Below are 115,343 nucleotides of genomic sequence, written 5' to 3'. Positions count from 1 at the left end.
CCAAATTCCGGTCGGCTATCTGCTCGACCGCATTGGTTCGCGCTGGCTGTATGGCAGCGCGATTGTACTCTGGAGTCTTTTTACTCTACTGATGGGACTGGCCTCGCACCATTTTTTCACCACGGCAACCGCCTCATTTATGATGTTGCTGGTGTGTCGTGGGTTGATTGGCGTGGCTGAAGCGCCCTCTTTCCCTTCCAATACCAAGATCATTGCTACTTGGTTTCCCGATCATGAACGCGCCAGAGCAACCGCAACCTACTCCAGCGCGCAATATATTGGTCTGGCGCTGCTGACGCCGCTGCTGTCGCTTATTGTCAGCAAATGGGGTTGGGAGATGTCGTTTTATCTCTCTGGCTTAGTCGGTATTGTGTTTGGTCTTTACTGGCTCATCGCCTATCGCGATCCACAGCACAGCAGCAAGGTAAATAGCGCTGAACTGACGCTTATTCGCCAGGGTGGCGGTCACGGTTCAGCCAACCAGCAAAGTGGTAGCAGTAAGGTCAATTGGTCGTCGGTAAAATATATTCTTCGTCAGCGCACCACCTGGGGCCTGTTTATTGCCCAGTTCGCTGCCTCCTCCACCCTCTACTTTTTCCTGACGTGGTTTATCGTGTACCTGGAAAAAGGCCTGCATTTGTCGATTGATAAGGCCGGCATCGGTGCCATGTTTCCGTACATGATGGCGATGGCCGGTGTGCTTTGCGGCGGAACCCTAAGTGATTTCCTGCTGAAGCGCGGCCGCAGTCGCACTTTTGCGCGTAAATTGCCGGTAATGACGGGCATGTTGCTGACCTGCTCAATTGTATTAGTGAACTTCTTCCAAGACAGCCCGGTGATCGCCATCGTTATCTTGTCGATCGCGTTTTTTGCTAACGCCTTCTCCAATCTCGGATGGGTCGTGTGCAGCGATGTCATTCCTCGCCATCTGATCGGTACTATTGGTGGATTTTTGAATATTTTCGGCAATCTCTCCGGCATTGTTAGCCCAATCATCATTGGCGTTATTCTGCAGAAAACCCACAATTTCCAGTACGCCATGTGGTATATCGCCGCCGTCGCGCTGATGGGTTTTTTGGCTTATCTGATGCTGGTGGGAAAAATTGAAGTCATGACACCGCCCGGAGAAGAACACGCCGATCAAAAGAAAAAATTTGAGACCCCGTCTAACGCATAGAGAGAAGCATAATGCATCAGAAAACAGTGAACGCCGTGATCGTCAATGCCGCGCATGATGTGCGCTGTGAACCGCGCGAGATTCAATGGAACGATGAACAGGTGTTGGTGAAGGTGGAGCGCGGCGGTATTTGCGGCTCTGACATACACTATTTCCAGCATGGCCGCGCCGGTATGTCAGTGCTTAAAGCGCCAATGGTGCTGGGCCATGAGTTTGTCGGCATTATCGAGCAGGCACCGCAAGACAGCGAACTAAAGCCCGGCCAGCGTGTAGCAATCAACCCTTCTCAACCGTGCCAGCAGTGTATGCTGTGTCAGGAGGGGAAACAGAATCTCTGTCGCTCAATGCGTTTTATGGGTAGCGCGCAGTTTTTCCCGCATGTTAACGGCGGCTTTGCCCAGTATGTGGTGGTCAATCCGTTGCAGTGCGTGCCCTACAACGACGGGGCTGAGGCTAAAGTCATCGCTTTTGCTGAACCGCTCGCGGTTTGCATTCATGCGGTACGCCAGGCAGGCGATTTGACCGGGAAGCGCATATTGGTGACGGGTGCAGGGCCGATTGGTTGCCTGGTGATTGCCGCAGCGCTGGCATCTGGCGCGACAGAAGTGGTCGCAACCGATATCAGTGAGCGCTGTCGCGAGCTGGCTACAGAAATGGGTGCCAGCCAAGCGGTTGACCCGCGTGATGAAAAACACTCTGCGGTCTGGGCAGAAAAAGGGGGCCATTTTGATGTCTGCTTCGAGGCGTCCGGTGCGGCATCCGCGGTGAGTTCGCTGGTGGCGTTTACACGGCCTGGCGGCATTATTGTTCAGCTTGGCATGGGCGCGGCAGAGGTGAACTATCCTGTTGGTCCGTTGCTGGTGAAAGAGGTACAGTTGCGCGGTTCATTCCGTTTTACCACCGAGTTTACCACTGCGGTTCGCTGGCTTGAACTCGGCAAAATTAACCCTCTGCCACTGCTGTCAGCAGAAATGATTATGCAGGAAGCCGCTTCCGCTCTGGAGCTCGCTTCGGATAAAGAGCGCGCCGCCAAGGTGCAGCTGATTTTTTAGATGATAAATTCGCCGTTGTGGTTGATATGGCTGGCGATTAGCGGGCGTAGTCAGCGTGCTGGTATTGCCTGACTGACACTGAAAAAAACGGATTAACGGCTGTGAAAAAAGGCGGAGTGGTTAGCTCCGCCTTGTCTCAAGTTCCGGTTAGTATGCTTTACCGGTCAGTTGCATAAGGGCAACGATGATCTGCAAAATGATTCGGATGATATCCAGAATCAGCCTTGTCAGTTCCATCACTTTCCTTCTCCTTTTACAGGAGCGCGCTGTTCGGCTACCGAGGCTTTGACTCTACCCGCCGGGTGCCTAAGCACATCTTGTGGAGAGAGCTGAGCGGCACTCAAGGTTAAAGCCACAGGCCAGCACCACCTGATGCCTGCCGGGATTTAAAAACCGTGCCCCTGGGAGCGGCCAGTCAATCTTGAGGCTGAACTCATCCCTCAACACCTGTATAACCATACAGTATTTTAGCCAAACTTGAAAACCTTCGCCGCACTATTTAGAATAACTTTTGTGGAGAGTGCTGAGCACCTCGTTCGAAGCCGGTTACCAGCCGGGGAACGAACAAAAAAATAAAGGATTTGGCCTCAAGCCAAATCCTTTTTTATTGCCCAGCATTTAACCGATTATTCGTTTGCTGCGCTAATGCGCCAGATGCTGTTACCCGCATCATCGGCGATCAAAACGCCACCCTGCTTATCTTCAGCTAATCCTACTGGCAATCCACGAACTTGCTTTTGATCATCCGTCAAAAAACCGGTAACAATCGGCTGCGGCTGACCCACCGGCTGACCCTGCTCAAATTTCACCCACACCACCTGATAACCATTTAACGGCTTGCGGTTCCAGCTCCCGTGTTCACTCACAAACGCGCCACCGCGATATTGCGCCATGTTGTCACCTTGGTAAAACAGGAGGCCCAGCGGCGCGACGTGCGAGCTCAGCGCGTAATCGGGCTTGATGGCCTTCTCAACCAGATCGGGACGCTGCGGTTCGGCACGGGGGTCAATGTGCTGACCAAAATAGCTGTAAGGCCAACCGTAGAAGCCTTTCTCCTGCACCGACGTCAGGTAATCCGGCACCAGATCCGAACCAATTTCATCGCGCTCGTTCACAATGGCCCACAACTTACCGCTCTGCGGTTCCCACTGCATACCGGTAGGATTACGTAATCCGCTGGCGTAAATGCGACTTGCCCCGCTGGCAGCATCGACTTCAAGGATCGCCGCGCGGCGATATTCAGCGCCAATGCCGTTTTCAGTGATGTTGCTGTTGGATCCTATTCCCACATACAACTTGCTGCCATCGGGACTTGCCAGCAGCGATTTCGTCCAGTGATGATTGATCGGTCCGCCCGGCAGGTCAGTCACCTCTTCAGGCGCGGTACGAATCTCCGTTTCGCCTTCGGTATAAGGAAATTTTACCAGGCTGTCGGCATTCGCGACATACAGCGTATTACCCACCAGCTGGATACCAAACGGTGAAAACAGATTTTCGATAAAGCGATGTTTTTCCCACTTACCGTTTACGTTACGCAGCAGCGTTATGCTGTTGCCGCCTGCGCCGCCTTTGCCCGAAGATTTTTGAATCAAGCCTGTTATCAGCTCTTTCGGCCTGGCTGTCGCGTTTGGTGGCCCGTTAGACTCCGCCACCAGCACATCGCCATTCGGCAGTACGTAGACTTGACGTGGATGTTGCAAGTTCTCGGCGATCTTCTCGATTTTTAGCCCTTTTGCCACTTTCGGCATTTCACCCGCTTTCCACGGTACGCCCTCTGGCACCTGCATTGGCGGCATAACAAAATTTTGCGCCTGTGGCAGTTCAGGATTGGGGCCGGTTTGCTTTTGCGGATCAATCAGCGCGCCATCGTCACAGCCCGCCAGCAAGGCAATTAAGGTCACGGCGAGTAACGTTTTATGCTGCATTTTCATCTCGGCTTCTCCTTAAGCGGTGCGTTGACGTAACGCGAGTTGAACATTTGCCAGCAGCAACAGTGCCACCACCAGCGTAGAAAGTATGACGCCTAATGGCACCACCGCATAAGCATCACGGCTATGAATGAAGGCGTTTAGCACAGCAAGGATAATGGCCAGCAACGAGAGCCAAAAGTGGGTTTTTTCGGGTGCTGCACTGCCACGAAATAGATAAATAAGGCTGATTAAACGTGGCAGAACCGCTATGACCAAACCAAAAACAATGAGCCAGCTGGCGGCATCGGTCCACATGATTTCAAAGCCTCGCATGTAGATAATATCGAATAGCCAGGCGGCGCTAAAAAAGCCCAACGGCAGCGGCTCAAGCAGAGCGTAAAGCGTAACGGCGAAAGCCGACCTTCCCGAGGTAGTGCGCATTTTCCTCTCCATATTCTGTTAATAAACGGGGTGAAGACGGCACTTCGCTTCCTCAAGCAACCGACTTCGCGCCTGTAAAATATTAGTAAACATGAAGAAAAGTGGCAGGTTAATTCAGTAAGAAAAAAAATTAAACAGCGGCATCTCTGCCGCCGAGGGGAACATTAACTTTTATCGGCGGGTAACGTGACCCAATAACCCGGCTGGTAAGGTAGCGGTAAAAATTTCTGATGGAACTCACGGAAGGTCTTATCTGGATCAAGATCGGCAAACAGATCGGGATGCAGCCATTTTGCCAATGCCTGAATAGCAACAAACTGGTAAGGGCTGTCATAGAACTGATGCCAGATGGCATGGGCATTGCCGTTATGTGCAACCGGTAAGGTTTTGAAAGCATCACGCATCATCAGCGTTTTTAAGCGCGCCGTTGCCTCCGTGACGTCAGCCCCCGGCCCAACGCCAATCCACTTCCCTACCGTATTGTAATTTTTCCAGTTTGCACCCGTGACCACCACCACATCTGGGCGGCTGGCAATGATTTGCTCTGGATTGAGAGTACCAAAGGTGCCAGGAATGAGATTTTTGGCAATGTTATCGCCGCCGGCCATTTCCACCATTTGCCCAAAATTCTCATTGCCGAATGACATACAACATTCGTCGCTGTAACCGCCTGCACGATCGATCATGACTTTCGGGCGATAGCCGTTGAAACTGTGCAAACGTGAAGTGACACGCTGAATTTGCTGGTGGCGGAAGTCGATAATCGCCTGCGCACGGGCTGGTTTGTTCACCAACTCACCCATAATACGAATACTTTTCTCAGCATTCACAAACGGCGCTTCACGGAAATCGATAAACACCACCGGGATACCAACAGCCTGCAATTTTTCAATCAGTTTGCCCTCATCCGTTGCCGCTTTGGACTCAAGGTTCATCAGTACTAAATCCGGTTTTAACGTCAGCGCCTGCTCTACGTTAAACGTGCCATCCTTTGCCCCGCCAAAGGTCGGCAGTTTTTTAATTTGCGGATAGCGCTGTTCATACGCCTGATAACCATCCCAATCCGCTTTGTGAAAGTCATCGCGCCAGCCAACTACCCGTTGAAACGGCGCCTCGGTATCAAAGGCAGCCAACAAATAGATCTGTCGTCCTTCACCTAAAATAATACGTTTTGATTCATTGGCGACATCGACCTGACGCCCGGCGACATCAGTAATTGTTTTAGCCGATGCCGATCCTACCAGCGTGATTAACCCCAGCGCTAACATCCATTTTTTCATCGAAATAACCCATATAAATGATAATGAGAATTATTATTGTAAATCGCCGTTACTATCACTCATAAATCAGATAAGGGGAAGCGATCGATGAAAATGATTTTAGGAATACTATTAGCGCCGTGAAGTGAAGGCCTGAAGCTCGCGTGCATCGTGGCTGCAAAACATCGTGACCTCATCATTGTGCTGCAACGACAGTTCACGTAATCGTTGTTGGTTAGTACGCCATGCTTGTGTATCGCTGCGCATCATCCACTGATAGAAGCGCAAACCGGGCGTGCAATGGCGCGTTTCCTGGTGCATTTCGCCGCGATAAAACCAGGCGTCGCCACCATGCAACATCCAGCCTTTTCCATGACGGATCGCGACGCCAGCGTGCCCTAATGTGTGTCCCGGCAGCGGCACCAGCAGAATGTCATCGCTTAACTCATCAATGGCCCTGACGGCGTCAAAACCGAACCAGCGCTCGCCCCCATCAGGATAACCACGCCAGCCATCGTGGCTGCCCCACTGCTGAGGCCGATAGCGCTGACGTCGTAACCAGCTTTGTTGCCCGGTTGCCGTTTGCAGTTCTCGCTGTAACAGATGCACACGCGCTTGTGGAAAATCGGTGATGCCGCCAGCATGATCAAAATCCAGATGCGTCAGAATGATGTGGCGAACATCGTCGGGCTTGAACCCTAAATTCACCACCTGCTGCCAGGCGCTGAGTTGCTTATCGTAACGGATGTTGTTCATGGCGCGGAAAAAGCCCGAAAGGCGATCGGCGGGACGTTGGATATCCTGTAATCCCATGCCGGTATCCACTAAAACCAAGCCGTGTGCATCGGTCTCCAGCAACAGGCAATGACACACTAAATGGGCGAAAGGTGATGCACTGAAACCATCGTACAACGCGCCACCGACTGGACACATACATCCACAGTTCAGATGATGAATGCGCATGACTTCTCCTTTTTTTCAGCGTGCCTGCGTAAACAGGCACGTCTCCCAATCACTGCTGCTCTTTTGGTATGCCTTTGCCCAGATCGGTTCCGGTTAAAGGATTGATGGTGGGATCGGATTGGGTGCGGATGGCCATATTTTCAACATGCGTATTTTGTTTATCAGACAAGGTCACTTTGGATAAACCATCACCACCGTCTACTGCAGGTTGCGGATCGGCTACATAATCGAAATTCTCATCTGAATTCCAGCTACCGCGAATATCGCCCCCTTCAGACATGTTGTAATACGTGTGCGCGTACTGCTCGATTGGCGGTAATTTTCCTGGCGGGAAATTATCACGGATTGCATAGAGCGCTTTTTCAAACGAGATCTGGTGCGCCACTTCGCGCGTCATCAAAAAGCCCAACGCATCTTTTACGCCGGGATCATCGGTTACGTTGATCAGACGTTCGTAAATGATTTTAGCGCGCGCTTCAGCGGCGATATTGGATCGTAGATCGGCGGTAACTTCGCCAATGGTATCGATATAGGCTGCTGTCCAGGGCACACCGGCGGAGTTGGTTAACGCCGGGCCGCCACCGTAAAGTAACGCGGTGGTGTGGCTGCCGTTGCCGCCGTTAGTGAGTGAACGATAAAGTTCGGCTTCCTCTTCCACACCTTCAGCCAGATCGCCTTTAGCACCTTTGTTGAGCATGCCAACCAGACTACCGATAATTTCCAGATGGCTTAACTCTTCGGTAGCGATATCCAGCAGCATATCTTTACGACCCGGATCTTCATCGCCCAGCCCTTGGGTAAAATAACGGCATGCTGCCGCCAGTTCCCCTTGAGGCCCACCAAATTGTTCTAACAGTAAGTTAGCCAGCCCCGGATTTGGACCAGCAACGCGAACGGTATATTGCATTTGTTTAACATGACGAAACATTGCGCTCTCCAGATAAAGTCAATCAATCTCGCTAAAAGGCTTATCTGCATTTAAGGCGCTTTTCACTGCACCTCAGGATAAACCCGCTAATTATGTGACTATTAATTTATTGAAGAGAAACAGATAACCCGCAAGCCAACTTTAGAAAGCGAGGCGTGGAATGTTTATATTTTACGAAAATAACTTATTGATTTTTATATTAATAATATATTTTATTAAAATTTATTATTTATTTAATCCTATTAAAATTTCCGCCCATAAATACGCAGCGGTAAAAGTGATCAGCTTCTTAAATAGCACTTTAAATAATGAAAGGAAAAACAGAGATTATTAACGCTTCGCTAACAGGCGTTAATTTTTGAATTAACTGGGGAAAATACGCTGAAAAGTATCACTGCCCAATCTGCTTAAACCCTATCTCTGCGTGCCCTGGCTCACAAAACGCCGCGCTTTCGTGAATGTGTTCACAACGCCTTAGGCAACTGCACACATATTAGTCAGCAATGTTCTTGTTTTGGCTAATGCGTTAATAAAATGTGAAGGCTAGATTATAAAAATGAAACGGCGTTTTATTTATTACGCCAAACGATCAGCTACAGGAGCTTAACCGTGAAGATCAGCGCAATCGATGTCACCCTTTTTACTTATCCTACTCAGCGCCGCTCAGACAGCGCCGGCCACTCTCATCCCGGCCCCGAAACAGATGCGCAAATGGCGTTATTAACGATCACCAGTGATGAAGGGGATTGCGGCTATGCCTTTGCACCTGCCGAAGTGGTGCGTTCACATGTGGTGAATGCCTTTTTTCGCAAAGTGCTGATTGGGCAAAACGCCTTTGACCGCGAACGTTTGTGGCAAGATCTGGTGCACTGGCAACGCGGAAGTGCACATCAGCTCACCGAACGCGCGCTTTCTGCCGTTGAACAAGCGATGTGGGATTTAATTGGTCGCAAACTGCAGCAGCCGGTGCACAAATTGCTGGGCGGCTATCGCGAGAAGATTCCCGCCTACGGCAGCACCATGTGTGGTGATGAACTGGAGGGGGGATTATCAACCCCTGATGAATATGCACGCTTTGCTGAAAAGCTGGTACAGCGCGGCTACAAAGCGATCAAGCTCCACACATGGATGCCGCCCGTTTCGTTTGCGCCCAGCACGGCCATGGATATTAAAGCCTGTGCGGCGGTACGCGAAGCGGTAGGACCCGATATTGCGCTGATGCTGGACGGTTATCACTGGTACAGCCGCAGCGAAGCGCTGACCATCGGCAGAGCCTTAGAAAAATTAAATTTCAGCTGGTTTGAAGAGCCGATGGAAGAAGAGAGCATGGCCTCTTACGCCTGGCTGGCTGAAAACCTGTCGATTGATGTGCTGGGACCGGAAAGCCTCGGCGGTAAACATCACAGCCGTGCTGATTGGGTGCGAGCAGGCGCCTGCGACATTTTGCGTGCGGGTGCCAATGGCGTAGGGGGAATCTCAGCGACCATGAAAGTTGCCAGCCTCGCAGAAGCCTTTGGTATGGATTGCGAAGTCCATGGCAATGGCGCAGCCAGCATTGCGGTGGTCGGCGCGATCCGCAATTGCCGCTGGTATGAACGCGGCCTGTTACACCCTTTCCTTGATTACGAACAGCCTCCTGCCTATCTCAACAGCCTGGTCGATCCGATGGATGACCAGGGTTTTGTGCATTTGCCAACCCGCGCTGGATTAGGAGAAGACATTAACTTTAGCTGGATAGAAACCCATACGCTCGAACGCTGGTAAATCGCCATAACCAAGTACGGCAAACAATAATAACCTCTGACCTGCTGGACTGACATTATGAAACTCTACAACCGCTGCGGCGCGTGGCTTGTCACGCTGCTGCTGCTGGCGGGCAGCGCGTCGTTACAGGCGAAAACGCCTGACGATCAGCTGATCGTTGGCATGAACATGAATAACTTGCTCACGCTGGATCCCGCCGCCATGACCGGTAATGAAGTGGTGGGTATTGTGGTGAATCTGTATGACGGCTTGGTTGAACTCGATCCTAAACAACTGACCAACGTGCGCCCTGCACTGGCGGAACGCTGGGAGATCAGCCCGGATAACAAGCAGCTCACCTTCCACCTTCGTGACGGTGTCACCTTTCATTCCGGCAATGCGTTGAGCAGTGACGATGTGATTTGGTCAATGCGTCGTGTGCTGCACCTGAATCTGGCGCAAGCATCGGTGTGGAAATCTTATGGTTTCACGAAAGAAAATGTGGATCAGATGATCACCGCACCCGATGCACGCACCGTGGTGATGACCCTGCCGAAACCCAATGATCCCAAGCTGGTGATCTATTCGCTGGCGGCGTTGGGCAGCATGGTGGTGCTGGACAGCAAAACGGTGAAATCGCATGAAGTGAAAGGCGATTGGGGCAACCGCTGGTTAACCACCAACGAAGCGGGTTCAGGTCCCTTCCGCCTTGATGTCTGGCAGGCCAAAGATGTGCTGCGCATGAGCCGAGCAGATCATTACTGGCGCGGCGAGGCAAAAATGTCACGCGTGGTATTTCGCCATTTACAAGAGTCACAAACTCTGCGTTTGATGATGCAAAAAGGCGATCTGGATATTGCCAGCAACATGGCGATTCCCGACGTACGCGCCCTGCGTAACGATCCCGACCTGGCTATCGACGCGGTACAGAAAGGCACTATTTACTATCTGGCGATGAGCATGAAGGATGACCACTTCGCGGATGTCAAAGTGCGTGAAGCGGTACGGTATCTGGTAGATTATCAGGGAATTAATAAAAGCTTGATGACCGGATATGGCGTGCTGCATCAGCGCCCGATTCAGGCAAATATGCCTGCCACCCTGCCCGATCCTGGCTACAAACTGGATGTTGCACGCGCCAAAGCGTTGCTGGCTGAAGCGGGTTATCCCAATGGATTTGACACTACGCTGCGCGTATTAGCTGACCAACCCTTTCTGAACATCGCTATCGCGATACAGTCCACGCTGCTGCAAGGCGGCATCCGCGCCAAAATTGTCACTGGCACCGGTAATCAGATCTACGGCGCAATGCGCGATCGCCAGTTTAACTTGCTGGTGGGCCGTGGCGGCAGCGGCGTTGAACCTCATCCTCACTCCAGCCTGCGTTCGCTGGTCTATAACCCAAACAATGCCGATAGCGCACGCCTGACCAATTTTCAGGGCTGGCGCACCGGTTTCTACGATGCCCAACTCAATAGCATGATTGATCAGGCGCTGGTCGAGCGCGACAGCACCAAACAGCAGCAAGAATATTTCGCGATTCAACGCCGATATGACCAACTGGTGCCGGCCTTGATGCCGATATCACAAATGGTGGATTCGGTGGTGGTCAATAACCGTGTGCAGGATTATCAGCCGCATCCATCGGCCACCACTTTCCTGCGCGACGTATGGAAAACACCGGATACCTTAGCGGGAGGCCGCCCATGACGCTGACTCAAAACCAGGTTCGCCGCATCAGCAAACGTGGCGTACAGGTGCTTATTACGCTGTTTGGCCTGCTGCTGCTGACTTTTTTCATTGGCCGCGTGATGCCGCTGGATCCCGTATTAGCGATTGTTGGACCCGACGCTGACAACGCCACTTATCAGCAGGTTTATCAGCAACTCGGCTTCGACAAACCTTTGTGGGTGCAGTTCGGTATCTACCTTAACGCGCTGTTGCATGGCGATTTAGGTCATGCGCTGCTTACCGGCCAACCGGTGGTCAACGATATCCTGCGGGTGTTTCCCGCCACCGTTGAACTGGCCACGTTGGCGATTGTTATTGGCGCCGGATTAGGTGTGCCGTTGGGTGTGCTGGCAGCGGCTCGACGCAACAGCGTGATCGATTACGTCGTACGTGTGATCAGCCTGGCGGGTTATTCCACGCCGATTTTCTGGGTGGGAATGATTGGTTTGCTGCTGTTCTATGCGCATCTGGGTTGGGTGGGCGGCGCGGGTCGGGTTGATTTCAGTCTTGACGGCATTGTGCCGCGCCGTACCGGTTTCATGCTGATAGATGCGCTTATAGCGGGCAACAGCCAGGTGTTTTGGAATGCGCTCAATCATTTGGTGTTACCCGCTTCGCTGCTGGGTTTTCATTCGCTGGCCTACATCAGCCGCATGACGCGCAGCTTTATGCTCGCGCAACTGTCGCAAGAGTTCATTCTTACTGCCCGCGTCAAAGGATTAACGGAATGGCAGGTGATCTGGCAGCACGCCTTCCGCAACATTCTGGTTCAGCTGCTCACGGTGGTCGCCCTCGCCTACGGTTCCCTGCTGGAAGGTGCGGTATTAATTGAAACGGTGTTTTCATGGCCCGGTTTTGGTTCTTACCTGACCGGCAGTTTAATGCTAGGCGACATGAATGCGGTGATGGGCTGCGTGCTGGTGGTCGGCCTGATTTTTGTGATGCTTAACCTGCTCTCTGACCTGCTTTATCAGGTATTTGATCCGAGGACCAAAGTATGACGATCTCCTACGACACGCCTCATGTCAGCGCGACGCGGGAAAAGCTGGCGCGCTGCCAACGCTTTGCTGCGCGTACCGCTCATTTTCTCTGGCGCATGGCCTGCAATCCGCTGACGGCGATTGGCGGCGGCATTGTTCTGGTGCTGTGCATTGTGGCGCTGTTCGCACCCTGGATTGCGCCTTATCACCCGCTGATTCAGGATTTAAATAATGCGTTAACGCCGCCCAGCGCCGAGCATTGGTTCGGCACCGACGAATTTGGTCGCGACATCTTTAGCCGGTTAGTTTGGGGGGCACGCATCACGCTCTACATCGTGTTGCTGGTGTCGATTACTGTTGGCCCGCTCGGGCTGCTGCTGGGCGTGACGGCTGGCTACTTTGGCGGCAAGGTCGACAGCGTGCTGATGCGCGTGACCGACATTTTTATCTCTTTTCCCAGTCTGGTATTGGCGCTGGCGTTCGTGGCGGCGCTAGGTCCCGGCCTGGAACATGTGGTCATTGCGATTACGCTGACAGCCTGGCCACCCATTGCACGTCTGGCACGCGCTGAAACGCTGTCGCTGCGTCAGGCTGACTTTATCTCTGCGGTGCGGCTACAAGGTGCTTCTCCGCTGCGCGTGCTGTGGAAACACATCGTGCCGCTGTGTCTGCCCTCGGTGATTATCCGCATCACCATGAACATGGCGGGTATCATTCTGACTGCTGCTGGGCTGGGTTTCCTCGGCCTTGGCGCACAGCCACCCGATCCTGAATGGGGCGCGATGATCGCCAGCGGCCGCACCTACATGTTGGAATGTTGGTGGGTAGTGACCGTTCCGGGTTTAGCGATTCTGATTAACAGCCTGGCGTTTAACTTTTTAGGAGATGGCCTACGTGACCTGCTCGATCCCCGCAGTGAGTAACGCTTCGCCGTTGCTCGACGTGCGTGATTTGCACGTTAACTTTGTCAACGGACGCCAGACCACCGCCGCAGTGCGGGGCGTCTCCTTTCAACTTGGACAAGAAAAGCTGGCGATTGTGGGTGAATCGGGTTCCGGCAAATCCACCGTGGGCCGTGCGCTGCTGCAACTGCACCCCGCGAAAGCCCGTATTGAAGCCAGCCGCATGCAATTCGGCGATATCGACCTGCTGCGCGCCAGCCCGGCACAAATGCGTGCCGTACGTGGTAAACGCATCTCGATGATCATGCAGGACCCAAAATATTCGCTTAATCCGGTGATCCGCGTCGGCGATCAGATCGCTGAAGCCTGGCGCAGCCATCATCGCGGACAACATGCCGCCGCCCGTCAGCGGGCGCTGGAGATGTTGGAGGTGGTGCGCATCCGCGATCCTGAGCGTGTTTACCAACTCTATCCGCACGAAATCTCTGGCGGGCAAGGCCAGCGCGTGATGATTGCCATGATGCTGATTACCGAGCCTGAACTGGTGATTGCCGATGAACCGACTTCAGCGCTGGACGTATCGGTGCGATTGCAGGTATTGGCGCTGCTTGACGACTTGGTAAAAGCACGTGGTTTAGGACTGATTTTTATCAGTCACGATATCAATCTGGTGCGCAGCTTCTGCGATCGCGTCCTGGTGATGTACGCCGGACGGGTGGTGGAATCGCTGGCCGCCAGCGAACTGGATCAAGCGCAACATCCTTACACCCAAGGTTTACTCGCCGCTTTGCCAGATATCGATCATCGCCGTGCGCGCCTGCCGGTGTTACAACGTCACGTTAGCTGGATGAACGGGTAAGGAGTCAAGATGATTACTGTTAACAATCTCAACCTGAGCTTTGGCGAAGATGGCGCGCGTAATCAGGTGCTGTACGACGTTAATCTCAGTGTGAAAGAGGGTGAGATTTTTGGTCTGGTGGGTGAATCGGGTTCTGGGAAAACCACCGTGCTGAAATGTCTGGCGGGCCTGTTTAATCACTGGCAAGGCGAACTGGCGATTAACGCAAAGCCTCTTGATCATCGAATCGATCACACGCGCTGCCGCCTGGTGCAGATGGTGTTTCAGGATCCTTACGGCTCGCTGCATCCGCGTCATACTATTGGCGATATTTTGGAAGAGCCCTTGCAGATTCACGGCATCGGGCAGCGGCAACAGCGGGTGATCAGCATGTTGGAGAAAGTGGGATTGAACCGCGCTTTTCAGACGCGTTATCCGCACCAGCTTTCTGGCGGTCAGCGTCAGCGCGTGGCCATTGCCCGCGCTCTGATTCTTGAGCCGCGCGTGCTGCTGCTGGATGAGCCAACCTCCGCGCTGGATGTCTCGGTGCAGGCAGAAATCCTCAACCTGCTCAGCGACCTGCAACAGCAAGGTAATCTGACCTATTTAATGGTGACGCATGATTTAGGCGTGGTGGCGCATATCTGCCATCGCGTGGCGGTGATGCAGCATGGCAAGGTGCTGGAAACGCTGGATGTTGACACGCTGGTTGCCGATCGGGCGACCATGCCCTACACGCGGATGCTGGTGGACGCGAGTCGTCATTACAATCCGGCGCTGGCGGAACAGGAATAAAAAAAACGGGCGGCCAGAGCCGCCCTTTCACTTCGTCGCTAATTTACTGCGTCAGCTGGCGTACAAAGCTGATGATTTCCTGATTTTGTCCGTGCTCGAACAGGCAATGTTGGAAACGTGGGCCGCTCACTGCGGTGCGCACCAGTTCAGGATCGATAGCGCGCAGCGTATCCAGATAGTTCTCTTTAATCACTGCCGCTTTAACCTGATTCAGCAAGCCAGCGTTACGCACCTGTGGCTCTTTACGCTCAGGTGGATAGCCCAGCCCTTTTTCGCCGGTAAAGGCTTTCTCAAAGATAAAGCGCAGGTTAAGTTCCGCACCCCAGCCAAAGCCTTTGGCAAACGGCAGCGACAGCGCATTACCGTTGTTAATTTGCGCAAAAAGATAGGCGTCCGCAGGATCGATACAGTAGCCACAGACCACACCCGGATGAATATTCAGCGACATCAGTGCGCCTTGTCCGGTACCGCAACCCGCTACCACAAAATCCACCGCCTGGCTGTTAAGCAGCACGCTGGCTTGAATGCCGAGGTGAATGTAGGTCAGATGATGATCTTGCTCGTCGCTCATCCCGACGTTAAAAACCTGATGGCCCAATGGCTGAGCAACGCCTTCCAGTTCTTTCACTACGGTGGCGTTTTTAGCCGCCTGGCTATTTTCCATCATTAACGCAATTTTCATGATCTACCCTTAGCATTTAATTGAAACACCGTTTCATTTTAATAAAAAAACGCTAAAGTGCATGGGTTAAATCACCCCATCGCTGTGAGTGCTGTCACAAAACGACCACCGCATGCCCGACCAACATCAGGAGTTCACATGTTTATCTATAAACAAGACCGCCCGCTTGAAGATTTAGGCAATGGCGTTATGCGTCGCCTTTTGGCTCACGGCGGCGGCATGATGGCTGTTGAAGTAATCTTTGAAAAGGATGCGGTTGGTCCTTTACACCATCATCCACATGAGCAGTTAACGTATGTGTTAAGCGGACGTTTCGCCTTTACGATTGGGGGTGTCACGCAGGAAGTCGCTGCGGGCGATACTTTGTATAAAGCACCCAACGTGGTGCACGGCTGTGTCTGTCTGGAAGCGGGAACGCTGCTGGACACCTTCACGCCGCAGCGCGAAGATTTTTTGACCGCCAATACGCAGTAAATCGCGCTTTTGCTGTTTAATCATCTGACTGTTTGCCGCAGCACCTTAAGCCTGCACATGCTCGTACAGGCTTGAGGTTTCAGCGATTTATTTAGCGGATCCATGCCGGGTGAGATAGCGTTTAACCAAGACAAAAAACAGCGGGACGAAGAACAGCGCCAGTACTGTACCGGCTAACGTCCCGCCGATAATCCCGGTGCCTATCGCAATGCGGCTGTTTGCGCCCGCACCTGTCGCAATCGCAAGCGGCACCACACCGGCAATAAAGGCCAGCGAGGTCATCATGATCGGGCGCAGACGCGTTCGGGCAGCCTGTAGCGCGGCTGAACTCAGTGAGCGTCCTTGCCGTACAGCATCTTCTGCGAACTCAATAATCAATATCGCGTTCTTCGAGGTCAGCCCAACCGTGGTTAACAAAGCGACCTGGAAGTAGATGTCGTTGCTTAATCCGCGTAGCGCCACGGCTATCACCGTGCCAAGCACACCCAGCGGCACGGCAAGTAACACAGAAAACGGCACAGACCAGCTCTCATACAGCGCCGCTAAGCAGAGAAACACCACCAAAATGGAGATGGCATACAGCGCGGTCGATTGCCCCCCCGCCTGCTTTTCCTGCAATGAGAGTCCACTCCATGCCCCGGTTGTTCCCGCAGGCAGCGCGTTAGCCAGTCGCTCCATGGTCGCCATCGCATCTCCCGAGCTGTATCCCTCAGCATTTTGGCCCTGAATTTCAAACGCGGCAGAACCGTTATAGCGGTTCAGGCTTTCCGGTCCCATAGTCCAGCGCGTTGACGCAAAAGCAGAGAAAGGCGTCATGCCGCCTTCGCTGTTGCGGATAAACCATTTGTCCAGATCGTTAGGCGCCGATCGATACTGTCCATCACCTTGAATGTAAACGCGTTTGACGCGACCACGATCGATAAAATCATTGATATATGCGCCGCCCCACGCGCTGGTTAACGTATCGGTGATGTCATCCAGCTGCAGACCCAGCGCCACCGCTTTGTTGGTATCAATATCGATTTGCAGCTGTGGCATTTGCGGCAGAATATTTGCCCGCACCGCAGAGAGTGCCGGGCTTTGGGTGGCCTGTTGCAACAACTGATCGCGCAGGTTTTCCAGTTCGCTGCGCGTGGTACCGCCGCTGGCGAGCAGTTCATAGGTAAAGCCGTTGTTCTGTCCCAAACCTGGCACGGACGGTGGCGTCAGCGCGAAGATTTGCGCGTCACGGATTGAGGAAAGCGCATAGGTAGCGCGCCCGGCTATCGCCTCCGCTGAGTTTTCACGTCCCTCACGCTGATCCCAGTTTTTAAGCTTGATAAATGCCATACCGGCGTTTTGCGCCGCGCCGCTGAAGTTAAAGCCGTTGATAGTGAATACCACATCGATATTCTCTTTTTCTTGGGTGAGAAACCAGTCAACAATCTGCTTATTAACCGCTTCCGTTCGGCTGGCTGTTGCCCCGGCTGGCAGCGTTGCCTGTAGCATGATGCTGCCCTGATCTTCTGTCGGCAGAAAACTGCCCGGAAGGCGGGTAAACATAAAAAACAACACCAACCCCATCGCGCTGTACAGCGAGATCATGATCAGCGGCCGACGCAGCGTGCTCACGACTTTATGGCGATATTTACGCTCGGTTGCCGCATAAAAGCGGTTAAAACCACCAAAAAATCCTTTTTGATGCGGCTTGCCAGGTTTAAGCAACATGCCGCACAACGCTGGTGTTAACGTCAATGCCACCAGCACGGAAAAAGTCATTGCGGCGATAATAGTGACAGAAAATTGGCGATAAATTACGCCTGTTGAACCGGCGAAAAAAGCCATGGGCAGAAACACCGCCGATAGCACCAGCGCGATAGCAATCAATGCGCCGGAGATCTCTTTCATCGATTTTTCTGTTGCTTCTCTGGCTGGCAAACCTTCGTCATGCATGATGCGTTCGACGTTTTCGACCACCACAATGGCATCATCTACCAGCAAGCCGATGGCCAGTACCATGGCAAACAGCGTCAACGTGTTGATGGTATAACCGCACAGCGCCAACACGCCGAACGTCCCCAATAACACCACGGGCACCGCCAACGCAGGAATAATGGTTGCGCGAATATTTTGCAAAAACAGGTACATGACGACGACGACCAGCACGATAGCTTCAATCAGCGTAATCACCACATCCTCTACGGAAATTTTAATGAAGTCGGTACTGTCCAGCGCGTATGCCACTTCATACCCGGCAGGCATGGAATGTCGATACTCTTCGACTTTCTGCTTAACCAGCGTGGCGGTATCGAGTGCATTCGCGCCCGGTGCCAGCATCACACCGATACCCGCAGCCGGATGTCCGTTGAGACGCGTGGTCATATCGTAAGTTTCACCGCCCAACTCAACGCGAGCTACATCGCCGACACGAACAATCGCACCATTTCTGTCACTTTTTACGATGATATGTCGAAACTGTTCAGGCGTTTGAAGACGCGACTGCGCCCTGACGGTTGCTGTAAGTTGTTGATTATCTGGAGAGGGAAGCCCACCGATCTTCCCGGCAGAGACCTGAATATTCTGCGCGCGAATGGCCGTGGAAACATCCGAGGGTTGCAGTGAATAGGCATTGAGTTTGAAAGGATCAAGCCAGATTCGCATGGCATATTGCCCGCCAAACACCTGAATATCCCCCACGCCTTCTGTCCTTGCCAACGGCTCCTGCATGTTGCTGACCAGCCAATCCCCAATGTCGGTGCTGTTGCTTTTCCCGGTGGTGTCATACAGCCCCATCACCAGCAAAAAGTTTGACTGCGATTTCGTTACGGTCACGCCCAGTTGCTGGACTTCGCTGGGTAATCGAGTCAGTGCCTGCTGCACCTTATTTTGCACCTGAACCTGCGCAGTGTCTGGATCGGTTCCTTGGCTGAACGTGACAGTCACCGAAACGTTGCCCTGTGAACTGCTGCTGGAAGTGAAGTAAAGCAAATTATCCAGCCCGGTCAGCTGCTGCTCAATGACTTGGGTAACGCTGTTTTCTAGCGTCTCGGCCGATGCACCGGTATAGGTTGCGCTGATGTTGACCGCAGGCGGTGCGACGTCAGGGTATTGTTCTACGGGCAACAGGGTAATGGAAAGCGCGCCGAGCAGCATAATCAAGATAGCTATCACCCAGGCAAACACTGGGCGATAAATAAAAAAGCGGGAAAACATTCAGTGGGCCTCTTCCTTTTTATCAGGCGGAAACGATACCTACACTCCTGCAGGCTGATTAAGGCTATAGCATTATGAAATTAGCGCGGCATTGTTTACGATTCATTACTGAACAGAAAGGCGCTATGCCTGGCGTATCGTGGAATGACGCTGGCTTTGGAAATGTTTTCAAGGAGTTGTTAAGAGAAAAAAGCAGTATAGACCGTAGAAATGATAAAAGCCCTGACTGTGATAGCCAGGGCTTTTAGGGTACTACTTTTTCAACATTTAACATTAATTAACTTAATAGAGACTTACTACTTTCAATACTGCTTTATGAACAAGTTTTCACAGATAATAATGGCTCCTCAGAATCAAACGTCATTATTATTAACGGTTTTAAACCACCTGATAGGCTTTTTTAGAGGCAAAGTCATGTCAGGCCCGGCTAAACTTGCACACCCCATCGCGATATATACTTTTTGATGCGTTGCCTTACTTTCATTACGGCTTTATGAATCAACAAACCCACCCTGCCGTAACGTAAATAACTTAAAAAACATGGCCTTACATCATCGCGATTTACTACAACTTCAGGAACTTCTCAACGTACTCTTACAGTATAGCCCACATCAAACTTTCTGGGCTTGATGTAACGGAAATATATTTTTCTCTCTCCGTTGAGTTCTAATTTACCGCTTTTTTTAACAGTGTCAACACTGTTTTTAAAGACATGTTTATATGTTCAGTGTCAAAAATTTAATACTTTAAACGCGCTATGTTGCTGTTATTCAACGACGAGAACATGCGTCCTGCGCCAGCCACTTTTTGTCATATATACACGATGAACGTTTAAGGGGCTGGCACTATTTTTGGACTATTCGACTAAAAACAGGCCGTTGCCGCATACAAATAACGTATTGATTTAAAAATGAGCTAACCACAATCGGAATTCAAGCCCCCAGCGACTGGTCCAGCCGCTGGTGCTGCTGGTCACTTTGCCTTTATGCAGCACGATAAAAGTCGGCGTTGCCGCAATATCCCAATGTTGCGTCAGCTCCCCTTTTTCATCATTAATGCCCGGCCCGTTAAGCCCCTTCTTACTCATCCACTGCTGCACGCGAGCGTTATCACCTGAACGCAGCGCCACATTTAACACCGTCTCACCGTTGGCGATCATCTTTGCAATGCTGGGGGTGGTCAGTTTGCAAATACCGCACCAACTGGCCCAGACGTAAATCAGCAGTGGCTGCGATTCGCTGAGTTCCGCCAAAGAAAGCGGATTCCCCTGCATATCTTTCACTACCAACGTGGCTAAATCATCCGGTAAAGCCGGTGCGCGCAAGCGATCAACGCCCCACAGAGCAACGGCAGCAATCAACAATAACCAGACGCCTTCTCGCAGCCAACGCTTGAATCGCATCATTTAGCCGCCTTAAGTGCCGCCTTCACCGCCGTTTCTAGCTGCTCGTAGGGTACCGCCCCGCTGATCATGTGATCGCCTACCAGCGTGGCGGGTGTGCCTTGTACACCCAACTGCTGCGCTAAGGTCAGATTCGTGTTGATGGTATCCAGGCTCGTTTTGCTCGGCTCCTGCAAGGTAATGCCCGTTTTTTTCAGTGCGGCTTTAATGCTGGCTTCATCGTGATTGCCTTTTTTCGCCATTAATCGCTCATGCAGCGTCAGGAAGTTTTTCGGCTGCTGCTCCCATACTGTCAGCGCCAGTCGTGCTGAACTGAGTGAGGTTTCGGAGCGATACGGCAGCGGTTTGAAGATCACCGCCACTTGCGGATATTTTTTCATGACGCGCTCAATATCTGCTTCAAATTTTTTACAAAAAACGCAGTTGTAATCGGTGAAATAAACCAGCGTCAACGCGGCTTTCTCAGGCCCCACACGCGGCGAACCGGCGTCGTTATAAATCAGGTCATGATTTTTCACGATCATCTGCTTCACACTATCCTGTTGAGCATGCGCGGCCTGCTTATCAAAAGCATCGGCAGCTTCAGCCAGAATCGCTGGATTCTGCACCAGTGTTTCACGGATCAGTTCTTTGATGCGGGCTTCTTGTTCCGGGGTAAAGGGCGCAGCGGCAAAAGCTGAGGCCGTGCTCAACATCAACGTCAGTAACAGGGACTTTTTCATTATTCTTCCTTGGCATTTTTTAACGTAGAGATCACCGCATCCCGCGAAAGCAACGGCGATAAAATGTGGCCTTGCGGTAATGCCGGGCCATAAATTTGATTAAACGGCACTGCGACACTGCCGCGACGTTGCAGGAATTGCCCGATCAGTGGATCGGCATGCGTCCAGTCGCCGCGCAGCAGCACGATATCTTCGGCACTCAACGCGTCGCGCACCTCGGCATCTGACAGCACGCGCGATTTGTTCACTTTGCAGGTAATGCACCAGTCGGCCGTAACGTCGATAAATACCCGCTGGTGATTGGCCTGCGCAGCGGCAATCGCCTCTTCACTTAATGGTTGCCAGTTGAGTGCATCGCGTTCAGACGGAACGCGGGTGATTAACAGCCAGGCCGCCGCCAGCGTCACAGTGAAAAACAGCGCAATCGCCTTGTGCAGCGCCCCACACTTAATGAGCCAGCCGACCAGCAGTAGCATCAACCCAGCGGCTGTTAGCATTACCGCGTTGCGCCCCCAGTGGCCCATCAACAAGCTGAGCAGCCAGAAGCAAGCCATCAACATCATCAATGCCAGTACACTGCGCAGATGCACCATCCAACGTCCCGGACGCGGCAAACATCGCGCCACGCCGGGCAACGCCGCCACCGCCAGCCAAGGCAAACTCATGCCAACGCCGAGAAAGAAAAACAGCAGCCAGAGCTGTGGCAACGGCGCGGTCAAGGCGTAGGCCAGCGCGGTGCCCAGAAAAGGTGCGCTGCACGGCGTTGCCAGCAAAGTGGCAAACGCGCCTTGGGTAAAATGCCCCAGCAAGCCGTTGTTACCGTGCGTCGCCAGACGGGTATTCAGCGAGGATGGCAGCCGTAAATGCAGCAGATCAAACAGGCTTGCGCTGAATAAAAAAGTGACCAACACCATGAAAATCAAGAAGCCAGGGCTTTGGAATTGAATGCCCCAACCCAGCGCCTGACCACTTAATCGCAGCCCGGTCATTAGCAGCGCCAGCAGTAAAAACGAGGCGATAATACCGGCGCTGGAAGCCAGAAATTGCTTCCGCGTCTGAGCGCGGCTCAGCGACTGCTGCTGCACCAGCCCGCTGAGCTTGATCGCTAACACCGGCAACACACAGGGCATGAGATTGAGGATCAATCCACCCAACAGCGCCATCAAGGCGATCACTAAAAAGTGGGTGCTGTCCGACGACAACAGCGCGTGTTGGCCCAGTATCGTTTCGCTCTGCTGAGCAATCCCGCCGTCGGCAATCACCAGTGACACGGTTTCACCGACCAACTCCGGCGCGTTATCGCCCCACTCATCGCTGACCGGTACTCGTGCCTCCAACACCGTGCCATCAACATTGATGATCGGTTTACCCATCATTGCGCCGGCAGGATTATCAAAAAACAGTTCAGGCTGTTGCCATCCTACCTGGCGCTCGGCACGGATTTGCACTTCATTTGCGACGTAATGGGCTTGCAGCTTGTCGGTCAATCCCGATGACACGGGAACCTGGCCCATCGCGCGGGCATAGTCAGTGGCAAACGCTCTCTGAGCGGGCTGCGTGAGATCCAGCGAAAAAGCGTAGTCAGTGAGGATACAGACGTTGGAACAGGTAGATAACGTGAGCGTCCCCGCCAGGCGGTTGCCTTGCAGATTACTGATGGCTAGCGGCAAACTGACATCGCCGTGATAACCCTGGGTGGTCAGTCCTGAGACATCAAAGCGGGCGGGTGTTGGCCAATACCAGCGGCTTTGAAGGGTGGATTGCTTCCAGCGAATGGTTGGCGCAACACCGCCTTCGCCTGGCGTACGCCAGTAAGTTTTCCAGCCCGGTTGCAGCCGAATATCCAGTAGCACCTGTTGCGTATTGTTGTGTGGCGCGCTGCGCAGCCGTACTTCTGCATGCGAGTTCTGCGCATCACGCAGCCAGCCACTGTCTGCCGCATGCACCGCTGGCAAACTCACCGCCAGCAGCAGTAGCAAGCTTCTGATAAAAATAGTCATGATGTTCTCCGAAAAAAGTGAATTAACGCGGGATAAGCGCGCGTATCACAGTCGGAAAACGCAGAAAGTCAGATGTCGCCGTCGAGGCGCTAGCGGAGAAGAAAGTGTAAGTGCACTGCGCAAAATCGGCAGCGTAATAGCGTGGGACATTACCCACAGCATCAGTAAAACAGGCAAGGCGAGATCGAGTAGCGGCGTATGACCAGGCAAAGATTTTGCACTGAGCGCGCAACGGCTTTCGCCCACCAGGCTTTCATTCGTTTGCGAAGCGGAGAGAGTTGGCTGAGCAGGTACAGGTGGATTCACCACGCGCTGCACCGTTCTTTCAATTACGCAAAGCGCCAGCAGCAGGCAAGCCACCACTAAAATCCATTTTGCGCGCTGTTGCGAAATCTTCATGATCGGGTCCAAAAGAAAAGTGTGCTTATGGTATGCATTCTGACCCTAAGCACAACCCGTCGCTGTGTAAAATTTTGTCGAGTTAACGTCATCAGACGATATCGTCAACCACTCCCCCATCTACGCGGAGTGCTGCACCCGAGGTCGCCGATGACAAAGGTGAACAGACATAAACCACCATGTTTGCCACCTCTTCTACCGAGGCAGCGCGCTGAATGACCGAGCTAGGCCGTTGCGCCATGACAAACTCTTTCGCCAGCGTTTCGAGTGATTTACCGGTGCGTTTTATTTCATCTTCCATCATGCTGGCGAAGCCGTCTGACAGCGTTGGTCCCGGTAAAACGCTGTTCACGGTGACGCCCGATCCCGCCACAAATTTAGCCAAACCGCGCGCCAGCGCAAGCTGCGCGGTTTTGCTCACTCCGTAATGCACCATGTCTGCTGGAATATTACGTGCTGATTCAGAAGAGATAAACACCACGCGGCCCCAGCCTTTTTCGACCATGTGAGGCAATAAAGCACGCGATAAACGCACGCCAGACATGACGTTGGTTTGCCAGTATTGTTCCCAAAGCGCGTCATCGATGTCATAGAAATCTTTTTGCCCGTAAATGCCCGCGTTATTGACCAAAATATCGATCTCCGGCAAGCCTTTCAGAAGCGTGTCCACGCCTTGCGCGCTGCCGAGATCGGCAATGGCACTGTGAATTTTCACGCCCGGCACGGCGGCATTCAGCTTCTGCTGCGCGTGAGCGAGGGTGGCTTCGCTGCGTCCGTTGAGCACGATTTCTGCGCCGCATTCAGCTAACCCTTGTGCAATAGCAAAACCAATGCCGCCCGTTGACGCTGTCACCAGGGCGACTTTTCCGCTGAGATCTATTTTCATGCTGCACTCCTGTAAGTGGCTAAAGAATCGATTTTCTTGGTAAGAGCCTGGCTGAAAGAGAGAAAACAGCATTGTTCGAACATGCTTTGTAACCCATCTTGCTGGCCGGTTACAAAACGTTGAGCCTTTTGAAGACCCGTTCAACAGCAGCAAAAAACGCGGACCGATTCCCCGTCAGCAAACCTATTCAGCGCTTTTTTCTTTTTGATGCAGAAAACGGCCCGGATAGTCGGGTGTAAGACTATGCTGGCTGTCGTAGCGGCCAAACAGCTTGTAGCGATTGAGGGCGATGCGGTCGTAGGCGAAGTTGCTGATGCTGTCGGGAAAGTGGCGCAGCACGCTGAGAAAGCGCCACGGCCCAGCCATTTTCTGCATAACGCGAAACACCGCTTGCGCACGCAGCCAATGCTGTTGATCGGCAATATAGACAATGGTACTGACATTTTCTTGCGGTAAACCGGCCCACTTCAACAAGGTTTTACCCTCTTCACTTTGCACTGAGGCAAAACGAACCTGCCGCGCCACACGATGACGCAGCAGGAAATTTACCCAGCCATTACAGAGTTTGCAGACGCCGTCATAAAGCACGACGCTCTCGCCCGGTTGCAGATAAGGCGGTGGTGACATGATCATCCTCTTTCACGCGTTCACTCAGAGGAAAAGTGTAGCCTGTTGTCGCAAGTTGGTGGCGCAACCATTTAACGGCGCGTAGCTGATCGGCCTCTTGCGAACCCACGCGTAATACCGGCCCAAGCGCCATCGGCTGGGCTTGCTCCGCCAACCGCCGCAGCTCAGGTAAGTATTCCGCGCCCGGATGGCCTGGCATACGTTGCGCGAGTCTGGATTGATAGCGCGCCACCGCTTCATCGGGGGTAATTTGCAGCCACAGCTCCAGCACTTCGCTTACGCCCGCCTGCTGCAATCCCTGCTCCAGCACATGTTTAGGCTGAAAACCAAACCAGGCATCAATCAGAAAAATGCACTCTGCAGGTGCCTGACCGACTATTTGCCAAATCGCCTGATAGGCCGCGCAGCCCAGCTGCCGATTGCGCTGGCGATCCACGGGCGCGAAGCTGGCCATAAAGGGCTCTTTCACGCTGTCGAGGGTCAGCACCGGCAAACCAAACTGCTGCGACATCAGCCGGGTTAAGGTGCTTTTACCCGAGGCAGGAATGCCGTTTATCAGCACCACACGTTTTAGGGGAGTTTCATGGGTCATAAGATGGCGATGACCTCCGCGACGCTGCTGGCCTGACGTAAGCGAACCAGCGTATCCTCATCCTCCAGCAACGATACAATGGCGCGAATGCCCTCTTCGATATGCGCATTGCTGTCGCGCGCGCCAAACATAATGACAATATCGGCTTTGTCGCTGCCTTCAAATGAGATCGGCTCAGAGAGCAAAATCATACTGAAACAGTCGCGGATCACACCGGTTTCGGGTCGGGCATGGGGAATCGCAATCCCCTCTTCAAATACGTAATAGGCGCCGTGCGTTAGGGTGTTGGCAATTACCGCTTCCGGGTAAGAGGCTTTGACGTAGCCTCCGCTGACCAGCGGTTGCGCCGCCATAGCGATAACCTGACGCCAATCCGTGGCGTCGATGCCAACCTGAATCGCGTCTGCCTCTTGCAATAACTGTTTAATCGTCATTACGGCTCCTTAAATCGATTTGCGAACAACATTGCGCAATTCATCGATTTTGACAAACAGCGGATCAATTTCATTGCGATAACGTCGACTTTTCGCAAATACCGTTAATGCACGGTTATATTCCAGCATTAATTGTTTCTGCGTTTCGCCATCGCGTGGATTAATAGCCAGCTTGTTTTCTAATGCCGTTATTTTCTCACGGCTTGATTCAGCCAGACGATCCTGCTCTTCCTCTTGCTGGCTATTATTTGCCGCACTCTTTTTCATGAATCCAAACATAGCGTCTCCCGCCCCGAATGGTGCCGGGGCACCTCAGGTTAATGCATCATTTAGGATTAAAAAATTAACGGAATAACTGCATCTTCTCGACTAATACACTCGTGACTGCATCATTAGCCGGGACGAGAAAATTACGTACGCTGTCGTTCACTTTGCCTTTTTCAAAGGTATTTTTGCATTGGCTTACCCATTGCACATTCATTTCCGTGCCGACATTCACCTTTTCAATACCGCTGCGGACGGCTAACCGCATATCTTCATCACTGACGCCAGTGCCACCGTGTAACACCAGCGGCGTGCGCGTCGCCTCGGTGATCTCAGCTAAACGTTGATGCTGAATGTGCGCCTTGCCGGTGTACAAGCCGTGAACCGTGCCAATAGAGATAGCCAGCATATCCACGCCGGTTTCATCGACAAAACGCTTGGCGTCATTCACGGTGGTGAACGCAATCTCCTCCATCGCCACCACTTTGCCATCTTCCGACCCGCCAATCGCGCCCAGTTCTGCTTCAACAGAGACATTTAATGGCCGCGCCATATCAATTACTTTACGGGTATTCGCAATATTCTCTTCGATAGATAAATGCGAACCGTCATACATCACAGAACTGAAGCCGGTATCAATTGCCAGTTGAATGGAGTCGAGGTCAGAACAGTGATCTAAATGCAAACAGGTTGGAACATTTTTACTTTCTGCCAGCGATTTAATCGCATCAACCAATAATCTGTGCCCAAGATATTTTGCGGTGCCGGTCGAAATCTGAATCATTAATGGACTGTTGGTTTTTTCCGCCGCTTTGAAATAAGCGGGCAACATCTCAAGGCAATGTAAATTAAACGAACCAACAGCTTTGAATTCACGGTCTTTAGCGATATGTAACAGCTCGGCGAAATTATAAAGTTTCATGAATTTTTTCCTCTTGCGGCTTAGTGGGTTTTCCGTTAACAAACCAGGCAATAGCGGTAATAAAGGCAATAAACAGGGCGACGAACAGCCAGTTATTTTGGAACGCATGTCCCAGAACCAAACCGGTGCTGATGACGTCGGAATCGCTGAAGGTGACACCGGTGAAGCCGTAGCTTTCCAGCATCGGGACCAGAATTGCAGGCAGAAGGGTAATAAACAGACCGTGAACGAAGCCGCCGATTATCGCACCACGACGTCCGCCCAACGCATTACCAAACACGCCTGCGGTGCCGCCTGCAAAGAAGTTGGTCAGCAGGCCTGGCAGGATCATCGCCAACCCAAACATCGGGAAGACGATCATGCCGACCACCGAACCCAGCGTGGTGGCCAGGAAGCCAACAATCACGGCATTCGGTGCATACGGGAACATCACCGGGCAATCAAGTGCCGGTTTGGCATCAGGTACCAGACGCATGGCGATGCCACGAAACGCAGGAACTAACTCGTTAAGCAGGAGACGCACGCCGCTGTACAGCACAAACACCCCAGCAACGAACTGGATCGACTGCATAAACGCATACATCAGGTAGTTCATGCCGTTGCTGTATTGCGCGATAAATGCCGGGCCTGCGGCGACGGCCGGAATCAGGTACATCGGCACCATCACCACCGCCATCGCTAAGTAAGTGTCTTGCAGAAACTTGAAGTTGTCTGGCAGCTTGAGGTCTTCGGTTGAGCGCGATCCTTTGCCGACCACTTTCGCCACCGCCGCCGTCACCAGATAGCCAATGGTGCAGAAGTGACCGAGCGCGACATCGTCAGAATCCGTAATACGCCGTACTACCGGTTGTGCCAGCGCAGGCATAACCACCGCCATGATGCCGCCAAAAATGCCGCCAGTAAGGATCAGAGGTAAGCCTGTTAGCCCCGCTTTATAACCGATGACAGCGCCAATTGTGGCCATCCACAACAACGCTTGTCCGGTCAGGAAGATATATTTGAACGGGGTAATGCGCGCAATGATAATGTTGACGATGAAAATCACCAGCAAGGTCAGTGCCACTTCAGAACCCAGTTCGCGGTTCGCTAACCCGGCGATGGCAGCCACATCGGTGATATAACCCTGCATGCCAAAGCCGTGCGTAAATATGGTGTTCAGGAAGGTTAATGTGCCGACAATGATATTAATACCGGCCATCATAATTAAGAACCCCAGCAGGGTTTTAAAGGTGCCTTCCACCACCTTCCCTGCAGATTTTTTTTGCAGCAGCAGACCAATCAGGGCAATAAAGGCGATCAGAATTGATGCCTGCCCTAATAAGTCTTTTACCAGGAAATCAATCACACTATTCATGGCTAGGAACCTTCATGTTGTGTTCTTTTAAAAACGCCACGAGCTTCTCCTCAATTTCCGTTTTATCGGTGAGCTTATTGAGAATAATGACGCGTTTAATCTGTTCCGGGCTGGCGTCGGCATTCAATACATCAGCAAAGGCTTTTTGCGTTAGAATGATGTCGGATTTAAAGGCGTTGGCTTCAGATATGGTGGTGTGATCAATATCCGCTTCAATTTCCAGTTTCTTTAATACCGATTTAGCGCTCATCTCAATTGCAAAACTGGATCCCAGACCGCAACCACAAACACATAAAATTTTCAGCATGGTGTTCTCCTCACAAGATATTCAGTTGTTTAGCGAGTTTATAATGGTGCCCTTCAATATCGACCAAGCGTTTCTTCATGCTTATTAAATCAATGGGAATCGGTTTATTGCTGCCATTAATAATGACCGCTTTATTCCGCATTCCAGATTGAATACAACGAACCACTTCACTGGCCATAATGGTGCCTTGGTAAATCTCTTCACAGGTAGGATCACCATTACGCAGACCGTAACCGATAATGGTTTTGCGAATACGCACGCCAATCATCGGTTCAAGCTGTTTAATCAGGGTATCGATCGCCCCTTGAAAACCAGGAGAATATTCGCGGGTGTAACCTTCTGAACAGAGGATCACCACGCTGTTCTGCGCGGCCAGTCGCTGCGTAATACGCTCAGCCAACTGCGGCGTGGGGATTTGGCATTCTGGAATCAGTGCAAAATCCGCATTGGATTTAATCGCGGATTGCAACGTTAATTCCCCGCAATAGCCACCCAGCAATTCCACCATAAAAACGCGACCGGTTAACGCGCGGCCAGTATTACGCAATTTCGCCACTTCTTTTAAAACTTGTTCGCAAGCCGTAGAAAATCCGATGGTGTAATCACTGCCAAACACGTCGTTATCGATGGTCATGCCGACGCCAAAACAATTAACGCCAAATTCACTGAGTGTATGCAAAAATTGCAGTGAACCATCGCCACCCGCCATCACTAATACATCAATGCGTAGCGACTTCAGCTGGCGCGCAATTAATTCATATTCGCTGCGTACTAATTTTTTATCGGTCCTGCCAGACTGCATGACCGGAATTGAGGCGATTGAAAAATCCATTAAGTCGCGTTGGGACACGTCCTGATGACGATTGGCTAATAAACCCGGTATGCCGCCGTTAAATAACACCATATCCGCTTGCGCCATCCGACCCATTTGGAAAATAAAATTATTAATGCCGGTGACATCACCGCCGCTGATCACCATCCCAATTCTCATGTTGGACACTCCATTGGCTGTATTGCGTCTGGAAATCATTGTTGCGGGATAAGAGCTTTGTATTTGCAATGAAGATCACATTAATGACAGGAATTTTTAAATACAGAGCGTTGACACCGGGTTTTCATGACTGATTTATGTGATGATTATCACAATATGAATCTCAGGTTAAATAATAAAAAAACATTACACATCAATAGATTAACCATTAATAACTTCGCGCGATTTTTTAACACGTGCTTTCTCTTTTTTCGCTTTAACAGCACAATTCAAATTTGTGATTTTCACCTCATTTTCAGCGGTTCAGTCGCTTATTTATCCAATTTCTTGTCCGCCCTCATAATTAAAAACAGCAGGGATAAATAGTGCCTAAAACCTAATTTAGCGCCGATCAATGATTGACTTGCCCCAAGGTCAGCCTGTCCAATAAGGCGTTTATTCACTTCAGAAGAGAAATCATGACGTCCTCGCAGGAAATGCTCCGCCAACTGGGTGAGGTGGTCGGCGCTAAACAGGTATTGACCCATCAGGATGATAAAGCCTGGTACACCAAAGGATTCCGGGTTGGACGTGGCGAAGCCTTTGCCGTTGTTCTGCCACAAACGCTGTGGCAACTGTGGCAAACGCTACAAGTTTGCGTTGCAAACGATGCCATTATCTTAATGCAGGCTGCCAATACTGGCGTGACGGGCGGCTCGACGCCGGACGGCAATGATTATGATCGCAATGTCGTCATTGTCAGTACGCGGCTGTTAAAAGGCGTGCAGGTTATCGATCAATCGCGTCAGGTGATCGCCTTCCCTGGCTCCACATTGACCGAACTGGAGAACACTTTAAAACCGTTGGGACGCGAGCCGCATTCAGTGATCGGATCGTCCTGCATTGGGGCGTCGGTGATTGGCGGTATTTGCAATAACTCCGGCGGCTCTCTGATTCGACGTGGCCCGGCATTCACAGAAAAATCGCTTTTTGCGCGTATTCATGACGACGGTCGGCTGGAGATGATCAATCATCTCGGCATTGCGTTAGGCGATACGCCGGAAGAGATGCTGCGTCGCCTTGAGCAACAGGAATTTACCACCGGCGATCAGCCTGACTGGGACGGTAAAATCTGGGCTGATGATTACGCCGATCAGCTGCGCGATACGCAGGCTGACAGCCCTTCTCGCTTTAATGGCGACGTGCGTTACCTGCATGAAAGTTCGGGCAGCGCAGGCAAAGTGGTGGTGTTTGCCGTGCGTCTGCCGACGTTTGAAGCCAGCCAGCAAAGCGATACATTTTATATCGGCACCCAAGATGAGAAAGCGCTGGTGGCGCTGCGCCGTTATTTATTGGCGAACATGCACGAATTACCGTTACAGGCTGAATATATCCATCGCAACGCGTTTGATTTAACGGTGCGTTACAGCAAGCACATGTATCTGGCGATCGGCAAGCTGGGCGCACAGGCACTGCCCGGCTTGATGGCCAGGAAAGCCAAGTGGGATGTACGCGTCAGTCATCTCAAATTTCTGCCCAGAAACAGCATCGATAAAATGCTGCAATTTTTTAATCAGGTCACACCGCGCTTCGTTGCGCCGCGCATTCTTGATTACCACGCACGCTTTGAACATCATTTGATGATTAAAGTTGAGGCGCAGCAAACGGCGGAACTGCAGCAGTTGCTGGAAAATTTCTTCCGCGATCAAAACGGCGAGTTTTTTCTCTGTAACGCACGCGAAGCCGCGGATGCGTTTCTGGTGCGTTTTGGCGTGGGCGGCTGCACTATTTCGTATTGCGATTATCTTGGCTATAACCCGGATGAGCGGTTAGTGGCGTTTGATGTAGCTCTGCGCCGCAACGACGAGAGCTGGCGGCTGGTGTTGCCGGATCATCTGGCTGACCAGGTTCAGGTGGATTCTTGCTGTGGGCATTTCTTCTGCTTCGTCAATCATCAGGATTACGTGCTAAAACCTGGCGTAGATGCGAAAGCGTTTAAAGCGGCGGTGATTGAGGTGTTGGAGCAGCGCGGCGCGAAATATCCGGCGGAGCATAATGTCGGGCATTTGTACCACGCATCCTGTGAGCATGAGCAGCACTGGCGTCAGTTGGATCCGACCAATAGCTGTAATCCGGGAATTGGCAAAACCAGTAAGAAAAAGTATTGGGCCTGAAGGCAAGAGTAGCTGGCTGGCCCCCACCTCAATCCTCTTAAGTGCGAGGTCGTTTGTCCCCCACCTCAATCCTCCCCCATAAATGGGGGAGGAAGATGCTGCCCTATGCCAGCTATTTACCTGCATGTGGCAGCGTCTCCTTCCCCCGCGTCGCGGGGGAAGGCCGGGATGGGGGCCAGCGCGCAGATGAGGTCATTTGCCCTAAAGCAAACGGCGACTTACTTACCGTAAGCTTCAGTCGAAATCGTCAGCGTGATCTCATCGCTCACCGCAGGGACATACTTATCCAGCTTGAAATCAGAACGCTTAATAGTGCCGGTGGCATCAAAACCAATTGCCTGCTTCTTCACCATCGGGTGCATCGCTTGCTGATTCAGCGTGGCATGCAGCGTAACCGGTTTAGTGATGCCTTTCAGCGTCAGATTACCTTCTACATCAAATTTATTGTCGCCTTTCGCCACCACTTTGGTGCTGTGGAACGTCGCATTAGGATATTTAGCCACGTCGAAGTATTCCGCGCCTTTAAATTCTTTGGTCAGCGCCGCAACATGACTGTCGATTTTGCTCACCGGCAGCGTAACGTCTACGCGTGATTGCTCAGGATGATCTTTGTCAAACACCAGCGAACCCGTTGAGTCAGGGATATCGGCGGTTGGATGTGAAAAACCAAAGTGTGTCCAGGTCGCAATAACCGAAGTGTGCTCAGGATTGAGCTGATAATGCATGGCTTCCGCCTGCGAGAAAGGGACATACAGGCTGGCAACAGCTAACAGTGGCAGCGCAATGCGCTTAACGTTTTTCACACGACATTCCTTATTAAAAAACAGATTCATTAGGAGTGTCGTCTAATATGGCAGGAATAAACAGTGAAGAGATTTGCTGATATTTTTCAAATAAATTCAGCAATATCGCAGCGTGACTATCACATTAACGTCCAGCCGTAAAAAGTACCCGCCAGCGGCGACGCTGATTCGTTAAACGAGTATGTAACTGTTGCAGATCGTCTAACGTCAGCGCATCAATGCTTGTTTGCGTCAAATCGTGCAAACCCTGCTCCCTTCGCAATGCCGTTAAGGCCGCATTGCTCTCATCAACACGGAGCTGCGCTTTTAATGCTTCGATATCCAGTGTAGCGATCTCATTGTCCAACGAGCGTAAGAATCTTTTGCAATGCTGTAACAACCTACCGACGCTAAGGTTGGGTGATTGCAGCGCAAACAGTACGCCGTCGTGATCCGCGCTACGTAAATAACGGCTACTCACCACGTAACCGATCTGCTGTTCCACCCGTAAACGCTGGAAAAAACGCGGTTCATAGATCTGCGCTAAAGCACGTAGTGCCGCGAGCGGGTGTCGTTGATCTAGGGGGATAAACAGTAACAACGCGTTATCGCGACCAGGATGCTCAATGCGCGACACACCACTGCGTGAAGACACATGGGCACTGCGCAGCAGTGGATTAACGGGCAGTGAAAACGTGGCTAAGCGCCGTGCAATGACGTGGTGCAGAGCTTCACTTCCCCCGCACAGCACGGCCCGCCAGCAGGTCGGGCCACTTGCAGAAGTTAAGTGCTGAGGCAACCTCTTCAGCAGCTCACGAATGGCGATGCTTTCAGGTTGCTGCGGATCACTACCAGAACGATTATCCGCGAGCGCATCAGCAACCTGTTCCAGCGCCCAGTCCGCAAGCTTCTGGTTATCCGGCAGGCGAAGAGTCAACTGCCAAACGCCCTGCGCTTCCCCCCATTCACCGCCGCCGCCTGCATGGCGCAACGTGGCAAACAGCGGGCGCAGTCGCTTCGCGCACGCCTCACCAGACTCAGCGGAAAGATTACTGAAAAATTCAGGACGCAGAATCAGGGTTGCTGCTTTGTCTGACGCAAGGTGCAACAGCGTCACGGCAGCGGTTGGCAGTGGCGAGCAGATGAGTTCGGTTTTTAGCGGATAAAAAGCGAAAGCGGTAACAGCAGATTGACGCTGTGGCGCTGTTACTCGCGGCGCTAAGCTAAGCTCAAACCCTTGGGTTTTGACGCTTTCGCCCAGCGCTTTATTTGAATAAATGGCATTCGAGCAAAATAGCGTAGCGGAAGGCGCAGCCTGCAATGCCGCGATAAAAGCGTGAAACCTTTTCGGCTCGGCTGGCGCAAACCCCAACACGCGCTGACGCAGCTGCTCCAGCGGTGACAGCGCGTTAAAACGCTGCTGCGCCAGTTGCAGATAATGCATCTGCTGTTCTTCACAGGTTTCCCCGATAGCCTGTAAAGCGTGTTGCACGCTTTCACTCAGCCGATCGGGCTGCTCGGTGGTGAAAATCGCCACCAGCCAAAGCTGCTTATCCGATTGATAAAGCCACTTCAATTCGATTTCGCTGGCAATACCGCGCTGGCGCAAAGATGCCATTAAACCGCCGGGCGCATCATCCAGTAAAAACTCACGCAATAACGTGACGTTGTCACTCCATTGAGCATCTAAGATCCACGAATGCCAGTATTGGGCTACGCCCTCGCTCAGCATGGCGTGCGGCTTCATTTCAGGGAGTAATTGCAGTGGCGGTACAGTGAGTTGAACCTGACCTTGCGGCAGCGTTTCAGCAAATCGCTGCGCCAGATGCGCCAGGTCATCTAACGATTGTGGTCCCTGCAGCCAAAGCTGCAGGCTACTGGCAACGTAAAAATGCTGATGAAAATCACGCAGCGCCTGCTGCAACGCGACAACGTTAGCGCCAAAGGCATCCGCGCTACCTATTTGAAAGCGATGAAATGTTTGTGGCTCAGCGACCAGGCTAAACAGCGCCGCCTCAGCCTGCGCAGGCACGTGATGCTGAAGTAAGCGATATTCAGCATCAATGACGGCCATTTCCTGTTTGATCGCCGCAGTTTCAAACAAGGGCGCGCAGAGCATATCGTGCAACCGCGCTAATCCATCCTCAAATCGATCCGCTGTGATTTCAAAAAAATAGGCGCTGCGCCGCGCCAGCGTGGTGGCATTAACACGTCCGCCGTTAGCCTGAATCCAGCTCATCAACCGATCGCGATCGGGCCAGCGCTGGCTACCGGTAAACAGTAAATGCTCCAGCAAGTGCGCTAAACCTGGCCAGCGATCCGGTTCGTCATGACTGCCCGCCTTAACCTGTATCAACGCTGCCGAATCGCGCGCATCGGGTTGATGCACCAGCGTCACGGCTAATCCATTCAGGTTCAGGCGGCGAATCATCAGATGTTACGTGACTTATAAATCAGCTGAGAATTGCTGCGGTTACGGAATTGCAATTGACCAATTTTGATATCACTGCAATCCGCTTCGCGACGGGCTTCAAGAATTTTGCCGTGATGCGGCGATTTGCTGCAAACCGGATCGGCGTTGTCCGCATTGCCGGTAAGCATGTAAGCCTGACAACGGCAGCCGCCGTAATCCTTCTCTTTTTCATCGCAAGAGCGGCAAGGCTCCGGCATCCAGTCGTAACCGCGATAACGATTAAAACCAAACGAGTTATACCAAATGTCATCCAGGCTCTGCTCAAGCACCGAAGGAAACTCAACCGGCAGCTGGCGCGCGCTGTGGCACGGCAGCGCGGTGCCTTCCGGCGTTACGCTGAGGAAGATCGCACCCCAGCCGCCCATGCAGCCTTTCGGTCGCTCTTCGTAATAGTCGGGAGTAACAAACAGCAGATTGGTCAAATTACCGCTTTTACTCATGCGCTGGCGATAGTCGTTAACGACGCCTTCTGCCCGCGCAATTTGCTCACGCGTGGGCAATAAACCTTCGCGATTGAGCTGTGCCCAGCCATAAAACTGGCAGGTGGCGAGTTCAACATCATCCGCTTCCAGCTCAATGCAGAGATCGATGATTTTGTCGATCTGGTCGATGTTATGGCGATGCAAAACAAAGTTCAGCACCATCGGATAGCCGTGCGCTTTCACCGCTTTTGCCATCTCCAGCTTCTGCTGAAAGGCTTTTTTCGACCCTGCCAGTGCGGCGTTCAGCGTTTCATCGCTGGCCTGAAAGCTGATCTGGATATGATCAAGCCCGGCGTCAGCAAACGCATCCAGTTTGTTGTGCGTCAGGCCAATGCCAGAGGTGATCAGGTTGGTATAGAAACCTAAATCGCGGGCGGCACGGATCAGCTCAGGCAGATCTTTACGCACCAGCGGCTCGCCGCCGGAAAAGCCCAGCTGCACACTGCCCATGGCACGCGCCTGACGAAACACCTCAATCCACTGATCGGTGGTGAGCTCTTTTTCTTGCTGAGCAAAATCCAGCGGATTCGAGCAGTACGGACACTGCAGCGGGCAGCGATAAGTCAGCTCCGCCAGTAGCCATAGTGGCGGATTGACGCCGGGTTTAAGCGGGTTCACGGAATTGTATCCACTTCTGTTCATAGGCTGATTGCAGGAATTCTTTTACGTCCGCGCCAACGCCACCCGCTTCCGGGAAACGCGCATCAAGCGTGGCAATAATGGCTGCAATATCTTGCTTGCCATCGACCAGCTCCAGGATCGCGACAGCGGTTTCATTCAGCTTGGCCATGCCTTCAGGATAAAGCACCACATGGCTATTCTGCGCGGCTTCCCACTGCATACGATAGCCGCGACGAAACGCGGCGATAGTGTTGTCATTCATCATTTATACCAGTCGAGTGGTGTGCCACGCCGCCTTGTCGGTGACGGTGTGATAAGGCGGACGCTTAAGTTCATAGGCCATGGTCATGGCATCCAGCATCGTCCATAAAATATCGAGCTTAAACTGCAAAATTTCCAGCATGCGGTTCTGTTTTTCTGGTGTGGTGCAGAATTCCAGCGCCAGCGCCAAACCATGCTCAACATCGCGGTTCGCCTGGCCCAGACGGTTGCGGAAGTAGAAATATCCCTCTTCTTTGATCCACGGATAGTGCTGCGGCCAACTGTCGAGGCGCGACTGGTGGATCTGCGGAGCAAAGAGTTCCGTTAACGAACTGCATGCCGCTTCTTGCCAGTTGGCGCGACGGGCAAAGTTAACGTAAGCATCGACCGCGAAACGCACGCCGGGCAGCACGTGCTGCTCTGACAGCAGCGCTTCGCGATTCATGCCCACCGCTTCACCCAGACGCAACCAGGCTTCGATGCCGCCCTCTTCGCCGTTGCTGCCGTCGTGGTCAAGAATACGCTGCACCCATTTACGACGCGTGGCCGGGTCCGGGCAGTTCGCCATGATCGCTGCATCTTTCAGCGGAATATTGGTTTGATAATAGAAGCGGTTTGCTACCCATCCCTGAATTTGCTCGCGCGTCGCCTGACCGTTGTGCATGGCGATATGGTAAGGATGATGGATATGGTAATAGGCGCCTTTGTCGCGCAGCGCCTGCTCAAAAGCCTGTGGCGACAGCGTTTCAGTGATCTGCATGATTTAGTCCTGAAGGTGGATCGCCATCCCGTCCCAGCTCACCTCAATGCCCTGTTGCGTCAGGAACTGTCGTTGGGGTGATTGCTCATTAAGGATCGGGTTGGTGTTGTTAATGTGAATAAGAATTTTGCGTTTGGCCGGTAATGACGCCAGCAGCGCCATCAAACCTTGCTCTTCTGCCAGCGCCAGATGCCCCATCGCTTTGCCGGTGTTTTTACCCACACCCGTGGCCAGCAGTTCATCATCTTGCCAGACGGTGCCGTCGATCAGCAGGCAATCGGCCTGTTTTAACCACGGCAAAATCACGTCATCAGGTTCACCGAGGCCCGGCGCATACAGCAGGGTTTGACCATTGGCGCGGTTTTTAATGAACAGCGCCACGTTATGACCCGGCAACGGGCGATCGCGGTACGGCGAATAAGGCGGCGCGTTGCTTAAAATAGGGATAGCCGTGAATTGCAGGTCGGGACACACATCCACGCTAAAGGTGTTCAGCGGCGCAATGGGACGATGCTGCAAGCCGCCGTTCCAGTGTTTCAGCATGGTGAAAATCGGAAAACCGCTGGTGAGATCGTTATGCACTTCTGGCGTACACCATACCTGATGCGGGCAGCCTTCTCGCAGGCTCAGCAAGCCGGTAGTGTGGTCGATTTGGCTGTCTGTAAGGATGATGCCGCCAATATTCGTGCCGCGCAGAACGCCCTTTTTAGTTAATTCTGGGGTGTGGAGGATCTGCTGGCTGATATCTGGCGAGGCGTTACACAGCACCCAGTCTTCGCCATTATCACTCAGGATGATTGAGGATTGGGTACGTGGTTGGGCCTGAATAGTGCCATTACGCACGCCGTGACAATTGGCACAGTTGCAGTTCCACTGAGGAAATCCGCCACCGGCGGCCGATCCGAGGACTTTAATAAACATGAAGGAAAACCACGTGTTGAAATAATATCCTGAATAATTCATGTTGCATGCGGGCGGTAACGGCCTTTTCCCAAGCGCTGACTCACGTCAATGACCGGGAGCGCATTCAGCCAATGCATCTGCAGCTTGAAGTATGACGGATAAAAATGCCCGCACGAGTGGCGGGCATAAACATTAACGGTTGGAGATGTACAGCGTCACTTCCAGACCTAAACGCAAATCAACAAATGCTGGTTTTTTCCACATAATTCTCTTCCTCATAAAGTAATGAACAGATGATTATCTGTCTGAAACAGTTGCGGCAGGGACTCAAATGCGATCCCCATCACAATTTTGCCGACAGATGTTGCGCCAATGCTGCGACGAGATCAACCCGCAAGACGTAAGGAAATTGTTATCGCTGCCAGGTCGCGTGTAAAACGCGCTGCCAGTTTCCCCACGCCAGCTTTTCTAACAATGCCTGATCATAGCCTGCATCGCGCAGAGTGGCGAACAGCTTAGGTAATCCACTGACATCGCCTAACGCATCGGGCGTGGATATGCCGTCAAAATCGGACCCCAACGCCACATGATCGCTGCCCATTGTCCTTAGCAAATGATCACAATGCTTAACAATTTCTGCCAAAGGGGTGTCGCTGTCACGTTTACCGTCTGGCCGTAAGAAGGCGTTACCAAAGTTGATCCCGACAACACCGCCGCTGTCGCGAATCGCGCCCAACTGCGCATCGGTTAGATTACGCGGCTGAGCGCACAACGCATGAGCGTTGGAATGGCTGGCGACGAGCGGAGCGGTAGAGATCCGCGCGGTGTCCCAGAACGCTTTTTCATTCATGTGCGATACATCAATCATCATCCGCAGCGCATTCGCCTGCTGGATCAACGTTTCGCCTGCCACCGTCAGCCCCGGCCCGGTATCGGGTGACGCGGGAAAACTGCCGCTAACGCCCGTACCAAAACGGTTAGGCAAGTTCCAGAACGGCCCTATACTGCGCACGCCTGCTGCGTAGAATGCCGCCAGCAATTCACCTTCGCCATCCAGCGCATCTGCGCCTTCGATATGTGCCACCATCGCCAGCACGCCTTGTTCGCGGCACTGCGCAATCTCAGTTGCAGTACGGCAAATTTTGGCTCGCCCGCCAGAGGCATCGGCAATCTGCTGCAAAATATCGAGCTGCTGCCACATGATCTCCAGCGGCTGATAAGGATGATCTGCCTGCTGCGGCACCATTTTAGCGATGTAGTTTTGCGGCGGGATGAAGATAGCGAACAGGCCACCACCAAAACCGCCCTGCTGCATACGTGGAAAGTCGAGATGACCGCGCTCAATGCCGTCAAAGAAGGCCGCAGCAGGTGCTTCGCGATGGTGAAGCCACAGATTAAGGAGTAAGTCGTTATGACCGTCGAAAGTCAGCATAGAGGATTCAGGATTGTAAAACATCGCGCCATGCTACGCGTGCGCTGCGGGTTAGCCAAACCGCAGCGCACGTATTGCTTTAAGGTCGGCTAGCCGGTTTGCGCCACGCTCAAACCGTGGTAAAAGGTCGGTTTCACATCTAATTTTTTCTTAATTAACCCATATTTGGTATAAAAATCAGCGGTTTCTTGCTGTTGCTGGACAGTGGAATCGTCGATGGCCTGCCAGTGCGACTGGCGGCGCGAAAACGATTTTTCTGCGGCTTCAGCCGGGAAACCAATAATTTTCGCCAACGTTTGCGAATAAGCTTTCACATTTTTATTCGCCCAGCGATCGGCAGCAGCCAGGCGATTAACGTAATCCTGCAATGCCGCCTGCTTTTCGGGATCCGCCAGCGCCGCATCGGTCGCTGCTAAAAAGCTGTTGCCCGTTGATAAGCCTTTGCCGTTTATCAGTACGCGCCCGCTGTGTGTCACTTCGGCTAACGCCGTATAAGGATCCCAGGTTGACCAGGCATCAACCGAATGACTCTCCAGCGCGATGCGCGCATCGGAAGGTGTCAAAAAGCGCCATGTCACCTCTTTGTCGCTGATCCCCGCTTGTTCAAGCGCTTTCAGGGCAAGGAAATGACCGATAGAGCCACGTCCGGTAGCGATGCTTTTACCTTTAAGCTCGGCGGCATTTTTAACCGGAGAATCGGGACGCACCAGCAATGCCAGGCCGACCGGCACTGATTTGCTAACCGCCACCGCTTTGACCTGCGAGCCCGCTGCCACCGAAAACAGCAGCGGTGCATCGCCAATAATCCCGGCGTCAACGGCTCCGGCATTCAAGGCTTCAGCCAGTGGCGCGGCAGCAGGAAACTCTGCCCATTCGATCTTGTAAGCCAGATTTTGCAGCTGATTCGCCGCTTCCATTTCGGCATGCATATTCCCTTTTTGATCGGCAATGCGCAGCGTCACCGCCTGCGCTGATGGGGTGCCCGCCAGCAATACACTGAGGACAATTACCTGTTTTTTCATTATTGATTCTCATCGTGCAAAAGAGCTTCAGCCTAAACTGCGACGAGAATTTCAGCGATGCCGATTCCTCATGAGGTTTGCCATTTACGGTATATGCGATTGTCACTTTTGCGCGATGGGTTGTCAGTTTTGCGGGCGATTCAGACACGGCGTTCGGTCCAGACTAAAGGCACTTAATGAGGAGAATACGATGCTGACCCAACCCGAGAGTAAATATCGCCCGCAGCCGGTTATCGCTCTGCCCGATCGCCAATGGCCTTCACGCCGTTTGACGCACGCCCCGCGCTGGCTTTCAACCGATCTGCGCGATGGCAATCAAGCGCTGGCAGAGCCGATGGACCGCGCACGTAAGCTGCAATTTTGGGATCTGCTGCTGCGCTGTGGCTTTAAGGAGATCGAGGTCGCGTTTCCCTCAGCATCGCAAACCGATTTTGAGTTTGTCCGTGACTTAATTGAACAGGCGCGTGTGCCTGCCGACGTTACCTTGCAGGTATTAACCCAGGCACGCCAGGATCTGATTGAACGCACCTTTGCTGCGTTGCAGGATGCGCCGCGCGCCATTATTCATATGTATAACGCCACCGCGCCGCTGTTCCGCGAGCGGGTTTTCAAGCAGAGCAAAGCGGAGATCATTGCGCTGGCTACCGCAGGCGCGCGTCAAATTCGAACCGGCTGCGAAGCGCAACCCGCAACCGACTGGACCTTTGAGTATTCACCCGAGACCTTCTGTTTTACCGAGCCAGAATTTGCACTGGAAATTTGTGAAGCCGTTGCGGAAATATGGCAGCCGTGCGCAGAACGTCCGATGATCATCAACCTGCCGGCGACCGTTGAAGTGAACACGCCGAATGTCTACGCCGATCAGATTGAATATTTCTGCCGTCACTTCAGTCGCCGTCAGGATGTCTGTATCAGCGTGCATCCGCATAACGATCGCGGTACCGGCGTAGCTTGCGCCGAATTGGCTCTGCTGGCGGGTGCAGATCGGGTTGAAGGCTGCTTGTTCGGTAACGGCGAGCGCACCGGTAACGTCGATTTGATTACGCTGGCGTTGAATCTCTACACGCAAGGCATTGCGCCACAGCTCGATTTCAGCCAGATGAATGAGGTGATTGAAGTGGTGACCGCCTGCAATCAGCTGCCAGTGCATCCGCGTCATCCTTACGCCGGTGAACTGGTATTTACCGCTTTCTCCGGCTCGCATCAGGATGCGATCAAAAAAGGGTTCGCCATCCGCAGACAAAACGCCGAGACCGTTTGGCAAATGCCTTATCTGCCGCTGGATCCAGCCGATATAGGTTGCAGTTATGAAGCGGTGATTCGGGTGAATAGCCAATCGGGCAAAAGCGGTGCGGCCTGGTTGCTGGAGCAGAATCACGGTTTGCAGTTACCGCGCGCCTTGCAGCAGGATTTCAGTGGATGCGTACAGCGTGAAACCGATCGCCACGGCAAAGAGATGACGCAACATGCTATCTGGCAGCTCTTTTGTCGCCAGTATGGCGTGGAGCAGCCAACGCTGCGCCTGTTGAATGCAGAAAGCCAAAGCGATGCGGGCGCGCAAACGCAGCTTAACGCTAACGCAGCGCAGGATGGCAAAGCCTTGCGCTTATGCGGCAGCGGTAACGGTTTGCTGTCGGCAGCGGTGAATGCGCTGCGTCAATCACTCGGGCTGGCGCTGACCATTGAGGATTATCATGAGCACACGCTAGGCAAACGCAGTGACAGCCGATCGGTGGCTTACGTCAGCTGCCTGAACATGGCGGGAGAGCGTGCATGGGGCGTGAGCATCGATAACGATACCTCGCGCGCCTCGCTGCAGGCGCTGTTTAACGCGGCAAGTCGCTTTCTGACACCGGAAAATAATCTGCAGGCGACATGCCAAGCAGACGACGAAACATCGCGCTGAAGGCGCTTGGGCTTTCATAGCCGAGATCCAGCGCCACGCGTAACACCGATTCGCCCTGCGCCAGCTGTGTCAGGGCGATGGCCAGACGCGCACGTCGCACCCAGTCACTGAAATGCAACCCGGTTTCACGGATAAAATAGCGCGCCAGTGTGCGGCTCGACACATTGAGCTGTTCACTGGCACGCTCCAGCGTCCAGCTTTCGCCAGGACGTTGTTGAATAAGATCGCAGAGCATTTTCAAACGGTGCGTTTGCGGCGATGGCAGTTCAAACGGCAATACATCCATGCCACGAATTTCATCCAGCAGCAGTTCATAGATGCGTTCCGTGCGACTGCCCGGCGTATAAGCTTCAGGCAAAGTTATCGCGCTGATAATCAGTTCACGCAGCAGCGGTGAAATCTGAACCACCTGACAGCTGGCAGGCAAATCCGCTCGCGCCAGGGGATCAACAAACAGCGTCCGCGCCGCCACCGAACCGGTGATATGCAGCGCGTGCCGCGTATAGGCAGGAAGCCAGACACCACGGCTAGGCGGCACAACCCAACTTCCCTGCTCCGTTTCCACTCGCACCACGCCGCTCAGCGTATGAATCAACTGTGCGCAAGTATGGTGATGCCAGGGTTCGCTGGCACCGTGTGCATAGTCATGCGCCAACGGCACCAGCGGGCGCGTAGCAAAATTAAATGCCAGCGTGGTGCTCATTTAGGCCTTTAAATACTTATAGATGACGGCCAGATCCTGCTCACCGTAGCCCGCATCCACCGCTTGTTGCCAGACATCAGCGATATTTTCTAACGCAGGCAGGTTGCTGTCGGCAGCGTCCAGCGCCAGACGCGCATCTTTTAATGCCCAGATCAGATGCATTTGCGGGGTGTAATCGTCGCTGGCAATCATGCCCAGCTTCATTTTGGCGTAAGGCGCAGCCAGCGGGCCGCCCTCCAGCACTTTCCACAGGTCGTCGGTGGAAAAACCAAACTGTTCAGCCAGTCGGGTACTCTCCGCCAGACTCTGCATCAAGCCAATCAGCCAGCTGTTGACCACTAATTTCATCCGCGAGCTTTTTCCCGCTTCGCCCAGCCACTGCGTCCCTTTCCCAATAGCAGCAAAGACCGTTTCAGCCGCCCCAGCGCGCGATTGATCGCCGCTGGCCATCACCAAAATTTGGGCATTCTCGGCAGGTGCTTTGGTCCCCGAAACCGGTGCATCAATGAAAAGGATGTCATCGCGCACATCGGCGAAGAAAGCGATCAGCGCATCCGTTTTTTCAACGCCGATGGTGCCCATCTGACAAATTGTTGCCCCCTGCTTCAGCGCATATTTTAAGGAGTGCAAGACCTCTTCGGTGGTGTCGCCGTCGGATAACATGGTGATCACTACGTCGACCAGCTTAACCGCATCAGATGCCGTGTCAGCTAATTTAAGCCCTGCATCGACTAAATCCTCGCCGCGTGCGCGGGTGCGGTTCCAGCCATGAACGGTAAAGCCTTTTTTCAGCAGGTTAGCGGCAAACGCGTGGCCCATTGCGCCCAATCCCAATACCGCCACTTCAGGTTTCTGACTCATGCTGATTCCCTCTTAAGGTTAAATTTGGCGAACCTGTGCAACAGAACAGATTCAGGATAAATCGAGACTTAAAATCTGTACCCGGCTTTGCTGTGTGGGGCTGCGAAACAGCACTTCGTGGGTTTGCATCATACCCTGACGCGTATAAAAGCGACGTGCCGCACTATTCTGTTCGAGCACTTCCAACCACAGCAGCGGCTGACGTAATTCACGCCCTTTGGCGCAAATTTCATTAAATACACGCTGCCCCACGCCTTGCCCGGTGATGTCTGGCAGCAGATAAAACTTATGCAGGCACAGTCCGCTGAGTTCGCTGCCTGGCCGCCGCTGATCGGTGCCAATTTGCACCACGCCACAGGGCGAATCCTGCATCAGTAAATACCACTGACTGCCGCTGCCATGCAGGCTACGACGCAAGCTGGCGGGTGAAAAGACGCTGTCGATGAAGTCATCGCACTCTTTGGCGTTATGCCATAACGCCGCAAAATGGTGGCGATAGCTTGTTTCGCCAATCTGGCTCAGCAGCGCAATCTCTGACTCGCTGGCGCGGTACAGCAGTTCCATGCCGGTTTCCTTGCGTATAGCCCTGAAAAGCAAAACATTCAGACTGGCGGCAATCGATCAAAAAATCCAGCCTAAATACGTAACAGCATTGAACATTTTCAGCCATAGGTTTTCGCTAAGCAGCGCTTTATCATTTACGCTTTTAAAAGATGCAACAAAACCCTTAACATATGCACACAATGTTCCAGCTGGTTCATTCCTCTTTTTTTGTAGGCTTCTAATAAATGAAAATAGCGTTACTTCGTCAGGCGCACCTTCCGCTGTTGATGCTGCCTGCGGTGTTCCCTCTGCCGTTACTGGCTGCGGATGAGAGCAGTAATACTCTGGTTGTCAGTGCGGCTCCAGGACCTTCAGGGCTTTCTGAACTGGATACGCCCGCCGCCGTCAGCGTGGTGACAGGTGATGACATGCGTCAGGCCGCACCTCGCGTTAACTTGTCAGAAAATTTAACCAGCGTGCCGGGTTTGCAGATCCAAAACAGGCAAAACTATGCGCAAGATTTACAGTTGTCGGTGCGCGGATTTGGTTCACGTTCGACGTACGGCGTGCGCGGAATACGTATCTATGTGGATGGCATCCCCGCCACCATGCCAGATGGTCAGGGTCAAACCTCAAACATTGATATTGGATCGATTGATCACGTAGAAGTGCTGCGCGGGCCATTTTCAGCGTTGTATGGCAACGCGTCTGGCGGCGTGATTAACGTTGATACCCAAACCGGACAGCAACCCACCACGCTTGAAGCGGGAACCTGGTACGGCAGCTACGGCAGCTGGCGCAACAGCGTGAAAGCCAGCGGCGCAACCGGCGATGGCACGCACGCAGGCGACGTAAATTACACCGTTTCAGCCTCACGCTTTACCACTCACGGATACCGCGATCACAGCTCGGCACAGAAAAACCTTGGCAACGCCAAACTGGGTGTGCGCATTGATGATGTCAGCACGTTGACGCTGCTGTTCAACAGCGTGCACATTGATGCGCAAGATCCGGGCGGATTAACGCCCGATCAGTGGCGCGATAATCCGCGTCAGGTGGTGAGCAACGTGTCGCTGTATGACACGCGTAAAACGGTGGATCAGACGCAAGGCGGGCTGCACTATCAGCGTCAGATGAGTGAAAACGACGATCTCAGCATCATGATGTATGCGGGCATGCGGGAAACCACACAATTCCAGTCTATTCCTGCCAGCGTTCAGAGCAATCCTGCTCATCCCGGCGGCGTGATTTCACTGACGCGTCATTATCAAGGTGTTGATACACGCTGGACGCACCGCGACGCGCTGTTCTCAATTCCCGTGACGCTAACCGGCGGCCTCGATTATGAAACCATGACCGAGCGGCGCAAAGGCTTCGAAAACTACACTATCAACAACGGCGTTTATGATTACGGTAGCCAGGGCAATTTGCGTCGTAATGAACGCAACCTGATGTGGAACCTTGATCCTTATCTGCAAACGACGTGGCAATTCACTAACAAGCTCTCGCTGGACGCTGGCGTGCGCTTCAGTACCGTTAATTTCGACTCTAACGACAACTACGTCACCGCAGGTAATGGCGATGACAGCGGCGATGCGCGTTACCACAAATGGCTGCCTGCGGCGTCGTTGAAATATGCGTTTGACGACAGCTGGAATGCCTATCTTTCTGCGGGCCGCGGCTTTGAAACGCCCACCATCAACGAACTTTCTTATCGCTCGGATGGTCAGTCGGGGCTGAACCTTGGCCTGAAACCAGCCACCAGCGACACCCTCGAGTTAGGCACCAAGAAGCGTATCGGCAATGGCTTGATTACCGCCGCCGTGTTCCAGACGGATACGCAGGATGAGATTGTGGCAGACACCAGCAGCGGCGGGCGCACCACCTATAAAAATGCCGGGGAAACCCGTCGTCGCGGATTGGAACTGGGCCTGGATCAGCAGTTCGCTTACGACTGGCGTGTGAAGATGGCTTACACCCTACTGGATGCACGCTATCGCACCAACGCCTGTGGCGATGAGAGCTGCGACGGTAATCGCATTCCCGGCATTGCGCGTAATATGGCCTACGCCGGTCTGGAATACGCGCCAGAGCAAGGCTTCTATGCAGGTGCTGAGATGCGTTACATGAGCAATATTGCCGCTGACGATGAAGGGGATGTGAAAGCGCCGTCTTATACCGTCACGTCAATAAACAGTGGCTACAAATGGCTGGTGCAAAACTGGACGCTGGATCTGTTTGGCCGTGCCGATAACCTGTTTGATCGTCACTACGTCGGTTCGGTGATCGTCAATGAAAGCAACGGTCGTTATTTCGAATCTGCACCGGGCCGTAATTACAGCGTCGGCCTGAATGTCAGTTACGCGTTTCAGTAAAAATCTTCAGTGAACATGCCTCGACATACGGATTATGCGAGGCACAAATTCTGCGAAGTTGTCAAAAGTTTCCAGGGAATGAGTGTGCTGCTCAATCCCTGGAACAATCCCTCTACTGATTACAAGGCGCTGACCTGCGCCAGCACATCCTGAGTACTGCCCGTTTCACCCAGACGTGGGAAGATCAGTTTTACGCTATTGGTATGGGTATCTGCATTGAGATCGGTCATGGCATCCACCGCCAACGTGACGTTGTAACCTAACTCATACGCCTGACGCGCCGTTGACTCCACACCAATGCTGGTGGCAATGCCGCAAATCACAACCTGCGTCACGCCACGCTTTTGCAGCTCTTCATGCAGCGGCGTGTTGTTGAATGCGCCCCAGCTGTGTTTGGTGATGGTGATATCTTCCTGCTGCGGCGTCATTTCCGGGACCAGTGTGGCCCAATCAGCCGGGAGCTCACCGCTGTGACCGCCTTGCTCGTTGCGGCCTGGCGCACCGCCCGCCACGTTTACCAAAACCACCGGCAAATCTTTGGCGTGAAACGCATCTTTAAGCTGCGCGCACAGGTCAATGATCGGTTGTGGTTCATGTACCACCGGCAATGCGACGATGCCATGCTGCAGGTCGATAACGATCAGCGCGGTTTTTGCATCAAGTGTGGTTACAGCCATGTTGAGTCCTCTCAGGATTAATTGTCAGCGAGTCGTTGCAGTAAGGGAATGGCAAGCAGTAGCTGCTGCTGCTCAGCGGCTGAAAACCGGGTTTCAATACTCTTAATCAGCCAGTCATCACGTAAAGCGCGATTGGCGGCGATCAGTTCCCGGCAGGCTTGCGTTGGTGTGTAGCGTGTTTTACGGCCATCTTGCGCATCCGGTTCGCCCTGTACCATCCCTGCTGACTGCAAGCTGGCGACGGTGGCACCCATAGATTGCGTACGCACCCCTTCTGCTGTAGCCAGTTCGGTAATGGTCATCGCGCCGTCCCGCACCAAATGTCCAAGAACCAGTATCTGCGACCAGCTCAGCTCGCCCGGCGGGGCTGATTCGCGTAATCGGCGACCTAGCTTACCTATTACGCTGCGCAGTTCCGCTGCGGAGACATCCCTATTGCTCATTGCCTGCTCCTTACTGTGAACGCATCACTCTACAAATACGAAGGTAAACTGTGTAGTTTACCTTCGTATCAAATTGTAAAATCAGGCGCGGGCTAAATAGTGAATCAGACTATGAAAACGCAGCGTCACTTTCAGCGGATTGCGGTAGCTGTGCGCCACATCGGCGGCAAACTGAAAGGCTTCTCCCGCCTGTAACCGCCGCCAAATACCCTCCAGGCTCAATAATAATTCCCCTTCCAGCACCACTACCTGCTCAATCACGCCCGTTTCGTGCGCCGAAGAATCGCTTTGTGCGCCGGGAGCGAGTTCAACCGCGAGCAGATCAAAACGAAGTTTAGCGTCGTAAGGCAGCAGTGGCCGCACAATCATCTGTGAATTGGGTTGGCTGAATGACGCTGTTTCGCCCTCTTGCAGCGTGCTGTCATGAATAAAGAAAGAAAAAGGAACGTTAAATCCGGTAGCAATTTTCCATAAGGTCGCCACCGTTGGGCTGGATTCGCCGCGTTCAATTTGGCCCAGCATCGCTTTGCTGACGCCCGTTCGCTCCGACGCTAAAGTCAGGCTCCAGCCATTGGCTTGTCTGAGCTGCTTCAGCGCATCACTGAGATGTTGATGCCAATTTTCCATACGTTCTCCTGCTTACAGGCTCCTGCTTGCTGAACGGCAGTGTACCACTTGTGCGTTATAGCGCATCATGCGAGGATGTGCGCTATAACGCACAAAGGATCTCAGCCATGTTCCGCGCCACTTCTGGTTTTACGTTACCGATGGTCGTTTCAGGTTTTGTCGCCGTGCTGGTGGGATACAGCAGCACCGGCGCGATTATTTATCAGGTCGCGCAAGCGGCGGGTGCCAGCCCAATGCAGATTGGTGGTTGGCTTTCGATGATTGGCATCGCCATGGGTATCGCTTCTCTGGGCCTTTCCCTGCTTTACCGCATGCCGATTCTCGCGGCCTGGTCGACACCGGGCGCGGCGCTGCTCGCCAGCAGTTTTCACGGCATTTCCATCAACGACGCGGTGGGCGTTTTTGTCTTTGCCAACGTGCTGATTGTGCTGTGCGGCGTGACGGGATTGTTCGCCAGGCTGATGAACTACATTCCACAATCGCTGGCTTCCGCGATGCTGGCGGGCATTTTATTGCGCTTTGGCCTGCAAACATTCGCCGACTTGCACACTGATTTCACCCTGTGCGGCAGCATGTGCCTGGCCTGGTTACTGGCGCGCCGCTGGCTGGCGCGTTACGCCATTTTGGTCACGCTGATGGTGGGCGTTGCGGTCGCCATGGCCCAAGGCGCGATCCATTTTCCTTCGCATTCGCCTGGCTTTGTTTTGCCCGATGCGGTCATGCCGCACTTTACGTTGACCACGCTGATTGGCATAGGTCTGCCCTATTTTCTGGTCACGATGGCGTCGCAAAATGCGCCCGGTATCGCCACATTGCAGGCGCACGGCTATACCCCGCCGGTATCCGCGCTAATGAGCTGGACGGGATTGATCGCCTTGATCATGTCGCCATTTGGCGGGTTTTCGGTGTGCGTGGCAGCCATCACAGCGGCGATCTGCATGGGCGAAGAGGTTGACCCCAATCCACGTCGCCGCTGGTTAGCCTCAGCCATTGCCGGCCTGTTTTACCTGCTGGCGGGTTTTTCGGGTGCGTTGATTGGCGTGCTGTTCAGCGCATTGCCGGCGGTGCTGATTCAGGCGCTGGCGGGTCTGGCGCTGTTGGCAACGCTCGGCGGCAGCTTGCAGCGCGCGCTGGAGCACTCTAGCGAGCGTGATAGCGCGTTGATCACCTTTCTGATTACCGCATCGGGCGTGTCGCTACTGGGCATCGGCGCCGCTTTTTGGGGGCTGGTCGGCGGCGTAGCAGCGCATCTGCTGTTGAGCAAAAAATCGGTTTGATCGTCCTGCGTGCTGCTGCTTTTTCCGGCAGCGCGTGAAAAAACCACGCATTTATCCCCTTTATCTGCCGTTTGATTTGCCATTGCCCCGCGTAAAATTACCGTAATCGCCGATAACTCGCGATTTTCTGCCTCAGACAACGACCGATAAGGGCCCAACAGGTGGCAAAAACTTTTCTGCGCAGCGGTAATCTTGATGCGGTGCTGGCCTTAGGTGAAAACGGCCAGCCGGTCTACGCCTCTGCACTGCAAATTCGTGAAACCCTGCGCCTGCGCCGTCAAAGCGCGCTGGCAAACTGCCTTGCTATTCCCCAAGCCAACGAGCGCGGCGATCGCCTCGACTGGTATGCGCCCTTTTCCGGCAAGGTAAAATCCTGGCTGGGTGCCAGCGATCACGAACGCCGCCAAGCGCTGCAGCAGCTTACTGCTTATCAGCAGGATATGAACGATCTCAGTGTACGCGCGCGCGCAGCGGAAAATCCTGCCATGCGCCTGTTTGGCGCGCTGTTAAGCAAGACCTTGCAGTTTCCCGATCAGCAATACGTTTATCTGGTGGATGGCAAACCGGTTATCACCTTTTGGGGCTTCGTTGATGCTCAGGAACGCAGTCGCGATGACGCGCTGGCCTGTTTGCGTGACAGCCTGGAAGTGACCTTACCAAAATTAGTGATCGACCCGCAGCCCGAGCCAGTTGTCGCACCGGTTATCGAACCCATTATTGAAAATGTCGCGCCAGAATCGGTTGTCGAGTCGGTTGAACCTGAGCCGGTTATGGCACCTGAGCCAGCACCAGCAGCACGCCGTGCCGGTTTCCGTGTCTGGTATTTGTTGCCGCCTGTCGCGATTGCCGCTGCGGTAGCCATGGCAGTGGTGCTGCACACTTCACAGCCTGATACGCCAGCGACGGCTGAGCGTAAACCCGCCGCGCCAGCCCAGCCCGTCACAGCAAGTGTGAGTAAACCGCCTGCGGTACTGGTTTCTGCCGAAAAATTAGCGAATACGCTGCCGCAAACCCCAGCAAGCGTGGTTGCATCGGTTGCCACTGAAAGCGCTGCGCCGTCTGCTACCCTTTCCAGTGTGGTGACGCCTGCGGTGCCAGCAAAACCGGACGATCTGGTGGTGACACCCGATGCAGTACGTGATGGTTTGGTGCGCGTGATTGATGGTCGCTGGCGCGTCAGTATTGAGCAGATCAAAACGCCGACCGGTAAGCAGCCCGAGATGCGCTTTCAGTTCAACAACGGCAAAGGCAGTGTGCAGATTGCACAAGGCAACACCCGCTGCAAAGCTGACGTCAGCGCCGCCATGACCAGCGCCGGTAATCTGGTGATTGAAAGTCGTTATACCGCAAGATGCAGCGATAACTCTCGCTACCGCATGCCGCTTTTGGTGTGCCATGCCAACATTGGCGCGGCAGTTTGCGAAGCGCAATATGGCAATGACAACGTATTCCCAATGACGATTAAGCGTGAGAGTAAATAAACATGTTGGCTCCCCTGATCGATGACAAACAAAAAATTACGCTGATTGAAGACAGTGGCGTGCAGTTTCTCGACTTCGGCTTGCAGTTTTCAGCCACCCAGGCGCGCCGCCAGTTTGTGCGCCAGACCGCTAATGGCCCGCTGCTGCGCCTGAACGTTGACGGGAATGGCGGTAAATTTTTGCTTTATCCTGAAGATGGCGGCGCACCGGAAGTGGTGCGTCCTGAATCTGACATTGCGCTGGCTGATTCGCTGTCGCTGCTCGCCGCCTGCTGGTTGCCGCTGCCGATGTTGCGCTGCGCCAGTGGACGCCGTTTTATTGGTGGACCCGAAAACTGGGCGCGCATGCGTCTGGTCGCGCTGGATAAACCGGATGCTGCAGGCAATACCCATCGCGTTAGCCTGGCTTTTGACACCCGCTGCGTCGCCAATGACGAGGGTGGCGAGCAGTTGGGCCTCTCTCCCGCAGACGCACAAAACGGCGTGACCTTTGCGCTGGCCTGGCACAATTACGAGCTGGGTGAGTTTCTTGACAACACTTGGGTTGACGGTTGGCTGCGTGAAGCCTTTACCGATCGCGTGCAGGATCGTCGTGAACAAGCGATCAATCAGGCGCTGCGCGAATTTGAATATCAGGCGCACTACCTGAATTTGCTGGAGCTGCTCGGTGAGCAACTCACTCTCAGCGATATTCATATTCAGGCCGCTTCACTGCAAACGCCCGCCGTAAACGTCGATATCATTCTTGATGTCGGTAATTCGCATACCTGCGGCATTCTGGTTGAAGATCATCCCGAAGAAACTAACGGTTTAAAACAAACCTACGAACTGCAACTGCGCGATCTGTCACAGCCGCATCAGGTTTATAACGAGCTGTTCGATAGCCGCCTGGAGTTCGCCGAAGCGCGTTTCGGCAAGGCCAGTTTCTCGCTGGAAAGCGGGCGCGAATCTGCGTTTATGTGGCCGTCACTCACCCGTGTCGGTCGCGAAGCGAGCCGTCTTGCGCTGCAACGCGCCGGGCTGGAAGGCAGCACCGGTTTATCCAGTCCACGCCGCTATTTGTGGGATGAAGCACGCTATCAGCCAGGCTGGCGTTTCAACCAGCAAGGGTTGCAAGTGGAACCGCTGGCCTGCGCCGCCCCTTTCACTACGTTGGTTAATGATGAAGGCCAGCCGCTGCATGCGCTGCCGATTGACGATCGCTTGCCGGTGTTCTCTGCCCATTACAGCCGCAGTTCGCTGATGACCTTTATGCTGTGCGAACTGTTAGCGCAGGCCATGATGCAAATGAACAGCGCCGCACAGCGTCAACGCATGCCGCAAAGCCACGCCCCGCGCCAGTTACGTCATGTGATTCTGACGCTGCCTTCGGCGATGCCAAAACCGGAGCGTGAAATTTTCCGTCGCCGTATGCAGGAAGCGATTGCGCTGGTGTGGAAAGCGGAAGGCTGGCACGACGCTGATGCTGACTTTACGCCAGAAAGCCAGGCACAAAGCCGCAAGCCGGTACCCGACGTGCAGATGGAGTGGGATGAAGCCACCTGCGGCCAGATGGTGTGGCTGTTTAATGAAACTCAGGTCAATTTTGCTGGTCGCGCCGAAGATTTCTTCAGCAGCATGGCGCGTCCCGATCGCCCGCGTGAAACCGATGAGCTGCCCGGTAAAAGCCTGCGCATCGCCTCCATCGATATTGGCGGCGGCACCACCGATTTAGCCATTACCCAATATCGCCTTGATGATGGTCAGGGCAACAACGTTAAGATCACGCCGCGCCTGCTGTTCCGCGAAGGATTTAAAGTGGCGGGCGACGATATTCTGCTGGATGTGATTCAGCTGTGGATCCTGCCTGCCCTGCAAAATGGCCTGCAAAAAGCGGGACTGACGCTGGCTGAACCGCTGATCAACAAGCTGTTTGGTCATGACAGCCGCATGGATGGACAAGCTACGCTGCGCCAACAGGCCACGCTGCAACTGTTTATTCCTCTGGCGCAGGCCGTGTTAGAGCGTTACGAAAACTGGGATCCGCTGGAGAGTCACGCTGAGATTAATGCGCTGTTTGGCGAGCTGGTTGAACAGCGTCCGAGCGATGCCGTTCTCTCGTTTGTGAACGGTGAAATTCAGCGCGAACTGGGTGGCAACAGCCGCTTTGATCTGCTTGATGTGCCGCTGGTGGTGAGCATGGCGCAGCTGCACGCCGAGTTTATGCAGCACCGCATGGCGATTATTCCTGCGCTGCGTTCAATGTGTGAAGTGGTGTCGCTGTATCAATGCGATGTGTTGCTGCTAACCGGTCGGCCGTCGCGTTTCCCGGGTATTCAGGCGCTGGTACGCCACTTACAGCCGCTGCCGGGCAGCCGTATTTTGTCGCTGGAAGGCTATCACACCAGCGACTGGTATCCGTTTAACAAACTGGGCCGCATCGATAACCCAAAATCCACCGCGGCCGTGGGTGCCATGCTCTGCTTGCTGGCGCTGGATCTGCGTCTTAGCAGCTTCTGGTTCCGCGCGGGCGATTTCGAACCTTACTCCACCATTCGGTATCTGGGCATGCTGGATGAAAACCAGGCGCTGACCGATGAGAATCTTTGCTACAGCGAGATCGATCTCGATGACAGTAGTTTCGCGCTGGATCGTAAAAGCAGCTTCCGCATTCGCGGTAACGTCTGCCTTGGCTTCCGTCAGCTGGATAACGATCGCTGGCCTGCTTCACCGCTGTATAGCCTGACGCTGAATGATGCCGCGCTGGCGCGTAAAGTCGCCGGTGAAAGCGTATTGCGCGTGAAGTTAGCGGTTAAGCCTGGCCCGGATGCGCAAGGCCCGGAAAATCTGGTGCTGAGTGATGCGCGTCTTGACGACGGCACGCGGGTGCCGCTCGATCAGTTGAGCCTCAAACTGAATACGCTTTCAGCGACCGGCAACGCCAATGCGCAATATTGGATCGACAGCGGGAGCGTGTGTAAACGATGAAATCTTTAAAAACGCGCCAGCCGCAGACGCTGGCAAAACGTCTTAGCCTGTTGCAGGACGCCCTGAATGCCAGCCTTGACTGGATTGATACTACCCGTGCGCAGTCGCCGCGTCTGGCGCTGGAAGCGGAAACGCTGACACGACAACTGCGACAGGCGCGCGTGCAAACCCATGCATTGGCCCAACAGGTTGCGCGTCCAGTGACGCTGGCGCTGTTTGGTCAATCTCAGGCGGGTAAAGCCTGGCTGTTGAGCGAGATGGTCGCCGATGCCCAAGGCCAATTGGTGACGCGTCTGAGCGACAAATCGCTGAACTACTTTCAACACATCAATCCCGATAACCTTGATTATGCGACCGCCACGCGTTTCAGCCACCAGCGCGAACCGCTGTCGGGTGAATGGCCAGTGGAATTAACGCTGCTGAGCGAAGCGGAAATTCTACGTCTGGCGATTGCCTGCGGTGGCGGCGTAACGCAACCTAATATTGCGCAGATTGACAGCGTGATGCAGCGCCTGCAGCGTCATCGCCTGACCACGCCGCTGGCTGGGCTGGAAAGTGATGCGCTAGTGACATTGTGGTCATGGTGTCGCCGCCATCATTTTTATGATGCCTTGCTGGATCGTCATTTCTGGCCACAGGCGGTAGAACTGGCGCCGTGGCTCAGCGTGGATGACCGCGTACAGCTCTTTTCTTTGCTGTGGCCAGCTGAACCGCAACTGAATGAGTGGCTACGCGGCCTGCTGCATTTGCGTCATCAACTGCGCAACAGCAGTCGCGTGCTGGCCCCGCTGAGCCTGCTGACGGACGAGGCTTCATTGCCAGCCGAACAGTTGATCGTCCCGGCCAGCGAGCAGGATCAGCAACGACTCATTGATGTTTGCCCATTAAATGGCAATCGCATCGGCAAACCGCAAAGCGTACCGCTGGGTCAACTGGCGCTGCTGACGCTGGAAGTGCTGATTCCGCTGAGTTCTACGCCGCGTACCGCGCTCTACGATGACGCCGATATGCTGGAATTGCCTGCGCCAGGCGTGCCGGCTGACCGCGCTTCGGCGGAAGAGCTTCAGCGTTTACAGCAGCAAGATCCGCTGCGGGCGCGCCTGCTGGAACAGAAACGCGCCCTGCTGCCCGGCTTTTACGCCACGCGTCAGAGTATCGATCTGTTACTGGTCTGCACTGCGGCCAGCCAGCGTCAGGATGCGGATATCGCCAGCAAGGCGCTACGCGAATGGCAGCGTCATCAGCCGGTGAATGAAAGTGGCGAAAAGCCGCGTCTGATTTGGGCCATCACGCCTTATGACGCGCGCCATCAACAGATGAATGTAGATGAAGCGGTTCAGCGACAGATTGGTCAGCCGGGACAACGCTGGGGCTCGATGCTGGCGCTGGATCGCGCAGGTGTTGATCGCATGGCGGCCTGGTTGCAAGAAGAAATGCAGCCGGAAGCGCGCCGTGAGTTGCTGGTGACGCAGCTGGCGCAGATTCAACACACCGTGGTTGAGCGTCGTTTACAACCCTGGACCGAGGCAGAAGCCAGCCCAGAACAGGCAGCGCGTAAACAGAACATCGCCGATATTTTGTTGAAATGTTTGCAGCACCGCACCGGTTTGCACGGTGAATTGCTGGAGCGCTTGCAGCCGCCGCGTGAAGCGTTGCGTCAATTGTGGCTGAATCAATCTGCTGCGCCTAACGCCACCAGCCTGACGCCGCTCAATGCGGCTGAAAATCAGTTTGGTATTGGCTTTGAGTTTGATCTGTTCAGCAATGCAGAAGTCGAGCAGGCACCCGTGCAGCAGAGCAAAGCCAGCCAAAACACCCAGCAGTTTCCGCATCAGGTGTTCAGTTTATGGCTCGATCATTTACGTCAACTGCCGGAAAATCGCAGCCTGCTGGCGTTACTGAATATCGATAAAGCCACCATGGAATGGCTGGTAGAAGAGTTGATCACCGCGAGTTTCCGCGCTGAGATGACGCAGAAATTGCAGCAGGCGCTGCATGAATCCGATGCGCATACCGTGACGCATGAGTCGCGTGCCGATCGTCAAGTGACGCGCGCGATGACAGTGTTAGGGGATTTTGTTGCCTGGCTCGGCTTTTTGCAGCGACCCGAATCGGAGCGTCCAGCGAGTCGCGTGAATCGGGGGCAATCGATCTTCTCTCGCCCGCCTGCGCCCAGCGTTAGCTTCGGTGCCGGACAGCGTTTAACCCGTCTTTCGGTCGCGCCCGCCAATCATACCGCTTACTACATTTATGATTGGTTAGTGGGACTCAATACGGTGATCATTGAGAACAACGGTTACACCGGCGGCGGTGATTTACCCGTTGCCGCACGTGACGCGTTGATTGCATTGCTGAAACCGCTGCGCGCTTAATCGACGATCAGGCGCAGCTCGCCTTCCAGCGACTGCGCCGCTTCTTCCAGCAGCGCCAACACCGGCGCGAACGTATCATGGTGATGACGCTTATCGACATGGCGTAAATGAATCTCCGCTGGCAACGCCATCCCGCCCGTCAACCAATCCCACAACGCATCCAGATTATTGCCAAACGGAAACGGGCAATGGCTTTGCTGCGCCAACTGATCATAAAACGCATCACGATCCGCCAACTGACGAAAATCAAAGCTCAGAATCAGCATGATTATGGCACCTGTTTGAAGCTGCGATAGTGATCGGTTGAGAGATAAACTAACCCATCTGAAGAGTAGACCAGGCGATCCGCTTCGCGGTGCCCACAACGATAATTCACGTCCGCTTCATACCACTGGCGATTCTGCCTTTGTGGCAGGCGCTTTTCACGATTCGAGAATCGGTCGCCACCAATCGCTTTTCCTGGCAAAACATCGCACAGATCGCCTTTGCTGGGATTCCAGCCGCGACGACGCGCTTCACTTTTGGTCAGATAATAGTCAGGTAATTGCTGGTTTTGCAGGATATAACGGGCAACGGTGCGCACATCAGTGAGCGCAGTGATATCACTGGCAGCAGGTGCAGAAGAAGAGGGTAAATAAGGTTTGAGGCCAACCCAGCAGGCGGCAAGGACCAAGAAAAGTCCAATCCAGAGTTTTTTCGACATAATGGCATCCGTGACAGCAGGATGCGGATCATAACAGTTTTAACGGCCAGAAACAGCGCGGGCCAGACAAGCTGGCCCCAGCGGCTTAGGCAGCGTGCGAATGCGCGCTATCACGTCGCCATGCTCCCGGTGCAACACCGTATTGACGTTTAAAACTGCGATTAAATGACTGCTGCGAATCGAAACCTAAAGAAATTGCGACGTTGAGAATCGGTTCGTTGGTGCTGGTCAGGCGATCTGCCGACTTTTTGAGTTTTTTCACCCGGATATATTCGCCCAGCGGATAACCGGTGTGCTCTTTAAACATACGCTGCAGATGCCACTTGGAATAACCTGCGCGCTCAGAAACCGTGTCCAAATCCAGACGTGCTTCAATGTTGTTATCAATCCAGTCGATTAGATCGTGAATAAAGGCATCGCTCATCATTCTATGTTCTCCCGTCGCGTTGACGAATGGTATCAGTATCAATTGCAGTTACACTTAAAGGGTGACTGACTATGCCAGTTAATGCAAGTTTTATTAGTACATTAAATGCCGCACAGCTTATAGGGTTTTTCTAACGCGATTCACACCTCAATAGGGCGCCTACCAAACCGCACATAAAGTGTATCAGATATTCTTGCAGTTGCGAGTTGCACAAGCCTACACTCCTCGTAATTAATTGCAATCGTCAAAGTTGCAAATATTGGCCTGCGGGCCGTTTTTTCCTTTTAGGCGGAATAACAATAATGAACAGACAAACGAAGTGGGTTCGTCAGGGTTCTACCCTTCTGGGGATGGTGCTGCTCATCAGCCAATTGAGCGGCTGCGATAACGGTGTGGCGCAAAACGCCCCGCCACCACCACCACAAGTGAGTGCAGCAGACGTGCTGATCAAACCGGTTAGCCAATGGGATAGCTTCACGGGGCGCGTTGAAGCGGTGCAAAGCGTGCAGCTGCGTCCGCGCGTCTCTGGTTATATCAATGAAGTGAATTACCGCGAAGGCGATGAAGTGAAAAAAGGCCAGGTACTTTTCACGATCGACGATCGCAGTTATCGCGCCGCGCTGGAGCAGGCAAAAGCGGAACTGGCGCGCTCGCGCAGTCAGGCCAGTTTGGCACGCAGCGAATCTGCGCGTACGGAGAAACTGATCGGAACGCAGGCGATTTCTCGCGAAGCGTGGGAACAGCGTCGTTCGGCCTCCAGCCAGGCGCAGGCTGATGTGTTAGCGGCTGAAGCCGCAGTGGATATGGCGCAGCTGAATCTCGACTTCACGCGCGTGACCGCGCCGATTGATGGCCGCGCCAGCCGCGCGATGATCACCTCCGGCAATTTAGTCAGCGCAGGCGACAGCGCCAGCGTGCTCACCACATTAGTTTCGCAAGAGAAAATGTACGTCTATTTCGAAGTCGATGAAGCGACCTTCCTGCATTATCAAGCGATGACGCGCCAGGGCCAACAGCGTAACGCGCTGCCGGTTGAGATTGGATTGGTGGACGAGCAAGGTTATCCGCATCAGGGCAAGATCGATTTCCTCGACAATCAATTAACCGCCAGCACCGGCACCATTCGTATGCGCGCCCTGCTCGACAACCCCCAGCGCCAGCTCACGCCAGGCCTTTATGCGCGCGTCCGTTTACCTGGCAGCGCGCAGTTTGATGCCCTGTTGATTGACGATAAAGCGGTATTAACCGATCAAGATCGCAAGTACGTTTACGTCGTTGATGGTCAGGGCAAAGCGCAACGCCGAGATATTCAAGCCGGCGCGATGGTTGACGGCTTACGTATTGTTAAGACGGGACTGCAATCGGGCGATCGGGTGATTGTTGATGGTCTGCAAAAAGTGTTTATGCCTGGCATGGCGGTGACTGCACAGCAAGTCGCCATGCGTGCGACAGCCGCTCACTAATTCGAGGCCGTTATGGACTTTTCCCGCTTTTTTATTGATCGGCCGATTTTTGCCGCCGTGCTGTCGATCCTGATTTTCGTGACCGGCGCTATTTCCATTCCGCTGTTACCGATCAGCGAATATCCCGATGTGGTGCCACCCAGCGTACAGGTTCGTGCTGAATATCCCGGCGCCAACCCCAAAGTAATTGCCGATTCAGTGGCCACGCCGCTTGAGGAAGCGATTAATGGCGTTGAGAACATGATGTACATGAAATCGGTTGCCGGCTCCGATGGCGTGCTGGTCACGACCGTGACTTTCCGCCCGGGCACCGATCCCGATCAGGCGCAGGTTCAGGTGCAGAACCGTGTGGCGCAGGCCGAAGCGCGCTTACCGGAAGATGTACGCCGCCTGGGTATCACGACACAGAAGCAGTCGCCGACGTTAACGTTGGTGGTGCACATGTTCTCGCCGAACAGCACCTACGATTCGCTCTATTTGCGCAACTACGCAACCTTAAAAGTGAAAGATGAGCTGGCGCGTCTGCCGGGCGTAGGCCAGATCCAGATTTTTGGTGCAGGCGAATATGCGATGCGCGTCTGGCTTGATCCCAACAAAGTGGCCGCTCGGGGCTTAACCGCTTCGGACGTGATTACCGCGATGCAGGAGCAGAATGTGCAGGTTTCTGCCGGTCAGCTTGGCGCGGAACCGTTGAAAAAACAAAGCGATTTTCTGTTGTCGATCAACACGCAAGGCCGACTGGAAAGCGAACAGCAATTTGGCGACATCATTCTGAAAACCTCAGATGAAGGTTCGCTGGTGCGACTGCGTGACGTAGCGCGCATCGAAATGGGTTCAGGCAGTTATGCCTTGCGTTCGCAGCTCAACAACAAAGATGCCGTCGGTATTGGTATCTTCCAGGCACCCGGCGCGAATGCCATTGATCTCTCAAATGCGGTACGTGCCAAAATGGATGAACTGGCCACCCGCTTCCCCAACGACGTGAAATGGGCTGCCCCCTACGATCCGACTGTATTCGTGCGGGACTCGATCAAAGCGGTGGTCAAAACGCTGCTGGAAGCGGTGGTGCTGGTGGTGCTGGTGGTGATTCTGTTCCTGCAAACCTGGCGTGCGTCGATCATCCCTTTGCTGGCGGTGCCGGTTTCAGTGGTCGGTACGTTTAGCGTGCTTTACCTGCTGGGTTTCTCCCTCAATACCTTGAGTCTGTTCGGGCTGGTTCTGGCGATAGGCATCGTGGTTGATGATGCGATTGTGGTCGTAGAGAACGTGGAACGAAATATTGAGATGGGATTGTCGCCCAAAGCGGCAGCGCATCAGGCGATGCGTGAAGTCTCTGGACCCATTATCGCTATTGCTTTGGTGCTGTGTGCGGTGTTTGTCCCGATGGCGTTTTTGTCGGGCGTGACCGGGCAATTCTATAAGCAGTTTGCGGTTACCATTGCGATTTCCACCGTGATCTCCGCCATTAACTCGCTCACGCTATCACCCGCACTGGCGGCCATGCTGTTGAAGGATCATCATGCGCCAAAAGATATGCCAACGCGCCTGATTGATCGCCTGTTTGGCTGGCTGTTCCGTCCCTTTAACCGATTTTTCCAGCGCAGTGCGCACGGTTATGAGTCGATGGTGGGCAAAACGTTGCGACGTCGCGGCGCGGTCTTTGCGGTATATGTGCTGTTGCTGGCGGGCGCGGGCTGGATGTTCCACAGCGTGCCGGGGGGATTCATTCCCACCCAGGATAAGTTGTACCTGATTGGCGGCGTGAAAATGCCAGAGGGTTCATCGCTGGCGCGCACCGATGCCGTGATTCGTAAAATGAGCGAAATCGGTATGCAAACCGAGGGCGTGGCGTATGCGGTGGCCTTCCCCGGCTTGAACGCGTTGCAGTTCACCAACACGCCCAACAGCGGCACGGTGTTCTTTGGTTTAAAACCGTTTGATCAACGCAAGCACAGCGCGGCGGAAATCAACGCAGAGATCAATGCGAAGATTGCCCAGATACAGCAAGGATTTGGCTTTTCGATTATGCCGCCACCGATTTTGGGTCTGGGGCAAGGATCGGGTTATTCGCTCTATGTGCAGGATCGCGCGGGTTTAGGCTACGGGGCACTGCAAACCGCAATTAATACGCTTTCCGGCGCGGTAATGCAGACGCCAGGGATGCAGTTCCCGATCTCATCTTACCAGGCAAATGTGCCGCAGCTGGATGTGAAAGTGGACCGCGATAAAGCCAAAGCGCAAGGTGTGTCGCTGACGGAGCTATTCAGCACGCTACAAACCTATTTAGGTTCATCCTATGTCAACGACTTCAACCGATTTGGCCGCACCTGGCGAGTCATGGCGCAAGCCGATGGCGATTTCCGTGACAGCGTAGAGGACATTTCCAACCTGCGTACCCGCAACGATCGCGGCGAAATGGTGCCGATTGGTAGCATGGTCAATATCACCACCAGTTACGGGCCCGATCCGGTGATTCGCTACAACGGCTATCCGGCGGCGGATTTGATTGGTGATGCCGATCCGCGGGTGCTTTCTTCGGCGCAGGCGATGGCGCAACTGGAAACGATGTCCGATCAGCTGTTACCAAATGGCATGAATATCGAATGGACCGATCTGAGTTATCAGCAATCCACACAAGGCAACACCGCATTGATTGTGTTCCCGGTTGCCGTTCTGCTGGCGTTTTTGGTGCTTGCCGCCCTTTACGAAAGCTGGACGTTACCGCTGGCGGTGATCCTGATTGTGCCAATTACCATGCTTTCGGCGCTGGTGGGCGTTTGGTTAACTGGCGGTGATAACAACGTGTTTGTTCAGGTTGGATTAGTGGTATTGATGGGGCTGGCGTGTAAGAACGCCATTCTGATTGTGGAGTTTGCCCGCGAACTGGAAATCCAGGGCAAAGGGATCGTGGAATCTGCGCTGGAGGCGTGTCGCCTGCGTTTACGCCCTATCGTGATGACATCGATTGCCTTTATTGCTGGCACCATTCCACTGATATTAGGCGAAGGTGCTGGAGCAGAAGTACGCGGTGTTACCGGGATTACCGTGTTCGCCGGGATGCTCGGCGTCACACTGTTTGGTTTGTTCCTGACGCCCGTATTTTATGTCACTCTGCGTAAATGGGTGACTCGTAAGGCACCGAAAGAAACGTTGCAACCGGCGTGATGTGAATAAAAAAGGCAATCTTCGGATTGCCTTTTTTTTGGAAAAAGATTGAGCGTCGTTTTTTAAAACAGGCTTAAAGCATGGAAACCCGGACAGAAAAAAAGCCGCATCAGCGGCTTTTCTTACAGAAGTCTTCGACCTCATCGGGTTCAGGCACAGCGGTACAGTTGCTGGTGTCGCGTTTCTTTAGCTCATTGAGCGCATCGGCGACGGTACGTTTAGCTAACACATCCAGCGACGCCTGCTCGGCTTCGTCTGCGATGGATTTGAAGTACCAGCAAAGGTTGGCGCTGACCAGACAACGTGGTGCGACATCAGGGCGCGATGCCCAGATTTTCTTGTCTTCAATCACAGAGACATAGATGTCACGTAGCGTGATGTCTGCAGCAGCACGCCCCAGATGAATCGAACCGGTTCTGCCTAACGTCGAGACGATAATACCGTCACGTGTTAAAGGAACCATCAGTTTGCGTATAAAGCTGGGATTGGCTTCAAGGCCATAAGCCAGAACTGCGCTGGTTGAGCGTTTTCCCATTTGCTCCGCCATCGCTACGCTAAGAACCATTTGCAAAGCTGTCGGGAAGCGGTAATCAAGCATTTCTTTATCCTGAGTTGCGGTGCATCTTATTGTTTTATTGCCGCATAAGTGAACACTGAATGAGCAATAAATATAACAAACACTGTTGCTTTTTTGAAGCAAGGCCACAGCGACAAGGCACGTATTCACCAAAGCCCGCGGCACGATAGCACAAGGTGCTTAGCCTGCTAACTGCCAAATTGTTCTGGCGTTAGTTTATCGCTGCCGTAGGTGCGGGAAGCCTTTGTTTTAGCACCATGACCAATAACACGTTAATGATTGCCAGGACGCAAAGCAACCCTAGCGTGGCGGGTGCGCCCAGGGTTTCGAACACATAACCCCCTACCAGCGGTGTGAGTGCCTGACCAATCAACGCCGGGCGCGCCATCCGCCCGACGACAATTGCATAGGCTTCCGGTTTGACCATCGCCAGCGGTAAAGTTCCCCGCACGATGGCACGTAATCCATTTCCGGCACCGTAAAGCACCATGCTGAGCAAGGCCATGTGGGGAAAGCAGGCTAATAGCAGCAAGCCGATCGCCACTAATCCCACCGAAAAAAAGGTGGTCCAGATAGGATGCCCACGCTTAAAAGCGATATCAACAATGCGCGATCCCACCTGACACGGGCCCAGAATGGCGCTAATGGCCAACGCCGACGTCAAGCTATGACCGCTGGCCTGCAGCAGGCTGATCAGCTGCACTGAAATCGCCGTCATAATCACCGACGCAAGCGTGAAAATGGCGCACAGCAGCCAAAACAGCGACGGTGCGATGTCGCTGTTAGTCTGCGTTGCGGATTTCGGTTTCAGGTTGCGAACCGGTTTGACATTGGGTAGCGCATAAAAGTAGGCAGGTAGAACAGAGAGCAGAAGCATAGCGGCGATGGCAAAGCAGGCGCCACGCCACGCTAGCCAGTGAATAAGCAACGCGGTGCCGGGCCAGACGAGTGTGGTGCAAAATCCAGAAATCAGCGTGATGCCGGTGATCGCTGAACGCGCCTGGCCGCCATAACGTGTTCCGAGCGTGGCAAACAGCGCATCGTATAAACCCATTGCCATGCCAATGCCGATAATGACCCAGGCAAACAGAAACAGCGCCAGTGATTGGCTCAAGCCCATGATCACCAAGCCTACGGCCATGACTGCCCCACTTAAGGCCAGCAGCAGGCGCCCCCCCGTTTTGGCAATGATGCGTCCGCTCAGCGGTGCCAGCAATCCTGACACTAAAATGCCGGTCGATAATGCGCCGTAAACCCATTGTTGCGACCAACCGGTTTCCGCAACAATGGGATTCGCCATCACCGCCATCAAATAGAACGATCCGCCCCAGGAAAGTATCTGCACTAAACCCAACGTGATAATGGCGGCCACGCCTGGTTTGTTTGGTTGGTTCACTACTGAAATCCGTTAGCTGGCAAAGCATTTTTATAACATGTTCTGGGATAAGGAAAAATGGTGACAGAAGCGAAGCTACCCGCTTTTCTCTGTTTAGCCTAAATGCAGGCACGATTTTAACGAATACTTTTAAAGTATGTTGTAACTAGAATCACTATTGCGGGGGAAATTAACTTCTGCGACAGTAAGGATGTTGTAATTAAGGAGGCGAATATGGCGCGCTACGACTTAGTGGCAGATCTACACCAGTGCGTAAATGATTTAGAACGGGCGCTTGGCCGCCTGAGAGCGACCCTTGAATCCCAACCGTTGCTGATTGCACGCGTATTTAGCCTGCCGCCAATTGAAAAAGGCCGCGAGCATGATCCCATTACGCAAATTGAAGTTGAGCAACATCTGGGAGAAGCCGCGCGCGACATGGCGTTGAATCATTATTGTCGCCTGTTCATGCAGTATCAGTCGGAAAAACTCAGTACCAAAGCAGCGGTGCGCCTGCCGGGGGCGATTTGCATTGAATGCGATGACGCGATGGAGCAGGCGATCACTGCGCAAGTTGATGAGGTGAATCAACTGAAAGCGCTGCTGGAAAAACTGATCACCGTTGATTCGGGTTTACCAAGTGAAGCGCGCTTCGAATTCGTCCACCACCATTTTCGCGGATTGATTACATTAAACGCTTACCGCACCGTTTCTTTACTGCAAGCGCCAGACAGCCTACGTTTTGGCTGGGCGAACAAACATGTGATCAAGAATGTAACGCGCGAAGAAATCATGGAAAAGTTGGATAAAAGCCTCAAGGCTGGACGTTCGCAAGCACCGTGGTCGCGCGAACAGTGGGCGCAAAAAGTTCAGGAGGAGTTGGAAAGCGTGCGGGCATTACCCACATCCGCTCGCTTGAAAATCAAGCGCCCGGTAAAAGTACAGCCTATTGCGCGTGTTTGGCGTGCCGATGAGAAGAAACAAACTCAGCTTGCCTGCCCTTCGCCGATTTTGGTGTTATGCCGCGATCGCACACAGGTGCCTGTGCTGGGTGAACTGCTGAATTATGACGCGGATAATATCGCTTACCGCCATAAACCCGCCGCTGAACAGCTATATTTGCTGATTCCCCGCCTGCATCTTTGGGTGGATGTGCCGGTTTAGGCAAATAAAGCCGGTCATAAAAAAGGCCAGCATCACGCTGGCCTTCCCGACTAAAACACTTACTGCTTCATGCTGCCGACCATCTCTTCCGGGCGAACCCATTCATCAAACTCTTCTTCGGTGAGATAACCGAGTTTCAACGCTGACCCTTTCAGCGTCAGTCCTTCTTTATGTGCCTTCTTAGCAATTTCAGCCGCTTTGTCGTAACCGATATGCGTATTCAAGGCAGTAACCAGCATCAACGATTCATTCAGTAATTGCTCAATACGCTCACGTACGGGTTCAATACCGATCGCACAGTGATGATTAAAGCTGTCCATGCCATCGGCCAACAGGCGAATCGATTGCAGGAAATTATGAATCACCATCGGACGGAAGACGTTGAGCTCGAAGTTACCGGATGCGCCGCCCATGTTAATGGCCACGTCGTTACCCATCACCTGGCAGCACAACATCGTCATCGCTTCACACTGCGTCGGATTCACTTTGCCAGGCATGATTGAGCTGCCCGGCTCGTTTTCCGGGATAGCAATTTCGCCGATGCCGCAACGCGGGCCCGACGATAACCAGCGCACATCATTGGCAATTTTCATCAATGAAGCTGCCAGCCCTTTCAACGCACCGTGCGCATGCACTAAAGCATCACAGGTTGCCAGCGCTTCAAATTTATTGGGTGCGGTGACAAAAGGCTGCTGCGTTAACTCTGCCAATGCTTTAGCCACGCGAACCGCATATTCCGGGTGCGTATTTAAGCCGGTGCCTACCGCGGTGCCGCCCAACGCCAGCTCGGCAACGTGCGGAATGCTCTGCTCGATATGTTTAAGGTTGTGCTCCAGCATCGCCACCCAGCCGGAGATTTCCTGGCCTAGCGTGAGCGGCGTAGCGTCCTGAAGATGCGTTCGACCAATCTTCACAATGTCTTTGAAGGCTTCAGACTTTTCACTCAGGGTTTTCTTTAACACATGGATTTGCGGGATCAGCTGCTCACGCAGCGCAATCACCGCGGCAACGTGCATCGCCGTCGGAAAGACATCATTAGAACTTTGGCTTTTATTTACATCATCATTAGGATGCACTAAACGCGACATGCCGCGCTCGCCGCCGAGGATTTCACTGGCGCGGTTCGCCAGCACTTCATTCATGTTCATATTGGTCTGGGTACCGGAACCGGTTTGCCAGATAGCCAACGGAAATTCATCGCTGTGTTGATCGGCGAGCACTTCGTCTGCAGCTTTAAGGATGGCTTCCGCACGTTCATCCGGGAGCAAGCCCAAATCACGGTTCACGCTGGCAGCAGCGCGCTTGGTCAATGCCAATGCATGCACCAGCGCGGTCGGCATTTTTTCAGTTGAAATACGAAAGTGTTCCAGCGAGCGCTGAGTCTGCGCGCCCCATAACTTATCTGCCGGTACATCGATGGGCCCCATTGAATCTTTTTCAATGCGATTGGCTGCCATGAATACGTCTCCTTTAGCACAGTTTTTGGGATTTAAACGCCCATAAATTGATCTGGGCGGCCGAGATTCTTACATACAATAATTTAACATTATGCGAGCCTGCCATGCTTATTGCACTTGATATGTATTTTCACTAACACTTTCTGCTTTAATAAACACAATAACTTCCCGTGATTAAGGGTAAATGATGCAAAAACTGAACAATTCGCTGCAAAATTACGCTTGGGGCAGCAAAACGGCCTTAACAGAACTTTATGGCATCGCTAACCCAAAAGGTTTACCGATGGCGGAAATGTGGATGGGTGCGCATCCCAAAAGCCCTTCAACCGTAGACGACCACGGTAAAGTTCGCTCGCTGCGCGACGTAATTGATGCCCATCCAGACGCCATGCTGGGCAATCAGGTGGCTAAGCGCTTTGGTGAACTGCCTTTTCTGTTTAAGGTTTTGTGTGCTGATCAGCCCCTTTCTATTCAGGTGCATCCCAGTAAAAGCGCTGCTGAAGAGGGATTTTCACGGGAAAATGCTGCGTCTATTCCGCTGAATGCCGCCGAACGTAACTATAAAGATGCCAACCATAAACCTGAGCTGGTTTACGCCTTAACCCCTTTTCAGGCGATGAACGGTTTTCGCGCTTTCTCAGAAATGGTTTCTTTGCTGGAGCCCGTTGCGGGCGCGCATCCTCAAATTGCGCATTTTCTTCAGCATCCCGATCAAGAGAATCTTGCGAAATTGTTCACCACGCTGCTTTCGCTGCAAGGCGAAGCTAAATCACTGGCGCTTGGCGTGTTGAAATCTGCCCTTAATGCCCGCGAAGGCGAACCCTGGCAGACCATCAAAACCATTGCGCTCGATTATCCAGACGATACTGGCCTGTTTTCTCCTTTACTGCTCAATGTCATTACGCTGCAACCCGGCGAAGCGATGTTCTTGTTTGCCGAAACGCCTCACGCCTACCTGAAAGGTGTTGCGCTGGAAGTGATGGCGAATTCGGATAACGTGTTGCGCGCGGGTTTAACGCCAAAATACATCGATATTCCTGAATTGATGGCGAACGTTAAATTCGTCGAGAAACCTGCCGATCAGTTACTGACACAGCCTGAGGAACAGGAGAGTGAATTACGCTTTCCGATTCCGGTTGATGACTTTGCCTTCGCTATTCATACCTTGAATGCGGTGCCGCAGGCGGTGAGCCAGGAGAGCGCTGCCCTGCTGTTCTGTATTGAAGGTCAGGCAATCATCGCTAAAGGCACAGAGCAAGTGGTGCTCCAGCCTGGTGAATCCTGCTTCGTTGCCGCAAATGAGGCACCGATCACAGTGGCCGGAACGGGACGTTTAGCGCGCGTCTTTAACGACTTACACGGATGCGGCTGACGTTTTGGCGCTTAACTGCTATTATTTCAACCTATTAGCTAAATAACGCCCGCGGGCGTTTTTTCTTCACGCGCCGAACACGATCAGCGGCGTAGGCGGACTCAAGGATAAGGACGACTCAGCAATGAAAAAGACCAACGTTGCCGTGGGTGTGATTGTAGCACTGGGCGTAATCTGGACCGGCGCAGCCTGGTTCACTGGCAAGCAGCTCGAAACGCACATGGATCAACTGGTGCAAAACGCCAACACCCAGTTGAACGCTTACGCACCCAATAGCCGACTGAAGATTAGCTATCAAGATTATCAGCGTGGTGTCTTCAGCAGTCAGACCAAACTGGTGATTCAGGCGACATCGCAAACGGAAGACAATGCTTTGCTGAAGCCGGGTCAAAGCATCGTATTGAATGAAAACATCAGCCACGGCCCTTTCCCGTTTGCCCAGTTAAAACACTTCAATCTTATTCCGAGCATGGCGTCGGTACATACCGAACTGGCTAATACCGATGCGGTGAAAAAGCTGTTTGAGTTGACCAACAATCAGTCTCTGATCAACGCGGAGACGCGCATCGGTTACAGCGGTGCTACCGACACCGCGCTGAAAATCCTGCCTATTGATTATCAAAATGCGCAAACCGGTGAACGTGCTGCAACGAATGGCGGCGTGCTTAACGTCAGCGCTGACAGCAAGGGCGATAAAGTGTCACTGGATAGCGATATCGGTAGCGTTGCGTTAACCAGCAAAAATGAGATGGGCCAGCCGGTGCTGTTCACGCTGAATGGCTTAAAAGTCAGTGGTAACACTCATCTTAGCCCGGAAGGCGTGCGCATCGGCGATCAGGCTATTGAAGTTGAAAAGGTCAATGCCAGCATTAATGGACAAGATGCATTAACACTGCAAAAACTGAAAGGCACTTCCTCCTTTGATAATCAGTCTGGAAAAATCGGTGGCAATATCGATTATCACGTCGACAGCATCCAGCTTCAGCAGCAAGATTTTGGCGAAGCCACGCTGAAAATGAAGCTGTCGCAGTTTGACGCGCAGGCAGTTAAGACCTTCTCTGATAATTACAATGCGCAGATGCAGGATCTGCTTAACCAACAAGGCCTGGCGGATGATCCTATCCGTTATCAAGCGGGCGTTCACACCATTCTGCTGAACAACCTACCGACGCTGTTGAAGGGCTCGCCAGCCATCAGCATCGCGCCGTTGAGTTGGAAGAATGAGAAAGGCGAAAGCAGCTTTAATCTCACCGCTAACTTTAACGATCCGGCAACCGTGACGGGTGAACCACAGAGCCTGAGCGCAATGGTTAATCGTGTATTGAAAACGCTCGACACCAAGCTGAACATTAATATGCCAATGGCTACCGAAACCATGCGCCATGTTGGGCTGGCAGAAGGATATCAGGCAGATGAGGCGCAGAAACTGGCCGATCAGCAGGTCAAAGGTTTAGCGGCAATGGGACAGATGTTCCGTCTGACGCAGCAGCAGGATGATAATATTATTACCAGTCTGCAATATGCTAATGGTCAGGTTAATATGAATGGCGACAAAATGACGCTGGAGCAGTTTTTGTCTCGTTATATGCTCGGTATGCCAACCAATGAAGGCATGCCACAATAAAATTTCGCTATTTAGCGTGAATGAATAACAATGCCGACCCTGAAAGGGGCCGGCATTTTTTTATGCTTTCACTGACGTTTGGTCGGCGACGTTTAATTTATTAGTTGCCGCGATAAGTGGAATAACCAAACGGACTTAACAGCAGCGGAATGTGATAATGCTGACCATTATTTTCTAAGGTAAATTCAACGGGAATTTCAGGGAAGAACGTTTTCTGTTTTTGATTTTTATAATAATCCCCGGTTTTGAACACGACGCGATAATTGCCGCTTGTCGGCGTTTTACCTTGTGGATAGAGCGCTGGAATGCGGCCATTATTATCCGTCACGCCAGTAGCCAATTTAATCCATTTATCCTCTTGTTGCTGATCCAGTTCAACCTCAACACCTGCGGTTGGCACGCCGGTTTGCAGGTTCAGGACATGAACGCTCAGCGGATTTTTCATCGCTTCAGGCTGCGCCGCGATGGCTGAAACAGAGGTAGAAAGTAATAACGCCGCCAGTAATGTTGTTTTCATCGGTTCTTCCCTTTATTAGAAATTGAATGCAGCCAAATCTTATAGCCAGCCATGGCGACTTTAAAATTCGCGGGAAAAAATGTGAAATTTCCTAAATTAACGCTGCAAATCTATCCGCTAAATAGCGCAAATTTTACGCGAAATATTCAAAAGGGATGAAATCGCGCAAGGCCGTGGGTATGCCTGACGCGGAGAAAAAGATATATGACGAACACGCTAGGCCGACCCCCGCACAATCAGCTGCGGCGGAATAATTAGATCTTGCCGCTCCGCCGTGGGATTTGCCATGCGATATAAAATACGCGCTGCCGCTGCCCGGCCAATATCTCGCGCCGAACTGGTCACAAAGGTCAAAGGTGGATCGGTTAATTCCGCCTGCGGCTCATCACCAAATCCCATCAGCGCCATTTGCTGACCATAATAGCTGTCTACCGCGCCGCGACCAATATCACGCCCGGTGCGCAACAGGCCGAAATAACATCCCATTGCCGTTGATGCGTTATAGGCCAGAATCGCGGTTAATCGAGGATGCTGTTTTAATAGTTGAATAGCCGCGTCGGCGGCTTCTTTTTGCGTGTTACCACACTCTACGATCCATTCCGGGCGAAACGGCAAACCGTATTGCAGTAACGTCGCGCAGTAACCGCCAATACGTTCAGCTCGGGTTAACGACGCGCTGTTTCCGCCCAGCCAACCGATGCGCTGATGTCCCTGACGAATCAAATATTCGGTCGCGAGCCGCGCCGCTTGTGCATTGTCAGGACGAATCGTATCAACGTCATCAACACTGCTGGCACGTGCAGCGCAAACCATCGCGATATTTTGCTCACGCACCCGCGTAATGATTTCTGCGGCCTGATCGGTGCCACCCCCTAACACCACGCCATCAACGCCCTGCGACACCAGCGAATCAAAACAGCGATTAAGATGCTGACCTTGCGTGCCGCTCTGGGTGAGAAACAGCAATTTGCCCTGTTTTTCCAATGCTTCACTGAGACCCGCCGTCATTTCGGCATAAAAAGGATGGCTGAGATCGCGCACGATCAAGCCGATCACGCCACTTTCGCCGCCGCGTAAGGTTGATGCAGAACGGTTGCGTACGAAGCCCAGTTGCTCAATAGCCTGATTAACCCGTAACACGGTAGCAGCGGAAATGCGCCCTTTTCCAGAAAGCACCAACGAAACAGTGGTAACGGAAACGCCCGCCGCATCGGCGACATCATTAATGGTGATTTTATGCTGCGACATGGTTTCTCAATACGTAAGCGGTCATAAAGCCTTAAACATTTCGATAAAACGTTACACCGCTGAGGGAAAAATTAATATCGCATGACGCACAAACAGTGTGATTTATCGCGCATTACGGCTTGATAAAACGTTTTATCATCGCATTACTTCCTAACCGTTACTAATCCTTGCTGGAGTCATGATGCCCGCCCCACAACAAAAAATGTCACTCTGGGAGTTTTTCCAGAGCCTGGGTAAAACCTTTATGCTGCCGGTTGCGCTGTTATCGTTCTGCGGCATTATGCTTGGCATTGGTAGCTCGCTGAGCAGTCACGATGTCCTGACGCTGATTCCTTTACTCGATCAACCCTTGCTGCAATATCTGTTTTTATGGATGGCAAAACTGGGTTCATTCGCCTTCAGCTATTTACCGGTGATGTTTGCCGTGGCTATTCCACTCGGCATGGCGCGTGAGAACAAAGGCGTGGCCGCGTTTTCCGGCTTTGTCGGCTATGCGGTGCTTAACCTCAGTATTAACTTCTGGCTGAACATCAACGGTATTCTGCCGACCACCGATGCCGCGTTATTGAAAGCCAATAACGTGCAATCGATTCTTGGAATTCAATCCATTGATACCGGGATTTTGGGTGCGGTGATTGTCGGGATTATCGTGTTCTGGCTGCATGAACGCTTTCATCATATCCGCCTACCCGACGCGTTGGCCTTTTTTGGCGGCACGCGTTTCGTTCCCATCATCACCACGCTGGTGCTGGGTGTTGTTGGGTTGATCGTTCCGCTGATTTGGCCGTTCTTTGCTCGCGCCATTACCGGCTTGGGCTGGATGATCAACAGTGCAGGTGATTTCGGCCCGATGATCTTCGGTACCGGCGAGCGCTTGCTGCTGCCGTTTGGCCTGCAACATATTCTGGTTGCGATTATGCGTTTCACCGATGCGGGCGGCACGCTGGATGTCTGCGGCAAAACCGTCAGCGGTGCGCTGACCATCTTCCAGGCGCAACTGGCGTGTCCAGAAACCCACGGATTTGCTGAGAGCGCGACCCGCTTCCTGTCGCAGGGTAAAATGCCGGCCTTCCTGGGCGGATTGCCCGGCGCGGCATTAGCGATTTATCACTGCGCACGCCCTGAAAATCGCCATAAAATTAAAGGGCTGCTGATTTCCGGCGTGGTAGCCTGCGTGGTGGGTGGCACCACCGAACCGATTGAATTCCTGTTCCTGTTTGTAGCGCCGTTCCTCTATTTACTCCATGCGCTGTTGACCGGTTTAGGCTTCACCATGATGGCGATTCTTGGTGTCACGATTGGTAACACCGACGGCAATATTATCGACTTCGTGGTGTTCGGCGTACTGCATGGATTATCCACGAAATGGTATTGGGTTCCCGTGGTTGCCGCCGTCTGGTTTGTCGGTTATTACGCCATTTTCCGCTTTGCTATCGTGCGGTTTAATATCAAAACGCCAGGGCGGGAAGTCGAAACGGCAAATTCCGTAGAGCAAAAAGTCAGTAGCGCGGGCAAAGGCAAGTCAGGTTACAACTCACCGGCCATTCTTTCGGCGCTGGGTGGCGTTGAAAATATTACCTCACTGGATAACTGCCTGACGCGCCTGCGTTTAACTATCGCCGACATGAGCAAAGTGGATGATGCTGCGTTGAAAGCCAACGGCGCGATCGGCGTGATTCACCTTAATCAAACCAGCTTGCAAGTGGTGATTGGCCCGCAGGTGCAGTCGGTGAAAGACGAGTTGTCACACTTGATGGACGTGACCGCGTAACGTACCTAACCTGCAACCTGAAGAGAAAAGCCGATGTTTGATTTTGATAAGGTCATTGACCGTCGCGGCACGGCATGTACGCAATGGGATTTCGTGGCTGACCGCTTTGGCGTTCCCGACCTGCTGCCGTTCACCATTTCTGATATGGATTTTGCTACCGCGCCCTGCATTTTGCAGGCGTTGGAGCAGCGCGTGCAGCACGGTGTCTTCGGTTACAGCCGCTGGCAGCATGACGCGTTTCTTTCGGCGATTATTCACTGGATGCATACCCGTTTCGACTATCAGCCTGAAGCACAATCGCTGGTTTACGGGCCTTCGGTGATTTACATGGTGGCGCAGATGCTGCGCCACTGGAGCGATGTGAATGACGAAGTGCTGATCCACACGCCGGCTTACGACGCGTTTTATAAAACCATTTTGGCTAATCAACGCCAGGTTTTGGACATGCCATTATATAACAGCGCGCAAGGCTGGCTCTGTGACATGACTAAACTTGAGGCGCTGCTGGCCCGCCCAACCTGTAAGGTGATGCTGCTGTGCAGTCCACACAATCCCACCGGCAAAGTCTGGACGCTGGAGGAGTTGCAGCAGATGGCTGCATTGTGTGAGCGGCATGGTGTGCGTGTCATCAGTGATGAAATCCACATGGATATGGTGATGGGCAGCCAGCCGCATACGCCTTGGGCGAAAGTGGCGCGCAGCGATTGGGCGCTGTTTACCTCGGCGTCAAAGAGCTTCAACATCCCGGCACTGACTGGCGCGTGGGGAATCATTCCCCGTCAATGCGATCGTGCCGCCTGGTTTCAGGCACTGAAAAACAGCGATGGCCTCTCTTCACCTGCCGTGCTGGCCGTTGCTGCGCACATCGCTGCTTATCGTGAGGGCGCGACGTGGTTAGATGCTTTACGCACCTATTTGCAAAGCAATTTGACCTGCGTGGCTGAACGCCTGAATGGCGCGTTTCCGCCTCTCAACTGGCGCCTGCCGCAAGCGACATATCTGGCGTGGATCGATCTTAACCCACTGGGCATTGACGAAGACGCTTTGCAGCAAACGCTGATTCACCAGCAAAAAGTGGCGATCATGCCGGGATCGACGTATGGCGCTGCCAGCCGCGGTTTTTTACGTCTTAATGTTGGCTGCCCACGCAGCAAAGTGGAAGACGGCGTCTCTCGCCTGATTGCAGCCCTTCAGACCTGATAATTCAAGCCTTTACGCGCTTATTGGCCGGGCGGCAATCCACACCGCCTGGCTTTCCCGCACAATTAACCAGCATCCAGCCATGCTGTTGCGCAAATTGCTGGCGCAGTTGCGCAAGATGTTTTTATAATCCTCTGCACTTCTCATCGACTTCTCTAAAACTTCTCAAGTACTTCTCGATATCGTTATCGACAGTATCTTCGATAGAGTTTCTTCGATAAATAACCGACAACTGAGCGAGTGCGCCATGATTGAATCACACCTTCCCCTGACCGATATTCATCGCCATCTTGATGGCAACATTCGTGCACAAACTATTCTCGATTTAGGCCGCCAGTTTAATCTTACCCTGCCCGCTAACAGTTTAGAGGCGCTGCGCCCACATGTGCAGGTCACGCAAAACGAGCCGGATTTGGTCAGCTTCCTGCAGAAGCTGGATTGGGGCGTAAAAGTGTTGGGCAATCTGGACGCGTGCCGCCGTATCGCAATGGAAAATGTCGAAGACGCCGCGCGCGCAGGCATTCACTACGCTGAACTGCGTTTTTCACCCGGTTACATGGCGATGAACCATAACCTGCCGATTGCCGGTGTGGTGGAAGCGGTGATTGACGGCATCAAAGCGGGTTGCCAGCAGCACGCCATTGATATTCGTCTGATTGGCATTATGAGCCGTACTTTTGGCGACGAAGCGTGCCTGAATGAGCTGGAAGGATTGCTGGCGCATCGCGATCATATCACTGCAGTGGATTTAGCCGGTGACGAACTGGGTTTCCCCGGCAGCGAATTTCTCAGCCATTTCACTCGTGCGCGTGATGCCGGTTTCCGCGTTACGGTGCATGCAGGTGAAGCTGCGGGCCCAGAAAGTATCTGGCAAGCCATCCGTGAGCTAGGCGCAGAACGCATCGGCCATGGTGTGAAAGCGATTGAAGATCGCGCATTAATGGATTTCCTGGCGGAGCATCATATTGGTATTGAGTCCTGCCTGACCTCCAATATTCAAACCAGCACCGTGAAATCACTGGCGCAGCATCCGTTAAAGACCTTCCTGGAGCATGGCATTCTTGCCACGATCAACACCGATGATCCCGCCGTTCAGGGCATTGAGCTGGCGCATGAGTATCAGCACGCCGCGCCTGCTGCCGGTTTGAGCCAGGCTCAGATGCGCCAGGCGCAGGAGAATGGATTAGCTATCGCTTTTCTGAGCAACGACGAAAAAGCGGCAATTCGGGCGAAAATTCAGTAAAACATGCCGTCATGGATGCATAAAAAAACGGGCCTGCATGGCCCGTTTTCTTTTCTGTTACGTACAGGTGCTTCAGTAACCTTTACTTCAGCGACAAGGTCTGGCGTTTCTCAGCCGATTGCAGACCCAGTTCGATCAGCTCCATCACCTGAATAGCCTCTTCAGCGGTGACCGGATTATTGCCGCGCCCTGCTATCGCATCACGCACTGCGGCATAGTAGGCAGGATAATTGCCTGGCTGCGTCATCAGCGTTTTTTCGGTCATGCCGTCGCCTTCAACCAGCGTCAGTTGGCCATCTCGCATATCGTAACCCCACTCTTCTTTCGGTGGGAAATCGCCAGATTTCAGGCGATCTTCCTGCGGGTCAAGACCATATTTAACGTAGCTGCCTTTGGTGCCGTGCACCACATAACGGGGTGATTCAGCCGCCACCAGCATGCTGGCATGCAGCACAACACGACGTTGCGGATAAGTCAGCGTGGCGTGGAAATAATCGGTGGTCTGCGCACCAGGACGCATCTCGGCAAGATCAACGTTAATCGCAACCGGTGAACCAAACAGTTGAATCGCCTGATCCAGCAAATGCGGGCCTAAATCGTACCAAATGCCGCTGCCTGCACCTTTCATTTCACGCCAGCGCTGGCGCACTTCTAAACGGAAGCGATCAAAATGCGATTCCAGATAACGGACTTCGCCCAGCGTGCCCTCAGCCAAAAGCTGTTTGAGCGTCAGGAAGTCACTGTCCCAGCGGCGATTATGAAACACAGAAAGCAGCAGACCTTTGGCCTTGGCGAGGTTATCCAGCTCACGCGCTTGTGACAACGTCACGGTGAAAGGCTTGTCTACCACCACATGTTTACCCGCATTCAGGGCCGCTTTTGCCAGCGGAAAGTGGGTGTCGTTCGGCGTGGGAATAACAATTAATTGCAGAGTAGGATCATCGAGCAACGCTTGAGGATCAGCTACCACCTGAACAGATGGCCAGTCGGCGTGCACTTTGCTGGCATCGCTGCTGGAAATAGCAGCCAGCTCAACGTCCGGCGTGCCCGCAATCAGCGGTGCATGAAACGTTTTGCTGGCGAAGCCATATCCCATCAAACCAACACGAAGTTTATCGCTCATTCTCATTCCTCTTGTTCGCTAGTGTGACTGATTTAAGACCATTAGCCAGGCGAGGACAAGGAGGAATCCCCCTAAAAATCAGGAGATAGCACTTCGTGCCATTGGCCAGGCAGTTTGCGCAGCCAGGCTGTCGTGCCCATCCAGATTGCGACGGCGGAAATCGCTGGGACTCACGCCAACGCGTTTACGGAATACGCGTGAGAAGTAGAGTTGATCGTCATAACCGACTTCACGGCCAATAGTCGCAATCGGTTCCTGGGTGGTTTGCAGCAGCAGTTTCGCGCGAATAACCCGTTGATCTTCGCGCCAGCGCAGCAGATTAACACCCATTTGTTCGCGGAACAGATGCGCAAGTCGTGAAGGCGAAAGGCAAACGTGACGCGCTACGTCTTCAATTTTCACTTCGCTCGCCAAATGATTTGTCACGTACTGGCAAGCTTCAATCACGCGCGGATCGCGCACTTGCTGATGACTGCGCGGATCTTCCTCTACCGCACGCAGCAAAAGCCGCTCGAGCAAATTCATCGCCAACTCTTCAGCGAAGCGGCGGCCTGAATTATGGGTTTGCTCTATGCTGGCGAACAGGCGATCAAATTCCCCCCGCAGTGATTCAGGAAGCTGTAATCGACCTACGCCCTCTTTCTCATCTTGCCATTGCAGCCAGTCATTCCAGTAAGCACGCGGGCGGAAATAGACCCAACGGTGAAACCATTGAGGACTGTCGGGCGCGCGACCATAATAGTGGGCCGTTTTTGGCTGAAACAGCAGCATTTCGCCCGGTTCACACTCAAAAGCCTTTTCGCCATCAAAAACCTGACCTTTGCCTTTGATGGTCAAATTCAGGATGTAGCCTTTCATGCCATGCGGACGATCGATAAAGAAATCCAGCGGTCCATCCGCTGTAATCGGCGTTAAACCTGCTACCAGCCAGGCGTTAAACGAGTAACCCGGCAACAAGGGATTGTGTTGTTCCGCAGCCAATTCACGGTGATACATAGTGCCCTCACATCGTCGTTAATTGTTCAAACGCGGACGCTGCTTGCGTCCGCGTGGTTACTGAAAACGGCGTCATTGCCCCTGAATCAGGCTTTGTGTTTTTGTTTGTAGCGGTCGAAAATTACCGCGGCTAACAGTATCAAACCCCGCACCACATACTGTGAGAATGGCGAGATATTCAATAAATTCATCGCATTCTCAACGGTACCGAGAATCAACACCCCGGCGACGACATAGGAGATCTTGCCAATCCCACCCTTAAGGGACACGCCGCCTAACACGCAGGCTGAAATCACCACCAGCTCATAACCCAGCGAGGTCATCGGCTGACCGCTGGTCATACGCGAAGCCAGAATGATGCCCGCTGCAGCCGAGACCAGCCCGGAAAGAATGAAGATGATGATGCGAGTACGCACCACGGGCACACCCGCCAGACGCGCAGCTTCTTCGTTACCGCCAATCGCAAGCGTATTACGCCCAAAGGTCGTTTTATTCAGCAAGAAACCGAAAATCAGCATGGTCGCGATGGTGAGCCAAATCGGCGCGGGAATCCCCAGCCAGTTGGCAAAACCCAGAGCGAAAAAGCGCTCGTCCTCAATCCCTACGGCTTTGCCGTCAGAGAAGATGTAGGCCAGACCGCGCACAATTTGCATCGTTGCCAGCGTGGTGATCAGCGCATTGATTTTTAGACGCGCAATCACGAACCCATTAACGAATCCGGTCAGCATGCCCAGCACCAGGCCTGCGGCAACGCCAATCCACAGGCTTTCCGTCATGTTAATCACCACGGCGGTGACGACACCGGCGCAGGCAATCACTGACGCAACCGACAGGTCAAAATCGCCGGATGCCAGGCAGAACAACATGCCGCAGGCGACCATGCCAGACATCGACATCGCCAATCCCAGGCCTTTCATATTGATGAACGAGCCGAAATTCGGCACAAAGACTGCACAGGCAACGAACAGCAGCGCAAACACCACCAGCATGCCGAAGTTGTCCCAGATACGCCCAAACTGCAGGCCGCTGCGTGAGGCTGGCGGCGGCGTATTAGATGTCGTGGATGAAGCCATGTTGATCTCCTGTCAGGCCACGGCGGCCGCTTGAGTAGTTTTCGGCATCGCCAGGCTCAGCGTTTGCTGCTCCGTAGCATCGTCGTGCATTATTTCACCGGCAATCGCACCTTCACGCATGACCACGATGCGGTCAGCGAGACCCATGACTTCCGGTAAGTCGCTGGAGGCAAACAGCACCGCAATACCTCTGTTCGCCAGTTGATAAATCAGGTTATAAATTTCATGTTTAGCGCCCACGTCAATGCCGCGCGTCGGTTCATCCAGCAGGATCACTTTCATCTCTTCCGACAACCAGCGGCCCAGAATCGCCTTTTGCTGATTCCCCCCGGAGAGGTTCATGATCAGCTGTTCGGCACCGGGCGTTTTGATATTGAGCGAACGAATATGGTTATCCGCGTTTTTCGTTTCCCAGCCCTGTTTAATCAGGCATCCCGCCGCCAGGTTATGGCGTCGCGCACTGATGTTGATGTTGTCACGGACCGAGTGCACCGGGATAATCCCTTCCGTTTTGCGATCTTCCGGGCAGAGCATGACGCCCGCGCGAATCGCATCAATCGGTTCACGTAGCGTTAATGGTTTACCGTCCAGCCTGACCTGCCCACCGCGCAGTCGCGTCGCACCAAACAGCCCTTTCAGCAGTTCGCTGCGTCCTGCACCGACCAGACCAAACAAGCCAACAATTTCCCCTGCATGAACGTGCAGCGAAATCGGGGTGCGTACGCCCTTCGCTTCGACCTTGTCCAGCTCCAGTCGCACCGCGCCTTTTTCACGTGGCGCATAGCCGTAAATGTCGCCGAGGTTTCGTCCGACCATTGCCTGTACTAAATCATCGTGATGCGTGGTAGCCATGTCGGTGAATGTGCGCACATAGCGGCCATCTTTGAACACGGTAATGGCATCGCTCAGTGCAAAGATCTCTTCCATGCGATGCGATACATACAGCACCACGCGTCCTTCTGCGCGCAGCTGACGAATCACGCGGAAGAGATTGTCGATCTCACGCGCTGACAGCGAACTGGTCGGCTCATCAAAGGCGATGATGCGGGCATTGCGTGCCAGCGCCTTGGCAATTTCTACCATCTGCCACTGACCCAGCGACAGGTATTTCAGCGGCATGTCGGGATCGATATCCATGCCCAAATTTTTAAGCTGCAAACCCGCTTCGTAACGCAGTAGCTTGCGATTAACCAAGCCATGTTTGTGTGGCATCTGACCGAGATAGATATTTTCCGCCACGCTCATTTCCGGGATGAGATGCAGCTCTTGATAAATAATCGCCACGCCTGCATCGAGCGCATCGGTGGTGAGCTGGAAACTCATCGGCTTGCCTTTGATGCGGATTTCACCCCCGCTAGGCTGGTAGCTGCCGCTGAGGATTTTTAACAGCGTCGATTTACCGGCACCGTTTTCACCCATCAGCGCGTGAACCTGGCCGCCGTGACACTCAAACGAGATATCCTGCAACGCTTTCACGCCGGGGAAGGTTTTACTGATGCCATGAAACGACAGAAAGGCTGAATCAGTGTTCATGGAAACTCCATTGGGTTAGCCGAGGAGATTCCGCACCTTGATACAGGTGCGGAAGCGCTGTGCGGGTTTACATCAACCCTTTCTTCGCCAGTTCCGTTTTAAAGTTGTCACGGGTGATCAACACCACGTCGGTCACTTCAGTAAATTTCGGCGGTTCTGCCCCTTTGCTTACCCAGTTGTAGAGCATCTGGCTGCTCTTATAACCGTGTACATCCGGGCTTGGCAGCAGCGACCCGTAGAATCCGGTCGCGTTGTTTTTGGAGAGTTCACTGATGGCATCCACACCGTTGATACCGATACCGATAACGTCAGCGGCTTTAAAGCCCTGACCTTCTGTCGCACGCACACCACCCAGCACGGTGTTGTCGTTCATGCCAACAATCAGCCAATGTTTCACTTCAGGATGCTGCACCAGCAAAGAGTTACCGGCATCAAACGCGCCAGGAATATCATTGGATTTGGTCGGGACTTGATAGATTTGGCCAGCCGGGAAACCGGCTGCTTTGATCGCGTCCATTGAACCACCGGTACGACGGCGCGCCGTGTCGAGTTCGTTGGCGGTGATCGCCATCACGGCGGTGCTTTTCACATCCCAGCCGCGTTTTTGCATCTCTTTATAGAGTTCTTGTCCCTGACGCTCACCGATTTTGGTCGCCGCCATCATCACTAACGGCACGGTATCCATCGGCTTACCCTTGGCCGTCACAAATTGATCATCGACCGCGATAACTTTCATGTCATAGCTGCGGGCTTTGGCCGCAATAGCGGAACCGAGTTTGGGATCGGGTGTACAGATAACGAAACCTTTCGCGCCGCTGGCGGCCAGGCTGTCGATGGCATTAAGGGTTTTTTCACCATCGGGAACGGCAATTTTGATCACCTCAAAGCCCAAATCTTTTCCGGCTTTATCGGCGAATTTCCATTCGGTCTGGAACCAGGGTTCCTCCGGTTGCTTGACTAAAAAACCAAGCTTCATGGTCTCGGCGATAGCGGATTGTGACATAACCGCTGCCAGCCCAATGACCGCGAACGCTTTAGTGAATTTATGCATGATGCTCTCCGGCGCTAGTTGTTTTATCGCTGCTAATAACGAATCGGTGTAAACGCTACCAGTCAATTTTGTTTTTTAGGGACAGATGTAAATCAGTGCGTTAGGAAGCGAGTTGGTGATTGCCTGTTCAAACGCTGCGCTAGTTTTAGCTGGAATGGAGAAGAAAAATGTAGAGCGGTATCACATCTTCAAATCACGGCAAATTGGTCCATATATTCAGCGATTTTAACCGGTACTTAACTTTTGCCATGGATCACAAAATCATTACTGATGGCAGAAAAGTGCATATTCTCAGCCAGCGATGACTAACCCTTAATCTGTGTCAATTCCAGGATAGGAGCATCAATACACAACAGGAGATATCCGATGCGGGCCATCACCCTCGGACTGGATTTTGGCAGTGATTCGGTACGTGCATTGGCGGTGGATTGCCAGAGCGGCAAAGAGCTTGAAAGCGCAGTCGTTAATTACTCGCGCTGGCAGCAAGGCCTTTATAGCGATCCTCACACCAACCGCTTTCGTCACCATCCGCAGGACTACATCGACGCCATGGAGCAGGCGATGCTGGGTGTGCTCAACGCACTGAGTGCGGAACAACGCGCCGCCGTCGTTGGCATTGGCGTGGATACCACCGGTTCAACGCCCGCCCCGATTGATCGTGACGGCAATGTATTAGCGCTGCGTCCGGAATTTGCTGACAATCCCAACGCAATGTTTGTGCTGTGGAAAGATCACACCGCTATTGAAGAAGCTGAAGAGATCAATCAGCTCTGTCACAGCGGCCGCTTCCCGGACTACAGCCGCTATATTGGTGGCATTTACTCCTCTGAATGGTTTTGGGCCAAGATTTTGCACGTGTCGCGTGAAGATGATGCGGTACGTGAAGCGGCGGTGTCATGGGTGGAGCTGTGTGATTGGGTACCCGCTTTACTGAGCGGAACTACCGCACCCGCGCAACTGCGCCGGGGACGCTGTGCCGCCGGTCATAAAGCGTTATGGCATCCCGAGTGGAATGGTTTGCCGGATGTAGATTTCCTCAACGCATTGGATCCGTTGCTGACGCAGCAACTCGATTCGCCGCTGTTTGAAGAGACCTGGACCGCAGATATTCCGGTCGGCACCCTCAGCGATCACTGGGCACAGCGCCTGGGTTTGACGCAAAAAGTGACCCTTTCAGGCGGCGCCTTTGATTGCCATATGGGCGCAGTCGGCGGCGGTGCCAAGCCTTATACCTTGGTTAAAGTGATCGGTACATCAACCTGCGACATCCTGATCGCCGATGCTGAAACCGTGGGTGATCGCGCCATTAAGGGGATTTGTGGTCAGGTTGACGGCAGCGTGATGCCTGGTGCCATTGGCTGCGAAGCGGGACAATCGGCGTTCGGCGATATCTACGCCTGGTTTAGCCGACTGCTGGGCTGGCCGCTGCAACAGGCCGCTGAGCAACATCCTGAATTGAAGCCGCAGCTCGCCGCGCTACAAAAAGATCTGATTAAAAATCTTACCCATGCCTGGGCAGCGGATCCAAAACTGGAGCATTTACCGGTGGTGCTGGACTGGTTCAACGGTCGTCGCACCCCAAATGCTAATCAACGTCTGAAAGGCGTGATCACCGATCTTAACCTCGGCACTGACGCGCCTGCACTGTTTGGCGGATTGATCGCTGCCACGGCCTTCGGTGCCCGCGCCATTATGGAATGTTTTGAGCAGCAACAGATTCCTGTTGAGAACATCCTGACGCTGGGCGGCATTGCACGTAAATCCCCTGCCATCATGCAGGCTTGCTGCGATGTGATGAACCGTCCACTGGATATCGTCGCCTCAGATGAGTGCTGCGCCCTGGGCGCCGCAATTTTTGCCGCAGTCGCCGCAGGCGTTTACGCCAGCGTACCCGATGCCCAACAGGTAATGGCCAGCCCGATTGCCGTCACCTTACAGCCCGATCAGGCGCGCGTGGCACGCTATCAGCAGCTTTATCAACGCTATCAAGAATGGTCCGTGTCGGCAGAACCGCATTACGCCGCACGTCCCGCTTCCGTTTCCGCTACGTAGTCAGGAGAGAGTTTATGGAACAGTTTAAAGCGCACAGCGTATGGTTTGTGATTGGCACACAGCATCTTTACGGAGCGGAAACGTTACGTCAGGTAGAACAGCATGCACAACAGGTTGTGGAAGGCTTGAATCAGGCGTCTGGCATTCCGCTGCGTCTGGAGCTTAAGCCGCTGGTGAAATCCCCCGACGAAGCGCTGGCGCTGTGTCGTGACGCGAATCACGATCAACATTGCGTTGGGATCATTACCTGGCTGCACACCTTTTCCCCCGCCAAGATGTGGATCGGTGGCCTGAGCGTCCTGAATAAGCCGCTGCTGCAATTCCATACCCAGTTTAATGCTGAGATCCCGTGGGACAGCATGGATATGGATTTTATGAACCTGAACCAGACCGCACACGGCGGCCGTGAGTTTGGCTTCATCGGCGCACGCATGGGGTTACAACACAGCGTAGTAACCGGCCATTGGCAGGATGCACAAAGCCAGCAGCGTATCGGCAACTGGATGCGTGCAGCGGTGGCAAAACAGGCCAGCCAGCAGCTGAAGGTGGCCCGTTTTGGCGACAACATGCGTGAAGTGGCCGTGACCGAAGGCGATAAAGTGGCCGCACAAATCCAGTTTGGTTATTCAGTAAACGGCTGGGGCGTGGGCGATTTAGTCGACGTGATTAACAGCGTCAGCGATGGCGACGTAAATGCGCTGCTTGATGAGTATGAAAGCCTTTATCGCTTTACCGACGTGGCGGCAACCGGCGGAGAAAAGCGCCAGAACGTTCTGGATGCAGCCCGTATTGAACTGGGGCTAAAGCGTTTTCTTGAAGGCGAAGGCTGCCACGCGTTCACCACTAACTTCCAGACGCTGCACGGTATGACACAGTTGCCCGGCTTAGCGGTGCAGCGCTTGATGGGACAAGGTTATGGTTTTGCCGGTGAAGGTGACTGGAAAACTGCCGCGCTGCTGCGTATTTTCAAAATCCTCGCGGGCGATCGGCCTGGCGGCACCTCCTTTATGGAGGATTACACCTATCACTTCTCACCGGGCAACGATCTGGTACTGGGTTCGCACATGCTGGAAGTTTGCCCTTCTATTGCGATTGAAGAGAAGCCGCTGATCGATGTGCAGTTCCTCGGCATTGGCGACAAAGCCGATCCGGCGCGCATGATCTTCTCTACACCGGCAGGCCGTGCAATTAATGCCAGCGTGATTGATATGGGCGATCGTTTCCGCTTACTGGTGAACGTGGTCGATGCGATTGAACAGCCAAAACCGCTGCCGAAGTTGCCGGTGGCCCGCGCCTTGTGGCGTGCGCAACCCTCGCTGGCGACAGCCTCCGAAGCGTGGATTTTAGCCGGTGGCGCGCACCATACGGTATTCAGCCAGGCGTTAACACTGGATGATATGTATCTGTATGGCGAGATGAACGACATCGAAGTGTTGGTGATTGATGAACAGACGCAATTGCCATCATTCAAAGATGCGCTGCGCTGGAATGAAGCCTATTACCGCATGAAACGTTGATAGGTTAGCGGGTTTACTCTCATTTAGCGGTAAAAAAAACGGCGCGGTCAGTCGCATAGGATGGGCAGTGCCGTAACGCCGCCGTAAATACATCCCTGTAGTCACGTCCGCCGCATCTCTGTGGCGGACGTTTTACTCCTCTACCCATCATTCACGCCTTTATTCCCTCGCTTCACTTGTTTTCAAACCTGCCCCTTGCGTGAATTAACAACACCGTGTTTTCATCTTTCAAAAACCCCTTTAATGTTGCCCAGCATGGAAGATAACAATGAAAATCCAACTTCTTAGTGAAGCGTCCTCATTTGCTGCTCAAACCGCACATCTCCTGTTCCGCGAATGGTCTGCCTTACCTGCCTGGTCAAATCAATCCGCCATCCTGCAACGGCTCAATGCGCGCAATGATTCAGCGCACAGCGAATTCACACTGGTTGCGGAGCACGCTGACAAAGTCATCGCCACCAGTAGCGTGATCCGTTATGAACTCAATGATGCTTTGGCGCGTGAATATTGGCTGGGCGAAGTGGTGACTGACAGCGCGTTTCGCGGACAAGGCATTGCTAAATCATTGATTAGCCGCTGCGTTGCGCTGGCGAAGCAGAACGGTATTAAAGCGTTGTGGCTCTACACGCCAGATCAACAGGCGTTTTATCAACGCTTAGGCTGGCAGGCAGTTGAGCAACGGGTCATTGCTGACGAAGAGGTGACATTAATGGTTATGTCGCTCGATTCATGACACTAAAAAGGCGGCTCGTTTTGAGCCGCCTGATGTTCAACACCTCATTTTTATAACATCCTATTTAAGAGGTACTGATGCGTTTAACGGGCGCGTTCTTCTGACGATCCCACATCACCGTGAGCAAACGTTGCAACGCAATAAAGGCGAAAAGCAGAATACCGATGGCGATTTTGGTCCACCAGGAACTCAGCGTGCCGTCGAAGTTGATCCAGGTTTGAATCAGTCCCTGAATCAAGACGCCGAACAGCGTGCCCAGCACGGTTCCAACCCCACCCGACAACAGCGTGCCGCCAATCACCACTGACGCGATGGCATCTAACTCAACGCCCAAACCGGCTAACGCGTAGCCTGCCGAGGTATATATTGAGAACACGATCCCCGCCAGCGTCGCGAGCGTCGTAGAGAGCATGTAAATTTTGATGGTGGTGGCGCGGGTTGAAACGCCCATTAACTGGGCTGAAGTCAGGCTACCGCCAATGGCATAAACCTGATTCCCAAAGCGCGTGCGGTGGGCAAGAATTATGCCCACAAACACCACCAGCAACATGATCACTGCCAACAAACTGAGCCGACCTCCCCCGGGGATTTTCCAGGCAAAACTGGAGAGCGTGGTGTAGAACGGATGATCAATCGGAATCGAGTTTTCAGAAACCAGATAACTGCAACCGCGCAGAAAAAACATCCCCGCCAGCGTAATAATAAAGGCCGGGATCTTCAGCGCATCAATCAACCACCCCATCATGGCACCGAACAACGCGCCCAGAGACAAAATCAAGGCAAAGGCCACCAGCGGATTAAGATGGAAGTCGCCAATTGCGCGTGCCAGAAACACACCGGTAAAGGCGATAACTGCGCCTACGGACAAATCTATTCCGCCGGACAGAATCACAAACGTCATGCCGACAGCGATAATGCCGAGAAAAGCATTGTCGGTAAGGATGTTGCAGATCACCCGCGTGGAAGCGAATCCCGGGAACTGGCTCAGGCAGAACAGATAACCCGCCACAAAAACCAGCAAAGTGATCATCAAGGGAAGATGGCGCTTGATCATGATGAACGTCTCCGTTTAAACATCGCTATAAAGCGCGGCGACTGCAACAGCAGCACGCACATCACCACCACCGCTTTCACGACCTGATTCAGTTCAGGCGGGAAGCCAGAGAGCAAAATGCCGGTATTCATTGACTGGATGATCAACGCACCAATCAGTGACAACGCAATATTGAAGCGCCCGCCCATCAGCGACGCGCCGCCAATCACCACCGCTAAAATGGCATCCAGCTCCAACCACAAACCGGCATTGTTAGCATCTGCACCGCGAATATCTGCGGCGATAATCAAACCCGCTACTGCCGCACAAATGCCGCTGATCACGTAGGTTGACATCACCACCAGCCAGCCGGTTACGCCTGCATTACGCGCAGCGCGCAGGTTAATTCCCACCGCTTCGATAAACAGGCCCAGCGCGGTTTTGCGCGTAAGCAGCCAAACCAGCAGCGCCACCGCCACGGTAATCCATACTGGCACCGGCAACATCCAGAGCGAACCGTTGCCAAACCAGCCCAAACTGTCGCTGTCGAAAGTGACGATTTGGCCTTGCGTGATAAGCTGTGCAACGCCGCGCCCGGCAACCATCAAAATCAGCGTGGCAACGAACGGTTGGATACGCAGCAAGGCCACCAAAACACCGTTCCACAAACCGCACAAAAATCCGGTTCCCAGCGTGGCGAGAATAATAAACAGCAAACTGTGTCCGGCAACGGTTAGGGTGGCTGCGGTGGCACCGGCAATCGCCATTACCGCGCCCACCGATAAATCGATGCCGCCGGTCGCGATCACCAACGTCATCCCAATCGCCAGCAAGGCAACCGGTGCCGCCCGGTTGAGAATATCAATGGGGCTGCCAAACAGTCGTCCATCCTGCAAATGCACGGCAAAGAAGTTATTGGCAACGAAGCTGTCCACCAGCAAAACCAGAATTAACGCCGCAATTTGCGGCATTCCCGGTGGCAGCTTCCACTTACGTGGTGATTTTTCAGGTGTCATATGGGATTCAAGCATGTTGTGCTCCTCCGTCGGCGATGGCGTTAACGATCGACGCCACCGAAAGCTGTTCCAGCGGGATTTCGGCCACCTGCTTTAGATCACGCATGATCAACACGCGGTCGGCGTAGCCCACCAGCTCTTCGAGTTCAGAGGAGATAACCAGCAGCGCAAGTCCATCTGCGCACAGGGATTCAATGAGACGAATGATCTCAGCGTGCGCACCCACGTCGATGCCGCGGGTTGGCTCATCCAGGATCAGAAATTGCGGTTTGGTCACCAGCCAGCGCGACAGCAAGACCTTTTGCTGGTTGCCGCCCGAAAGCAACTCAACCGACTGCTCGGCATGCGGCGTTCGAATACCCAGGCTTTTTATGAAACGTTCAGCAATGGCCTGCTGCTCGCGCTTCTTAATGGGTCGTAACCAGCCGCGCTGCGCCTGCAGAGCCAAAATAATGTTTTCTCGCACCGAGGCCGCGCCAATAATGCCGTCGGTTTTACGATCTTCCGGGCAAAAACCCATTCCCAGCCGTGACGCTTTGGCAGGCGTACGAATATGCTGCACTTTGCCTTTTATGGTGGCTGTGCCGTGATCGGCACGACGAATACCGAACAGCACTTCAGCGGTTTCTGTTCGTCCTGAACCCAATAACCCCGCCAGACCCACCACTTCGCCGGGCCGAACCTGCAAATTAAACGGCTCGATGGTGCCCTTTTTGCCGTAATTTTCGAATGAAACCACCGGTTGATTGCTGCGCAAGGTGCTGCCTTGACGTTGCAAGGCGGTTTCCATCAGATCGCGGCCTAACATCAATTTAATCAATTCAATCTGCGGCAGCGAGGCGGTATCACGCGTGGCGATAAACTGACCATTGCGCAACACGGTAATGCGATCGGTGATGCGATAAACCTGGTCAAGGAAGTGAGTCACAAAAATCAGGCTCATGCCTTTGGCTTTCAACTGCGCCATTAGGGTAAACAACATTTCCACTTCACTGGCGTCAAGGCTGGCGGTGGGTTCATCTAGAATCAGCACCTGAGCAGAGAGATCGACCGCGCGGCAAATCGCAATGATCTGCTGCATCGCCACTGAGTAATGGCCAAGTGGGCGAGTGACATCGAGGGCAAAACCGTAGTTACGCATCAGGGCATCCGCATCACGGATCATCCGTTTACGATCGATCATGCCAAAACGATGCGGTTCGCGACCAATATACAGATTGTCCGCCACCGACATATTGGGCAGCAGATTCACTTCCTGATAAACCGTGCCAATGCCTATCTCCTGCGCATCCGCTGTGCTGTGAGGAGAAATGGCATTGCCGTTTAATGTGATAGTGCCGGCATCGCGGGTATAGACACCGGTTAACACTTTGATCAGCGTGGACTTCCCCGCGCCATTCTCTCCCAGCAGCGCCATAATTTCGCCTTTGCGTATGCTGAAAGAGACATTATCCAGCGCCTTCACGCCGGGAAAACCTTTACTGACGCCGCTGATGGTTAACAGTGCATCTTCGTTGTGTATGGTCATTCGGCTAGCTCCGCCTCAGGTCATGAAAAACCGCCCCAAAGGGCGGTCTTCAACTCAGTAACCCATGCCTTTTTTCTTGTCCAGCTCGGCCTGAGCATCAGCAGGTAAGAACAGTTTTGATTCGGTTTTGATAATTTTTGGCGGCAGCGTGCCCTCTTTTTTGAATTTCTCCAGCGCGTCGAAAGCTGGGCCCGCCATATTAGGGGTTAATTCAACGTTGGCATTGGCTTCACCCGCCAGCATCGCTTTGTAGATATCGGGTACGCCATCAATCGAGCCGGTCAGAATGTCTTTGCCTGGTTTCAAACCCGCTTCTTTGATCGCCTGAATCGCACCGATGGCCATGTCATCGTTGTGCGCATACACCATGCAGATGTTTTTGCCGTTATTCTCAGCTTTGATGAAGCTCTCCATCACCTCTTTGCCTTTGCTGCGCGTGAAATCGCCAGATTGTGAACGAAGCACTTTGATGTTTTGATGGCCGCTGATCGCTTCGGCAAAGCCTTTCTTGCGGTCAATCGCCACGCTGGCACCTACTGTGCCCTGCAACTCAACCACGTTACACTGCTTGCTACCCACCGTTTTAACCAGCCAGTCGCCAATCAGTTTGCCTTCTAATACGTTGTCTGCCGTGACGACTGCCATATACAGCGATTTATCTTTAACCACGATGGCGCGGTCTAACAGGAATACCGGAATCTTGGCATCTTTGGCTTCTTCCAACACCGGTTCCCAACCTGTCTGCACCACGGGGGCGATAAAGATTGCATCGACGCCCTGTGCGATAAAGGAACGTACCGCTTTGATTTGGTTCTCTTGTTTCTGCTGTCCATCGGCAATCTTCAACGTAATGCCGCGCTTCTGTGCTTCGCTTTTCGCCACGTTGGTCTCTGCTGAGCGCCAGCCGGATTCAGAACCCACCTGCGAGAAGCCAACCGTCATATCTGCTGCCAGCACCGGACCAGTCAACGCGGCGCTGACCAAAGTAGTCAGAAGTAAACGTTTCCACATAATTTTCATTCCTCTGAAGGGCGTTTGCTGTATAGGGTAAAGAGCCTGTTTAGCCTGGACTAAAACCACGCAAATAATGGCGACCTGCTTCACAAAATAGAGCAATATAAAGGAGTTACGCATACTAACAGGCAATTTCAGGCAACAGGGTTATGGATAAATTGACTGCATTTAAATTGTGGTCAGGTTAAATAATTGTAATAAACAGAACCGCTTATGCGCTCAGCAACTGGAAGCGATTACAAGGATGCGTAAAGAATGGTTATGAGTAACCTGAAAAGATAAATAATTAATTTTGTGATTACCCGCACAAAGGCGCGCCTTATGGCCTAAGTACATTCAGCAACCTTGTGACGCCGATTGAAAAACGTGAATATCTCTCACGCTGCGGTTAACCGTCTAAAAAGGCCACTAAACACGGCTAATTATGGGCGGACAATGCGCGTTAACGCGCAAAAAACAACACAGCTAAAATTTTTAGCTTTTGGGTCAATTAAGGCAATGAGGCGGAAAAACCGGTTAACGTGCTGTTTAAGCCAGAAAATGAAAGTGAAGAAGTCGCACTGAAACTCTTAAAAACATCCGTTTTAACGTCACATCTCGTCAGTTAGTCTTAATTTACGCTTTTTTTCTAATCGAGATCTGGACAGCTAAAGGTTGCTCTTTATACTGAGCACTCCTTTGTTCCCACTACTGTTATGGCAATGATGACTGCGCACGATTACCTGCTTAAATTTCGCAAAGTGAATAATTTTGAAAGCCTGGAAAAGCTTTACGACCATCTCAATTATTCGCTCACCGACGACAAAGAAATTATCAATATGTACCGCGCTGCCGATCATCGACGTGCCGAGCTCACTTCTGGCGGACGTTTATATGATTTGGGCCGCGTACCCAAAACGGTCTGGCGTTACGTGGTTTAATCTTTTTTTGCCGCGCCACTTTTCTCCATTTTATCAATCCTCTTGTCCATGTCGGGCGTGCCCCGTTTGGACATGCTATTCTGCTGCGCTTCGATCCCAAAACAGGAACACTTGCTATGAATGAACAGGTTGCTGTGCCGCGTATTGGTGGCTGGTTATTGCTGCCGCTGGCCTGGCTGATCATGACCCTGTTAACCACAGCGCTGGTGATGGCGATGTACCTTACGCCCTTATTTAATGCGGAATGGCGCACCACGCTGTTTTCACACGGCAGCAGTTTATTAATGCAGTGGGGATTTTCTTTGCTGACTGCTGCGGCTGTCTGGTTATACAGCTTGTGGGTTTGCTGGCTGTTCTTTAAACGCTCGCACCGTTTACCCCGTCACTATGTGTTGTGGTTATTGGTTACGGTATTACTGGCACTGAAAACCTTCGCCTTTTCACCCGTTTCAGATGCTAAAGCGCTGCAAACTTTACTGTTTTCCTTGTTAGCCGCAGCGGTATTTGCGCCCTACTTCAAACGTTCTCAACGCGTTAAAGCGACTTTTGTCCAACCGTAACGCGGTGAGAAACGTCAATAATTTAATTCTGAGTGCGGTCTTCCACGCCTGATTGGGCGTGGGAGTTGAGATAGAGGCTTTTATCCCTGATAATAAGCCGCTTCTTGAATTTATGGCGAAAAAATGACCGATTATCTTCTTCTCTTTGTTGGCACAGTGCTGGTGAACAACTTCGTATTAGTGAAGTTTCTCGGCCTCTGTCCCTTTATGGGCGTTTCCAAAAAACTGGAAACGGCAATTGGCATGGGACTCGCCACCACTTTTGTTATCACGCTGGCGTCAATCTGTGCCTGGCTGGTAAACCACCTGATTCTTGTTCCGCTGGAGTTGGTCTACCTGCGTACCATGGCTTATATCCTGGTGATCGCAGTGGTAGTGCAATTCACCGAAATGGTGGTGCGTAAAACCAGCCCGTCGCTCTATCGCCTGCTGGGTATTTTCCTGCCGTTGATCACCACTAACTGTGCTGTGCTTGGCGTGCCGCTGTTGAGCGTTAACCTCAACCACACTTTTCTTCAGGCTGCGCTTTATGGCTTCAGCGCCTCGTTGGGCTTCTCGCTGGTGATGGTGCTTTTTGCTGGCATGCGTGAGCGGTTGGTGCTGGCGAATGTGCCGATGCCCTTTAAGGGCAACTCGATTGCGCTGATCACCGCCGGTCTGATGGCGTTGGCCTTTATGGGCTTTACCGGTCTGGTGAAATTCTGATGACCGCGATTTGGATAGCTATTGCTGTATTAAGTGCCCTGAGCCTGGTATTTGGTGCCCTGCTGGGATACGCCTCACGCCGCTTTGAGGTCGAAGAAGACCCTATCGTCGAACAAATCGACGCGATCCTACCGCAAAGCCAGTGTGGTCAATGCGGTTATCCGGGTTGCCGTCCGTATGCAGACGCTGTCGGCAATAATGGCGAAGCGATCAATAAATGTGCACCGGGTGGCGAGCAGACCATGCTCAAGCTGGCTGAATTACTGAACGTGGATCCACAACCGATTGACGGCGACGAAGAGGCCAAAGCGCCGGTGCGTACCGTCGCGTTTATCGATGAAGAGAACTGTATCGGCTGCACTAAGTGTATTCAAGCCTGTCCGGTTGATGCCATCGTAGGCGCAACGCGTGCTATGCACACCGTGTTGAGCGACGTTTGCACCGGCTGTGATCTCTGTGTTGCGCCTTGTCCTACCGACTGCATTGAGATGCGTCCCGTGGCAACCACCACTGCCAACTGGAAGTGGGATCTTGAAACCATTCCTGTTCGGGTAATTCCGGTAGAGCGTCATGCTTAATCTGTTAAATTTCTTCAAAAAAGATAAGATCTGGGATTTTCAGGGCGGCATTCATCCGCCCGAAATGAAAACCCAGTCCAACGGCACGCCCCTGAGCGAACTGCCGCTGCCGCACCGATTCATCATTCCCCTAAAGCAGCACATTGGTCATGAGGGCGAGATTTGTGTTTCGCCTGGCGATAAAGTGCTGCGCGGTCAGCCGCTGACCTTTGGGCAGGGTCGGATGTTGCCAGTCCATGCACCAACGTCAGGGGTGATTGACGATATTGGTCAGCACATGACAGCGCACCCTTCCGGCTTGTCTGAGCTCTGTATTTTCATGACGCCGGATGGCGAAGATCGCTGGATGCCGCTTGATCCCCTGCCCAATTATCGCCAACACGAACGTGCTGACATCGTGCAGCGCATTCACGACGCAGGCGTGGCGGGTTTAGGCGGCGCAGGTTTTCCGACTGCGACCAAGCTCAAAGGCGGTCTGCGTGGCATCAAGACGCTGATCATCAATGCAGCCGAATGCGAACCTTATATCACCGCAGACGATCGCCTGATGCAGGATTGCGCCGCTGAAGTGCTGGAAGGCAGCCGCATTCTGGCGTGGACGCTGCAAGCTGAGCGCGTGCTGATTGGCATTGAAGACAACAAGCCGGAAGCGATTGCGGCGTTAAAGCACGCCTTAGGCAGTGAGCGGGATTTAGAGATCCGCGTCATTCCAACCAAATATCCTTCGGGCGGCGCCAAACAGTTAACCCAGATTCTCACCGGTAAAGAAGTGCCGCACGGCGGACGTTCCACCGATATTGGCGTACTGATGCAAAATGTCGGCACCGCGTGGGCGGTGAAGCGCGCCATTATTAACGGTGAGCCGATTACCGAACGCGTCGTCACGTTAACCGGTGAAGCCATCGCGCAGCCGCGTAACGTCTGGAGCCGCCTTGGTACGCCAATCAGCCATTTACTGCATCAGGTCGGTTTTCGTCCCGCACCGCAACAGATGGTGATCATGGGCGGGCCGTTAATGGGCTTCACGCTGCCCTCGTTAGATGTTCCAGTGGTGAAAATCACCAACTGCATTCTGGCTCCCTCCAGCCACGAAATGGGCAATAACGACGAAGAACAATCCTGTATTCGCTGTTCTGCCTGTGCCGATGCCTGTCCCGCTAACCTGCTGCCACAGCAGCTTTACTGGTACAGCCAGGGCGGCGATCACGATAAAGCGCGCGCGCATCATATTGATGACTGCATCGAATGCGGGGCCTGCGCCTATGTGTGCCCAAGTAATATTCCGCTGGTGCAATATTACCGCCAGGAAAAAGCAGAACTGCGCGCCATCGATCTTGAAGCAAAACGTACATTAGAAGCCAAAGCCCGTTTCGAAGCGCGTCAGGCCAGGCTGGAACGTGAAAAACTGGCGCGTGAAGCACGCCATGTTGATGCTAAACAGCGCGCTGCGCGCAGCGATAATGCTGAGTTTGCCGCCGCTAAAGCGCGCGTGAAAGCGAAGCAGGATGCCGAGGTGGATGACGCGACGCTGGAAGCGCAACGTGAAGCGCGTCATGCGCAGGCACGTTTGCGTCAGGCAGAAACACAAGCTGAAACCCAGGCATTGAGCCGCCAGGTTACCGATCCGCGTAAAGCGGCAGTTGAAGCCGCCATCGCTCGCGCCAAGGCGAAGAAAGCCAGCTCACCCGCTGAAGCCGTTGAAGTACATGAGGAGCCAGCAGCGGATCCACGTAAAGCCGCCGTCGAAGCCGCGATTGCCCGTGCCAAAGCGAAAAAAGCCGCCGCAGCGGAGGCGCCGGTGGAAACCGCGGCTGAGCCTGTTGCCGACGCGCCGGAAGATCCGCGTAAAGCCGCCGTCGCCGCAGCCATTGCCCGCGCCAAAGCGAAAAAAGCCGCCGCAGCGGACGCAATGGTGGAAACCGCGGCTGAGCCTGTTGCCGACGCGCCGGACGATCCGCGCAAAGCCGCCGTCGCCGCAGCCATTGCCCGCGCCAAAGCGAAGAAAGCCGCCGCAGCGGACGCGCCGGTGGAAACCGCGGCTGAGCCTGTTGCCGACGCGCCGGACGATCCGCGCAAAACCGCCGTCGCCGCAGCCATTGCCCGCGCCAAAGCGAAAAAAGCCGCCGCAGCGGAAGCAATGGTGGAAACCGCTGCTGAGCCTGTTGCCGACGCGCCGGAAGATCCGCGTAAAGCTGCTGTCGCCGCAGCCATTGCCCGCGCCAAAGCGAAAAAAGCCGCCGCAGCCTCCACGGCAGCAGACAATGCCGCGGCTGAAGCCAGGCAAGAAGCGCGTGATACAGCCGAAATGGCGCATATCGCCCGCACTCAAGTCGAAGATGCTGAGCAGGCAGAAGAACAAGCCAACAGCGCCTATGCAGAGCCTGAACAAGCTCCTGAACTGAATCAACCCGAAGATGCGCGCAAAGCTGCTATTGCTGCTGCCATCGCCCGTGCCAAAGCGCGTAAAGCGCAGTCGACTTCGACGTTTGAGGAATAAATGGCTTTTCGTATTGCAAGTTCTCCTTATACCCACAACCGCCGCAGCACAGGCAATATCATGCTGCTGGTGGGGCTGGCGGCTGTGCCCGGCTTCGCCGCTCAGTGGTATTTTTTTGGTTATGGCAGTCTGATTCAAGTCTTGCTGGCTACGCTCACGGCGTGGATCACAGAAGCCGCCGTTTTACGCTTACGCAAAGCGCCGATTGCCAGCAATCTGGCTGATAACTCCGCCTTGCTTACCGCCATTCTGATTGGTATCAGCTTGCCGCCGCTGGCCCCTTGGTGGTTGGTGGTAGTCGGTACGGTGTTCGCCATTGTAATTGCCAAACAGCTTTACGGGGGTTTAGGGCAAAACCCGTTTAACCCGGCAATGGTTGGCTACGTCGTGCTGCTTATTTCGTTTCCGGTGCAAATGACCAGCTGGATGCCGCCCGACACGCTGCAGGCGATTAAACCGACGCTGCTCGACTCCCTTAGTATGGTGTTTACTGGCCACACCTTGGGCGGTGACACCATGCAACAGTTGCAGATAGGTGTCGATGGAGTGAGCCAGGCGACGCCGCTCGACACCTTTAAAACCGGTCTGCGCGCCGGACACAGCGCCGATCAATTACTGGCTCAACCGATCTACAGCGGCATGCTGGCAGGATTGGGCTGGCAATGGATCAACCTGGGTTATCTGGTCGGTGGCCTGTTTTTGCTGTGGAAAAAGGCCATTCGCTGGCACATTCCCGCAGCCATGCTGCTCTCGCTGGCGTTCTGCGCCATGATCGGCTGGATTTTTTCGCCGGAAACACTGACTAGCCCAACCCTTCATCTGTTCTCAGGTGCCACGATGTTGGGTGCGTTTTTTATCGCGACCGATCCCGTTACGGCATCAACCACCAATCGCGGACGTCTGATCTACGGCGCACTGATTGGCTTGCTGGTGTGGCTGATCCGCAGTTTCGGCGGCTATCCGGATGGGGTTGCTTTTGCCGTATTGCTGGCGAATATCTGTGTGCCGCTGATCGACTATTACACCCAGCCGCGCGTTTACGGCCATCACAAGGAATAAACGATGCTGGAAACGATTCGTAAAAACGGCGTCACGCTGGCAATATTCGCGGCGATCACCACAGGCTTTACGGCGGTAGTGAACACCGTAACCAAACCGACGGTGGAACATCAAACCCAGTTGCAGCAAAAAAATCTGTTGGATCAGGTGGTTCCTACCGAGCTTTATGACAACAACATTCAGAAAGAGTGTTACGTTGTCACTAATCCTGCATTGGGTAATAGTGATCCGCATCATCTCTTTCTGGCGCGTAAAGGCGATCAACCGGTTGCCGCCGCACTTGAGACCACCGCACCAGATGGTTATTCTGGCGCGATTCAAATGCTGGTTGGGGCTGATTTCAAAGGCAAGGTGCTGGGCGTTCGCGTGGTTGAACATCATGAAACCCCGGGCCTCGGCGATAAAATCGAACTGCGCATTTCCGACTGGATCAACAGTTTTAACGGTAAAGTGGTACATGGCGCCAATGATACGGCCTTCGCAGTGAAAAAAGATGGTGGTGAGTTTGACCAGTTTACGGGTGCCACCATCACGCCGCGTGCGGTGGTGAATGCCACTAAACGCGCCGCGCTGTTAATTGAAACCCTTCCTGGGGAACTCTCTTCGTTACCCGAGTGTGGAGACGCAAATGAGTGAAGCTAAAAATCTGCTGGTTGGCGGGTTATGGAAAAATAACTCGGCGTTGGTGCAGCTGCTGGGCCTCTGCCCGCTGCTGGCGGTGACTGCAACCGCCACCAATGCATTAGGTCTGGGCCTGGCGACCACGTTGGTGTTGACGCTGACCAACAGCTTTATCTCCGCCTCGCGCCGCTGGGTGCCTTCGGAAATCCGTATTCCCATCTACGTAATGATTATCGCCTCGGTAGTGAGCTGCGTGCAGATGCTGATCAACGCCTACGCCTACGGTTTGTATCAATCATTGGGCATCTTTATCCCGCTGATTGTGACCAACTGTATTGTGGTGGGCCGTGCGGAAGCGGTCGCCTCGAAAAGCAGCATTCCCCTCTCCGCGCTCGACGGTTTCGCTATTGGTATGGGTGCGACCTGTGCGATGGTGGTGCTAGGATCGATTCGTGAAATCATCGGCAGCGGCACGCTGTTTAACGGTGCCGATCAGCTGCTCGGCCCGTGGGCCAAAGTGCTGCGTATTGAGGTGGTGCATTTCGATTCACCGATGCTGTTAGCCATGCTGCCACCGGGCGCGTTTATCGGCCTCGGCATGATGCTGGCAGGTAAATATCTGATCGATCAGAAGATGAAACAGCGTGCAGCACGTCGCGCTGAAGCGGCTGCAGAGACTGAACTGTCAGGCAATACCGGGAAAGCCGTGTGAATCAAGCAAAACGCGTCGAGATCCTGAGCCGTTTGCAGGCCAACAATCCGCACCCTACCACCGAACTCAATTTTGCTTCGTCATTTGAGTTGCTGATTGCGGTGTTGCTGTCAGCGCAGGCCACGGATGTCAGCGTCAACAAGGCCACCGCTAAACTCTATCCGGTGGCGAATACCCCGGCCGCGATGCTGGCGCTGGGCGTTGATGGCGTAAAGGAGTACATCAAAACTATCGGTCTGTTTAACAGCAAAGCAGAAAATGTGATCAAAACCTGCCGCATCCTGCTGGAACAGCACGGCGGTGAGGTGCCAGAAGATCGCGCGGCGCTGGAAGCGTTACCGGGCGTAGGCCGAAAAACGGCTAACGTGGTGCTGAATACCGCCTTTGGCTGGCCGACGATTGCGGTTGATACGCATATTTTTCGCGTCTGTAATCGCACTAACTTTGCGCCGGGCAAGAACGTTGAACAGGTAGAAGAGAAGCTATTGAAAGTGGTGCCAAAGAACTTCAAGGTTGATTGTCATCACTGGCTGATTCTCCATGGTCGCTACACCTGTGTGGCACGCAAGCCACGCTGCGGTTCATGCCTGATCGAAGATCTGTGCGAGTACGCTGAAAAAGTTGAATAAGCGTGCGCCACGCCTAATAAATACCGCCTGATAGCGCATGCACCTGCTGTTTGCGCACAGCGAATTGATTCAGCGGCTCCGCCAACCCTAAATGCTCACGCAGCGTTTCGCCTTCATATTCCGTACGATATATGCCCCGCGCCTGTAGCAGCGGAATCACCTGATCGACAAAATCGTCGAACGCAGTCGGCGTGCCGCCTCGGACACGCCCTGAATGATGGCGCCTAAACGAAGCTGGCGTTGTGTCTGACTCATACTCTCTCCTTTAAATTTGCGGCTGCCAGTCCGGTAGCACCGGCAGCGCCTGTAACAGTTTTTGCGTCCACGGATGTTGCGGTGCAGTAAAGACCTGATGCATTTCGCCGCTTTCGACAATGTGACCGTTTTGCATCACCAACACGCGATCGCAAAGGTGCTGAATGACGCCCAGATCGTGGGAGATAAACAGCAGCGCCGTGCCGTGCTCGGCCTGCATATCGGCCAGTAAATCAAGCACCTGCGCCTGCACCGAGACATCCAGCGCACTCACCGGCTCATCCGCCACCAGTAACGCCGGATTTGGCGCAAAAGCCCGCGCGATGGCGACGCGTTGTCGCTGGCCGCCCGAAAGTTGCTGCGGGTAGCGGTTCATAAAGCGATCACCTAACTGTACTTCATCCAGCAGTTGCCTCACCCGTTGACGCCGCGCATCACCATTAATACCGACGCTGTCGAGGCTTTCACCGATGATCTTTTCCACGCTGTAGCGCGGATCAAAGGAGCTGAACGGATCCTGAGCAATCAGCTGTAAACGCGCGCGACGACTGCGCCGCATCTTTTCGCTCTGACGATCCCAGCGTTGTCCTTCAAGCAGCAGCGTGCCGCTGTCGGGTTCCGTCAATCCCAGCACCACTTTAACGAGCGACGTTTTTCCTGAGCCCGATTCGCCCACCACACCCAGCGTTTCGCCTGCATGAAGCTGAAAATGAATGTTGTTAAGCACCTGCCGTTCGCCGTAAGACTTATTGAGCCCGATCGCCTCCAGCAGCGGTTCAGCCGTGCGTTGGGGACGCGGCGGCAGCGATGTCGGTTGGGCTTCACTCAGCCGCAATCCACGCGTCGCGGGCGTCGGCACGGCGCGCAGCAAACGCTGTGTCCAGTGATGTTGCGGCTGACGCAGCAGCACGCGGCTGTAGCCCTGTTCAACCACTTCGCCATCGCGCAGCACCAATACGCGATCGGCCAACTCGGCGACCACCGCGAGATCGTGACTGATCAGCAGCAGCGCGTGACCATCCTCACGCCGCTGCGCCAGCAGTTGCAGAATTTGACGCTGTACGGTCATATCCAACGCGGTGGTGGGTTCATCCGCAATCAGCAAGGTTGGGCTTCCGGCCAGGGCCGTGGCAATCAGTGCGCGCTGTCGCTGACCGCCGGAGAGCTGGTGCGGATAGCGCGCCAGCCGGCTTTCGGCATCAGGCATTCCCGCTGACTTCAGCAGCGCCACGCTGCGCGCGTGCAAGGTGCTTTTATCGCCCTGACCCGCCGCCGTCAGGGCATCCGCCAACTGTTGCTCAATGCGCCGCAGCGGATCAAGCGACACCAGCGCATCCTGCAATACGTAGCCGATTCGCCGTCCACGTAGCGCACGCCACTGCGCCGGGCTAGCATTGAGCATGTCACACCCTTCAAGAACAAAGCGATCGGCGCTCAGCGTTGCACCTGGCGGTAACAGGCCAATCAAGCTGCGCGCCGTCAGAGTTTTTCCCGAACCGGATTCTCCTACCAGCGCCACCGATTCGCCCGGCCAGAGTTGCAGCGAAAGGTTTTTCACCACCTGCTGCGACCCGAAGCGGATAGAGAGATTTTGAATGTCGATCACGGGATGACTCATGCTTCCCCTCCTTCAAAACGCCCCTGCCAGTAACGTCCTAGCGTGTTAACCGCTACCACGGTTAGCGTGATAAATACGCCCGGCCACACAGCGATCCACCAGGCGTTGCGTAAGTAATTTCGCCCTTCTGCCAGCATTAACCCCCATTCCGCTGTGGGCGGCTGCGGTCCCATGCCGAGAAAGCTCAAGCCAGCGGTGCCAATGATCGCAGTACCTAATCCCAGCGTTGCCAGCGCGGGAACCTGCGCAATGGCGTGTGGCAGAATATGGCGGGTAATAAGAGTAAAACGTGACAAGCCGAATGTGCGCGCCTGCTCAACATAGCCCGAATGCATCACTGAGAAGGTTTGCGCCCGCACCACGCGGGCAAAACGCGGTATGGACGCCACGCCCAGTGCAATGATCAAGTTATTGGTGCCGGGACCGGTAAAGGCGATCAGCATCAGCGCCAGCAGCAGATCGGGAAAGGCGGAGATCACATCCACCGCACGACTCAGCATTTCATCTACCACGCCGCGCGCCAGCGCAGCCAGTAATCCCAACAGCGTACCCAACACTACCGCCAGCCCCATCGCCGCAATACTGATCAACATGGAGTAGCGGCTACCGTAGATCACGCGGGTCAGCAGATCGCGCCCGAGCTGATCGGTGCCCAGCCAGTGTTGTGCCGAAGGCGGCAATTGTGCGTTGACGGGATCGGCCAACAGCGGATCGCCAGAGCTCAACCAGCCAGGCGCAATAACCGCCAGCGCCACCAGCAACAGGCAGAACAGCGCACTCCAAATTGTCAGTGGAAATGCACCAGGTAAACGTTGTAATAGTGCAGTCATCGCTGCTCCTCCCCACGCAGACGTGGATCAATCCACAGCGCCAGAATGTCGACTAAGGTGCTCATTGCCACGTAAATCGCCGCCGAAAGGATCGCCACCGCCAGTACCACCGGCATGTCGCTCGCCAGCACCGCGTCAACCGTGAGTTTGCCGAGGCCGGGGCGACCAAACACCTGCTCAGTGATCACCGCGCCGCTGAGCAATCCGCCCACCAGCCAACCGGTGAGCGTGACGGCGGGCAGCGCCGCATGCCGCAACGCATGGCGCAGACGAAGCGTGGTTTCACCCACGCCCCAGGCGCGTAGTGTCAAGGTAAAGGGCGATTCCAGCGCCTTTTCCAACTCCCGGCGCAGCACCTGAGCAATCACTGCGCCCTGCGCCAGCCCCAATGACAAAGCCGGTAACACCAGTGAAGAGAGATGGCGATCACCCGCGACCGGGAACCAGCGCAGCGTGAAGCTGAAGAAAAACAGCAGCACAATGCCCATCCAGAAGGAGGGTGTTGAGGCCAGCAGCAGCTCCACCCCGTTGGCAATGCGCCGTCCCCAGCGACGATTCGCCGTCGCCACCGCAACAGTGACGGCAAACACCACGCTGACCAGCAACGCCGCCAGCGTGAGTTTCAGCGTCGGCCAGAGTTGAGATTGCATCAGCTGCGTGACATCCATATTGAGGATGTAAGAGCGTCCGAGATCGCCGTGCAGCACGCGCCAGATATAATGCAAATATTGCCACCACAGCGGCTCGTTAAGGCCCCATTCTGCACGGATCGCCGCCTCAATAGCGGGCGTGCGTATCTGCTCGCCAATCAGCAAACTCACGATGTCGCCCGGCGCCAGATGCACGCCGAGAAACGCCAGCGTTACCGCCGCCCACAGCACCAGCACGCCACCCAGCAGTCGCCCGGCAATACGACGTGCCAGCACATTGCGCCATCGCTTCACCGGCTTGATGCGCGGTTCGCGGCTAATGATGCTCTCAAGGCTCATGCTTTTTTCTCCCGAATTAATGATCGCTTAACCAGACGTCGTAGGCATTTTCTGGCATCTGCTTGAAGCTGCGGAAACCCACGCCATGCACATAGCGGGCGGCTGCAATCTGATCTTCCGGCTCATACAGCGGCACGGCGAGCGCCTGCTGCGGCAACGCATAGCGCTGCAACTCGCTGTAGAGCTGGCGACGCTGGGTGAGATCAGCCGTGTCGGCCGCCTGATCTAACCACGTGTTGATCTCTGGGCTGTTGACGCGGCTGTAGTTGATCGATCCCCCCGCTTTAACCGGACGATAGTGGTTTTCGATGTCGATGCCGTCCGTTTCGGTATTGGAGTTGGCAATTGAGCCAAATTTGCCGGTGTTACGCACCTCGGTATAGGTACCGGAGTCGACGTAACGCAGCTTCAGCTCAACACCCAGCCGCTGGCGCGCCTGCGCCTGAATCGCCTGTAACAGTACATCGCGTTGATCACGTACCGTCGCCTGCGCCTGAATCACTTCAATGCTCAGGCGCTCGCCATTTTTGCTGCGGAAACCTTGGCTGTCGCGAGTTTGCCAGCCCGCCTCATCCAGCAGTTTATTGGCCTCATCAGGCTGGTTGCCGTATTTGCCTTCCAAATCGTTGTTGTAGAGCGGATCGATAGGCGACGTAATGCCCCACGCGCGGGTGCGCTCGCCGCGGTACACCGACGTGAGAATCGGATCGATATCCAACCCTTGCAGCAGCGCCTGACGCACTTTAACGTCTTGCGTTGCGCCGTATTCAACGTTCAGAAACAGCGAATAAGGCGTGCCGGTATTCAGCGCATGCTGATAGCTAAAATCCTCATTTTCTTTGAACTCACCGGCATCGTTACCCGAAATGCCTTCAATGACGTCAACCTGACCTGAAAGCAACGCACCGGTTCGTACCGATGATTCCGGGAGAAAGCGATAGGTGATGCGATCTAAATAAGCTGGCCCTTGATGTTTTGCCGTGGCGGGTGCCCAGTTGTAGTTCGGGTTTTTCACGAAAGTTACCTGCTGCCCTTTCTCGTAGCTTTCGAGAATGAACGGCCCGGTGCCCGCAATCTCTTTGCCACCCGATTTCAGCTGGGTTGAATGCCAGCTGCCTGGCGACAAAATCTCCAGCGACGCAGCAAAAGAGAGAAACGGCGAATAGGCTTGTTTCAGGGTGATCACCAGCGTCTGCTCGTCAGGCGTTTCAATGCTGGCGATGCGATTACCCATCGCGCAGAGGCTTGAACCGGCGCAGTAAGCGGCATCTTGCGTATGGCGAAAGTTCTCCGCAACCGCGTTGGCATTGAGCTTTTCGCCAGTGGAAAAGGTGACATCGCGGCGCAAGGTAAAGCGGTAGGATTTTCCATCTTCACTGACTTCAAAACGCTCCGCCAACCAAGGCACAAAGCGGCCATCCGGCTGGCGAGCCAGCAGTGATTCCCATACCGAACGCAGTACCACTTCGGCTTTTGACTGGCCATTTAGCTGCGGGTTAAAGGGGCTTGGTTCGGTTTCCACGCCCCAGGTAAGCGAGCCGCCTTGTTTGGGCTGTTCCGCGGCGTGAAGAGATAAAGAGGTTCCCAGCAGGCAGGTTAAGCCCAGCGCGATGCGCAAAGAATTCGCGTTCATATAATCCTTGTATAATGCAGGTTTATTATTCGCCCTGTTTTTCGCAATATCAGGCGTGTTGACTATTTTTACTGACGGCTGGCGTAAGCGTGGAATTAAGATCCTTTTTCAAGAAGACCAGCGCTTCACCTAATGGATTGGTGCGATGATGGAAAGGTTGATAACCGCGTTTCTGATAAAGTTCGCTGAGCCAGGGATGTTTAACCGCTGTCGCCAAATAAACGCCAGGTGCTTTTAAAGTCTCCCTCAGTAAATTATTTTCCGCCCAGGTTAATATTTCTCGGCCATAACCCTGGCCTTTAAAATCGGGGTCCACGGCAAACCAGTGAATAAAAGGCAGATCGGCAGGGGCATTGTGATCCTGCGTCCAGGGAAAGCGCACAGTGACCGTTGCCAGCGCCCGTCCCCCTTTGCGCAGCACCAGCACCGTCTCACGCTGGATAGTGGCGCGCACCTGCTCAAGGGTGCCCTGACTGATGGTGAAATGGATATTCAGCGGCAGCAAATCCGCATACGCGCGCTGGAGCAACGCAAATATCTCTTCTGCATCTTCAGGTTTTGCCGTCTGAATAAATTGACTCATTTTGCCGTTTCCTTGGGTTGATCACGCAGCGATTATTAAAATTCGCAGGAAGAAATGTAAACCTAGAAATATGACAATGGATTTGAGAAATATGGGATATTCAGTTTCGCTTAGGGTTCAGCATCACTATTTAAACCTTATGGTGAAAACCAATGAATAATTTCAGCTAAGGTTGTTTTAAATATGAAAAAACGGCCTGGAGAGCCATTATCCGGGCCGCAATGCATTGGCAGCGATTAATGCGAGTCTGGTCGCGCGGCTAACTCCAGGCTGCTGCGGAAATCGTGACCTTGATAATCCTCATCCAGCAAACCGCGCTTACGCAGTTCCGGCAGCAAGCCGTTCAGCAGGCGATCCTGTTGATCAGGCTGTCCCAAACCATGCAGCGAAATCACGTCCAGCACGCCCGCCTGATAACGCGCCTGAATGGCATCCGCCAGCGATTCAGGTGTTCCGGCGACAAACCAGTGTCCGGTCTCTTCCGCTTTGATAATCAGTTCCCGCAGCGTTAAGCCTTGCAGAGCAAATTCACGGAAGATCGACGCGCGTCCTTGTCGCCGGTTTACCTGCGCCAGATCGGGAATGAGAAAACTCGGCAGCGGTTGATCCAACGGCAGAGTGTTGAGTTCAATCTCCCCGCCGAGCATGTCAGCCAGCCGCAGGCGACCTTGCTGATAATCGATACGTTCATGCTTTTCACGCAGGCGCCGTGCCACATCTGCGTCGCTGTCACCAATGATTGAGTGAAAGGAGTTCATGATCAACGGCAGATTTTGTTCGCGCCCAAAGCGCCGCGCACGCGCTTGCACATCACTGACAAAACGTTTCGCGGCACTCAGCGTGGGCTGCGAGGTGTAGATCACTTCAGCATAACGCGCACCCAGCGTGACGCCCGCGTCTGACTGACCCGCCTGAAACTGTACCGGACGCCCTTGTGGTGGTGGCGGCACATTCAGCGGTCCCGCCACCTGGAAGTAATCGCCGCGATGGTTGATGGCATGCAGACGCGCGGGATCGATGCGAATGCTGCCGCTGTCGCTACGCTGTACCGCGTCGCGGTCATTCGCGTCAAACAGCGCATTAAAGACATCAATAAATTCGGTGGCGCGCGCGTAACGCTCTTGCGGTGAGGGCAGCGGTGTATCGCCGAAATTTTCTTCACCCACTGAAGACGTTACCGCGTTCCAGCCTGCGCGCCCGGCGCTGACGTGATCGAGCGTGCCAATCAGCCGCGCCAGCGTGTAAGGATGTTGCCAACTGGTGCTGACAGTGGCAATCAAGCCAATCTGTGAGGTCGCCTGGCTAAGCGCGGCCAGCACGATTAACGGATCCTGACTGCCGGTGGTTCCTGCCAACCCTGCGGGATCGGCTTGCAGCAGATCGGCGGTGAACAGACCGGTGATTTTTTCCCGCTCGGCAATTTTTGCCAACGCGACGGCACGCGCGATGCCTTTTCCCGGCGCGTCGTCATTGGCGGCAGCGACCACGTTCGCGGCACCCACCAGGGTTTTTAGTTTTCTACGCGTCATAAGATTCTCCTTTAAGCGTGCCCGCGGGCAAAATGGGCTTTTACCTGCTGCAGGCGCTCCGGTTCGGTGAGTAAACGTAATCCGCTGCGTGCCAGTACGCGCGCACCGGTGATCAACGCCTGGTAGCCCTGTTCGGAATTAGCGGCTTCTCGGAACGGCACGGTATGAAAGATCAGGTCATCGGGGCCAATCTTGAGAAAGGGGTGCGCTGTCGGCACCGCGTGGCTGATATCGCCCGCATCGGTAGAGACTTTGCCCTGCTGTGGCGAAAGATCGACGGTTTCACCCGCCGCCGTCAGCTCTTCATGCAGCAAGGCGTCCAGCGCGCTGTTGCGTTTGAAATCACGAGGGCCCACCTGATGATCAATCTCGACACGCGTGCCGGTTGCCAGCGCCACCCCTTCTGCAATGGCACGCAGACGCGGCTCCAGTGACTCCACCACTTCACGGCTGTCGGCGCGAATGTAGTAATGCGCTGCCGCATAGTCAGGAATGACATTCGGCGCCTGTCCGCCATGGGTGATGATGCCGTGTACCCGCACGCCATCCGGCAGTTGCTGACGTAATACGCTGATGCCGTTGTAGAGCAGCACCAGCGCATCCAGTGCGTTAATCCCTAGATGCGGCGCACTGCCTGCATGAGAAGGTTTGCCATGAAAGTGGAAATAGAGATGGTTATTCGCCAGCGTTTCTTCAGTCAGCCGCGTTTTACCCGCCGGGTGCATAATCAGCGCGACATCGACATCATTGAGCAAGCCCGCCGCCACAAAGCGCGCTTTCACATTGCCTTTCGGGCCGCCTTTTCCTCCTTTGCCCCCCTCTTCTGCTGGTGTGCCCAGCACCACCACGCGACCGCCGGTTTCATCAAGCACCTGTGAAAGTGCAATCGCTGCCGCCACGCTGGTGACGCCAATGATGTTGTGTCCGCAGGCATGTCCAATCCCGACCAGCGCGTCGTATTCAGCCAGAAACGCGATGGTCGGGCCTGGTTTTTGGCTCTGTTTCACGGCAAAGAAGGCCGTTTCATGACCCGCGACGTGCCGCGTGACCGTGAACTGCTGCTCACTGAGCAATCGGGTTAACTCACCGCTGGCAAAGTATTCGTCATTGCCGGTTTCAGGCTGCTGGTGAATGGTTTTAGCCAGCGCGATATAGCGGGCAGCATGCCGTTCAAGGTTGCTTTCAAGGTTCAGACGTAATGCGCTATCACTCATCTCCATGCTCTCTTTTCGTCATCGATGGCGATTAATCTAAGCTTGTTGCTCTCGATTGTTTAAAAAGAAAAAGTGCTATCTAAAGTGGGAAACAGGGCATAAGCGCTTAACCATTACAGTTTGTCGGGTTGTTACGATGATGCTGATGATGGAAAATTGCCCGCCTCAACCATAAGAAAATGTTATGACGCACTCAGTGAAAAAATAAGTGAACAAGACAATGGACGAACAGCCCAAAAGTTGGCTACGCAGAACGCGTATTTTTTTGTCACGTCTCTGGCCGCATCCGCTGGCCGTGGGGAAAAAACAGATTTTCTTAGCCAGCCTAGGCGCAGGAATTGGCTTGGTTTTGACCAGCCTGCTGAGTCACTGGATGTTGGGTGAGTTGAACCTGTGGTTTGTGGCGCCAGTGGGTGCCTCTGCGGTGCTGCTGTTTGGTGTTCCCGCCAGCCCACTGGCACAGCCCTGGTCGGTGGTGGGTGGCAACGCGCTTTCTGCGTTTGCGGGCGTAACCGTCAGCTTATTGATTCCAAATCCTGCACTTGCCTGTGGCGTGGCCGCCTGCCTCGCCATTGTCTTGATGTTTCAACTGCGCTGTTTGCATCCACCCGGCGGCGCGGTAGCGCTCACTGCCGTGATTGGCGGTCCTGCGGTACAGCATCTCGGTTATCAGTTTGTATTAACGCCCGTGCTGCTCAACTCTGCGACGCTGGCGCTGTTGGCGATTATTTTTAATAATTTATCGGGCCGCCGCTATCCTCATCCACTGGCCCCAGAAGAGGTGAAGCCGCAGCCGCTGTCATTGCCGATACCGCTGACGCGCACCGATCTGCATGAAGCTTTGCAAAGTGGTGAGCTGCTGGATATTGATGAAGATGACTTGCAGGCGCTGTTACAGCGTGCTGAGCAGATTGCCGAACGCCGCCTGCTTAATAGCTGAATCACCTCAAACGCGTCATGTGTACAACTTCACTGCTTATCGATGCCGCACCTGTCACGACGCAGACCCGTTCTGATAAAAAAACAGGTAAGTTGATCTACCCCACAGTTTTATCACAGACATCGCACCGGTAAAATTGTAACACCCTGATAACAAAGCAGCCCAGGCCGAACGCCCAGTTTGGCTTGGGCCGATGCCTATAGAGCCTGTTTTTTCAGCCACCTACACTGCTCTCTCTAATTTCGTCGTCAATGAGGAAGAGAGATGGATACCGCTGTATCAACTCAGCACGATGCCTTGATCGCCTCCGCCATCAAAAAATTCTTTACCCGAATTATCCCGATGTTGGCGGTAATGCTGATCATCAATCAAATCGACCGCTCCAATATCGGCTTTATCAAAGCTGAACTGCAAACGGACGCCGGAATCAGCGCCGCTGCCTTTGGCTTGGGCGCGGGCCTGTTCTTTATCGGTTATGCGCTGTTCGAAGTGCCCAGCAATATCATGATGAAACGCTTCGGTGCGCGAGTCTGGCTGACACGCATCATGATTACCTGGGGACTGGTGGTGGTGCTGACCGGCTTTGTCACGTCGCCGGTGCAGTTTTACGCGTTGCGTTTTTTACTCGGCGTGGCAGAAGCGGGCTTTTTTCCTGGCGTGCTGTTCTATTTTCGTCAATGGGTGCCCAACGCCTGGCGTGGACGCGCGACGGCCATGGTGCTGAGCGCCACCGCTGGGGCATTTCTGTTCTCGGGGCCGCTGACCGGTTCCATCCTGATGATGCATGACATGTTGGGCATTGCCGGTTGGAAATGGGTGATGTTCCTGGAAGGCGGCGGCTCGATTCTGGTCGGGATCGTTGCGGCAGGCGTGCTGGTTTCAAAACCCATGGATGCACGCTGGCTGAGTGAGGAGGAGAAACGCGCGCTGGCTCAACAGCTTCATAACGAAGATGTTGAGCGTGACCAACTCAACCGTGAGCCAGGCAAGATGTCGCTGTTGCGCAATCGCAGCCTGCTGTTTTTCTGCGTGATCTTTTTCACCATGACCATGACCGGCTATACGTTGGTGTTCTGGCTACCACAGATTATTCAGCGTATTCAGGGCTTCAGTAGCTTTGGCATTGGTCTGCTGACCGCCGTTCCCTGGCTCTGCGCGATTATCGCCATCAACCTGTTGAGTGGTTTTTCCGATCGCCATCGCAATAAGCTGGATAAAGCGCTGGGAATGGCCATGTTGGTCGCGGCCTGCGGCACTTTTATGGCGACGTTGGGTTCACCCTGGTTTGGTTTCGTTGCCATGATCGTGGCGTGTATCGGGTCAAAAGTCAGTGCCACTTTCTTCTGGCCAATGCCGCAAGGTGAGCTTCCTGCTTCTATTGTCGCGCCCGGCATTGCGCTGGTGAACTCGATAGGTAATCTCGGCGGCTTTTTCGCCCCAACCGTTTTTGGCTATCTCGAAATGAAAACCGGTTCAACAACCGGCGGCCTGTATGCGCTGACCAGCGTGTCAATTATCACCGGTTTGTGGTTGTTGCTGCGCCGTAAACCTTCCCCGCCTTCCCCTCAACTGGAGAAAGATCATGTCAGACAGTCCAGTCATTAAAAGCATGCGCGTCATTCCGGTCGCCGGATACGACAGTATGTTGCTGAATATCGGCGGCGCGCATAACTGTTATTTCACCCGCATTCTGGTGATGTTGACGGATTCAGCAGGACGCACCGGCGTGGGGGAAAGTCCTTGTCACGCCTCAACGCTGGCATTACTGGAACGCTTTAGGTCACAGATTGAAGGCAGCGATCTGTTGCGCCTCAATGCGACCATCGGCACGCTGTTTGCCAGTGATGCGCGGGTACAGCAAAGTGCGCACACTGATGAGATTCATATTCCCCAGATGAATCCCGAAAAGTTTTACAATGCTGCTGCTGCGATAGAAGCCGCGCTACTTGACCTGTTGGGTCAACATCTCAATTTACCGGTTGCCGATCTGCTGGCCAGCGGTAAGCAGCGCGATCGCATTCCGGTACTGGGTTATCTCTTCTATATTGCTGACCGCAAACTGACCACAATGAATTATCAAACCGGCGATCAGCAGGGAGATGAGTGGTTTTGGTTGCGTCATCAGGCCGCAATGAGCAGCGAGGCCGTCGTCAGGTTGGCTGAAGCGGCGACCGAACGTTACGGATTCTGCGATTTCAAACTCAAAGGTGGCGTACATCACGCTGAACAGGAAGTGGAAACGGTTGAAGCGCTGTTAGCACGTTTTCCGCAGGCGCGCGTGACGGTCGACCCTAACGCCAGCTGGTCTCTGGATGAGGCCATTCGATTCGGTAAACAGCTTGCCGGACGCATTCCTTATCTGGAAGACCCTTGTGGTGCCGAGCAGGGTTATTCGGGACGTGAAACGCTGGCGGAGTTCAAGCGCGCCACCGGCGTACGCGTTGCCACCAATATGATCGCCAACGACTGGCGTCAGTTGCAACATGCCTTGCAGCTTAATGCGATTGATATCCCGCTGGCCGATCCGCATTTCTGGACGATGCGTAATGCTCATACGGTGGCGCAACTGTGCAATGAATGGGGCTTGATTACCGGCTGTCACTCCAATAATCATTTTGACGTTTCGCTGGCAATGGTGGCGCATTTAGGGGCTGCTGCACCGGGCGATCGCATTACGGCCTTTGATACACACTGGATTTGGCAGGATGGTCAACAGCTTACTCATGAAGCGCCTCAGATTCGCAATGGGCATCTGGAATTGCCGCCTGGACCAGGACTTGGCATTACGCTCAATATGCAGCGCGTGGAAGAAGCCCATGCGCTTTATCAATCACTGCCAGATAAGAACCGCAACGATGCGCTGGGCATGCAGTTTCTGATCGATAACTGGACGTTTAATGCCAAACGCCCTGCACTTTTGCGTGGCTGAACTCGCTTCATTGGATAGGTAAACCATAAGCCTGTGAGATTTCACAGGCTATTTCTGGCTTAACGTTGCGCCAGTGCAGCCTGCATCCAGGCCATCACCAACGGAGAATCTTTTTCCTGCAACGCAGCACGCTCCGACTGAAACAGCGTTGCCACAAAGAATGGATGATCGATCAGTTCAATGCCGCGCACATCACCCGCTAAATCCCAGGAAGTAATACGCAGATTATGGTCCGCCAGCGCCGCGCTGAATTCTGGGTTTACGCCAAAATTGCAGTGATAACCCTCTTCGCTTTTCAACGCGCCATACGCTTTAGCGATACGCGAGTCAGCTGTAAAGATCACTTCACCGCGCTGTTCTACCAGCGAGCAGCTTAATGGCGCAATGACCATTCTGCCGCCTTGATCCGTTTCAGCATGGTTTGCATCCTGCCAGCCCAGCACATTGCGGGCATATTCAATTATCGCGTACTGAAAACCGCCGCATGACCCCAGGAAGGGTTTGTGGTTTTCGCGTAACCAGCGAAGTGTGGCGAATACGCCTGGATCATTTTTATAGGGGCTTCCTGGCACCACCCAAACTGCATCGCTCTGCTTGATCACGTCCAGATCACCGAGCGTTTCGGTGGGTATCCAGTTTGCTTCAACAGCGATGTTCAACTGGGCGGCAGCGCGATCAATGGCGAGCGGAATAGCCTGGTGGGCAACAGCGTTTGCACGGTAATCACCAACCAAAGATAAGCGTAAAGCAGAAGACATGATGAGATCCTTCAGGGGGAAATGACGAGGTTAGCGGAGTGTTAAGTTGTTGTCGAGAATGGCGTTGATGCGTGACATCAATGTGTTCAGTCGGAGATAAGGCGATGCGTAAAGCCGCCGTAAATACCGCCTTGTAGACTCGTCCGCCGCATCCTTGTGGTGGACGCTTTACGGCACAGCCCTTATCTCCTCCTTGGTTTAGAAGGCACCTGCTTTTGCAACAGAAGCGATAATGAGCCTACGAATGAAAAGTGAACGTTAAGAAAACGTGCGTTACGCCAGGTCAATACAGGAATGGGCGTTCACCCGACACGTTTCGCTTTATGGCCTCACAAGAGGACACTTAACCGGGTTATTTTTCGCTTATTAAAACGATAAGGGCGAAAAATTTTGGCGCGCAAATTTCAGCCACGCAAACGTTTACTTCTTTTTCTTCCTGAATTAAATCATCTATTTGTGCGCAAGATCGTCATTCGCTCACTTATGCGTCAATCCCGCGCGTTGAGCGTACGCAATTTAGCCAAAAAGACCCTATAAGCCCTATTTGCTCGGCAATTATGCTGCATAAATAACCTTGAGCAACGTATATAACCAGATAACACGCCAACAGCAGCTAATGCTATTTTTATCATCTCACCACCTCGCGCCCATGCTTTTTATACTGGTATAATTCATCTACTCGAAATTTAAATCCGATTAAGGGTTTTTTATAAGGATTTTAACCCTACCTTAACAAGGTATTACAGTGGTTAGAAAATTCTTGCCCTGCTGAGCTTAATCAGACAAATTAGGCGCCGCCTTTCCCTTCTAATAACAATCTTGCGCATGAAATGTTCACATGACGCAGACTTAATTCCTGTCACGAAGCAGGGTATGAAAAAACTGAGGTACTCGTGTCAACTGCAAACAAACACACTGATGAGGCTGTCAGCCTTAACGCGTTTAAACAGCCAAAGGCGTTCTACTTAATCTTCTCAATCGAGTTGTGGGAACGTTTCGGTTTTTACGGCCTGCAGGCCATCATGGCGGTCTATCTGGTAAAACAACTGGGTATGTCCGAATCCGATTCCATCACTCTGTTCTCCTCTTTCAGCGCACTGGTTTACGGCCTGGTGGCGATTGGCGGCTGGCTGGGCGATAAAGTGCTAGGCACCAAACGCGTGATCGTTTTAGGTGTCATGGTGTTGGCGCTGGGTTATGCGCTGGTGGCGTTTTCTGGCCACAACGTGAGCATCGTTTATATCGGTATGGCGACGATCGCCGTCGGTAGCGGTCTGTTCAAAGCGAACCCCTCTTCACTGCTTTCGACCTGCTACCAGAAGGATGATCCGCGTATTGATGGTGCTTTCACCATGTTCTATATGTCGATCAACATCGGTTCGCTGTTCTCGATGATGCTGACACCGTGGCTGGCAGCGAAATATGGCTATAACGTGGCGTTCTCGCTGTCGGTTATCGGCCTGGTGATTACCCTGTTCAACTTCCTGTTCTGCAAACGTATGGTGAAAGATTACGGTTCTAAACCGGACTTCGCCCCGCTGAACATCGGGAAACTGTTGATGACGTTAGTCGGTGTGGTGCTGCTGGTTGCACTGGCCAACTGGATGCTGCATCACCAGTCGATTGCGCGTTTAGTGCTGGCGGTCATCGCTTTGGGTATCGTGCTGGTCTTCGCTAAAGAAGCGTTTTCTCTGCACGGTCTCGCGCGTCGTAAAATGATCGTGGCCTTTCTGCTGATGGTTGAAGCGATTGTGTTCTTTGTGCTGTACATGCAGATGCCAACGTCACTGAACTTCTTTGCTATCCGCAACGTTGAACACAGCATTCTCGGCATTACCTTTGCCCCCGAGCAGTTCCAGGCGCTGAACCCGTTCTGGATTATGCTGGCCAGCCCGATTCTGGCTGCGGTTTACAACAAACTGGGCGATAAACTGCCCATGCCGCATAAATTTGCGATTGGTATGGTGCTGTGTTCCGCTGCATTCCTGGTGCTGCCGGTCGGTGCGAAGTTTGCCAGTGATGCCGGTATTGTCTCGGTAAACTGGTTGATTCTGAGCTACGGATTGCAAAGTATCGGTGAGCTGATGATTTCGGGCCTGGGCCTGGCGATGGTGGCACAGCTGGTGCCGCAGCGCTTGATGGGATTCATCATGGGTTCATGGTTCCTGACCACCGCAGGTGCCGCCGTTATCGCCGGTAAAGTGGCGAATTTGATGGCAGTGCCAGAGAACGTAACCGATCCGCTGATCTCGCTCGTGACTTACAGCAAGGTATTCCAGGAAATTGGTATTGCTACCGCGGTCATCGCGCTGCTGATGCTGATTACTGCGCCATTGCTGAACCGTATGACGCAAGATCCACAGCAAAAAATGCAGAAAGCCGAAGCGTAAGACTTCAGTTTTCACTCAGCCGGGCTATGCCCGGCTTTTTTGTTTTTGTCCTACGGGTAATTCCCTGATCCTCATCACTGGCAATTCCGCGTTGACGATTTATTATGCAAAGATCCCATCGCAACCTGGAGTCAACATGATGAAACTCTATTGCAAGGCAGGTGCCTGCTCGCTCTCACCGCACATCGTAATGCGTGAATGCGGGCACGACTTTACGCAGGTGAATGTCGATTTGGCGAAGAAAATAACCGAGCGCAGTGAAGATTACTGGCAGATCAACCCTAAAGGACAGGTTCCCGCGCTGGAGCTTAATGATGGCACGGTGCTGACGG

General features: G+C 53.5%; 101 protein-coding genes and 1 pseudogene (2 of these 102 cut by a window edge). 41 read left to right on the top strand and 61 right to left on the bottom strand.

Annotated features, from left to right (window positions below):
- On the top strand, positions 1–1,177 hold the 3' portion of the coding sequence (locus SC127_RS21330) for an MFS transporter (RefSeq protein WP_243077961.1). Its footprint begins 185 nt before the window's first position; only the last 1,177 of its 1,362 coding nucleotides appear in the window; its start codon lies off the left edge, out of view; its stop codon occupies positions 1,175–1,177.
- An 11-nt stretch (positions 1,178–1,188) separates the two neighbouring features.
- Positions 1,189–2,229, top strand: coding sequence for an L-idonate 5-dehydrogenase (idnD, locus tag SC127_RS21325; protein WP_243077962.1), 1,041 nt, complete (start codon positions 1,189–1,191; stop codon positions 2,227–2,229).
- Positions 2,230–2,855: 626 nt separating this feature from the next.
- Here idnD and SC127_RS21320 read toward each other — a convergent pair.
- From SC127_RS21320 to SC127_RS21300, 5 genes are all read right to left on the bottom strand, one after another.
- Entirely contained in the window at positions 2,856–4,160 is a 1,305-nt protein-coding gene (locus SC127_RS21320) for a PQQ-dependent sugar dehydrogenase (protein ID WP_215846839.1), read from the bottom strand.
- Positions 4,161–4,172: 12 nt separating this feature from the next.
- Positions 4,173–4,580 carry a DUF2231 domain-containing protein gene (locus tag SC127_RS21315; RefSeq protein ID WP_243077964.1) on the bottom strand — a complete coding sequence of 136 codons (408 nt, stop codon included), beginning with the start codon at positions 4,578–4,580 and terminating at the stop codon, positions 4,173–4,175.
- A 164-nt stretch (positions 4,581–4,744) separates the two neighbouring features.
- On the bottom strand, positions 4,745–5,860 hold the full coding sequence (locus SC127_RS21310) for an ABC transporter substrate-binding protein (protein WP_332627947.1): 1,116 nt from the start codon (positions 5,858–5,860) through the stop codon (positions 4,745–4,747).
- Between the two features lie 111 nt (positions 5,861–5,971).
- The gene (locus SC127_RS21305; RefSeq protein ID WP_243077966.1) at positions 5,972–6,802 is read right to left on the bottom strand and encodes an MBL fold metallo-hydrolase; all 831 of its coding nucleotides are present in this window, start codon (positions 6,800–6,802) and stop codon (positions 5,972–5,974) included.
- A 49-nt stretch (positions 6,803–6,851) separates the two neighbouring features.
- The gene (locus tag SC127_RS21300; RefSeq protein ID WP_215846842.1) at positions 6,852–7,730 is read right to left on the bottom strand and encodes a manganese catalase family protein; all 879 of its coding nucleotides are present in this window, start codon (positions 7,728–7,730) and stop codon (positions 6,852–6,854) included.
- Between the two features lie 609 nt (positions 7,731–8,339).
- Here SC127_RS21300 and SC127_RS21295 point away from each other — a divergent pair.
- The 6 genes from SC127_RS21295 to SC127_RS21270 all read left to right on the top strand — a co-directional run bounded on the left by SC127_RS21295 (position 8,340) and on the right by SC127_RS21270 (position 14,719).
- On the top strand, positions 8,340–9,494 hold the full coding sequence (locus SC127_RS21295) for a mandelate racemase family protein (protein WP_243077967.1): 1,155 nt from the start codon (positions 8,340–8,342) through the stop codon (positions 9,492–9,494).
- A gap of 162 nt (positions 9,495–9,656) precedes the next feature.
- Positions 9,657–11,183: an ABC transporter substrate-binding protein gene (locus SC127_RS21290; RefSeq protein ID WP_370661499.1), complete on the top strand. Its 1,527-nt coding sequence runs from the start codon at positions 9,657–9,659 to the stop codon at positions 11,181–11,183.
- Positions 11,180–12,205 carry an ABC transporter permease gene (locus SC127_RS21285; RefSeq protein WP_215846844.1) on the top strand — a complete coding sequence of 342 codons (1,026 nt, stop codon included), beginning with the start codon at positions 11,180–11,182 and terminating at the stop codon, positions 12,203–12,205. The genes SC127_RS21290 and SC127_RS21285 overlap by 4 nt, the downstream gene beginning before the upstream one ends.
- Positions 12,202–13,107, top strand: a complete 906-nt coding sequence (locus SC127_RS21280; protein WP_243077969.1) for an ABC transporter permease — start codon at positions 12,202–12,204, stop codon at positions 13,105–13,107. The genes SC127_RS21285 and SC127_RS21280 overlap by 4 nt, the downstream gene beginning before the upstream one ends.
- Positions 13,079–13,945: an ABC transporter ATP-binding protein gene (locus SC127_RS21275; protein ID WP_243077970.1), complete on the top strand. Its 867-nt coding sequence runs from the start codon at positions 13,079–13,081 to the stop codon at positions 13,943–13,945. Before SC127_RS21280 ends, SC127_RS21275 begins: the two co-directional genes overlap by 29 nt.
- A 9-nt stretch (positions 13,946–13,954) precedes the next feature.
- Complete coding sequence (locus SC127_RS21270; protein ID WP_332627940.1) at positions 13,955–14,719, top strand: ABC transporter ATP-binding protein; 765 nt, start codon at positions 13,955–13,957, stop codon at positions 14,717–14,719.
- Positions 14,720–14,762: 43 nt separating this feature from the next.
- Here the strand turns inward: SC127_RS21270 and SC127_RS21265 are convergent, their stop codons facing one another.
- Positions 14,763–15,401, bottom strand: coding sequence for an RpiB/LacA/LacB family sugar-phosphate isomerase (locus tag SC127_RS21265; RefSeq protein ID WP_215846847.1), 639 nt, complete (start codon positions 15,399–15,401; stop codon positions 14,763–14,765).
- Positions 15,402–15,539: 138 nt separating this feature from the next.
- Here SC127_RS21265 and SC127_RS21260 point away from each other — a divergent pair, with 138 nt between their 5' ends.
- Positions 15,540–15,875 carry a cupin domain-containing protein gene (locus tag SC127_RS21260; protein ID WP_215846848.1) on the top strand — a complete coding sequence of 112 codons (336 nt, stop codon included), beginning with the start codon at positions 15,540–15,542 and terminating at the stop codon, positions 15,873–15,875.
- Positions 15,876–15,962: 87 nt separating this feature from the next.
- On the opposite strand, the gene SC127_RS21255 is transcribed toward SC127_RS21260, so the two are convergent.
- From SC127_RS21255 to SC127_RS21190, 14 genes are all read right to left on the bottom strand, one after another.
- Positions 15,963–19,067 carry an efflux RND transporter permease subunit gene (locus SC127_RS21255; RefSeq protein ID WP_332627938.1) on the bottom strand — a complete coding sequence of 1,035 codons (3,105 nt, stop codon included), beginning with the start codon at positions 19,065–19,067 and terminating at the stop codon, positions 15,963–15,965.
- Between the two features lie 904 nt (positions 19,068–19,971).
- Positions 19,972–20,472, bottom strand: a complete 501-nt coding sequence (locus SC127_RS21250) for a protein disulfide oxidoreductase (RefSeq protein WP_332627936.1) — start codon at positions 20,470–20,472, stop codon at positions 19,972–19,974.
- Positions 20,469–21,191, bottom strand: a complete 723-nt coding sequence (locus tag SC127_RS21245) for a DsbA family protein (RefSeq protein WP_332627934.1) — start codon at positions 21,189–21,191, stop codon at positions 20,469–20,471. The genes SC127_RS21250 and SC127_RS21245 overlap by 4 nt, the downstream gene beginning before the upstream one ends.
- A complete protein-coding gene (locus tag SC127_RS21240; protein WP_332627933.1) occupies positions 21,191–23,191 on the bottom strand; it encodes a protein-disulfide reductase DsbD family protein in 2,001 nt (666 codons plus the stop codon). The genes SC127_RS21245 and SC127_RS21240 overlap by 1 nt, the downstream gene beginning before the upstream one ends.
- Positions 23,192–23,236: 45 nt before the next feature.
- Complete coding sequence (locus tag SC127_RS21235) at positions 23,237–23,590, bottom strand: hypothetical protein (protein WP_332627931.1); 354 nt, start codon at positions 23,588–23,590, stop codon at positions 23,237–23,239.
- A 91-nt stretch (positions 23,591–23,681) separates the two neighbouring features.
- Entirely contained in the window at positions 23,682–24,476 is a 795-nt protein-coding gene (locus SC127_RS21230; protein WP_243077978.1) for an SDR family NAD(P)-dependent oxidoreductase, read from the bottom strand.
- Between the two features lie 183 nt (positions 24,477–24,659).
- Positions 24,660–25,103, bottom strand: coding sequence for a thiol-disulfide oxidoreductase DCC family protein (locus SC127_RS21225; protein WP_243077979.1), 444 nt, complete (start codon positions 25,101–25,103; stop codon positions 24,660–24,662).
- Positions 25,054–25,695 carry a glucokinase gene (locus SC127_RS21220; RefSeq protein ID WP_243077980.1) on the bottom strand — a complete coding sequence of 214 codons (642 nt, stop codon included), beginning with the start codon at positions 25,693–25,695 and terminating at the stop codon, positions 25,054–25,056. The genes SC127_RS21225 and SC127_RS21220 overlap by 50 nt, the downstream gene beginning before the upstream one ends.
- Entirely contained in the window at positions 25,692–26,129 is a 438-nt protein-coding gene (locus tag SC127_RS21215; RefSeq protein WP_215846854.1) for a PTS sugar transporter subunit IIA, read from the bottom strand. Before SC127_RS21215 ends, SC127_RS21220 begins: the two co-directional genes overlap by 4 nt.
- A gap of 9 nt (positions 26,130–26,138) precedes the next feature.
- Complete coding sequence (locus tag SC127_RS21210) at positions 26,139–26,408, bottom strand: hypothetical protein (protein ID WP_243077981.1); 270 nt, start codon at positions 26,406–26,408, stop codon at positions 26,139–26,141.
- Between the two features lie 64 nt (positions 26,409–26,472).
- Positions 26,473–27,315, bottom strand: a complete 843-nt coding sequence (locus SC127_RS21205; RefSeq protein ID WP_215846856.1) for a class II fructose-bisphosphate aldolase — start codon at positions 27,313–27,315, stop codon at positions 26,473–26,475.
- Positions 27,302–28,669, bottom strand: a complete 1,368-nt coding sequence (locus SC127_RS21200; RefSeq protein WP_243077982.1) for a PTS sugar transporter subunit IIC — start codon at positions 28,667–28,669, stop codon at positions 27,302–27,304. Before SC127_RS21200 ends, SC127_RS21205 begins: the two co-directional genes overlap by 14 nt.
- The gene (locus tag SC127_RS21195) at positions 28,662–28,976 is read right to left on the bottom strand and encodes a PTS sugar transporter subunit IIB (protein WP_215846857.1); all 315 of its coding nucleotides are present in this window, start codon (positions 28,974–28,976) and stop codon (positions 28,662–28,664) included. The genes SC127_RS21200 and SC127_RS21195 overlap by 8 nt, the downstream gene beginning before the upstream one ends.
- A 10-nt stretch (positions 28,977–28,986) precedes the next feature.
- Positions 28,987–29,967, bottom strand: a complete 981-nt coding sequence (locus SC127_RS21190; RefSeq protein ID WP_243077983.1) for a 6-phosphofructokinase — start codon at positions 29,965–29,967, stop codon at positions 28,987–28,989.
- Between the two features lie 458 nt (positions 29,968–30,425).
- Between SC127_RS21190 and dld the strand changes: the two genes are divergently transcribed.
- The gene (dld, locus tag SC127_RS21185; RefSeq protein WP_332627926.1) at positions 30,426–32,120 is read left to right on the top strand and encodes a D-lactate dehydrogenase; all 1,695 of its coding nucleotides are present in this window, start codon (positions 30,426–30,428) and stop codon (positions 32,118–32,120) included.
- A gap of 218 nt (positions 32,121–32,338) precedes the next feature.
- Here the strand turns inward: dld and SC127_RS21180 are convergent, their stop codons facing one another.
- The 9 genes from SC127_RS21180 to SC127_RS21140 all read right to left on the bottom strand — a co-directional run bounded on the left by SC127_RS21180 (position 32,339) and on the right by SC127_RS21140 (position 40,856).
- A complete protein-coding gene (locus SC127_RS21180) occupies positions 32,339–32,953 on the bottom strand; it encodes a YceI family protein (protein WP_442955764.1) in 615 nt (204 codons plus the stop codon).
- Between the two features lie 94 nt (positions 32,954–33,047).
- A complete protein-coding gene (gene pqqF, locus SC127_RS21175) occupies positions 33,048–35,333 on the bottom strand; it encodes a pyrroloquinoline quinone biosynthesis protein PqqF (RefSeq protein ID WP_332627923.1) in 2,286 nt (761 codons plus the stop codon).
- A complete protein-coding gene (gene pqqE / locus SC127_RS21170; RefSeq protein ID WP_409075608.1) occupies positions 35,333–36,499 on the bottom strand; it encodes a pyrroloquinoline quinone biosynthesis protein PqqE in 1,167 nt (388 codons plus the stop codon). The genes pqqF and pqqE overlap by 1 nt, the downstream gene beginning before the upstream one ends.
- Positions 36,462–36,740, bottom strand: coding sequence for a pyrroloquinoline quinone biosynthesis peptide chaperone PqqD (gene pqqD, locus SC127_RS21165; protein WP_243078499.1), 279 nt, complete (start codon positions 36,738–36,740; stop codon positions 36,462–36,464). The genes pqqE and pqqD overlap by 38 nt, the downstream gene beginning before the upstream one ends.
- Positions 36,741–36,743: 3 nt before the next feature.
- Positions 36,744–37,499 carry a pyrroloquinoline-quinone synthase PqqC gene (gene pqqC / locus SC127_RS21160; RefSeq protein WP_215846860.1) on the bottom strand — a complete coding sequence of 252 codons (756 nt, stop codon included), beginning with the start codon at positions 37,497–37,499 and terminating at the stop codon, positions 36,744–36,746.
- Between the two features lie 3 nt (positions 37,500–37,502).
- Positions 37,503–38,420 (bottom strand): pyrroloquinoline quinone biosynthesis protein PqqB, encoded by a 918-nt coding sequence (pqqB, locus tag SC127_RS21155; RefSeq protein WP_332627921.1) that lies wholly within the window; start codon positions 38,418–38,420, stop codon positions 37,503–37,505.
- Positions 38,421–38,594: 174 nt separating this feature from the next.
- A complete protein-coding gene (pqqA, locus tag SC127_RS21150; RefSeq protein WP_215848281.1) occupies positions 38,595–38,666 on the bottom strand; it encodes a pyrroloquinoline quinone precursor peptide PqqA in 72 nt (23 codons plus the stop codon).
- Between the two features lie 148 nt (positions 38,667–38,814).
- Entirely contained in the window at positions 38,815–39,834 is a 1,020-nt protein-coding gene (locus SC127_RS21145) for a dipeptidase (RefSeq protein ID WP_332627919.1), read from the bottom strand.
- A gap of 89 nt (positions 39,835–39,923) precedes the next feature.
- Positions 39,924–40,856, bottom strand: coding sequence for an ABC transporter substrate-binding protein (locus tag SC127_RS21140; protein ID WP_332627917.1), 933 nt, complete (start codon positions 40,854–40,856; stop codon positions 39,924–39,926).
- Positions 40,857–41,046: 190 nt separating this feature from the next.
- Here SC127_RS21140 and leuA point away from each other — a divergent pair, with 190 nt between their 5' ends.
- The gene (gene leuA / locus SC127_RS21135) at positions 41,047–42,762 is read left to right on the top strand and encodes a 2-isopropylmalate synthase (protein ID WP_243077990.1); all 1,716 of its coding nucleotides are present in this window, start codon (positions 41,047–41,049) and stop codon (positions 42,760–42,762) included.
- Here leuA and SC127_RS21130 read toward each other — a convergent pair.
- Genes SC127_RS21130 through SC127_RS21120 form a run of 3 tightly spaced genes read right to left on the bottom strand, consistent with a single transcriptional unit; the run spans position 42,683 to position 44,890 of the window.
- The gene (locus tag SC127_RS21130; protein WP_243077991.1) at positions 42,683–43,465 is read right to left on the bottom strand and encodes an AraC family transcriptional regulator; all 783 of its coding nucleotides are present in this window, start codon (positions 43,463–43,465) and stop codon (positions 42,683–42,685) included. The two genes, leuA and SC127_RS21130, sit on opposite strands and share 80 nt — an antisense overlap.
- Positions 43,466–44,326 (bottom strand): NAD(P)-dependent oxidoreductase, encoded by an 861-nt coding sequence (locus SC127_RS21125; protein WP_243077992.1) that lies wholly within the window; start codon positions 44,324–44,326, stop codon positions 43,466–43,468. It lies immediately after the preceding gene.
- A 51-nt stretch (positions 44,327–44,377) separates the two neighbouring features.
- Positions 44,378–44,890, bottom strand: a complete 513-nt coding sequence (locus SC127_RS21120; protein WP_243077993.1) for a GNAT family N-acetyltransferase — start codon at positions 44,888–44,890, stop codon at positions 44,378–44,380.
- Positions 44,891–45,114: 224 nt separating this feature from the next.
- On the opposite strand from SC127_RS21120, the gene pqqU reads away from it, so the two are divergent.
- Positions 45,115–47,244 carry a TonB-dependent receptor PqqU gene (gene pqqU, locus SC127_RS21115; RefSeq protein WP_332627912.1) on the top strand — a complete coding sequence of 710 codons (2,130 nt, stop codon included), beginning with the start codon at positions 45,115–45,117 and terminating at the stop codon, positions 47,242–47,244.
- A gap of 119 nt (positions 47,245–47,363) precedes the next feature.
- Here pqqU and SC127_RS21110 read toward each other — a convergent pair whose 3' ends face one another.
- The 3 genes from SC127_RS21110 to SC127_RS21100 all read right to left on the bottom strand — a co-directional run bounded on the left by SC127_RS21110 (position 47,364) and on the right by SC127_RS21100 (position 48,991).
- On the bottom strand, positions 47,364–47,921 hold the full coding sequence (locus tag SC127_RS21110; RefSeq protein WP_243077995.1) for an isochorismatase family protein: 558 nt from the start codon (positions 47,919–47,921) through the stop codon (positions 47,364–47,366).
- Positions 47,922–47,938: 17 nt separating this feature from the next.
- Positions 47,939–48,364: a MarR family winged helix-turn-helix transcriptional regulator gene (locus tag SC127_RS21105; protein WP_243077996.1), complete on the bottom strand. Its 426-nt coding sequence runs from the start codon at positions 48,362–48,364 to the stop codon at positions 47,939–47,941.
- A gap of 81 nt (positions 48,365–48,445) precedes the next feature.
- Positions 48,446–48,991 (bottom strand): helix-turn-helix domain-containing protein, encoded by a 546-nt coding sequence (locus SC127_RS21100; protein ID WP_243077997.1) that lies wholly within the window; start codon positions 48,989–48,991, stop codon positions 48,446–48,448.
- A gap of 107 nt (positions 48,992–49,098) precedes the next feature.
- On the opposite strand from SC127_RS21100, the gene SC127_RS21095 reads away from it, so the two are divergent.
- From SC127_RS21095 to SC127_RS21080, 4 genes are all read left to right on the top strand, one after another.
- Positions 49,099–50,268, top strand: a complete 1,170-nt coding sequence (locus SC127_RS21095; protein ID WP_243077998.1) for a benzoate/H(+) symporter BenE family transporter — start codon at positions 49,099–49,101, stop codon at positions 50,266–50,268.
- Between the two features lie 161 nt (positions 50,269–50,429).
- On the top strand, positions 50,430–51,749 hold the full coding sequence (locus SC127_RS21090) for an SrfA family protein (RefSeq protein WP_332627908.1): 1,320 nt from the start codon (positions 50,430–50,432) through the stop codon (positions 51,747–51,749).
- Between the two features lie 2 nt (positions 51,750–51,751).
- Positions 51,752–54,715: a virulence factor SrfB gene (locus SC127_RS21085; RefSeq protein WP_243078000.1), complete on the top strand. Its 2,964-nt coding sequence runs from the start codon at positions 51,752–51,754 to the stop codon at positions 54,713–54,715.
- Complete coding sequence (locus SC127_RS21080) at positions 54,712–57,087, top strand: virulence factor SrfC family protein (RefSeq protein ID WP_332627905.1); 2,376 nt, start codon at positions 54,712–54,714, stop codon at positions 57,085–57,087. The genes SC127_RS21085 and SC127_RS21080 overlap by 4 nt, the downstream gene beginning before the upstream one ends.
- Here the strand turns inward: SC127_RS21080 and SC127_RS21075 are convergent.
- The 3 genes from SC127_RS21075 to SC127_RS21065 all read right to left on the bottom strand — a co-directional run bounded on the left by SC127_RS21075 (position 57,084) and on the right by SC127_RS21065 (position 58,217).
- Positions 57,084–57,353 (bottom strand): barstar family protein, encoded by a 270-nt coding sequence (locus SC127_RS21075; protein ID WP_243078002.1) that lies wholly within the window; start codon positions 57,351–57,353, stop codon positions 57,084–57,086. The genes SC127_RS21080 and SC127_RS21075 overlap by 4 nt on opposite strands.
- Before the next feature lie 2 nt (positions 57,354–57,355).
- Positions 57,356–57,790, bottom strand: coding sequence for a ribonuclease domain-containing protein (locus SC127_RS21070; RefSeq protein ID WP_243078003.1), 435 nt, complete (start codon positions 57,788–57,790; stop codon positions 57,356–57,358).
- Between the two features lie 85 nt (positions 57,791–57,875).
- A complete protein-coding gene (locus SC127_RS21065; protein ID WP_215846874.1) occupies positions 57,876–58,217 on the bottom strand; it encodes a helix-turn-helix domain-containing protein in 342 nt (113 codons plus the stop codon).
- Between the two features lie 302 nt (positions 58,218–58,519).
- On the opposite strand from SC127_RS21065, the gene SC127_RS21060 reads away from it, so the two are divergent.
- Together SC127_RS21060 and oqxB are read left to right on the top strand one after the other, a co-directional pair.
- Positions 58,520–59,680 (top strand): efflux RND transporter periplasmic adaptor subunit, encoded by a 1,161-nt coding sequence (locus SC127_RS21060; RefSeq protein ID WP_215846875.1) that lies wholly within the window; start codon positions 58,520–58,522, stop codon positions 59,678–59,680.
- Between the two features lie 12 nt (positions 59,681–59,692).
- Complete coding sequence (oqxB, locus tag SC127_RS21055; RefSeq protein WP_332627901.1) at positions 59,693–62,845, top strand: multidrug efflux RND transporter permease subunit OqxB; 3,153 nt, start codon at positions 59,693–59,695, stop codon at positions 62,843–62,845.
- A 109-nt stretch (positions 62,846–62,954) separates the two neighbouring features.
- Here the strand turns inward: oqxB and SC127_RS21050 are convergent, their stop codons facing one another.
- Entirely contained in the window at positions 62,955–63,443 is a 489-nt protein-coding gene (locus tag SC127_RS21050) for an RrF2 family transcriptional regulator (protein WP_215846876.1), read from the bottom strand.
- 190 nt (positions 63,444–63,633) lie between these two features.
- Entirely contained in the window at positions 63,634–64,818 is a 1,185-nt protein-coding gene (locus tag SC127_RS21045; RefSeq protein WP_332627899.1) for an MFS transporter, read from the bottom strand.
- 213 nt (positions 64,819–65,031) lie between these two features.
- On the opposite strand from SC127_RS21045, the gene tus reads away from it, so the two are divergent.
- Positions 65,032–65,961 carry a DNA replication terminus site-binding protein gene (gene tus / locus SC127_RS21040; protein ID WP_332627898.1) on the top strand — a complete coding sequence of 310 codons (930 nt, stop codon included), beginning with the start codon at positions 65,032–65,034 and terminating at the stop codon, positions 65,959–65,961.
- 59 nt (positions 65,962–66,020) lie between these two features.
- On the opposite strand, the gene fumC is transcribed toward tus, so the two are convergent.
- Positions 66,021–67,418, bottom strand: coding sequence for a class II fumarate hydratase (fumC, locus tag SC127_RS21035; RefSeq protein WP_243078007.1), 1,398 nt, complete (start codon positions 67,416–67,418; stop codon positions 66,021–66,023).
- A gap of 187 nt (positions 67,419–67,605) precedes the next feature.
- Here fumC and manA point away from each other — a divergent pair, with 187 nt between their 5' ends.
- A complete protein-coding gene (manA, locus tag SC127_RS21030) occupies positions 67,606–68,790 on the top strand; it encodes a mannose-6-phosphate isomerase (RefSeq protein ID WP_215848282.1) in 1,185 nt (394 codons plus the stop codon).
- A 124-nt stretch (positions 68,791–68,914) separates the two neighbouring features.
- A complete protein-coding gene (locus SC127_RS21025; protein WP_215846879.1) occupies positions 68,915–70,414 on the top strand; it encodes a YdgA family protein in 1,500 nt (499 codons plus the stop codon).
- A 100-nt stretch (positions 70,415–70,514) separates the two neighbouring features.
- Here SC127_RS21025 and uraH read toward each other — a convergent pair whose 3' ends face one another.
- Positions 70,515–70,931, bottom strand: a complete 417-nt coding sequence (gene uraH, locus SC127_RS21020) for a hydroxyisourate hydrolase (protein WP_215846880.1) — start codon at positions 70,929–70,931, stop codon at positions 70,515–70,517.
- Positions 70,932–71,147: 216 nt separating this feature from the next.
- Positions 71,148–72,179, bottom strand: a complete 1,032-nt coding sequence (gene malI, locus SC127_RS21015) for a Mal regulon transcriptional regulator MalI (RefSeq protein WP_243078009.1) — start codon at positions 72,177–72,179, stop codon at positions 71,148–71,150.
- A 181-nt stretch (positions 72,180–72,360) separates the two neighbouring features.
- Between malI and malX the strand changes: the two genes are divergently transcribed.
- From malX to add, 3 genes are all read left to right on the top strand, one after another.
- Positions 72,361–73,950: a maltose/glucose-specific PTS transporter subunit IIBC gene (gene malX / locus SC127_RS21010; RefSeq protein WP_215848283.1), complete on the top strand. Its 1,590-nt coding sequence runs from the start codon at positions 72,361–72,363 to the stop codon at positions 73,948–73,950.
- A gap of 33 nt (positions 73,951–73,983) precedes the next feature.
- Positions 73,984–75,150, top strand: a complete 1,167-nt coding sequence (locus SC127_RS21005; protein WP_332627895.1) for a MalY/PatB family protein — start codon at positions 73,984–73,986, stop codon at positions 75,148–75,150.
- A gap of 247 nt (positions 75,151–75,397) precedes the next feature.
- Positions 75,398–76,393 (top strand): adenosine deaminase, encoded by a 996-nt coding sequence (add, locus tag SC127_RS21000; RefSeq protein ID WP_215846881.1) that lies wholly within the window; start codon positions 75,398–75,400, stop codon positions 76,391–76,393.
- Positions 76,394–76,475: 82 nt separating this feature from the next.
- On the opposite strand, the gene SC127_RS20995 is transcribed toward add, so the two are convergent.
- From SC127_RS20995 to SC127_RS20975, 5 genes are all read right to left on the bottom strand, one after another.
- Positions 76,476–77,516 carry an oxidoreductase gene (locus SC127_RS20995; RefSeq protein ID WP_215846882.1) on the bottom strand — a complete coding sequence of 347 codons (1,041 nt, stop codon included), beginning with the start codon at positions 77,514–77,516 and terminating at the stop codon, positions 76,476–76,478.
- Between the two features lie 78 nt (positions 77,517–77,594).
- Positions 77,595–78,512: an arabinose operon transcriptional regulator AraC gene (gene araC / locus SC127_RS20990; RefSeq protein ID WP_243078011.1), complete on the bottom strand. Its 918-nt coding sequence runs from the start codon at positions 78,510–78,512 to the stop codon at positions 77,595–77,597.
- A gap of 86 nt (positions 78,513–78,598) precedes the next feature.
- On the bottom strand, positions 78,599–79,585 hold the full coding sequence (gene araH, locus SC127_RS20985) for an L-arabinose ABC transporter permease AraH (RefSeq protein WP_215846883.1): 987 nt from the start codon (positions 79,583–79,585) through the stop codon (positions 78,599–78,601).
- A 12-nt stretch (positions 79,586–79,597) separates the two neighbouring features.
- Positions 79,598–81,118: an L-arabinose ABC transporter ATP-binding protein AraG gene (gene araG, locus SC127_RS20980; RefSeq protein WP_243078012.1), complete on the bottom strand. Its 1,521-nt coding sequence runs from the start codon at positions 81,116–81,118 to the stop codon at positions 79,598–79,600.
- 67 nt (positions 81,119–81,185) lie between these two features.
- Positions 81,186–82,169: an arabinose ABC transporter substrate-binding protein gene (locus SC127_RS20975; protein ID WP_243078013.1), complete on the bottom strand. Its 984-nt coding sequence runs from the start codon at positions 82,167–82,169 to the stop codon at positions 81,186–81,188.
- Between the two features lie 366 nt (positions 82,170–82,535).
- Here SC127_RS20975 and SC127_RS20970 point away from each other — a divergent pair, with 366 nt between their 5' ends.
- From SC127_RS20970 to SC127_RS20960, 3 genes are all read left to right on the top strand, one after another.
- Complete coding sequence (locus SC127_RS20970) at positions 82,536–84,221, top strand: ribulokinase (RefSeq protein ID WP_332627893.1); 1,686 nt, start codon at positions 82,536–82,538, stop codon at positions 84,219–84,221.
- Positions 84,222–84,235: 14 nt separating this feature from the next.
- Positions 84,236–85,738 (top strand): L-arabinose isomerase, encoded by a 1,503-nt coding sequence (gene araA / locus SC127_RS20965; protein ID WP_243078014.1) that lies wholly within the window; start codon positions 84,236–84,238, stop codon positions 85,736–85,738.
- Between the two features lie 268 nt (positions 85,739–86,006).
- On the top strand, positions 86,007–86,471 hold the full coding sequence (locus SC127_RS20960) for a GNAT family N-acetyltransferase (RefSeq protein ID WP_332627891.1): 465 nt from the start codon (positions 86,007–86,009) through the stop codon (positions 86,469–86,471).
- A gap of 64 nt (positions 86,472–86,535) precedes the next feature.
- Here the strand turns inward: SC127_RS20960 and yjfF are convergent, their stop codons facing one another.
- From yjfF to ytfQ, 4 genes are read right to left on the bottom strand one after another with little or no spacing between them, the layout of a single operon-like run.
- On the bottom strand, positions 86,536–87,525 hold the full coding sequence (gene yjfF, locus SC127_RS20955; protein ID WP_215846886.1) for a galactofuranose ABC transporter, permease protein YjfF: 990 nt from the start codon (positions 87,523–87,525) through the stop codon (positions 86,536–86,538).
- The gene (ytfT, locus tag SC127_RS20950) at positions 87,522–88,535 is read right to left on the bottom strand and encodes a galactofuranose ABC transporter, ATP-binding protein YtfT (protein WP_215846887.1); all 1,014 of its coding nucleotides are present in this window, start codon (positions 88,533–88,535) and stop codon (positions 87,522–87,524) included. The genes yjfF and ytfT overlap by 4 nt, the downstream gene beginning before the upstream one ends.
- The gene (locus SC127_RS20945) at positions 88,528–90,048 is read right to left on the bottom strand and encodes a sugar ABC transporter ATP-binding protein (protein ID WP_332627889.1); all 1,521 of its coding nucleotides are present in this window, start codon (positions 90,046–90,048) and stop codon (positions 88,528–88,530) included. Before SC127_RS20945 ends, ytfT begins: the two co-directional genes overlap by 8 nt.
- Before the next feature lie 54 nt (positions 90,049–90,102).
- Positions 90,103–91,059, bottom strand: a complete 957-nt coding sequence (gene ytfQ, locus SC127_RS20940; RefSeq protein WP_243078017.1) for a galactofuranose ABC transporter, galactofuranose-binding protein YtfQ — start codon at positions 91,057–91,059, stop codon at positions 90,103–90,105.
- 707 nt (positions 91,060–91,766) lie between these two features.
- On the opposite strand from ytfQ, the gene ydgT reads away from it, so the two are divergent.
- The 9 genes from ydgT to nth all read left to right on the top strand — a co-directional run bounded on the left by ydgT (position 91,767) and on the right by nth (position 99,343).
- Positions 91,767–91,982 (top strand): transcription modulator YdgT, encoded by a 216-nt coding sequence (gene ydgT / locus SC127_RS20935; RefSeq protein WP_332628263.1) that lies wholly within the window; start codon positions 91,767–91,769, stop codon positions 91,980–91,982.
- 116 nt (positions 91,983–92,098) lie between these two features.
- On the top strand, positions 92,099–92,542 hold the full coding sequence (locus SC127_RS20930; protein WP_332627885.1) for a DUF2569 domain-containing protein: 444 nt from the start codon (positions 92,099–92,101) through the stop codon (positions 92,540–92,542).
- Between the two features lie 123 nt (positions 92,543–92,665).
- On the top strand, positions 92,666–93,247 hold the full coding sequence (gene rsxA, locus SC127_RS20925; protein WP_243078019.1) for an electron transport complex subunit RsxA: 582 nt from the start codon (positions 92,666–92,668) through the stop codon (positions 93,245–93,247).
- Positions 93,247–93,825, top strand: coding sequence for an electron transport complex subunit RsxB (gene rsxB / locus SC127_RS20920; RefSeq protein ID WP_215846889.1), 579 nt, complete (start codon positions 93,247–93,249; stop codon positions 93,823–93,825). The genes rsxA and rsxB overlap by 1 nt, the downstream gene beginning before the upstream one ends.
- The gene (gene rsxC, locus SC127_RS20915) at positions 93,818–96,322 is read left to right on the top strand and encodes an electron transport complex subunit RsxC (protein ID WP_332627882.1); all 2,505 of its coding nucleotides are present in this window, start codon (positions 93,818–93,820) and stop codon (positions 96,320–96,322) included. Before rsxB ends, rsxC begins: the two co-directional genes overlap by 8 nt.
- A complete protein-coding gene (gene rsxD, locus SC127_RS20910) occupies positions 96,323–97,381 on the top strand; it encodes an electron transport complex subunit RsxD (RefSeq protein WP_332627880.1) in 1,059 nt (352 codons plus the stop codon).
- 3 nt (positions 97,382–97,384) lie between these two features.
- The gene (gene rsxG / locus SC127_RS20905; RefSeq protein ID WP_243078022.1) at positions 97,385–98,017 is read left to right on the top strand and encodes an electron transport complex subunit RsxG; all 633 of its coding nucleotides are present in this window, start codon (positions 97,385–97,387) and stop codon (positions 98,015–98,017) included.
- On the top strand, positions 98,010–98,714 hold the full coding sequence (locus SC127_RS20900) for an electron transport complex subunit E (protein WP_332627878.1): 705 nt from the start codon (positions 98,010–98,012) through the stop codon (positions 98,712–98,714). The genes rsxG and SC127_RS20900 overlap by 8 nt, the downstream gene beginning before the upstream one ends.
- Positions 98,711–99,343 (top strand): endonuclease III, encoded by a 633-nt coding sequence (gene nth / locus SC127_RS20895; protein ID WP_243078024.1) that lies wholly within the window; start codon positions 98,711–98,713, stop codon positions 99,341–99,343. Before SC127_RS20900 ends, nth begins: the two co-directional genes overlap by 4 nt.
- A 13-nt stretch (positions 99,344–99,356) precedes the next feature.
- Here the strand turns inward: nth and SC127_RS20890 are convergent.
- The 8 genes and pseudogenes from SC127_RS20890 to SC127_RS20855 all read right to left on the bottom strand — a co-directional run.
- Positions 99,357–99,548 (bottom strand): annotated as a pseudogene (locus tag SC127_RS20890) (hypothetical protein); the annotation flags it as partial.
- Positions 99,549–99,608: 60 nt separating this feature from the next.
- A complete protein-coding gene (locus SC127_RS20885) occupies positions 99,609–101,216 on the bottom strand; it encodes an ABC transporter ATP-binding protein (RefSeq protein WP_332627877.1) in 1,608 nt (535 codons plus the stop codon).
- Complete coding sequence (locus SC127_RS20880) at positions 101,213–102,046, bottom strand: ABC transporter permease (RefSeq protein WP_215846896.1); 834 nt, start codon at positions 102,044–102,046, stop codon at positions 101,213–101,215. Before SC127_RS20880 ends, SC127_RS20885 begins: the two co-directional genes overlap by 4 nt.
- Entirely contained in the window at positions 102,043–103,035 is a 993-nt protein-coding gene (locus SC127_RS20875; protein ID WP_215846897.1) for an ABC transporter permease, read from the bottom strand. Before SC127_RS20875 ends, SC127_RS20880 begins: the two co-directional genes overlap by 4 nt.
- Before the next feature lie 16 nt (positions 103,036–103,051).
- Complete coding sequence (locus SC127_RS20870) at positions 103,052–104,668, bottom strand: ABC transporter substrate-binding protein (RefSeq protein WP_332627874.1); 1,617 nt, start codon at positions 104,666–104,668, stop codon at positions 103,052–103,054.
- Positions 104,669–104,717: 49 nt separating this feature from the next.
- On the bottom strand, positions 104,718–105,251 hold the full coding sequence (locus tag SC127_RS20865; RefSeq protein WP_332627872.1) for a GNAT family N-acetyltransferase: 534 nt from the start codon (positions 105,249–105,251) through the stop codon (positions 104,718–104,720).
- Positions 105,252–105,487: 236 nt separating this feature from the next.
- Complete coding sequence (locus SC127_RS20860; protein ID WP_332627870.1) at positions 105,488–106,780, bottom strand: NtaA/DmoA family FMN-dependent monooxygenase; 1,293 nt, start codon at positions 106,778–106,780, stop codon at positions 105,488–105,490.
- 11 nt (positions 106,781–106,791) lie between these two features.
- Entirely contained in the window at positions 106,792–107,994 is a 1,203-nt protein-coding gene (locus tag SC127_RS20855) for a M20 family metallopeptidase (protein ID WP_332627868.1), read from the bottom strand.
- 220 nt (positions 107,995–108,214) lie between these two features.
- Between SC127_RS20855 and SC127_RS20850 the strand changes: the two genes are divergently transcribed.
- From SC127_RS20850 to SC127_RS20840, 3 genes are all read left to right on the top strand, one after another.
- A complete protein-coding gene (locus SC127_RS20850) occupies positions 108,215–108,934 on the top strand; it encodes an HPP family protein (protein ID WP_243078030.1) in 720 nt (239 codons plus the stop codon).
- Positions 108,935–109,198: 264 nt separating this feature from the next.
- Complete coding sequence (locus SC127_RS20845) at positions 109,199–110,539, top strand: MFS transporter (protein ID WP_332627865.1); 1,341 nt, start codon at positions 109,199–109,201, stop codon at positions 110,537–110,539.
- A complete protein-coding gene (locus SC127_RS20840; RefSeq protein ID WP_243078032.1) occupies positions 110,517–111,863 on the top strand; it encodes an enolase C-terminal domain-like protein in 1,347 nt (448 codons plus the stop codon). The genes SC127_RS20845 and SC127_RS20840 overlap by 23 nt, the downstream gene beginning before the upstream one ends.
- A gap of 59 nt (positions 111,864–111,922) precedes the next feature.
- On the opposite strand, the gene SC127_RS20835 is transcribed toward SC127_RS20840, so the two are convergent.
- On the bottom strand, positions 111,923–112,621 hold the full coding sequence (locus SC127_RS20835; RefSeq protein ID WP_332627863.1) for a CTP synthase C-terminal region-related (seleno)protein: 699 nt from the start codon (positions 112,619–112,621) through the stop codon (positions 111,923–111,925).
- An 893-nt stretch (positions 112,622–113,514) separates the two neighbouring features.
- Here SC127_RS20835 and dtpA point away from each other — a divergent pair.
- On the top strand, positions 113,515–115,011 hold the full coding sequence (gene dtpA, locus SC127_RS20830) for a dipeptide/tripeptide permease DtpA (protein ID WP_243078034.1): 1,497 nt from the start codon (positions 113,515–113,517) through the stop codon (positions 115,009–115,011).
- A gap of 139 nt (positions 115,012–115,150) precedes the next feature.
- On the top strand, positions 115,151–115,343 hold the start of the coding sequence (gene gstA / locus SC127_RS20825) for a glutathione transferase GstA (protein WP_215848285.1). It continues 413 nt past the right edge of the window; only the first 193 of its 606 coding nucleotides appear in the window; the start codon lies at positions 115,151–115,153; the stop codon falls past the right edge of the window.

It is taken from the genome of Pantoea sp. T14, from assembly GCF_036663535.1.
Taxonomy (GTDB): domain Bacteria; phylum Pseudomonadota; class Gammaproteobacteria; order Enterobacterales; family Enterobacteriaceae; genus Pantoea; species Pantoea phytostimulans.
Note: the sequence above shows the minus strand (reverse complement) of the source record. Positions and strands in the feature narration are given on the sequence as shown.

Excerpts from the sequence above, each read along its gene's own strand:
- SC127_RS21260 (WP_215846848.1), top strand. The coding sequence starts at position 15,540 with ATGTTTATCTATAAACAAGACCGCCCGCTTGAAGATTTAGGCAATGGC.
- SC127_RS20945 (WP_332627889.1), bottom strand. The coding sequence starts at position 90,048 with ATGACCATACACAACGAAGATGCACTGTTAACCATCAGCGGCGTCAGT.
- SC127_RS21310 (WP_332627947.1), bottom strand. The coding sequence starts at position 5,860 with ATGAAAAAATGGATGTTAGCGCTGGGGTTAATCACGCTGGTAGGATCG.
- SC127_RS20845 (WP_332627865.1), top strand. The coding sequence starts at position 109,199 with ATGGATACCGCTGTATCAACTCAGCACGATGCCTTGATCGCCTCCGCC.
- SC127_RS20930 (WP_332627885.1), top strand. The coding sequence starts at position 92,099 with ATGAATGAACAGGTTGCTGTGCCGCGTATTGGTGGCTGGTTATTGCTG.
- SC127_RS21230 (WP_243077978.1), bottom strand. The coding sequence starts at position 24,476 with ATGAAAATAGATCTCAGCGGAAAAGTCGCCCTGGTGACAGCGTCAACG.
- SC127_RS21070 (WP_243078003.1), bottom strand. The coding sequence starts at position 57,790 with ATGTCGAAAAAACTCTGGATTGGACTTTTCTTGGTCCTTGCCGCCTGC.
- SC127_RS21270 (WP_332627940.1), top strand. The coding sequence starts at position 13,955 with ATGATTACTGTTAACAATCTCAACCTGAGCTTTGGCGAAGATGGCGCG.
- SC127_RS21145 (WP_332627919.1), bottom strand. The coding sequence starts at position 39,834 with ATGCTGACTTTCGACGGTCATAACGACTTACTCCTTAATCTGTGGCTT.
- SC127_RS20970 (WP_332627893.1), top strand. The coding sequence starts at position 82,536 with ATGCGGGCCATCACCCTCGGACTGGATTTTGGCAGTGATTCGGTACGT.
- manA (WP_215848282.1), top strand. The coding sequence starts at position 67,606 with ATGCAAAAACTGAACAATTCGCTGCAAAATTACGCTTGGGGCAGCAAA.
- pqqU (WP_332627912.1), top strand. The coding sequence starts at position 45,115 with ATGAAAATAGCGTTACTTCGTCAGGCGCACCTTCCGCTGTTGATGCTG.
- pqqC (WP_215846860.1), bottom strand. The coding sequence starts at position 37,499 with ATGCAGATCACTGAAACGCTGTCGCCACAGGCTTTTGAGCAGGCGCTG.
- SC127_RS21080 (WP_332627905.1), top strand. The coding sequence starts at position 54,712 with ATGAAATCTTTAAAAACGCGCCAGCCGCAGACGCTGGCAAAACGTCTT.
- SC127_RS21300 (WP_215846842.1), bottom strand. The coding sequence starts at position 7,730 with ATGTTTCGTCATGTTAAACAAATGCAATATACCGTTCGCGTTGCTGGT.
- tus (WP_332627898.1), top strand. The coding sequence starts at position 65,032 with ATGGCGCGCTACGACTTAGTGGCAGATCTACACCAGTGCGTAAATGAT.
- SC127_RS21200 (WP_243077982.1), bottom strand. The coding sequence starts at position 28,669 with ATGAATAGTGTGATTGATTTCCTGGTAAAAGACTTATTAGGGCAGGCA.
- SC127_RS21265 (WP_215846847.1), bottom strand. The coding sequence starts at position 15,401 with ATGAAAATTGCGTTAATGATGGAAAATAGCCAGGCGGCTAAAAACGCC.
- idnD (WP_243077962.1), top strand. The coding sequence starts at position 1,189 with ATGCATCAGAAAACAGTGAACGCCGTGATCGTCAATGCCGCGCATGAT.
- SC127_RS20995 (WP_215846882.1), bottom strand. The coding sequence starts at position 77,516 with ATGAGCGATAAACTTCGTGTTGGTTTGATGGGATATGGCTTCGCCAGC.
- rsxA (WP_243078019.1), top strand. The coding sequence starts at position 92,666 with ATGACCGATTATCTTCTTCTCTTTGTTGGCACAGTGCTGGTGAACAAC.
- SC127_RS21305 (WP_243077966.1), bottom strand. The coding sequence starts at position 6,802 with ATGCGCATTCATCATCTGAACTGTGGATGTATGTGTCCAGTCGGTGGC.
- oqxB (WP_332627901.1), top strand. The coding sequence starts at position 59,693 with ATGGACTTTTCCCGCTTTTTTATTGATCGGCCGATTTTTGCCGCCGTG.
- SC127_RS20865 (WP_332627872.1), bottom strand. The coding sequence starts at position 105,251 with ATGAGTCAATTTATTCAGACGGCAAAACCTGAAGATGCAGAAGAGATA.
- pqqE (WP_409075608.1), bottom strand. The coding sequence starts at position 36,499 with ATGAACAGAAGTGGATACAATTCCGTGAACCCGCTTAAACCCGGCGTC.
- ydgT (WP_332628263.1), top strand. The coding sequence starts at position 91,767 with ATGACTGCGCACGATTACCTGCTTAAATTTCGCAAAGTGAATAATTTT.
- araC (WP_243078011.1), bottom strand. The coding sequence starts at position 78,512 with ATGTATCACCGTGAATTGGCTGCGGAACAACACAATCCCTTGTTGCCG.
- uraH (WP_215846880.1), bottom strand. The coding sequence starts at position 70,931 with ATGAAAACAACATTACTGGCGGCGTTATTACTTTCTACCTCTGTTTCA.
- SC127_RS20835 (WP_332627863.1), bottom strand. The coding sequence starts at position 112,621 with ATGTCTTCTGCTTTACGCTTATCTTTGGTTGGTGATTACCGTGCAAAC.
- malI (WP_243078009.1), bottom strand. The coding sequence starts at position 72,179 with ATGTCGCAGCATAAAATCACCATTAATGATGTCGCCGATGCGGCGGGC.
- SC127_RS21180 (WP_442955764.1), bottom strand. The coding sequence starts at position 32,953 with ATGAATCTGTTTTTTAATAAGGAATGTCGTGTGAAAAACGTTAAGCGC.
- pqqD (WP_243078499.1), bottom strand. The coding sequence starts at position 36,740 with ATGAATGACAACACTATCGCCGCGTTTCGTCGCGGCTATCGTATGCAG.
- SC127_RS21215 (WP_215846854.1), bottom strand. The coding sequence starts at position 26,129 with ATGACGATTAAACAGTTATTGCAAGAGGCAGACGCGATTCAGGTTGGC.
- rsxD (WP_332627880.1), top strand. The coding sequence starts at position 96,323 with ATGGCTTTTCGTATTGCAAGTTCTCCTTATACCCACAACCGCCGCAGC.
- SC127_RS21065 (WP_215846874.1), bottom strand. The coding sequence starts at position 58,217 with ATGATGAGCGATGCCTTTATTCACGATCTAATCGACTGGATTGATAAC.
- SC127_RS21025 (WP_215846879.1), top strand. The coding sequence starts at position 68,915 with ATGAAAAAGACCAACGTTGCCGTGGGTGTGATTGTAGCACTGGGCGTA.
- SC127_RS20960 (WP_332627891.1), top strand. The coding sequence starts at position 86,007 with ATGAAAATCCAACTTCTTAGTGAAGCGTCCTCATTTGCTGCTCAAACC.
- SC127_RS21105 (WP_243077996.1), bottom strand. The coding sequence starts at position 48,364 with ATGAGCAATAGGGATGTCTCCGCAGCGGAACTGCGCAGCGTAATAGGT.
- SC127_RS21245 (WP_332627934.1), bottom strand. The coding sequence starts at position 21,191 with ATGAAAAAGTCCCTGTTACTGACGTTGATGTTGAGCACGGCCTCAGCT.
- SC127_RS21100 (WP_243077997.1), bottom strand. The coding sequence starts at position 48,991 with ATGGAAAATTGGCATCAACATCTCAGTGATGCGCTGAAGCAGCTCAGA.
- SC127_RS21285 (WP_215846844.1), top strand. The coding sequence starts at position 11,180 with ATGACGCTGACTCAAAACCAGGTTCGCCGCATCAGCAAACGTGGCGTA.
- SC127_RS21075 (WP_243078002.1), bottom strand. The coding sequence starts at position 57,353 with ATGCTGATTCTGAGCTTTGATTTTCGTCAGTTGGCGGATCGTGATGCG.
- SC127_RS21220 (WP_243077980.1), bottom strand. The coding sequence starts at position 25,695 with ATGACCCATGAAACTCCCCTAAAACGTGTGGTGCTGATAAACGGCATT.
- SC127_RS21130 (WP_243077991.1), bottom strand. The coding sequence starts at position 43,465 with ATGAGCACCACGCTGGCATTTAATTTTGCTACGCGCCCGCTGGTGCCG.
- fumC (WP_243078007.1), bottom strand. The coding sequence starts at position 67,418 with ATGGCAGCCAATCGCATTGAAAAAGATTCAATGGGGCCCATCGATGTA.
- SC127_RS20850 (WP_243078030.1), top strand. The coding sequence starts at position 108,215 with ATGGACGAACAGCCCAAAAGTTGGCTACGCAGAACGCGTATTTTTTTG.
- rsxC (WP_332627882.1), top strand. The coding sequence starts at position 93,818 with ATGCTTAATCTGTTAAATTTCTTCAAAAAAGATAAGATCTGGGATTTT.
- SC127_RS21110 (WP_243077995.1), bottom strand. The coding sequence starts at position 47,921 with ATGGCTGTAACCACACTTGATGCAAAAACCGCGCTGATCGTTATCGAC.
- add (WP_215846881.1), top strand. The coding sequence starts at position 75,398 with ATGATTGAATCACACCTTCCCCTGACCGATATTCATCGCCATCTTGAT.
- SC127_RS21235 (WP_332627931.1), bottom strand. The coding sequence starts at position 23,590 with ATGAAGATTTCGCAACAGCGCGCAAAATGGATTTTAGTGGTGGCTTGC.
- leuA (WP_243077990.1), top strand. The coding sequence starts at position 41,047 with ATGCTGACCCAACCCGAGAGTAAATATCGCCCGCAGCCGGTTATCGCT.
- SC127_RS21095 (WP_243077998.1), top strand. The coding sequence starts at position 49,099 with ATGTTCCGCGCCACTTCTGGTTTTACGTTACCGATGGTCGTTTCAGGT.
- SC127_RS21120 (WP_243077993.1), bottom strand. The coding sequence starts at position 44,890 with ATGGAACTGCTGTACCGCGCCAGCGAGTCAGAGATTGCGCTGCTGAGC.
- SC127_RS20855 (WP_332627868.1), bottom strand. The coding sequence starts at position 107,994 with ATGAGTGATAGCGCATTACGTCTGAACCTTGAAAGCAACCTTGAACGG.
- SC127_RS21290 (WP_370661499.1), top strand. The coding sequence starts at position 9,657 with ATGAACATGAATAACTTGCTCACGCTGGATCCCGCCGCCATGACCGGT.
- ytfT (WP_215846887.1), bottom strand. The coding sequence starts at position 88,535 with ATGCTTGAATCCCATATGACACCTGAAAAATCACCACGTAAGTGGAAG.
- SC127_RS21060 (WP_215846875.1), top strand. The coding sequence starts at position 58,520 with ATGAACAGACAAACGAAGTGGGTTCGTCAGGGTTCTACCCTTCTGGGG.
- SC127_RS21125 (WP_243077992.1), bottom strand. The coding sequence starts at position 44,326 with ATGAGTCAGAAACCTGAAGTGGCGGTATTGGGATTGGGCGCAATGGGC.
- SC127_RS21005 (WP_332627895.1), top strand. The coding sequence starts at position 73,984 with ATGTTTGATTTTGATAAGGTCATTGACCGTCGCGGCACGGCATGTACG.
- SC127_RS21240 (WP_332627933.1), bottom strand. The coding sequence starts at position 23,191 with ATGACTATTTTTATCAGAAGCTTGCTACTGCTGCTGGCGGTGAGTTTG.
- SC127_RS20860 (WP_332627870.1), bottom strand. The coding sequence starts at position 106,780 with ATGACGCGTAGAAAACTAAAAACCCTGGTGGGTGCCGCGAACGTGGTC.
- SC127_RS21195 (WP_215846857.1), bottom strand. The coding sequence starts at position 28,976 with ATGCTGAAAATTTTATGTGTTTGTGGTTGCGGTCTGGGATCCAGTTTT.
- SC127_RS21315 (WP_243077964.1), bottom strand. The coding sequence starts at position 4,580 with ATGCGCACTACCTCGGGAAGGTCGGCTTTCGCCGTTACGCTTTACGCT.
- malX (WP_215848283.1), top strand. The coding sequence starts at position 72,361 with ATGCCCGCCCCACAACAAAAAATGTCACTCTGGGAGTTTTTCCAGAGC.
- araG (WP_243078012.1), bottom strand. The coding sequence starts at position 81,118 with ATGAACACTGATTCAGCCTTTCTGTCGTTTCATGGCATCAGTAAAACC.
- pqqF (WP_332627923.1), bottom strand. The coding sequence starts at position 35,333 with ATGATTCGCCGCCTGAACCTGAATGGATTAGCCGTGACGCTGGTGCAT.
- SC127_RS20885 (WP_332627877.1), bottom strand. The coding sequence starts at position 101,216 with ATGAGTCATCCCGTGATCGACATTCAAAATCTCTCTATCCGCTTCGGG.
- rsxG (WP_243078022.1), top strand. The coding sequence starts at position 97,385 with ATGCTGGAAACGATTCGTAAAAACGGCGTCACGCTGGCAATATTCGCG.
- SC127_RS21280 (WP_243077969.1), top strand. The coding sequence starts at position 12,202 with ATGACGATCTCCTACGACACGCCTCATGTCAGCGCGACGCGGGAAAAG.
- rsxB (WP_215846889.1), top strand. The coding sequence starts at position 93,247 with ATGACCGCGATTTGGATAGCTATTGCTGTATTAAGTGCCCTGAGCCTG.
- araA (WP_243078014.1), top strand. The coding sequence starts at position 84,236 with ATGGAACAGTTTAAAGCGCACAGCGTATGGTTTGTGATTGGCACACAG.
- SC127_RS21140 (WP_332627917.1), bottom strand. The coding sequence starts at position 40,856 with ATGAAAAAACAGGTAATTGTCCTCAGTGTATTGCTGGCGGGCACCCCA.
- SC127_RS21210 (WP_243077981.1), bottom strand. The coding sequence starts at position 26,408 with ATGTTTGGATTCATGAAAAAGAGTGCGGCAAATAATAGCCAGCAAGAG.
- dld (WP_332627926.1), top strand. The coding sequence starts at position 30,426 with ATGACGTCCTCGCAGGAAATGCTCCGCCAACTGGGTGAGGTGGTCGGC.
- SC127_RS20880 (WP_215846896.1), bottom strand. The coding sequence starts at position 102,046 with ATGACTGCACTATTACAACGTTTACCTGGTGCATTTCCACTGACAATT.
- SC127_RS20870 (WP_332627874.1), bottom strand. The coding sequence starts at position 104,668 with ATGAACGCGAATTCTTTGCGCATCGCGCTGGGCTTAACCTGCCTGCTG.
- SC127_RS20840 (WP_243078032.1), top strand. The coding sequence starts at position 110,517 with ATGTCAGACAGTCCAGTCATTAAAAGCATGCGCGTCATTCCGGTCGCC.
- araH (WP_215846883.1), bottom strand. The coding sequence starts at position 79,585 with ATGGCTTCATCCACGACATCTAATACGCCGCCGCCAGCCTCACGCAGC.
- SC127_RS21320 (WP_215846839.1), bottom strand. The coding sequence starts at position 4,160 with ATGAAAATGCAGCATAAAACGTTACTCGCCGTGACCTTAATTGCCTTG.
- SC127_RS21205 (WP_215846856.1), bottom strand. The coding sequence starts at position 27,315 with ATGAAACTTTATAATTTCGCCGAGCTGTTACATATCGCTAAAGACCGT.
- SC127_RS20900 (WP_332627878.1), top strand. The coding sequence starts at position 98,010 with ATGAGTGAAGCTAAAAATCTGCTGGTTGGCGGGTTATGGAAAAATAAC.
- SC127_RS21085 (WP_243078000.1), top strand. The coding sequence starts at position 51,752 with ATGTTGGCTCCCCTGATCGATGACAAACAAAAAATTACGCTGATTGAA.
- SC127_RS21250 (WP_332627936.1), bottom strand. The coding sequence starts at position 20,472 with ATGATGCGATTCAAGCGTTGGCTGCGAGAAGGCGTCTGGTTATTGTTG.
- SC127_RS20975 (WP_243078013.1), bottom strand. The coding sequence starts at position 82,169 with ATGCATAAATTCACTAAAGCGTTCGCGGTCATTGGGCTGGCAGCGGTT.
- SC127_RS21225 (WP_243077979.1), bottom strand. The coding sequence starts at position 25,103 with ATGTCACCACCGCCTTATCTGCAACCGGGCGAGAGCGTCGTGCTTTAT.
- yjfF (WP_215846886.1), bottom strand. The coding sequence starts at position 87,525 with ATGATCAAGCGCCATCTTCCCTTGATGATCACTTTGCTGGTTTTTGTG.
- pqqB (WP_332627921.1), bottom strand. The coding sequence starts at position 38,420 with ATGTTTATTAAAGTCCTCGGATCGGCCGCCGGTGGCGGATTTCCTCAG.
- ytfQ (WP_243078017.1), bottom strand. The coding sequence starts at position 91,059 with ATGTGGAAACGTTTACTTCTGACTACTTTGGTCAGCGCCGCGTTGACT.
- SC127_RS20875 (WP_215846897.1), bottom strand. The coding sequence starts at position 103,035 with ATGAGCCTTGAGAGCATCATTAGCCGCGAACCGCGCATCAAGCCGGTG.
- SC127_RS21255 (WP_332627938.1), bottom strand. The coding sequence starts at position 19,067 with ATGTTTTCCCGCTTTTTTATTTATCGCCCAGTGTTTGCCTGGGTGATA.
- SC127_RS21050 (WP_215846876.1), bottom strand. The coding sequence starts at position 63,443 with ATGCTTGATTACCGCTTCCCGACAGCTTTGCAAATGGTTCTTAGCGTA.
- SC127_RS21190 (WP_243077983.1), bottom strand. The coding sequence starts at position 29,967 with ATGAGAATTGGGATGGTGATCAGCGGCGGTGATGTCACCGGCATTAAT.